General features: G+C 64.9%; 106 protein-coding genes, 1 tRNA gene and 9 pseudogenes (1 of these 116 cut by a window edge). 66 read left to right on the top strand and 50 right to left on the bottom strand.

Annotation, left to right across the window (positions count from 1 at the left end; translation table 11 throughout):
* Window positions 1–497, top strand: partial view of a helix-turn-helix transcriptional regulator gene (locus BLV94_RS07360; protein ID WP_072943953.1) — the 3' portion only. It extends 196 nt beyond the left edge of the window; 497 of the gene's 693 nt are visible here — the last part of the coding sequence; the start codon falls outside the window, past its left edge; its stop codon occupies window positions 495–497.
* Between the two features lie 78 nt (window positions 498–575).
* Complete coding sequence (locus tag BLV94_RS07355) at window positions 576–1,112, top strand: DUF488 domain-containing protein (RefSeq protein WP_007300314.1); 537 nt, start codon at window positions 576–578, stop codon at window positions 1,110–1,112.
* Window positions 1,113–1,255: 143 nt separating this feature from the next.
* On the opposite strand, the gene folE is transcribed toward BLV94_RS07355, so the two are convergent.
* Together folE and BLV94_RS07345 are read right to left on the bottom strand one after the other, a co-directional pair.
* Window positions 1,256–1,852 carry a GTP cyclohydrolase I FolE gene (folE, locus tag BLV94_RS07350; protein WP_007300315.1) on the bottom strand — a complete coding sequence of 199 codons (597 nt, stop codon included), beginning with the start codon at window positions 1,850–1,852 and terminating at the stop codon, window positions 1,256–1,258.
* Window positions 1,853–1,983: 131 nt separating this feature from the next.
* The gene (locus tag BLV94_RS07345) at window positions 1,984–2,466 is read right to left on the bottom strand and encodes a DoxX family membrane protein (protein ID WP_072943952.1); all 483 of its coding nucleotides are present in this window, start codon (window positions 2,464–2,466) and stop codon (window positions 1,984–1,986) included.
* Window positions 2,467–2,557: 91 nt separating this feature from the next.
* Between BLV94_RS07345 and BLV94_RS07340 the strand changes: the two genes are divergently transcribed.
* From BLV94_RS07340 to BLV94_RS07320, 5 genes are all read left to right on the top strand, one after another.
* The gene (locus BLV94_RS07340; RefSeq protein ID WP_007300317.1) at window positions 2,558–3,268 is read left to right on the top strand and encodes a helix-turn-helix transcriptional regulator; all 711 of its coding nucleotides are present in this window, start codon (window positions 2,558–2,560) and stop codon (window positions 3,266–3,268) included.
* 291 nt (window positions 3,269–3,559) lie between these two features.
* On the top strand, window positions 3,560–4,234 hold the full coding sequence (locus BLV94_RS07335) for a hypothetical protein (RefSeq protein ID WP_007300318.1): 675 nt from the start codon (window positions 3,560–3,562) through the stop codon (window positions 4,232–4,234).
* 74 nt (window positions 4,235–4,308) lie between these two features.
* Window positions 4,309–5,451: a transaldolase gene (tal, locus tag BLV94_RS07330; RefSeq protein WP_371851559.1), complete on the top strand. Its 1,143-nt coding sequence runs from the start codon at window positions 4,309–4,311 to the stop codon at window positions 5,449–5,451.
* A gap of 135 nt (window positions 5,452–5,586) precedes the next feature.
* Window positions 5,587–6,843 (top strand): NAD(P)/FAD-dependent oxidoreductase, encoded by a 1,257-nt coding sequence (locus tag BLV94_RS07325; protein WP_007300320.1) that lies wholly within the window; start codon window positions 5,587–5,589, stop codon window positions 6,841–6,843.
* 202 nt (window positions 6,844–7,045) lie between these two features.
* Window positions 7,046–8,626, top strand: a complete 1,581-nt coding sequence (locus BLV94_RS07320; RefSeq protein WP_072943983.1) for an FMN-binding glutamate synthase family protein — start codon at window positions 7,046–7,048, stop codon at window positions 8,624–8,626.
* A 249-nt stretch (window positions 8,627–8,875) separates the two neighbouring features.
* On the opposite strand, the gene BLV94_RS07315 is transcribed toward BLV94_RS07320, so the two are convergent.
* Both BLV94_RS07315 and BLV94_RS50660 read right to left on the bottom strand, forming a co-directional pair.
* A complete protein-coding gene (locus BLV94_RS07315) occupies window positions 8,876–9,316 on the bottom strand; it encodes a MarR family winged helix-turn-helix transcriptional regulator (RefSeq protein ID WP_011599175.1) in 441 nt (146 codons plus the stop codon).
* A gap of 35 nt (window positions 9,317–9,351) precedes the next feature.
* Complete coding sequence (locus tag BLV94_RS50660; protein ID WP_244163538.1) at window positions 9,352–9,648, bottom strand: hypothetical protein; 297 nt, start codon at window positions 9,646–9,648, stop codon at window positions 9,352–9,354.
* A gap of 275 nt (window positions 9,649–9,923) precedes the next feature.
* On the opposite strand from BLV94_RS50660, the gene BLV94_RS49935 reads away from it, so the two are divergent.
* The 4 genes and pseudogenes from BLV94_RS49935 to BLV94_RS07290 all read left to right on the top strand — a co-directional run bounded on the left by BLV94_RS49935 (window position 9,924) and on the right by BLV94_RS07290 (window position 12,068).
* Window positions 9,924–10,124, top strand: coding sequence for an RGCVC family protein (locus BLV94_RS49935; protein ID WP_244163537.1), 201 nt, complete (start codon window positions 9,924–9,926; stop codon window positions 10,122–10,124).
* A 474-nt stretch (window positions 10,125–10,598) separates the two neighbouring features.
* Window positions 10,599–10,715 (top strand): annotated as a pseudogene (locus BLV94_RS50655) (DUF3040 domain-containing protein); the annotation flags it as partial.
* Between the two features lie 3 nt (window positions 10,716–10,718).
* Window positions 10,719–11,003: a hypothetical protein gene (locus tag BLV94_RS07295; RefSeq protein WP_244163878.1), complete on the top strand. Its 285-nt coding sequence runs from the start codon at window positions 10,719–10,721 to the stop codon at window positions 11,001–11,003.
* Window positions 11,004–11,171: 168 nt separating this feature from the next.
* On the top strand, window positions 11,172–12,068 hold the full coding sequence (locus tag BLV94_RS07290; protein WP_007300325.1) for an SPFH domain-containing protein: 897 nt from the start codon (window positions 11,172–11,174) through the stop codon (window positions 12,066–12,068).
* A 342-nt stretch (window positions 12,069–12,410) separates the two neighbouring features.
* Here the strand turns inward: BLV94_RS07290 and BLV94_RS07285 are convergent, their stop codons facing one another.
* Window positions 12,411–12,767 (bottom strand): DUF488 domain-containing protein, encoded by a 357-nt coding sequence (locus BLV94_RS07285; protein ID WP_007300326.1) that lies wholly within the window; start codon window positions 12,765–12,767, stop codon window positions 12,411–12,413.
* 443 nt (window positions 12,768–13,210) lie between these two features.
* Between BLV94_RS07285 and BLV94_RS07275 the strand changes: the two are divergent.
* Window positions 13,211–14,006 (top strand): annotated as a pseudogene (locus BLV94_RS07275) (succinate dehydrogenase iron-sulfur subunit).
* Window positions 14,007–14,245: 239 nt separating this feature from the next.
* On the opposite strand, the gene acnA reads toward BLV94_RS07275, so the two are convergent.
* On the bottom strand, window positions 14,246–17,044 hold the full coding sequence (acnA, locus tag BLV94_RS07270) for an aconitate hydratase (RefSeq protein WP_072943944.1): 2,799 nt from the start codon (window positions 17,042–17,044) through the stop codon (window positions 14,246–14,248).
* Entirely contained in the window at window positions 17,041–17,400 is a 360-nt protein-coding gene (locus BLV94_RS07265) for a carboxymuconolactone decarboxylase family protein (protein WP_072943942.1), read from the bottom strand. The genes acnA and BLV94_RS07265 overlap by 4 nt, the downstream gene beginning before the upstream one ends.
* A 341-nt stretch (window positions 17,401–17,741) precedes the next feature.
* On the opposite strand from BLV94_RS07265, the gene BLV94_RS07260 reads away from it, so the two are divergent.
* Window positions 17,742–18,155: a VOC family protein gene (locus BLV94_RS07260; protein WP_072943940.1), complete on the top strand. Its 414-nt coding sequence runs from the start codon at window positions 17,742–17,744 to the stop codon at window positions 18,153–18,155.
* 248 nt (window positions 18,156–18,403) lie between these two features.
* Here the strand turns inward: BLV94_RS07260 and BLV94_RS07255 are convergent, their stop codons facing one another.
* The 3 genes from BLV94_RS07255 to BLV94_RS07245 all read right to left on the bottom strand — a co-directional run bounded on the left by BLV94_RS07255 (window position 18,404) and on the right by BLV94_RS07245 (window position 21,559).
* On the bottom strand, window positions 18,404–18,688 hold the full coding sequence (locus BLV94_RS07255) for a YciI family protein (RefSeq protein WP_072943938.1): 285 nt from the start codon (window positions 18,686–18,688) through the stop codon (window positions 18,404–18,406).
* A gap of 285 nt (window positions 18,689–18,973) precedes the next feature.
* Window positions 18,974–20,494 carry a catalase gene (locus BLV94_RS07250; protein ID WP_072943981.1) on the bottom strand — a complete coding sequence of 507 codons (1,521 nt, stop codon included), beginning with the start codon at window positions 20,492–20,494 and terminating at the stop codon, window positions 18,974–18,976.
* A 381-nt stretch (window positions 20,495–20,875) separates the two neighbouring features.
* On the bottom strand, window positions 20,876–21,559 hold the full coding sequence (locus tag BLV94_RS07245) for a helix-turn-helix transcriptional regulator (RefSeq protein WP_007300334.1): 684 nt from the start codon (window positions 21,557–21,559) through the stop codon (window positions 20,876–20,878).
* Between the two features lie 227 nt (window positions 21,560–21,786).
* Between BLV94_RS07245 and BLV94_RS07240 the strand changes: the two genes are divergently transcribed.
* Complete coding sequence (locus BLV94_RS07240; RefSeq protein ID WP_007300335.1) at window positions 21,787–22,332, top strand: FHA domain-containing protein; 546 nt, start codon at window positions 21,787–21,789, stop codon at window positions 22,330–22,332.
* Between the two features lie 183 nt (window positions 22,333–22,515).
* On the opposite strand, the gene BLV94_RS49425 is transcribed toward BLV94_RS07240, so the two are convergent.
* The 4 genes from BLV94_RS49425 to BLV94_RS51520 all read right to left on the bottom strand — a co-directional run bounded on the left by BLV94_RS49425 (window position 22,516) and on the right by BLV94_RS51520 (window position 25,490).
* Entirely contained in the window at window positions 22,516–22,686 is a 171-nt protein-coding gene (locus BLV94_RS49425; RefSeq protein ID WP_167372141.1) for a hypothetical protein, read from the bottom strand.
* Window positions 22,687–22,818: 132 nt separating this feature from the next.
* On the bottom strand, window positions 22,819–23,049 hold the full coding sequence (locus BLV94_RS07230) for a hypothetical protein (RefSeq protein ID WP_007300337.1): 231 nt from the start codon (window positions 23,047–23,049) through the stop codon (window positions 22,819–22,821).
* 193 nt (window positions 23,050–23,242) lie between these two features.
* Complete coding sequence (locus tag BLV94_RS07225; protein WP_244163536.1) at window positions 23,243–24,814, bottom strand: hypothetical protein; 1,572 nt, start codon at window positions 24,812–24,814, stop codon at window positions 23,243–23,245.
* A gap of 553 nt (window positions 24,815–25,367) precedes the next feature.
* Complete coding sequence (locus BLV94_RS51520; protein ID WP_007300339.1) at window positions 25,368–25,490, bottom strand: hypothetical protein; 123 nt, start codon at window positions 25,488–25,490, stop codon at window positions 25,368–25,370.
* A gap of 317 nt (window positions 25,491–25,807) precedes the next feature.
* On the opposite strand from BLV94_RS51520, the gene BLV94_RS07220 reads away from it, so the two are divergent.
* The 4 genes from BLV94_RS07220 to BLV94_RS49415 all read left to right on the top strand — a co-directional run bounded on the left by BLV94_RS07220 (window position 25,808) and on the right by BLV94_RS49415 (window position 29,111).
* Window positions 25,808–26,185 carry a hypothetical protein gene (locus BLV94_RS07220; RefSeq protein WP_011599166.1) on the top strand — a complete coding sequence of 126 codons (378 nt, stop codon included), beginning with the start codon at window positions 25,808–25,810 and terminating at the stop codon, window positions 26,183–26,185.
* A 635-nt stretch (window positions 26,186–26,820) separates the two neighbouring features.
* Window positions 26,821–26,949: a hypothetical protein gene (locus BLV94_RS51515; RefSeq protein WP_039952787.1), complete on the top strand. Its 129-nt coding sequence runs from the start codon at window positions 26,821–26,823 to the stop codon at window positions 26,947–26,949.
* Between the two features lie 1,441 nt (window positions 26,950–28,390).
* A complete protein-coding gene (locus tag BLV94_RS49420; RefSeq protein WP_167332392.1) occupies window positions 28,391–28,678 on the top strand; it encodes a hypothetical protein in 288 nt (95 codons plus the stop codon).
* Window positions 28,671–29,111: a WhiB family transcriptional regulator gene (locus BLV94_RS49415; RefSeq protein ID WP_225857941.1), complete on the top strand. Its 441-nt coding sequence runs from the start codon at window positions 28,671–28,673 to the stop codon at window positions 29,109–29,111. Before BLV94_RS49420 ends, BLV94_RS49415 begins: the two co-directional genes overlap by 8 nt.
* Window positions 29,112–29,961: 850 nt before the next feature.
* Here the strand turns inward: BLV94_RS49415 and BLV94_RS07195 are convergent.
* From BLV94_RS07195 to BLV94_RS48530, 4 genes are all read right to left on the bottom strand, one after another.
* A complete protein-coding gene (locus BLV94_RS07195; RefSeq protein ID WP_007300343.1) occupies window positions 29,962–30,483 on the bottom strand; it encodes a Dps family protein in 522 nt (173 codons plus the stop codon).
* 155 nt (window positions 30,484–30,638) lie between these two features.
* On the bottom strand, window positions 30,639–30,791 hold the full coding sequence (locus BLV94_RS07190; protein WP_225857940.1) for a hypothetical protein: 153 nt from the start codon (window positions 30,789–30,791) through the stop codon (window positions 30,639–30,641).
* Window positions 30,792–31,097: 306 nt separating this feature from the next.
* On the bottom strand, window positions 31,098–31,655 hold the full coding sequence (locus BLV94_RS07180) for a CBS domain-containing protein (protein ID WP_007300345.1): 558 nt from the start codon (window positions 31,653–31,655) through the stop codon (window positions 31,098–31,100).
* Window positions 31,656–31,983: 328 nt separating this feature from the next.
* Window positions 31,984–32,424, bottom strand: a complete 441-nt coding sequence (locus BLV94_RS48530) for a hypothetical protein (protein ID WP_011599160.1) — start codon at window positions 32,422–32,424, stop codon at window positions 31,984–31,986.
* A 35-nt stretch (window positions 32,425–32,459) separates the two neighbouring features.
* Here BLV94_RS48530 and BLV94_RS51750 point away from each other — a divergent pair, with 35 nt between their 5' ends.
* Entirely contained in the window at window positions 32,460–32,837 is a 378-nt protein-coding gene (locus tag BLV94_RS51750) for a hypothetical protein (RefSeq protein ID WP_011599159.1), read from the top strand.
* A gap of 371 nt (window positions 32,838–33,208) precedes the next feature.
* Here the strand turns inward: BLV94_RS51750 and BLV94_RS07165 are convergent, their stop codons facing one another.
* Window positions 33,209–33,769 (bottom strand): IS5 family transposase, encoded by a 561-nt coding sequence (locus tag BLV94_RS07165; protein ID WP_007296963.1) that lies wholly within the window; start codon window positions 33,767–33,769, stop codon window positions 33,209–33,211.
* An 883-nt stretch (window positions 33,770–34,652) separates the two neighbouring features.
* On the opposite strand from BLV94_RS07165, the gene BLV94_RS07160 reads away from it, so the two are divergent.
* The 4 genes and pseudogenes from BLV94_RS07160 to BLV94_RS07145 all read left to right on the top strand — a co-directional run bounded on the left by BLV94_RS07160 (window position 34,653) and on the right by BLV94_RS07145 (window position 37,446).
* Window positions 34,653–36,200: an MFS transporter gene (locus tag BLV94_RS07160; RefSeq protein WP_007296964.1), complete on the top strand. Its 1,548-nt coding sequence runs from the start codon at window positions 34,653–34,655 to the stop codon at window positions 36,198–36,200.
* Window positions 36,201–36,366: 166 nt separating this feature from the next.
* Window positions 36,367–36,771: pseudogene (locus tag BLV94_RS50650) on the top strand (MFS transporter); the annotation flags it as partial.
* Window positions 36,732–37,142: pseudogene (locus tag BLV94_RS50645) on the top strand (helix-turn-helix domain-containing protein); the annotation flags it as partial. The pseudogenes BLV94_RS50650 and BLV94_RS50645, both read left to right, overlap by 40 nt.
* Before the next feature lie 230 nt (window positions 37,143–37,372).
* Window positions 37,373–37,446, top strand: a tRNA-Ile gene (locus tag BLV94_RS07145).
* Window positions 37,447–37,571: 125 nt separating this feature from the next.
* Here the strand turns inward: BLV94_RS07145 and BLV94_RS07140 are convergent.
* Together BLV94_RS07140 and BLV94_RS07135 are read right to left on the bottom strand one after the other, a co-directional pair.
* Window positions 37,572–37,862: a DUF4193 domain-containing protein gene (locus BLV94_RS07140; RefSeq protein WP_007296967.1), complete on the bottom strand. Its 291-nt coding sequence runs from the start codon at window positions 37,860–37,862 to the stop codon at window positions 37,572–37,574.
* 19 nt (window positions 37,863–37,881) lie between these two features.
* Window positions 37,882–38,214: a WhiB family transcriptional regulator gene (locus BLV94_RS07135; RefSeq protein ID WP_007296968.1), complete on the bottom strand. Its 333-nt coding sequence runs from the start codon at window positions 38,212–38,214 to the stop codon at window positions 37,882–37,884.
* A gap of 909 nt (window positions 38,215–39,123) precedes the next feature.
* On the opposite strand from BLV94_RS07135, the gene BLV94_RS51510 reads away from it, so the two are divergent.
* Complete coding sequence (locus tag BLV94_RS51510) at window positions 39,124–39,246, top strand: hypothetical protein (protein WP_255314992.1); 123 nt, start codon at window positions 39,124–39,126, stop codon at window positions 39,244–39,246.
* Window positions 39,247–39,562: 316 nt separating this feature from the next.
* Here BLV94_RS51510 and BLV94_RS07120 read toward each other — a convergent pair whose 3' ends face one another.
* The gene (locus BLV94_RS07120; protein WP_007296970.1) at window positions 39,563–39,877 is read right to left on the bottom strand and encodes a hypothetical protein; all 315 of its coding nucleotides are present in this window, start codon (window positions 39,875–39,877) and stop codon (window positions 39,563–39,565) included.
* A gap of 316 nt (window positions 39,878–40,193) precedes the next feature.
* Here BLV94_RS07120 and BLV94_RS51505 point away from each other — a divergent pair, with 316 nt between their 5' ends.
* The 7 genes from BLV94_RS51505 to BLV94_RS48515 all read left to right on the top strand — a co-directional run bounded on the left by BLV94_RS51505 (window position 40,194) and on the right by BLV94_RS48515 (window position 45,458).
* The gene (locus BLV94_RS51505; protein WP_255314991.1) at window positions 40,194–40,319 is read left to right on the top strand and encodes a hypothetical protein; all 126 of its coding nucleotides are present in this window, start codon (window positions 40,194–40,196) and stop codon (window positions 40,317–40,319) included.
* A gap of 652 nt (window positions 40,320–40,971) precedes the next feature.
* Entirely contained in the window at window positions 40,972–42,096 is a 1,125-nt protein-coding gene (locus BLV94_RS07110) for an Lsr2 family DNA-binding protein (protein WP_072943978.1), read from the top strand.
* A 318-nt stretch (window positions 42,097–42,414) separates the two neighbouring features.
* A complete protein-coding gene (locus BLV94_RS07105) occupies window positions 42,415–42,771 on the top strand; it encodes a hypothetical protein (protein ID WP_007296972.1) in 357 nt (118 codons plus the stop codon).
* Window positions 42,772–42,829: 58 nt separating this feature from the next.
* Window positions 42,830–43,000, top strand: a complete 171-nt coding sequence (locus BLV94_RS49410; protein WP_007296973.1) for a hypothetical protein — start codon at window positions 42,830–42,832, stop codon at window positions 42,998–43,000.
* A 67-nt stretch (window positions 43,001–43,067) separates the two neighbouring features.
* Window positions 43,068–43,238, top strand: a complete 171-nt coding sequence (locus BLV94_RS49405; protein ID WP_007296974.1) for a hypothetical protein — start codon at window positions 43,068–43,070, stop codon at window positions 43,236–43,238.
* A gap of 1,452 nt (window positions 43,239–44,690) precedes the next feature.
* On the top strand, window positions 44,691–44,969 hold the full coding sequence (locus BLV94_RS48520) for a hypothetical protein (RefSeq protein WP_007296975.1): 279 nt from the start codon (window positions 44,691–44,693) through the stop codon (window positions 44,967–44,969).
* A 273-nt stretch (window positions 44,970–45,242) separates the two neighbouring features.
* Window positions 45,243–45,458, top strand: coding sequence for a hypothetical protein (locus tag BLV94_RS48515; protein WP_007296976.1), 216 nt, complete (start codon window positions 45,243–45,245; stop codon window positions 45,456–45,458).
* Window positions 45,459–45,835: 377 nt separating this feature from the next.
* Here the strand turns inward: BLV94_RS48515 and BLV94_RS48510 are convergent.
* Window positions 45,836–45,991: pseudogene (locus BLV94_RS48510) on the bottom strand (GmrSD restriction endonuclease domain-containing protein); the annotation flags it as partial.
* Between the two features lie 195 nt (window positions 45,992–46,186).
* Between BLV94_RS48510 and BLV94_RS49400 the strand changes: the two are divergent.
* Entirely contained in the window at window positions 46,187–46,402 is a 216-nt protein-coding gene (locus BLV94_RS49400) for a hypothetical protein (RefSeq protein ID WP_039951055.1), read from the top strand.
* A 1,010-nt stretch (window positions 46,403–47,412) separates the two neighbouring features.
* Here BLV94_RS49400 and BLV94_RS51745 read toward each other — a convergent pair.
* Window positions 47,413–47,724, bottom strand: a complete 312-nt coding sequence (locus BLV94_RS51745) for an adenine nucleotide alpha hydrolase family protein (protein ID WP_011599145.1) — start codon at window positions 47,722–47,724, stop codon at window positions 47,413–47,415.
* Between the two features lie 187 nt (window positions 47,725–47,911).
* Between BLV94_RS51745 and BLV94_RS07060 the strand changes: the two genes are divergently transcribed.
* Window positions 47,912–48,115: a hypothetical protein gene (locus tag BLV94_RS07060; RefSeq protein WP_007296982.1), complete on the top strand. Its 204-nt coding sequence runs from the start codon at window positions 47,912–47,914 to the stop codon at window positions 48,113–48,115.
* Between the two features lie 399 nt (window positions 48,116–48,514).
* Here the strand turns inward: BLV94_RS07060 and BLV94_RS07050 are convergent, their stop codons facing one another.
* Window positions 48,515–49,396 carry a pentapeptide repeat-containing protein gene (locus tag BLV94_RS07050; RefSeq protein WP_244163535.1) on the bottom strand — a complete coding sequence of 294 codons (882 nt, stop codon included), beginning with the start codon at window positions 49,394–49,396 and terminating at the stop codon, window positions 48,515–48,517.
* Window positions 49,397–49,749: 353 nt separating this feature from the next.
* Here BLV94_RS07050 and BLV94_RS07045 point away from each other — a divergent pair, with 353 nt between their 5' ends.
* From BLV94_RS07045 to BLV94_RS07020, 4 genes are all read left to right on the top strand, one after another.
* Window positions 49,750–49,947, top strand: coding sequence for a three-helix bundle dimerization domain-containing protein (locus BLV94_RS07045; protein WP_124396242.1), 198 nt, complete (start codon window positions 49,750–49,752; stop codon window positions 49,945–49,947).
* A gap of 799 nt (window positions 49,948–50,746) precedes the next feature.
* Complete coding sequence (locus BLV94_RS07030; protein ID WP_011599139.1) at window positions 50,747–51,712, top strand: type IV toxin-antitoxin system AbiEi family antitoxin domain-containing protein; 966 nt, start codon at window positions 50,747–50,749, stop codon at window positions 51,710–51,712.
* On the top strand, window positions 51,709–52,623 hold the full coding sequence (locus tag BLV94_RS07025; RefSeq protein ID WP_072943922.1) for a nucleotidyl transferase AbiEii/AbiGii toxin family protein: 915 nt from the start codon (window positions 51,709–51,711) through the stop codon (window positions 52,621–52,623). Before BLV94_RS07030 ends, BLV94_RS07025 begins: the two co-directional genes overlap by 4 nt.
* A 375-nt stretch (window positions 52,624–52,998) precedes the next feature.
* Window positions 52,999–53,238: a hypothetical protein gene (locus BLV94_RS07020; RefSeq protein ID WP_225858531.1), complete on the top strand. Its 240-nt coding sequence runs from the start codon at window positions 52,999–53,001 to the stop codon at window positions 53,236–53,238.
* A gap of 1 nt (window position 53,239) precedes the next feature.
* Here BLV94_RS07020 and BLV94_RS07015 read toward each other — a convergent pair whose 3' ends face one another.
* On the bottom strand, window positions 53,240–53,947 hold the full coding sequence (locus BLV94_RS07015; protein ID WP_072943920.1) for a hypothetical protein: 708 nt from the start codon (window positions 53,945–53,947) through the stop codon (window positions 53,240–53,242).
* 912 nt (window positions 53,948–54,859) lie between these two features.
* On the opposite strand from BLV94_RS07015, the gene BLV94_RS07005 reads away from it, so the two are divergent.
* The 6 genes from BLV94_RS07005 (at window position 54,860) to BLV94_RS06980 (ending at window position 61,162) form a co-directional block, all read left to right on the top strand.
* Window positions 54,860–55,696, top strand: coding sequence for a phosphoenolpyruvate hydrolase family protein (locus tag BLV94_RS07005; protein ID WP_007296989.1), 837 nt, complete (start codon window positions 54,860–54,862; stop codon window positions 55,694–55,696).
* Window positions 55,697–55,752: 56 nt separating this feature from the next.
* Entirely contained in the window at window positions 55,753–56,562 is an 810-nt protein-coding gene (locus BLV94_RS07000; RefSeq protein ID WP_007296990.1) for an SDR family NAD(P)-dependent oxidoreductase, read from the top strand.
* Window positions 56,563–56,574: 12 nt separating this feature from the next.
* On the top strand, window positions 56,575–57,834 hold the full coding sequence (locus BLV94_RS06995; protein ID WP_007296991.1) for a Tm-1-like ATP-binding domain-containing protein: 1,260 nt from the start codon (window positions 56,575–56,577) through the stop codon (window positions 57,832–57,834).
* Entirely contained in the window at window positions 57,827–58,846 is a 1,020-nt protein-coding gene (locus BLV94_RS06990) for a Gfo/Idh/MocA family protein (protein ID WP_007296992.1), read from the top strand. Before BLV94_RS06995 ends, BLV94_RS06990 begins: the two co-directional genes overlap by 8 nt.
* 10 nt (window positions 58,847–58,856) lie before the next feature.
* A complete protein-coding gene (locus BLV94_RS06985; protein ID WP_072943913.1) occupies window positions 58,857–60,197 on the top strand; it encodes an MFS transporter in 1,341 nt (446 codons plus the stop codon).
* A gap of 152 nt (window positions 60,198–60,349) precedes the next feature.
* Window positions 60,350–61,162 (top strand): mycofactocin-coupled SDR family oxidoreductase, encoded by an 813-nt coding sequence (locus BLV94_RS06980; RefSeq protein ID WP_011599136.1) that lies wholly within the window; start codon window positions 60,350–60,352, stop codon window positions 61,160–61,162.
* Between the two features lie 847 nt (window positions 61,163–62,009).
* Here BLV94_RS06980 and BLV94_RS06970 read toward each other — a convergent pair.
* On the bottom strand, window positions 62,010–63,284 hold the full coding sequence (locus BLV94_RS06970; RefSeq protein ID WP_237720390.1) for an ROK family transcriptional regulator: 1,275 nt from the start codon (window positions 63,282–63,284) through the stop codon (window positions 62,010–62,012).
* A gap of 186 nt (window positions 63,285–63,470) precedes the next feature.
* Between BLV94_RS06970 and BLV94_RS06965 the strand changes: the two genes are divergently transcribed.
* The 5 genes from BLV94_RS06965 (at window position 63,471) to BLV94_RS06945 (ending at window position 71,055) form a co-directional block, all read left to right on the top strand.
* On the top strand, window positions 63,471–64,919 hold the full coding sequence (locus BLV94_RS06965) for an aldehyde dehydrogenase (protein ID WP_007296996.1): 1,449 nt from the start codon (window positions 63,471–63,473) through the stop codon (window positions 64,917–64,919).
* Between the two features lie 145 nt (window positions 64,920–65,064).
* On the top strand, window positions 65,065–66,414 hold the full coding sequence (locus BLV94_RS06960; RefSeq protein ID WP_208613697.1) for a substrate-binding domain-containing protein: 1,350 nt from the start codon (window positions 65,065–65,067) through the stop codon (window positions 66,412–66,414).
* Window positions 66,411–67,937, top strand: coding sequence for a sugar ABC transporter ATP-binding protein (locus tag BLV94_RS06955; protein ID WP_072943912.1), 1,527 nt, complete (start codon window positions 66,411–66,413; stop codon window positions 67,935–67,937). Before BLV94_RS06960 ends, BLV94_RS06955 begins: the two co-directional genes overlap by 4 nt.
* 6 nt (window positions 67,938–67,943) lie before the next feature.
* Entirely contained in the window at window positions 67,944–68,981 is a 1,038-nt protein-coding gene (locus tag BLV94_RS06950; RefSeq protein ID WP_007296999.1) for an ABC transporter permease, read from the top strand.
* Between the two features lie 808 nt (window positions 68,982–69,789).
* Window positions 69,790–71,055 (top strand): IS256 family transposase, encoded by a 1,266-nt coding sequence (locus BLV94_RS06945; protein WP_011599287.1) that lies wholly within the window; start codon window positions 69,790–69,792, stop codon window positions 71,053–71,055.
* 125 nt (window positions 71,056–71,180) lie between these two features.
* On the opposite strand, the gene BLV94_RS50630 is transcribed toward BLV94_RS06945, so the two are convergent.
* The 5 genes and pseudogenes from BLV94_RS50630 to BLV94_RS51500 form a co-directional block, all read right to left on the bottom strand.
* Window positions 71,181–71,819, bottom strand: coding sequence for a TerD family protein (locus tag BLV94_RS50630; RefSeq protein ID WP_244163831.1), 639 nt, complete (start codon window positions 71,817–71,819; stop codon window positions 71,181–71,183).
* Window positions 71,820–71,918: 99 nt separating this feature from the next.
* Window positions 71,919–72,368, bottom strand: a pseudogene (locus BLV94_RS50625) (TerD family protein); the annotation flags it as partial.
* A gap of 181 nt (window positions 72,369–72,549) precedes the next feature.
* Window positions 72,550–73,692: a DUF475 domain-containing protein gene (locus tag BLV94_RS06935; protein ID WP_072943910.1), complete on the bottom strand. Its 1,143-nt coding sequence runs from the start codon at window positions 73,690–73,692 to the stop codon at window positions 72,550–72,552.
* Window positions 73,693–73,798: 106 nt separating this feature from the next.
* Window positions 73,799–74,374 (bottom strand): TerD family protein, encoded by a 576-nt coding sequence (locus BLV94_RS06930; protein ID WP_072943909.1) that lies wholly within the window; start codon window positions 74,372–74,374, stop codon window positions 73,799–73,801.
* A gap of 624 nt (window positions 74,375–74,998) precedes the next feature.
* Window positions 74,999–75,169: an excalibur calcium-binding domain-containing protein gene (locus tag BLV94_RS51500; protein ID WP_255314988.1), complete on the bottom strand. Its 171-nt coding sequence runs from the start codon at window positions 75,167–75,169 to the stop codon at window positions 74,999–75,001.
* A gap of 40 nt (window positions 75,170–75,209) precedes the next feature.
* Here BLV94_RS51500 and BLV94_RS50615 point away from each other — a divergent pair, with 40 nt between their 5' ends.
* Both BLV94_RS50615 and BLV94_RS06915 read left to right on the top strand, forming a co-directional pair.
* On the top strand, window positions 75,210–75,464 hold the full coding sequence (locus tag BLV94_RS50615; RefSeq protein WP_244163534.1) for a hypothetical protein: 255 nt from the start codon (window positions 75,210–75,212) through the stop codon (window positions 75,462–75,464).
* Between the two features lie 1,453 nt (window positions 75,465–76,917).
* Window positions 76,918–77,617 (top strand): annotated as a pseudogene (locus tag BLV94_RS06915) (IS1380 family transposase); the annotation flags it as partial.
* 151 nt (window positions 77,618–77,768) lie between these two features.
* On the opposite strand, the gene BLV94_RS06910 reads toward BLV94_RS06915, so the two are convergent.
* The 4 genes from BLV94_RS06910 to BLV94_RS06895 all read right to left on the bottom strand — a co-directional run bounded on the left by BLV94_RS06910 (window position 77,769) and on the right by BLV94_RS06895 (window position 83,989).
* Entirely contained in the window at window positions 77,769–79,103 is a 1,335-nt protein-coding gene (locus tag BLV94_RS06910; RefSeq protein ID WP_072943907.1) for a PucR family transcriptional regulator, read from the bottom strand.
* The gene (locus BLV94_RS06905) at window positions 79,100–80,515 is read right to left on the bottom strand and encodes a phytoene desaturase family protein (RefSeq protein WP_011599127.1); all 1,416 of its coding nucleotides are present in this window, start codon (window positions 80,513–80,515) and stop codon (window positions 79,100–79,102) included. The genes BLV94_RS06910 and BLV94_RS06905 overlap by 4 nt, the downstream gene beginning before the upstream one ends.
* A gap of 4 nt (window positions 80,516–80,519) precedes the next feature.
* Window positions 80,520–82,385: a DUF3556 domain-containing protein gene (locus BLV94_RS06900; RefSeq protein WP_011599126.1), complete on the bottom strand. Its 1,866-nt coding sequence runs from the start codon at window positions 82,383–82,385 to the stop codon at window positions 80,520–80,522.
* 146 nt (window positions 82,386–82,531) lie between these two features.
* A complete protein-coding gene (locus BLV94_RS06895; RefSeq protein WP_011599125.1) occupies window positions 82,532–83,989 on the bottom strand; it encodes a class I adenylate-forming enzyme family protein in 1,458 nt (485 codons plus the stop codon).
* Between the two features lie 522 nt (window positions 83,990–84,511).
* Here BLV94_RS06895 and BLV94_RS06890 point away from each other — a divergent pair.
* Window positions 84,512–85,516, top strand: a complete 1,005-nt coding sequence (locus tag BLV94_RS06890) for a nucleotidyltransferase family protein (protein ID WP_237723823.1) — start codon at window positions 84,512–84,514, stop codon at window positions 85,514–85,516.
* Window positions 85,517–86,102: 586 nt separating this feature from the next.
* Here BLV94_RS06890 and BLV94_RS06885 read toward each other — a convergent pair.
* From BLV94_RS06885 to BLV94_RS06860, 5 genes and pseudogenes are all read right to left on the bottom strand, one after another.
* A complete protein-coding gene (locus BLV94_RS06885) occupies window positions 86,103–87,836 on the bottom strand; it encodes a sigma-54-dependent Fis family transcriptional regulator (RefSeq protein ID WP_237727049.1) in 1,734 nt (577 codons plus the stop codon).
* 177 nt (window positions 87,837–88,013) lie between these two features.
* Window positions 88,014–88,942 (bottom strand): annotated as a pseudogene (locus BLV94_RS50610) (AMP-binding enzyme); the annotation flags it as partial.
* A gap of 93 nt (window positions 88,943–89,035) precedes the next feature.
* Window positions 89,036–89,347 (bottom strand): EthD family reductase, encoded by a 312-nt coding sequence (locus BLV94_RS06870; RefSeq protein WP_005564687.1) that lies wholly within the window; start codon window positions 89,345–89,347, stop codon window positions 89,036–89,038.
* Window positions 89,348–89,463: 116 nt separating this feature from the next.
* Window positions 89,464–90,525, bottom strand: a complete 1,062-nt coding sequence (locus BLV94_RS06865; RefSeq protein WP_072943904.1) for an alpha/beta fold hydrolase — start codon at window positions 90,523–90,525, stop codon at window positions 89,464–89,466.
* A 37-nt stretch (window positions 90,526–90,562) separates the two neighbouring features.
* Entirely contained in the window at window positions 90,563–92,203 is a 1,641-nt protein-coding gene (locus BLV94_RS06860) for a flavin-containing monooxygenase (protein WP_011599118.1), read from the bottom strand.
* A 208-nt stretch (window positions 92,204–92,411) separates the two neighbouring features.
* Here BLV94_RS06860 and BLV94_RS06855 point away from each other — a divergent pair, with 208 nt between their 5' ends.
* Window positions 92,412–93,566 carry an IS30 family transposase gene (locus tag BLV94_RS06855; protein WP_244163532.1) on the top strand — a complete coding sequence of 385 codons (1,155 nt, stop codon included), beginning with the start codon at window positions 92,412–92,414 and terminating at the stop codon, window positions 93,564–93,566.
* A 143-nt stretch (window positions 93,567–93,709) separates the two neighbouring features.
* On the opposite strand, the gene BLV94_RS06850 is transcribed toward BLV94_RS06855, so the two are convergent.
* Both BLV94_RS06850 and BLV94_RS06845 read right to left on the bottom strand, forming a co-directional pair.
* Window positions 93,710–94,525: an IS5 family transposase gene (locus BLV94_RS06850; protein ID WP_072943916.1), complete on the bottom strand. Its 816-nt coding sequence runs from the start codon at window positions 94,523–94,525 to the stop codon at window positions 93,710–93,712.
* Between the two features lie 158 nt (window positions 94,526–94,683).
* Window positions 94,684–94,920, bottom strand: coding sequence for a pentapeptide repeat-containing protein (locus BLV94_RS06845; protein ID WP_230990387.1), 237 nt, complete (start codon window positions 94,918–94,920; stop codon window positions 94,684–94,686).
* A 105-nt stretch (window positions 94,921–95,025) separates the two neighbouring features.
* On the opposite strand from BLV94_RS06845, the gene BLV94_RS48490 reads away from it, so the two are divergent.
* On the top strand, window positions 95,026–95,229 hold the full coding sequence (locus BLV94_RS48490; protein WP_007297316.1) for a hypothetical protein: 204 nt from the start codon (window positions 95,026–95,028) through the stop codon (window positions 95,227–95,229).
* Between the two features lie 785 nt (window positions 95,230–96,014).
* Here the strand turns inward: BLV94_RS48490 and BLV94_RS06835 are convergent.
* From BLV94_RS06835 to BLV94_RS06815, 5 genes are all read right to left on the bottom strand, one after another.
* A complete protein-coding gene (locus BLV94_RS06835; RefSeq protein WP_425272489.1) occupies window positions 96,015–97,373 on the bottom strand; it encodes an MFS transporter in 1,359 nt (452 codons plus the stop codon).
* A gap of 78 nt (window positions 97,374–97,451) precedes the next feature.
* Entirely contained in the window at window positions 97,452–98,462 is a 1,011-nt protein-coding gene (locus tag BLV94_RS06830; RefSeq protein WP_072943901.1) for a 2Fe-2S iron-sulfur cluster-binding protein, read from the bottom strand.
* Window positions 98,459–99,475, bottom strand: a complete 1,017-nt coding sequence (locus BLV94_RS06825) for a PdxA family dehydrogenase (RefSeq protein WP_072943900.1) — start codon at window positions 99,473–99,475, stop codon at window positions 98,459–98,461. The genes BLV94_RS06830 and BLV94_RS06825 overlap by 4 nt, the downstream gene beginning before the upstream one ends.
* Window positions 99,472–99,942, bottom strand: coding sequence for an aromatic-ring-hydroxylating dioxygenase subunit beta (locus tag BLV94_RS06820; RefSeq protein ID WP_072943899.1), 471 nt, complete (start codon window positions 99,940–99,942; stop codon window positions 99,472–99,474). Before BLV94_RS06820 ends, BLV94_RS06825 begins: the two co-directional genes overlap by 4 nt.
* Entirely contained in the window at window positions 99,939–101,204 is a 1,266-nt protein-coding gene (locus tag BLV94_RS06815) for an aromatic ring-hydroxylating dioxygenase subunit alpha (RefSeq protein ID WP_011599110.1), read from the bottom strand. Before BLV94_RS06815 ends, BLV94_RS06820 begins: the two co-directional genes overlap by 4 nt.
* Window positions 101,205–101,296: 92 nt before the next feature.
* Here BLV94_RS06815 and BLV94_RS06810 point away from each other — a divergent pair, with 92 nt between their 5' ends.
* The 6 genes from BLV94_RS06810 (at window position 101,297) to BLV94_RS06780 (ending at window position 106,921) form a co-directional block, all read left to right on the top strand.
* A complete protein-coding gene (locus BLV94_RS06810) occupies window positions 101,297–102,103 on the top strand; it encodes an IclR family transcriptional regulator (protein WP_237720413.1) in 807 nt (268 codons plus the stop codon).
* 792 nt (window positions 102,104–102,895) lie between these two features.
* Window positions 102,896–103,735, top strand: coding sequence for an ABC transporter substrate-binding protein (locus BLV94_RS06800; RefSeq protein WP_072943898.1), 840 nt, complete (start codon window positions 102,896–102,898; stop codon window positions 103,733–103,735).
* Window positions 103,736–103,749: 14 nt separating this feature from the next.
* A complete protein-coding gene (locus BLV94_RS06795; protein WP_072943897.1) occupies window positions 103,750–104,562 on the top strand; it encodes an ABC transporter ATP-binding protein in 813 nt (270 codons plus the stop codon).
* Entirely contained in the window at window positions 104,559–105,368 is an 810-nt protein-coding gene (locus BLV94_RS06790; RefSeq protein ID WP_244163531.1) for an ABC transporter permease, read from the top strand. Before BLV94_RS06795 ends, BLV94_RS06790 begins: the two co-directional genes overlap by 4 nt.
* Window positions 105,365–106,180 carry an ABC transporter permease gene (locus BLV94_RS06785; protein WP_072943896.1) on the top strand — a complete coding sequence of 272 codons (816 nt, stop codon included), beginning with the start codon at window positions 105,365–105,367 and terminating at the stop codon, window positions 106,178–106,180. The genes BLV94_RS06790 and BLV94_RS06785 overlap by 4 nt, the downstream gene beginning before the upstream one ends.
* A gap of 75 nt (window positions 106,181–106,255) precedes the next feature.
* A complete protein-coding gene (locus BLV94_RS06780; RefSeq protein ID WP_011599104.1) occupies window positions 106,256–106,921 on the top strand; it encodes an N-carbamoylsarcosine amidohydrolase in 666 nt (221 codons plus the stop codon).
* A 47-nt stretch (window positions 106,922–106,968) separates the two neighbouring features.
* Here the strand turns inward: BLV94_RS06780 and BLV94_RS06775 are convergent, their stop codons facing one another.
* Window positions 106,969–107,763, bottom strand: a complete 795-nt coding sequence (locus BLV94_RS06775) for an IclR family transcriptional regulator (RefSeq protein ID WP_072943894.1) — start codon at window positions 107,761–107,763, stop codon at window positions 106,969–106,971.
* A gap of 202 nt (window positions 107,764–107,965) precedes the next feature.
* Here BLV94_RS06775 and BLV94_RS06770 point away from each other — a divergent pair, with 202 nt between their 5' ends.
* From BLV94_RS06770 to phtC, 7 genes are all read left to right on the top strand, one after another.
* The gene (locus BLV94_RS06770) at window positions 107,966–109,396 is read left to right on the top strand and encodes an aromatic ring-hydroxylating dioxygenase subunit alpha (RefSeq protein WP_072943892.1); all 1,431 of its coding nucleotides are present in this window, start codon (window positions 107,966–107,968) and stop codon (window positions 109,394–109,396) included.
* A gap of 71 nt (window positions 109,397–109,467) precedes the next feature.
* Complete coding sequence (locus BLV94_RS06765) at window positions 109,468–110,019, top strand: 3-phenylpropionate/cinnamic acid dioxygenase subunit beta (protein WP_007297301.1); 552 nt, start codon at window positions 109,468–109,470, stop codon at window positions 110,017–110,019.
* Entirely contained in the window at window positions 110,016–110,327 is a 312-nt protein-coding gene (locus BLV94_RS06760) for a hypothetical protein (protein WP_007297300.1), read from the top strand. The genes BLV94_RS06765 and BLV94_RS06760 overlap by 4 nt, the downstream gene beginning before the upstream one ends.
* On the top strand, window positions 110,324–111,130 hold the full coding sequence (hcaB, locus tag BLV94_RS06755) for a 3-(cis-5,6-dihydroxycyclohexa-1,3-dien-1-yl)propanoate dehydrogenase (protein WP_072943890.1): 807 nt from the start codon (window positions 110,324–110,326) through the stop codon (window positions 111,128–111,130). The genes BLV94_RS06760 and hcaB overlap by 4 nt, the downstream gene beginning before the upstream one ends.
* A gap of 37 nt (window positions 111,131–111,167) precedes the next feature.
* The gene (locus BLV94_RS06750) at window positions 111,168–111,362 is read left to right on the top strand and encodes a ferredoxin (protein ID WP_005256000.1); all 195 of its coding nucleotides are present in this window, start codon (window positions 111,168–111,170) and stop codon (window positions 111,360–111,362) included.
* Window positions 111,362–112,603, top strand: coding sequence for an NAD(P)/FAD-dependent oxidoreductase (locus BLV94_RS06745; protein ID WP_011599099.1), 1,242 nt, complete (start codon window positions 111,362–111,364; stop codon window positions 112,601–112,603). Before BLV94_RS06750 ends, BLV94_RS06745 begins: the two co-directional genes overlap by 1 nt.
* Entirely contained in the window at window positions 112,600–113,331 is a 732-nt protein-coding gene (gene phtC, locus BLV94_RS06740) for a 3,4-dihydroxyphthalate decarboxylase (protein WP_011599098.1), read from the top strand. Before BLV94_RS06745 ends, phtC begins: the two co-directional genes overlap by 4 nt.
* Before the next feature lie 88 nt (window positions 113,332–113,419).
* Here the strand turns inward: phtC and BLV94_RS06735 are convergent.
* Window positions 113,420–113,888, bottom strand: a pseudogene (locus BLV94_RS06735) (Hsp70 family protein); the annotation flags it as partial.
* Window positions 113,889–114,007: the final 119 nt, after the last annotated feature.

The following is a 114,007-nucleotide window of genomic DNA, read 5'->3' as shown; positions in this document are numbered from 1 at the left end:
TCTCGGCCGAACCCGAGCGGAATCCGGCGCGCGGCCGCCCGCGTCGGCTCTACCGGGCGCTGGCCCCCCTCGAACCGGGGCACGCCGATTCCGGATACCAGGGGTTGGCTCGGGTGTTGGCGGCGCACTGGGCCGGCGGCGAAGGCGGCGACCCCGTGGGCCGGGCGGAGGCGGCCGGGCGGGCGTGGGCACTCGGCGACCTCATCGGCACCTCCGGGGCACCCCGATCGATCGAGGACGCCGCGAGCACCCTCACCACCCTGTTCGCGGAGATGGGATTCGACCCCGAGCTCGAGTCCGAACCCGAGGAAATGCGAATCCGGTTGCATGCCTGCCCGTTCGAGTCGGTCGCCCGGCAGAGCCCGAACGTCGTGTGCACGCTGCATCTGGGACTGATGCGCGGCGTCCTCGACCGGCTCGGTGCACCGGAAACCGACAATCGGCTGATCCCGTGGGAAACGCCCCGGACCTGCATCGCTCACCTGGCGCGACGCTAGCCGGCCCGGTATGCCCGGCGCCGACCTCGATCGCGCACGGGGGCGGTGTGGTCTCCGGCAGGGGGAGGTGGTGAGGCGATGTTGCTGTCCGTGGGCCACGGCCGGCTCGGTCGGGAGGAGCTGACCACGCTGCTGACCGCGGCCGGCGTCGATGCGGTGGTCGACATTCGCCGGTATCCCGGCAGTCGCCGCAATCCCGATGTCGGCAGCGAGATGATGACGCACTGGTTGCCGGCCGCCGGGATCGGCTATCGCTGGGAGCCGCGACTGGGCGGTCGCCGCCGCCTGCCGCCCGGCGAGCCGCGTGAGGATCCGTGGTGGCAGGTCGATCAGTTCGCCGCCTATGCCGTACACACCCGCACCACCGAGTTCGCCGCGGCACTGACCGAGCTGTTGGATCGGGCGGCGCGGCAGAAAACGGCGATGATGTGCAGTGAGAGCGTGTGGTGGCGGTGCCACCGCCGGCTCGTCGCCGACGTCGCAGTCCTGCGGCGCGGGGTGCGCGTCGAGCACCTCATGCACGACGGCCGGCGCACCCCGCACCTCCCGGCGCAGGGCGCTCGGGTGCGGGCCGACGGCCAGGTGGTCTGGGACCGCCCCCGGGCGCGGTCCTGATCGGCAGGCACCGGTGGCCCGCCCTCGTGCCCGACGTCCGCTCCGGCCCGGTGCCGGGCCGAGACCGCAACGCGCAGCGGCGCAGCGCTCGGCGTGCCGCCCGGCCGAAGCAATGACGGGCCGCGGGTCGTCCACCCACCCGGTCAGGCGTGGACGCCGGCGAGGGCGAAGAATTCCTGGCGCGAACGAGGATCATCGCGCAACGCTCCCAACAGGGCGGAGGTGACGGTGGCCGATCCCACCGATTGCACCCCGCGCAGGGTCATGCAACTGTGCTCGGCCTCGATGACCACCCCGACACCCCGAGGATGCAGGTGTTCGTCGAGCCAGCCCGCGATCTGCTTGGTGAGCCGTTCCTGAACTTGGGGTCGACAGGCGAAATGCTCTGCCACGCGGGCGAGCTTGGACAATCCGATGATGCGTTCGCCGGGCAGATACCCGATGTGCACGGTACCGGCGAACGGCAGCAGATGATGCTCGCACACCGATCGCAGCGGGACGTTGCGGACCAGGACGAGCTCGTCGTAGTCCTCGTCGTTGGGGAAGGTGGTCAGATCGAAGGCGCGGGGGGTGAACAGTTCGGCGTAGCCGTGGGCCATGCGGCGGGGCGTCTGGCGCAGGCTCTCCGAGTCCAGGTCGATCCCGAGAGCTTCGAGGAACGCCGCTGCCGCCTCTTCGGCCGCAGCCAGGTCTCGTCCTGGTGCCTGATGGAGAACGTGGAGTGTCGCGGTCGACGGCATGCCGGGTTCCTTCCGCAGTGGTGGTGGGTGGCGTCCACCCGGCGAAGCGCAGCGGTCTCGGGCGGGTGGACGAAATGATGAGGGTGCCAACGGCGCGCGCCCCGGAGCGAGGGGACGCACGTCGGGGTCGGCTAGGCGGCACTGAGTTTCGGGGCGAGTGCGGTGCGCCGGTGCCAGGCCGGGTCGTACACGTAGGCCAACCGGCCGAGGGTGAGGGCGGCGAGCATCAGTCCGAAGTCACGCAGTGCGATGTCGTAGAAGCCGGGGTAGCTCAGTAGGTTGATCACGATTCCGGCGAGCCAGGCGGCGACGATGTAGGCCGCATAGCGTGGTTTGATCGCGACGGCGATGCCGGCGACGATTTCGATCACTCCGACGACCAGCATGGTTTGGTGCGCGCTGAACGGGCTGAGGTCGACGATCCACGGCGCCAGGTAGTTTTCCCAGGTGGTGAGCACGTTCGTGAACTTGTCGATGCCCATGACGATCGGGAGCACGGTGAATCCGATCCGCAGCAACAGGAACGCGCCGTAGGCGGGGTCGCTGCGAGCGCGTTGCAGGGCTGTGCCGGGTGTGGGTGCGGTCGCCGACGAGTCGGGCGTGGGAGTAGTCATCAGAAACCCCTTTGTAAAAGTAATAGGACTCATTTTTAGAATCTTCCCTCCACACCTATTTGTCAATACTTTTTGGTGTTACAGTCGGGGTATGTCCACTCCGCGATCCGCTGCGCCGGCGGTGCTGGCGGCGTTGAGCAACCTCGATGATCCGTTGCGGCGCAGGCTGTATGACTACGTGACCGAAAGCGACGCACCGGTCTCGCGGGAGCAGGCGGCCGCCGCCGTCGACGTCGGCCGGACCCTCGCGGCCTATCACCTCGACAAGCTGGCCGATGCCGACCTGGTGACGGTCAGTTACCAGCGGCCGGCCGGCCGCGGCGGGCCCGGCGCCGGCCGTCCCGCGAAGTTCTACACCCGGGCCACGACGGAAATGACCGTCAGCGTGCCGCCCCGGGACTATGAACTGCTCGCACGGTTGCTCGTCTCCTCGGTCGAACAGGACACCAGCGGAACCGTGCGGGCGGCCGTGAACGAGGCCGCGCTCGACGCCGGCAAGCGGGCCGTCGCCGACACCGGGGGAGATCTCCTGGCGGCGCTCCGCGGCTGCGGATACCTGCCCCAGGTCGCCGACGACGGCCGTATCGACCTACGCAACTGCCCCTTTCACCATGTCGCCCGTGACCACCTGGACGTGGTGTGCGGGTTGAATTTACGCCTTGTCGAGGGCGCGATCGCCGGGAGCACCCAACACGACGCGCACGCAGAATTGGACCCGCGACCGGACCGGTGCTGTGTCGTGGTCCACCACGCAGCGTCCGCACACGCACACTCGCCCCCGGGCACCGCCGCCCGTCCCTGACGGACACGAACCGGCAGGAGCGAGGCGCCGGATCGGCTCGCGCGTCGATCGACGGACCCGCCCATCCGAGCACCGGCATTCCGGCGCACCGCGACCGCGGCGCTCCATGCAAGCGTTGCGTGCCAGGACGCGCTCGTCGCGCATCACACCGCGAACCATCGGGACCGCATCTGGAAACCCCCGAACCGGGGACCCATGACGGCTCACCGTTCGTCACTCTTTTCGGTGACACAGTGGGTCGAGGGCGGTCCGCATCGCTCAAAGCCATATCTCTGCAAGGGATTACATCCCATGGGTGTCTATCGAATCCTCTGGTGGGTGGTGACCGTGCCATTGGGGTTGGTCGGCTTCGCGGTCGCGATCTTCACCGTCCACCCCGACGTCCTCGTGTCCGCGGCGTTCGCGGCGGCAGTGACCGGCGGCGGCCTGACCGCGATGGTGGCCGACAGGTCCGCCACCGCCACGCCGCGTTCATCGCTGCCGACCGCCGCACTCAACGCCGCTACCGCGGGCGCGGCCCTGATCGGCATTGTCGGCCTGATCGCGCTGTCCGGCGCTGCGGCCGTGCCGCTGGTGCTCGTGCTGACGGTCACCGCCCGGCCGGTGGCGCGGTGGCTTCGAAGCTGGCCGCCGTTGGCGCAGTTGCTCTCCCGGCAGCCCTCTGCTCTGTGTGATCCGGACGAGGCGAGCGCTCCGGGTTCCCCGGCGGCACCGCCGCCGAGCTGTGCGGAATTGTCCGGCGATGCGTTGTGCCGCGGCTGGCGCACCAGTTTCGCGGAGCTGCAGAACGCCAGGTCGGTCACCGACCGGTTGCGACTTGCCCGGATCCGTCAGCAGTACCTCGACGAGATCGAGCGCCGCGATCCGCAGGGATTCGCGGCGTGGTTCACCGCCGGGGCCCGGGCGGGCAGCGATCCATCGAAGTTTCTCACCACACGAGATCAACCACCGACCGACCGGCAGTGACACGGTGCACACGCCGGCAGAGCGGGGAGCCAAGTGGGCGTGGATGAGACGCCCGAACGACGAGAGGCACGGCGATGAACAGATTCCCACCCCCATCGGTAGGGGCAGCGGTGAGCCGGTTGCATCGTCTGTACCGCGAGCAGGGACAAAGCCCCTGGTTGGACAACCTCACCCGCCCCTACCTGCGCGATGGCACCCTCGCCGGGTTCGTGGCCGCCGGGATCCGGGGGGTGACGGCCAACCCCACCATCTTCGCGCGGGCCATCGCCGGCTCCGATGCCTACGACGCACAGTTCGCGGCGCTCATCGCCCAGGGACTCGCGGTCGAGGACGCGTACTGGGAGCTCGCCGCGGCCGATGTCGTCGACGCAGCCGCGATATTGCGGCCCGTCTACGACACCTCGGGCGGCACCGATGGGTTCGTCTCGATCGAGGTCGCCCCGGAACTGGCACGGGACACCGACGCCACGATCGCCGCGGCCGGGCGACTGCACGAACGGATCGCCCGACCGAACGTGTTCGTGAAGATCCCCGCGACCGCGGAGGGAATACCGGCGATCGCGGACATGATCGGCAAGGGCGTCAGCATCAACATCACCTTGATCTTCTCCCTCGCCCGCTACGAACAGGTGATCGAGGCGTACCTGCAGGGTCTGGAGACGCTGGCGGCACGGGGCGGGGAACCGGCCGCGGTGCGCAGCGTCGCATCGTTCTTCGTCAGCCGCGTCGACACGGAGGTCGATCGACGACTCGAGCACAGCGGCGACCCCGAGGCCCCAGGGTTGCGGGGTCGGGCGGCGATCGCCCAGGCCCGCCTCGCCTACCGGATCTTCCGGGACCGCTTCACCGGTCCGCGGTGGGAGACACTCGCCGCCCGCGGCGCCCGGGTGCAACGGCCACTGTGGGCATCGACCTCGACCAAGAACCCCGACTACCCGGACACCCGCTACGTCGACAGTCTCATCGGCCCGGACACCGTCAACACGCTGCCCGAGGCCACCATCACGGCATTCGAGGATCACGGCACCCTCACGCGCTCCATCGACACCGACCCCGTCGCCGCGGCCACCGTCCTCGGCGAGCTCGCCGCGGTGGGCATCGACATGGACGACGTCGGCCGCACCCTCGAAGACCAGGGTGTCACCGCCTTTCACCAGTCGTACGCCGATCTGCTCACCGAACTCCACGCCAAAGCCCACCAGCTGGCGCAACGATGACCGGCACGACCCGACCCGACCCGACCGGGCGCGCGATACGGACGGCGCGCGGTGAACAGGACACCGCGACCTGAACCGCAACGCATGAAATCGGTCCTCACACCTGAAACACCTCGCATCAGAGAAGGACATGACATGGCCACTGCAGAGCAGACATTCGTCATCGTGGGCGCCGGACTGGCCGGTGCGAAGGCCGCTGAGGCGCTGCGCACCGGCGGGTTCGACGGACGGATCGTTCTCATCGGCGACGAGACCGACCGCCCCTACGACCGACCCCCACTGTCGAAGGCCTACCTCCAAGGCACCACCGCGCGGGAGAAGATCTACATTCACCCGGCCGGGTGGTACACCGACCACGACATCGAGTTGCGGGTGGGGACCCCGGTCACCGCCCTCGACCGGACCGAACACGAGGTGGTCATCGACGGCGTCGAGAGGCTCGGATACGACAAGTTGCTGTTGACCACCGGTTCGTCGCCCCGCCGGCTGCAGGTGCCCGGCGCTGATCTGGACGGGGTGCACTACCTGCGCCGGGTCACCGACTGCGAAACAATGAAGGCCGCGTTCGCCGCGGCGGACCGGGTGGCGATCGTCGGGGCGGGGTGGATCGGTTTGGAGACCGCGGCCGCCGCCCGAGCGGCGGGCTGCGCAGTCACGGTGGTGGGGAGATCGAAGTTGCCGTTGCTGGCGGTGCTCGGCGCCGAGGTCGCCGAAACCTACGCCGCCCTGCACCGCGACCACGGTGTGGAGTTGCGCCTGAACTCCGGGGTGCGCGAGATCGTCGGTAAGGACAACCGGGCCACCGGAATCCGCCTCACCGATGGCACCGTGGTCGAGGCGGACGCGATCGTCGTGGGGGTGGGCATCGTGCCCAACACCGCACTGGCCGAGACGGCCGGGCTGGCGGTCGACAACGGGATCGTCGTCGACGAACACCTGGCCACGACCGACCCCGACGTGTTCGCCGCCGGGGACGTCGCCAACACCTTTTACCCGCTGTTGGGAACTCATCTGCGCCTCGAGCACTGGTCGGCCGCCCTCAACCAGGGACCGGTGGCGGCGGAGAACATGATCGGCCGGGTCACCGCCTATGACCAGGTGCCCTACTTCTTCTCCGATCAGTACGACAGCGGGATGGAGTATTCCGGCTACGTCCCGCACGGTAGTTACGACTCGGTCGTGTTCCGCGGCGACGTCGCCGCCGGCGAGTTCATCGCCTTCTGGATGCGGGACGGGCGGGTGCTGGCCGGCATGAACGTCAACACCTGGGGGGTCACCGATGCCATCGAGGCGCTGGTGCGCTCCGGTGAGCGGGTCGACCCGGCGAAACTGGCCGACCCGGACGAGCTCTTGAGGTACCTGGCCGATCGGGTGCCGGGAGGTGCGCGGTGACGCTCATGCCCCAGCAGGAACGGACGCGAACCCCCGAGACACCGCCCCCGTCTCAGTGGTGTCGACAGGTCTGTTCGAACTCGTCGGGACTTCCTGGATTTACCGACGGCGCTTCCGGTTCGGCCGGACCTGCTCGGTCGGGTGCGCGGGGGTCGCAACGGAGGGTGGGTGCGTCCGCGACCACGCGCCGGGAGGGATTCCCATGATCCGGTGGCTGGTCATCGCGGGCGCCTGGGTGTTGGGGTCGGCGTCGCTGCTGCTGGTCTTCTTCGTCTCGGCGTGGTGGCTGCTCGGCACGGTGATCGTGGCGGCGATCGCCATGGTCGGCGCCTGGGATCTGCTGCAGCGTAGGCACAGTGTGCTGCGGAACTATCCGGTGATCGGCCACGCCCGGTTCATGCTCGAGAGGATACGCCCCGAGATCCAACAATACTTCATCGAACGATCCACGGACGGAACACCGTTCGACCGCGACACCCGCACGACGGTGTACGAACGCGCCAAGGGCACCAAGGACGTGGAACCGTTCGGAACCGAACGGGACGTCACCGCCACCGGATACGAGTTCGTCACCCACTCGTTGCGCGCGCATCCGGCCTCCGATGACACACCACATGTTCGGATCGGCGGTCCACAGTGCACCATGGGGTACGACATCGCCTTGTACAACGTCTCGGCGATGAGCTTCGGCGCCCTGTCGGGCAACGCCATCGAGGCGCTCAACGGGGGCGCGGCACGCGGCGGGTTCGCCCACGACACCGGCGAGGGCGGTATCAGTCCTTACCACCTCGCGCAGGTCGGCGACCTGATCTGGGAGATCGGTTCCGGCTACTTCGGCTGCCGCGACGCCGACGGGCACTTCGATCCCGGCGAGTTCGCCGCCAAGGCCGCCCTTCCGCAGGTCAAATGCATCTCCATCAAGCTCTCCCAGGGGGCGAAACCAGGGCTCGGCGGCGTACTGCCCGCCGCGAAAGTCAGCCCCGAGATCGCCCGAACCCGGGGGGTGCCGGTCGGGCAGAGCGTGATCTCGCCGCCCTCCCACAGCGCGTTCTGCACACCGCTCGAGCTCATCGACTTCATCACCACACTTCGTGCACTGTCCGGCGGAAAGCCGATCGGCTTCAAACTGTGCGTCGGTTCCCGCACGGAATTCCTCGCCATCTGCAAGGCCATGATCGAGACCGGCATTACCCCGGACTTCATCATCGTCGACGGATCTGAGGGCGGAACCGGGGCTGCCCCACTCGAATTCGAGGACCACGTCGGGATGCCGCTCACCGAAGGTCTGATGCTGGTGCACAACGCGTTGGTGGGCACCGGGCTGCGGGACCGGATCAAGATCGGCGCCTCGGGCAAGGTCGCCAACGGAATCGACATCATCAAACGCCTGATCCAGGGAGCGGACTTCACCCTCGCTGCCCGCGCGATGATGTTCGCGGTCGGCTGCATCCAGGCCCAACGCTGCCACACCAACCGGTGCCCCGTCGGTGTCACTACCCAGGACGCCCGCCGGGCCCGCGCACTGAATGTTCCGGACAAGACCACCCGGGTGTACAACCTCCAGAGATCCACCGTCGCGAGCGCCCAACAAATCCTGGCATCGATGGGGCTGGACGACTTCTGCGACCTCGATCCGTCGATGCTCAACCGGCGCATTCAGGGGCACCGCACGATGACCTACGCGGACCTACACGAGTGGCTGCAGCCCGGCGACCTGCTCACAGAGGACCCCCCGACGAGTTGGCTCCGCGACTGGACGAACGCCGACTCGTCTAGGTTTTGACGGCATCGCCGGAGTCTGTGGTGTTCGCCCGAGTCCCGCCGAGGCCGGCTACGTCGCACCACCTACCGCAGAACCTGCGCCCACGAGCGCGACGTCCCCGATGTCCGGGATCCGACTGCGCCAGCTCCTCACTCGGTGCCTACCGACCCTCGGGCAATCGCATCTTCGCCGACCGGCAGCTGATGGGAACCGGGATTGATGTGCGGGCGACCGATCACGGCCCCGGGCGGTCGACGAACGGACGCGACGTCACCGATCCTGGGGAGGGTCGTCCCAGATGGGTAACTCGAGGGCGGGTCCGAGGCGCAGCAGTTCGTCGCGGTGCATCGCACTCAGACGTGCCAGGATCAGCTGCCCGTGCTCGGTCAACTCCACCCGTACCGCTCGCGCGTCGGACGGGTGCGGCGCGCGCTCCACGAGACCCTGCTTCTGCGCTCGGTCGACCAGCTCCACCACGCTGTGATGACGCAGCTGCAGGCGGTCGGCCAACTCTCGCATGGTGGCCCATTCGCGGCCGGGAAATCCCTTGAGTGCGAGCAGCAGCTGGTAGTGCTGCGGGGTGAGGCCATGGTCACGGACCGTATCCTCACTGAAGCGCACATAGCGGCGGATACCGAAGCGGAAACGTGCCAGTGCCTCGAAATCCCGCTTCGTCAACGGCTCCGACTCCACGTGCTCCTCTGCAGTCACGGCACCTCGCCCCTTCAGTCGTCAGAACCGCCGCACTATATATCGTCATACGATACACCAGGGATGTTCTCGTGGTCATCACGCCTGAACGGGGCATTGCCCGACATCGTGCGACGAGTCCTTGAAGACAGCGCCGACGTCGATGCCACGGCGACGAGTGCGTAACGCCCCGCCGTGCGATCGGCCACCGACGCGGCAATGTCGACAAAGTATCGCCGATTGGCGGTCGTGATTCCAGCGCAGACGATTTCCGATTCCCTCAGAAGAAGGACGCACAGGAACACATCATGCATCAGCACCCGCACTGCCCCGTGCAGCGGAGCGATGAGCACGGGCGGACGATTCCGCAACGAAAGCATCGAGGACTCGTTCGGGTGCAATTGCGACAGGATCGCCGAGGGCCGAGGAAGGGTCGTCGGGACGTTGTGAACCCTCGACGCGTCATCGCAATAGGTTCCGGGAGAGGGTCGTTCACCCGCGGAGCCAAAGGAGCCGGCGGGCACGTGTAGCCTTGAGGGTGCCGAGGGCCCGAACATGCGCGGTCAAGCCATGTCGTCCTCGGCGCCCGAACCGGCCCGATCGCAGGGCCGAGAACTGGAGCGCCGCCATGGCGTCGAACGCGACCAATGTGTCGAGCCTTGAACGGGCACTGGAATCAACGCCGTGCTGCACGGCATGTCCGCACAGCCCGGATTCCCACGATGCGCTCGGTATTCGGTTTTGCGCCGCGACCTCGGACCGAAACCTCGGCCGAAAGTGCATCTGCGCTGGCGAACCGGCGACTGGACAGCACTACTCCCGGTACTGAACGAGAAGTACAGCTCGAAAAGCCCACCCAGGCATATCCGCCCGATTCCCGGCGAGTTCTACCGCAACCCCTATTCGCGCGGTGCGGGACCGGCGCCCATGCGGCGACATCACCGACCGCACCAATCCCCGACCGTTGCTAGAAAAGGGGGTAGCGGCGGCATCCCCACCTTTACTGGCGCGCAATCACCTTCGTGTCCGGCAGGGGCCGGGCTTACCGCGGTGCCGGATGTCGACCGTGATTTTCGCGAAAGTCGCATACGGATCGAGCGATGGGACCGGATATGTGGTTGGGCGCGAGTGCCTTCGCGCACGAAGAAGGTCCACTACCGAACCACCGGCGAGGAGCGCAGTCAACCGGGTGGCCGACGCCGCGCCTTCCCGTGCTACTGGCGAAACATTTTTATCGTGATACGATATAAAAAGTGGTCGTCCCGGCACCAAGACCTCGCCGGGGGAGTCCGGGAGGTGCGCTGTGCTCAGCGACGATGAACGAAATGCTCTGTGCGAGATCGAACAACGGCTACTCGCAAGCAGCCCGACGCTGGTCCGAGTGTTTCACGGCGTCACACCGCGCCCACCATACGATCGCAGTGTGCGGGTCCGGCTGAGAGTGCTGGTGCTCGCGGTGACGTTCGGCATGTTTGCACTGCGGGGGCCCCGCGTTTTCAACGACGCCGAGATCACCGTCCGGAAGAGTTCACCGACGCCACGTACAACACGGGCGGTGCCTGCACGCAACCGTCTGGCCGTCGGCGGTTCCCATTCCGCGAGCGCGATTCCGGTCGATACCGACACCGTCCGGATCCTCGATCCGTCGACCGCGTCCGGTGCTGTGCTCATACCGTGGCCGCCCCGCGAGGTGCCGGCACCGAACTGAGTGGCGAACTCGGAAATCCAACGCCTCGCGCAGGTTTGGGCGCCTCTACGAATCGAGGCGCTGCTCCGAGGAGCCGTCAACGCGGGGACGCGAGGTTAATTCATCGATTGGCAGCAAGCCCGTGGTGACCGGGTATCGGTAGAGGCCACGGGCGGATGGGAGAACACCATGATTCTCTATGCGGTGGCCGTCTTGGTCGGACTCGGCCTGCTCGGCCTGAGCTCGAGCATTCGCGTCGTCAAACAGTTCGAACGCGGCGTCGTGTTTCGGTTCGGACGCGTCCAGCCCGCCGTCCGCGCACCGGGCCTGATGTTGCTGATCCCGATCGCCGACCGGCTCGAGAAGGTGAACATGCAGATCATCACGATGCCGGTGCCCGCCCAGGACGGCATCACCCGCGACAACGTGACCGTCCGGGTGGATGCGGTCGTCTATTTCAACGTCGCCGATCCGGTGCGAGTGGCAGTGGACGTGCAGGACTACGTCTCCGCGATCGGTCAGGTCGCACAGACGTCGCTGCGGTCGATCATCGGCAAGAGCGAACTCGACGACCTGCTGTCCAACCGGGAGGGCCTCAACCAGGGCTTGGAGCTGATGATCGACAGCCCCGCGCTGGGGTGGGGTGTGCAGATCGACCGGGTGGAGATCAAGGATGTGGTCCTCCCCGATTCGATGAAGCGGTCGATGTCGCGCCAGGCCGAGGCCGAACGTGAACGGCGGGCCCGCATCATCACCGCCGACGGCGAACTGCAAGCCTCGGCGAAACTGGCCCAGGCCGCCGAGACCATGACCGAACATCCCGCCGCCCTGCAACTGCGGCTCCTGCAAACCGTCGTGGAAGTCGCGGCCGAGAAGAACTCGACCCTCGTGCTGCCGTTCCCGGTCGAGTTGCTCCGCTTTCTGGAACGAGCGACACCGCACACCGCCCATGTTCCGACGCGAACAGCCGAACCTACAACCACAACCACGCCTGCCAACGTAAACAACGAACCGTCGACCCGGCACACACAACACAGATCCGTCGACGCCCGCGGATTCGCCCTCGAGCAATCACGATTCGGATAGGGCCAATAGACCCTGCAAGTTCCAGAGCGGTGATCGCCGGTTCCGTTCGGGGGTCCTGGGCAGCAGGCGGTGTCGGGAGCGGTGGTTCACCCCGACACCACGGTGACCTCTGTTGCGGCGGGACTTACGGGTAGGGGGCAGGACCGTCACCCGGTGTCTTCCGGGTTTCCAGGATGTCGCCCTGCGGGCCTTGGGGTCTGACTGCCCGCACTGACCTGCGACCGACCCACCACCGCCCCGCGGACCACGGCCCCGTTCTGACCGCGGCCGACCGGCACGGCTCGAGGTGCAAGGCCGAGGGTTCATGGATGCGATGAGTATTCAGGCCGTCCTACGGTGATGTCAGAACTGATTCGAGATCCACTCGCGCAAGACCACGGCTTGGTTGTGCTCGAGGTCCTTCGCCGAATACAGCAGCACCACAGTCCCGTTACGCGCCGCCTCGACGATCGGTTGGGCGGCAGCGCGATTGGTGTCGAGTTCCTGAAGGTAGCGGGTGCGGAACTCCGGAAAGCGATCCGCCTGGTGGCCGAACCAGGTCCGCAGCTGCGTGCTGGGTGCCACCTCCTTGATCCAGGCGTCGCAGTCGAGGTCCGCTTTCGCGATGCCCCGTGGCCACAGTCGATCTACCAAGAAGGTTGGCGATGTCTTCTTGGTGCCGCGAGCGTCATAGGCTCGCACCAACTCGATCGGGCCCATAGATCGATCATGACACGAAATGACGGTGCCCACAACGAATGACAAACCCGCGGTGCACTGTGGCGGTGGCGGTGGGGGGTGAAGACCGCGGACACCGCACTGATGGGTGAGAACCTGCTGAAGCTGCCCGAGTCGATCCACCTGGCGAGCGCACCGTGGCCGTGATGCGGCAGAACATCGGTGTCGCGCCCGCAACCGTGTCGTGGTGCCGGCAGGCGCCTTCGCCGGCCACGCCACGATGTCCCTCGGGATGCTCGTGCACGGACTGTCGGTGCTCGTGGCCCTCGTTAGGAGGGGTGTCGCGTCCGCACATCACGCGGCCCCCGGCGCGAGAGAGGGTCCGGACCGGTTTTCCGATCCGACAACCGACCACTGAGCTAACCTGTGGACAATCCGAGACGAGCTCCCCGAAAACGTAATTGACGAGGTTGGAGTCGATAACCATGTCTGTCACCATGAACAACGAGGGCCCGGGTTTCGTCGCGCTACCGCCAGTCCCCGAAGGCGCCGTGATGGTCACGTTGAAGATTCGCCGTTTCAACCCCGAGGACCCGGGCAAGGCCGGATGGGTCAGCTTCGAGGTTCCGTGCCTGCCCACCGATCGGTTGCTCAACCTGCTCACCTACGTCAAGGGGTATCTCGACGGGACCCTGACCTTCCGCCGCTCGTGCGCGCACGGCGTGTGCGGATCGGATGCAATGGTCATCAACGGAGTCAACCGGCTCGCGTGCAAGGTGCTCATGCGCGACATGCTGAACAAAGACGGTAAGAACACCACCGTCACGATCGCACCCCTCAAGGGACTCCCGGTCGAGAAGGATCTCGTCGTCGACATGGAGCCGTTCTTCTCGGCGTACCGCCAGATCAAACCGTTCCTGATGACATCGGGTCAGGAGCCCACCCGCGAGCGGATCCAGTCCCAGGCCGATCGTGCCCGGTACGACGACACCACCGAGTGCATCCTGTGCGCGTGCTGTACCGAGTCGTGCCCGGTGTATTGGGCGGATGGTAGCTATTTCGGGCCGGCCGCCATCGTCAACGCCCATCGCTTCATTTTCGACAGCCGCGACGAAGGCGCCGGGGAGCGGATGGACATTCTGGGGCGGCGTCGACGGCGTCTGGCGTTGCCGCACCACGTTCAATTGCACCGACGCTTGTCCGCGCGGAATCAAGGTGACGCAAGCGATCACCGAAGTCAAACGCGCGTTGCTGTTCAACCGCAAGGCAGTCGTGCGGTAGCCGCACGAGTTCTGCACCGCCAGACCTTGAACAGGGGTCTCCGGCCCTGGTCGGGGAACGAAAGGGTGTCACCCTGTTGCTTCCACGACCGACTCACTGTTGCTGTGGGGTGAGTCCCGCGAGCATCCGATGCACGTGGGCGGCCTGGCACGGTTCACTCCACGCCGGGTGACGGCGGCGGAGGTGCGGGGGCTGTGCGAGAGACGCTGTTTCCGCATGGGTGCTCTATGGCGAGCCGCTCAGGTGACGAGGAGCTGTCGCAGCACGTATTGCAGTATCCCGCCGTGCCGGAAGTATCCCGCCTCCGCGGGGGTATCGATCCGCACCGTGGCCGGAAATTCCTGTACTTGACCATGGTGGTCGGCTCGGACGGTGACCTCGGTAGGGAAGTCCGCGCGCGGGTCGCCGCCCTCGAGTCCGGTGATCGAGTATTCCTCTTCACCGGTCAACCCGAGGCTTTCGCGGGTGCGACCGGGCGGGAACTGCAGGGGCAGCACCCCCATGCCGATCAGGTTGGAGCGGTGGATGCGTTCGAACGACGTCGCGAGGACCGCTTTGACCCCGAGGAGCAGTGTTCCCTTGGCCGCCCAGTCGCGCGAGGACCCAGATCCGTATTCGGCGCCGGCGAGGATGATCAGCGCAGTGCCCTCGGCGGCGTAGGCGTTCGAGGCGTCGAAGATGCTCATCACCTCCCCGCGGGGGAGGTGGCGGGTGACGCCGCCCTCCGTGCCCGGAGCCAGCAGATTCCGCAGGCGGATGTTGGCGAAGGTGCCGCGGATCATCACCTCGTGGTTGCCGCGACGGGATCCGTAGGAATTGAAGTCGGGCGGTTCGACACCATGCTCGCGCAGGTAGATACCGGCCGGGCTGTCGCGGCGGATCGTGCCCGCGGGTGAGATGTGGTCGGTGGTCACCGAATCCCCCAACATGACCAGCACTCGGGCGCCGGTGATGTCGGAGATCGGTTGCGGTTCGGGCTGTATGCCGTCGAAGTACGGTGGCCGCTGCACATAGGTGGAGTCCTCGTGCCATTCGAAGATCTCGCCGGAGTCGACATCGAGGCCGCGCCAGTTGTCGTCGCCGGCAAAAACCTTCGAGTAGCCGTCGGTGAACATCTGCGACTGCAGGCATTCGTCGATGACTGCCTTGACCTCCTCGGTGCTCGGCCAGATGTCACGCAAGTACACCGGCTGCCCGTCCGACCCTGTCCCGATCGGGTCGCGGCGCACATCGGCGAGCATGGTCCCGGCGAGTGCGTACGTGATGACCAGCGGCGGGGAGGTGAGGAAGTTCATCTTGCACTCGGCGTGGATGCGGCCCTCGAAGTTGCGGTTCCCGGACAGCACCGCGCAGGCGGTCAGATCGTGTCCGGTGACCGCGTCGCTGACCTGGGGGATCAGTGGACCGGAATTACCGATGCAGGTGGTGCAGCCGTAGCCAACGAGTCCGAAGCCGAGCCGTTCCAGATAGGGGGTCAGACCGGCCCGTTCGTAGTAGTCGGTGACCACCCGCGATCCGGGTGCCAGCGACGTCTTCACCCACGGTTTGCGGGTCAGGCCCGCCTGCACGGCCTTCTTCGCCAGTAGGCCCGCACCGATCATCACCGACGGGTTCGAGGTGTTGGTGCACGAGGTGATCGCGGCGATGACGACGTGTCCGTGATCGACACTGTGCACCTCGCCGTCGAGGACCACCTCCACCGGGTCGGAGGGCCATTCATGGCTCTTCCCGCACCGGCATGGTGCTGCAGGTCCGTCCGATGCGCGGTCGTGGTCGATCGCGATCGGATCGCTGGCGGGGAATGACTCGTCGGATGCCTCGTCGAGGCCGGCTTCCAGCGCAGTCGGGAGTGGTTGGCCCGCCAGCAAGGACCCGACGGCGTGCGGCGCGCTGGCCAGCGGGATGCGGTCCTGGGGTCGTTTCGGGCCCGCGATGGAGGGCTCGACGGTGGCGAGGTCGAGCTCGACGGTGTGGCTGTAGGCCGGTTCTTGATCGGGGTCGTGCCACATTCCTTGTTCTTTGGCATAGGCCTCGACGAGTCGGATCTGCTGCTCGGGGCGCCCGGTCAGACGCAGATAGTTGAGGGTCTCGTCGTCGATGGGGAAGATGGCGCAGGTCGAACCGTATTCGGGGCTCATGTTTCCCAGGGTCGCCCGGTTGGCCAACGGGACGTTGGCGACGCCACGGCCGTAGAACTCCACGAATTTGCCGACAACCCCGGTCTTGCGGAGCAATTCGGCGATGGTGAGGACGAGGTCGGTGGCGGTGGTGCCCTCGGGTAGGGCGCCGGTGAGTTTGAGCCCGAGGACCTGCGGCAGGAGCATGCTCATCGGCTGGCCGAGCATGGCCGCCTCCGCCTCGATTCCGCCGACGCCCCAACCGAGCACGCCGAGGCCGTTGATCATCGGGGTGTGCGAGTCGGTGCCCACGAGTGTGTCCGGGTAGGCGAGGGGGCCGTCCGGTGTGTCCCGTGTGAAGACCACGCGGGCCAGGTATTCGAGGTTGACCTGATGGCAGATGCCGGTATCGGGTGGCACGACCAGAAAATCGTCGAAGGCATGCTGCGCCCACCGCAACAGCTGGTAGCGCTCCTTGTTGCGGGAGAACTCGAGGTCGGCGTTGACCCGGTAGGCGTCGGGCCGGCCGAAGACGTCCGCGATCACCGAGTGATCGATGACCAATTCGGTGGGAATGAGCGGGTTGATCTTTCGCGGGTCGCCGCCCAGCGCCGTCATCGCGTCCCGCATCGCCACCAGGTCGACCACACACGGCACGCCGGTGAAGTCCTGCATCAGCACCCGGGCGGGGGTGTATTGGATCTCGGTGTGGCCGGGATTGCGCGGTGACCAGGAGGCCAGGGCCGAGACCTGACCGGGGGTGACCAGGCGGCCGTCCTCGTTGCGGAGCAGATTCTCCAACAGCACCTTCAGACTGTAGGGAAGCTGCACGTCGGTCTCGATCGCCTCCAGTCGGTAGATACCGTACGTCTGGTCTGCGACCGTCAGTGTGGAGCGCGCACCGAAACTGTTGCCGCTCACGGTTCGGGCTCCCCGGTAGGGGTGTGGCCACGATGGTTCATCGCGTTCAGGGCCAGCGTGGAGTGCGCGAACGCACCACCGGCCCGCATTTCCGCCGCGACCCAGATGGCTTCCATGATTTCCTCCGGCTCGGCGCCCGTGCGGCGGGCGAGTTTGGTGTGCCCGGTGATGCAGTAGGGGCACTGCGTCACATGGGCGACCGCGACCGCGATCAGCTGTTTCGTCTTCTCCGGCAGCGCACCGTCGGCGAAGACGGCGCGACTGAAATTCTCGAAGGCTTCGTGAATTCCGGGTGCGAGCGCCTTGCGGCGCTTCGAAATCTCCGGCGTGGTGGGCTGATACAGCGACTCGGGCATACAGCTGTCCTCCTGTTTCAGCGTTGCCAGCCGTGACGCAGACACCGCAGCAGCAGCGCGGACCTTGCCTGCCACCATAACCCGTCCGCATCACATTGCCAGGGCCGAAGGTCCCCACCTCCACGACCGATCCGGTGGCTCAACGGTGCAGACGGAGTGGGGCGATCTGCAAGACACTGTGGGCCGATTGATTACCGGCCCGATTCGCTTGCCGCATTGCGCGGCGCGAGGGTGTCGGAGGACAATATTGGATGCGTGCGTTCCGATCTGAGCGACGGGTCCATCCCGCGCCGTGAGCGGTACGGTGAAGATCACGGACCGCCCGGGCGTAGGAGATGAAAATGTGTGCTGCCAAGGTTGCCTCGTCGGTGATGCAAGTGGCCGAGTTGGATCGGTCGGTGAAGTACTACTGCGACGTATTCGCCTGCCGTGTCGCTGTGCGCGAGTCCGATGCAGCACTCCTTCTGACGCCGGACAACTTTCAGATCTACATGTACGCCAAGAAGGGGGCATCGACCCGTCGCGGGGTAAGCGTCATCGGCGTCCACTACGTCATGTGGGCCGCCGACACCGAGGACGAGTTGGCGCGGATCACCGAGCGACTACGCACATATGACGCGGCCACATACACGCAGACGGTCGGCGGGGTGACCTTCGTCGATGGTTGCGACCCGGACGGCATCCGTGTCATCGTCGCCTACCCGGGCCCCGGGCAGCTACCGCGGGAGCTGATCGCGCAACGATTCCGCGGGTGACCACAGGCGGTGGTGCATCCGCCACGCTGGCAAGACGAGCGTCTTGTGATCGAATGCGACCGTGCCGCCGTCTGGCTATGTCAGACGACGAGTTACGCACAACGGATCCCAGGCGCCGAGGTTATGACCGCCCGACAAGAACCGTCGAGGACCAGAGGTCATCGAGTTTCTGAGGTACCGTGCACGGTTCGGTCAATTCCGCCGCCGATGCCCGATCGGCATATCCCGACACTGGCGTGGATCAGTACCTAGTCGCGGATTTCGCCAATCACGGGGTTCCATTTGTTGATGAGAACCTTTGATACGAGGTTTGCCTGAGCAAATGGATCGTGCGTGAACAGACGTGTGACGGTGTCCTCGTCGGCGGCGTCGACGATGAACTGGGCGCCGGTATGGTCGGCGAGGGGGCCCGATGACAGCACCACTTTGCGGCGGACCAATTCGGCGAGCCACGCATGGTGGTCGGTTCGGTGATCATCACGACCGGAGGATGTTTCGGGGCTGTAGGTGTATTCGACGACGAACACCGGCATGCTCTTCTCGTTCTCTCGTAAGTCTATCTATTCAGTGTGCAACCACGCTCGATTCAATACCAGTCCTTCTCGCGCGATTTTTTCATGACGGGGCGGCCCGCCTAAGCAGTCAGCCGAGGGTGGCGAGAGATCCGAATATGCCTGTCGCTTAATCCATACTGAACGACAGGCGTATTCCCGTGTGGTTGGCGGATCAGCTACCCGTGGAACCTCCCGAGAAGCACACCGACCGGTGCAGACGGAGTGAGGGGTCTCGGTGTAGGTGATCACGATCTGACGAAGTCCTCAGGCCTTCTCTCGAGCGGATCGACGCGACGGGTTGTCTTGTCCCGCGGCCTTGGGATCGAGTTGATCCTTTTTGACGCGCACCCCCTGCGCGACTTTGTCGCCGAGGTCTTTGTCCACATTGCGCCAATACTCGAACGCTCTCGCCAGGACAGGTTCGCTCACGCCGTTGAGTAGGTGCCCGACGATGTTGTCGACCAAGCGTCCGCGGGCCGCATCGTCGAGAACGTCGCGTACCATCGTGCCCGCCTGACCCCAATCGTCGTCGTCCTGGCGAAGTGTGTAGGCCTGCCGCACCATGTCCCCGTCGCTGTACCAGCCGATGGGTTCGCCCGCCACCGCTGGATCCGCATGCGGGCCGCCCTTGGAGTTGGGTACATACACCGGGTCTCCGGGATTCTCGTGGCGCATGTGGCCATCCTTCGAATACGACCGCACGGTGGTCGCGTGTGGCCGGTTGACCGGCAGCTCCTTGTAGTTGGCGCCGATGCGGTGCCGATGCGAATCGGGATACGAGAACCACCGGCCGAGCAGCATCTTGTCCGGACTCGGCCCGGTTCCGGGCACGGCGTTGCTGGGCTCGAATGCCCCCTGCTCGATCTCGGTGTGGTAGTTGCTCGGATTGCGGTTCAGCGTCATCTTGCCGACTTCGACGAGTGGATAGTCCGCATGCGGCCAGACCTTGGTGAGGTCGAACGGGTTGAACCGGTACGTCTTTGCATCCTCGAACGGCATGATCTGCATCTTGAGTGTCCAGCTGGGATAATCACCTTGTTCGATGTGCTCCCACAAGTCACGAAGGTGGTAGTCGGTGTCGATCGAGGCCATCTGATCGCCCTCGTCCTGCGTGAAGAACTCGATTCCCTGATCGGTGATGAAGTGGTACTTCACCCAGAACTTCTCGCCCGCGGCGTTCATCCACATGTACGTATGGCTGGAATAGCCGTTCATGTGCCGCCAGGTGCGCGGAATTCCGCGGTCACCCATCAACCACGTCACCTGATGCGCGGACTCCGGAGACAGCGTCCAAAAATCCCACTGCATATCATGATCGCGCAGATTGTTGTCGGCACGCCGCTTCTGCGAACGGATGAAATCCTGGAATTTCATCGGGTCCCGCATGAAGAAGACCGGAGTGTTGTTGCCGACCATGTCGAAATTGCCTTGTTCGGTATAGAATTTGAGGGCAAAACCGCGCGGGTCGCGCCAGGTATCCGGACTGCCACGTTCGCCGGCGACTGTGGAGAACCGTGCGAGCATCTCCGTCTTCTTGCCAGGCTGGAACAGGTCCGCCAAGGTAAACGCACTGACATCGCCCGTCACCTCGAATGTGCCGAACGCCCCTCCTCCTTTGGCATGAGGCTGCCGCTCGGGTACACGCTCGCGATTGAAAGCAGCCATCTTTTCGATGAGGTAGGCGTCGTGCAGCAAGATCGGACCGTCCGCGCCGACGGTGAGCGAACGCTCGTCGCTCGGTACCGGAATTCCCGCATCATCGGTGGTGTAGTTGTTCTCAACCATCATGCCCTTCTTTCTTTCGACGTTGCGGACACAGCCCTCAGAAGACGACCTCGGTATCGCTTGCTTGAGACACCTGTTTCGATCTGCTCGCGGACCAGATGGGCGATGTCTCTCGCAGTGAGGTGTGGGTGATCATCGAGAACCTCGAGCACAGCCCCGTCGCGGGCTGGTGAGCCGAAGGTCGACTTCCCGCAACCGCAATTCCACATCGCGTGATGTGTTGTGCCGCATACCCCTCAGGGCATCATGTCTTCTTGAATCCGTCAAGCGACGTTCTCGGTGGCTGCCACAATGACCGATATCTGGTTACGGCGTGATCGGTTGTCCGGGAGGTTGTCCGGGAAACAACCACTCGCTAATCACACGAGGTGGAGGTAACTCTCATTCGGGGGTGGGGATCAGGTGCGCCAGGCAGAGCGACGGCTCGACGAACGGTTCGAGTCGATCGGCCGCGAGCGGTGCCCGCACCTCGGCCAGCGCCCCGCGGATCAAGCCCAGGTGCAGCGAACACACCACGTCCCGGTGCCGCTCGGCTACCTCCCGGAACGGGCAGTGTCGCAACGGGATCACTGGTCGATCGAGGTTCTCCACCACGCCCGGGGCGAAGCCGGACTCGGCCAGCACCGTCGACAACCGGCGGACCCCGTCGGCGGCGTCCACCCGCTGCGACGGGGCCGGCCGCTCCGCCAGGTAGCGACCCCACGCCTCCCCGGCCGTCTCGGCAGCCCGGCCGGGCTCCGGCAGAGTGTCGGCGATCAGACCGGTCAGCATCTCCGCCAGCAACCGATAGCTGCGCTGTCCGGTGGACGCATCCGAGGGGGTAGCGGCATAGACCATCCGGGGCCGACCCGGCCGGCGGCTGTCCTCGGCGCGACGCTCGGCCAGGCCCGCGTCGACCAATCCGTCCAGATGAAACCGGGCCGTATTCGGATGCAGGTCGACCCGGTCGGCGATGTCCTGTACGCCCATCGGTTCCGCCGCGGCGCACAACAGGTCCAGCACCCGGTTCCGGGTCTCGCCGAGCGCGGTCGGCAGCGTGGGGTCGATCAACGTCTGCTCGCTCATAGTGCCTACTTTAGCCGAGACTATTAGTAGAAACCATCCGTATCGGCGAGGGAACTCAGCGCGGGGTCGAGCGTCGGATCCTTCGAGGTCACACGGTGCTAGTGATGCGCGTCACATGCATTGCACCTACCGTCGGTCAATGAGTTTGCACTAATCTAATAGTAAATAATAGTTGTTGTATGAGGTAGTGCTAGCTTGCTCTCCTCGCGCAGAGAGAGGACCTCGTCGTGACCGCACCATTCGACATCACCGACACCAAAATCGACCGAGACGACGCTCACCGTCTGCTCCGCGAGTATCGAGCGAAAGCCGCACTGGTGACCGAATTGTCACTCAATGGCCCACTGTCGGCGAAGACGTGTGCCGGGGTGAACCTCCCCACCGCCCGCCGTCGACGGCATCCGGCCCCCAGCGACCCGCCTTGGGACCGTGCCGAGGTCGAGGCACTGCCGTCCGGTTCGGCACTGCTCGTGGTCACCCGGGGGCCCAACCGCGGTGACTGGTTCCTGCTCGATCAGACGGTCACCACGATCGGTCGCCACATCGACAGCGACATCTACCTCGACGACACGACCGTCGGCCGTCGCCACGCCCAGATCCGGCGCGACAACGACACATTTCGGGTGACCGATGTCGGCAGCCTCAACGGCACCTACCGCAACGGGACACCGGTCGACACCGCACTGCTCGCCGACGGTGACGAGATCAAAATCGGAAAATTCCGGCTCGCGTTCCTCATCACACCGCTGTCAGCAGCGGCAACAGACCAATGACCACGACGGAGTGAGTGACACGGCTTTTCTCGTCGCCATGATCGCCCCGCCGCTCATCCGGTGGGAAACTGCTCACACTCGCGTTGCCCGGCCAGCGGGCCGGAGTTTTCGGTGCAGGTGGTGTAGCCGTAGCCGACGAGTCCGAAGCCGAGTCGTTCCAGCTGGGGGAGCCGTCCGGCCCGTTCAGCCGTATTCGGTGACCACACGCGCTCCCGGAGGCAGTGACGTCGTCGCCCACGGTTTGCGGCGGTCCCGCTGTACGGCCTTCTTCGCCAGCAGGCCCCGCAGATCATCACCGACGGGTTCGAGGACACGGCACGCTCTATTGTCGACCGGCAAGCGGCGCGCCTGCATTCCCACAGATGATCTGCGGCAGTCCTGTGGAAAACTCCCGGAGCCGTGCCTGCCCCACGCACAGCGTTCCCACTAGCGCCAGCTGCCGGTATGCAACCGGAGCGCGTCCAAGCGTTCCGCGAGCCGTGGATCTCAACCCGCGAGCCACAGACGCCGCCGTGCCACTGCCTTCATCTTCTCCACGATCGTCGGCCGAAGCGGAGTCGGGGGGTTCGGGTGCAGCTGCGCGTGCAGACAGCGGAAGAACTCGCCGGTATCCATACCGAAAACAGCGATAATCTCCTCCGCCGGGCCGCCGCCATGCGGGAACCAGCGAAGCGCGAAGGTCACCATCCGATTCACCTTTGCCGTGTCTCCGGTCATCGTATTTCCTTTCCCTCACCGCTACCCGGCCCGAGTCGATGGCGGAGCGCCCCTATTCGGGTGGGTCTTCGCCAATGGACTCCGGCAACGCGGTCGAGGACCGATAGTTGCGTCATCAGTTCGCTCATGTTCGCGGTTCCCTACAGTTCAAGTTCGACTTCGACGCTGCAAGCGTGGGTGCCTGTTCTGAAGGTCAGGTCCATTTTGGTGCTGGACGGGACGACGAACTTGCCGCCACCAACGGTGGGTTGGAAGGTGCGCAGCCGGAAAGGTCGTTGGCCTCGAGGCACTCTCGCAACGTGGGCGTCTTGCCGCGGCGACTCGGAGCGGTGCGCCACACCTGCGTCTCGAAGGGGAAGATCGACTCCCGCCGTCGACGTTCGAGGTCCCTGACAGGTGTCACGGCGGGCGAGGCCCGCGGCGGCGCGACCGGTGTCGGTTTCGTCAGTGTCCCGCCGGGGCGACGACGTGCCCCAACGTCGAGTAGGGCGACAGCGCCGATCGCGGCGGTAACCGCCACGGTGAACCCCCAGCGCTGGAGGTACTCCGGTGATGCCGCGACGGCCGCGTGGAGCGAGGTGGCGAACAGCGCACCGGCGGCCGCGACCGATACGAGCGTGGACCGCCGGTCTCGGGCGGAGGCGAGCGTGTGGGGCAGCAGACAGCTTTCAGCACTGTCACAGAGCTTACCGAGTTCGGTATGCAGGACGGCGATCTCGTCGGCGGTGCGGTTCGCCAGCGTTGATCGAAGGTGTGTCGATTCGATCCGCGGAGGCCGGTGAGCACCCGCGGGGTGTGTTTGCAGAAGCCGTGTCTCGATCATCCGTCTGCGGGCCGCCGCGATGTCGCCGAGGCCCGCGAGGGCGCCGCGTTCGCTCAGTTGGCGGCGGTTGTGCAGGAGCGACAGTACTCGTCGGTGGTCCGCCGAGTGCTGTGCGCGGAGGGCGACCCAGCCGATGAGGCAGTAGACCATCTCACGGGTGCCCCGATCGAGATGGCCGGGACCGGTGGCGGGGGAACCGAGGTCGACGGCAAGGGCTCGGGCGTCCTCGCGAATCGCGATCCCCGATCCGAGACGTGACGCCCTGTCGATCAGCGGGACCCGGTGCCAGCCCAAGAGTCCACGGTAGGAGCGGGACGCGGCCCCTGCGCTGGGTGTAGTGCCCGGTTCGTCGACCAGTCGCTGTACCGTATCGACCCCGTCGGTGTGGACCTCGATGATCAGGCCCTCGAGGGTGTCCCGCCCGGTCCAATTAGGGCCGTGGATTGTCAGGCTGCGTAGCGGCCGGTAGACCTCAGATCTGGGCAGTCGGGTGTCCAGCCGCGGGAAGACGTCGATCGGGCTCGCCTCGGTCGTCAGCCCGAAGGGACGAAGAAATGCTTCGATAGCGGCCCAGAATTCGGGGCTACCGCCGCCGCGGAGCGGGTCATTGTGCCGGTCGATCAGGCTGCCGGTGCGGTCGGGGGTGAGTTCCTCGCAGGCCAGCACCAGCCCGTTGCCCGGAACCTCCCACAGTGACAGGCACGTCGCCGGGGGGCCGACGTAGCGGCGTTGCGGGCCGTTAGGTGCGCGCTGTCCATCGAGTGCGAGGCCGAAGGTAACCGGCGGACTGCTGCGATCGACGATGTGCCGGAACGCCAGCAACTGTGCGTGCGGTCCATCGTCCCCGGTGGCGGAGGGGGCGCTGATGCGGGCCGGCAGGAACGGTTCGACCTCGTCGACCGCGGGTACCGGGACCGGGTCGGCGCTTTCGACGATGTCCAAGGGCAGCAGGATGACCCGCAACAGTGCCCGGCGTCTCCTCGACGACAGCGAAGCCTGGTTCGGCCGACGGGTAACGAGTCCAGGACGATTCATTTCTGTTCCATCAATTCTCGACACATCCGGTACTCCTGCACCGACCCCATAGGTCGGCAGGGGAGACGGTCATCTCACCGGATGTTGTGGGAGTGCCCCTGTCTCGCTCACCCTGAACTCTTTGGGAAACACGTCGTCCCGGCCGTGGAGGGGCCGGGACGGGCGTGTCAGAGGCCGGAAGTTGGCCCCCCGATCGGGTGGTCACACGCGGGGCGGACCAATAAGACTGCGGTGTGCTTCCATTGAACTCGGCAGGGTTTTGTGAGCCGCTTTCACCGTTGTAGAAAATTGGAAGAGAGTGCAGTCGCTGATATTTCCACGCTCCGAGCCGTTCTCTTCCGAAGCTGCTACATCTGATGTGGGCGCGGGTCAGGGCTGTTGGCCGAGTTCCCGGGGGAATATCATCGATCCTCAGGCAGCGAGGAGGGTGGCGGGGTGCGGTGTTGACGCCAGTGTCGCATCAGCTCTTCCGCTTTCGGGTGAGTAGAATGGACGCGATCGCCTTCTCTCGCTTCTCCGCCCGGCGCTCCTTGAGGGCTCGTGCGGACTGTTTCGAACTCTTGACGGCGGACTTGTCAGCCATTGTCGGTCCTTTCCGAATCGGCAACCGCGAACTGACCTCGACCATACCCAACAAAAGAAATAAGTCCAGTTCAGCGGCCGATTAGAGGCGGTTCGATGATGCGCGGGCCGTGACGACGGCGTCGGTTGGTGCGTCGGCGGGCTGTTCCCCGATCCGAGGTACTCTCACCCCCTGTGGCGTCCGATCCGGTCGCGTGCGACGTCCGCCGGGAGTTTCCGAGGTGCAAGGCGCGCAGGAAATTTCACGGACTTGCTTATTTCTTCCCGATGGCTATGGTGCAGGGCAGCATTAGTGGCATCTATTTGGAGGACTGAAATGTGAGTGCAGCTACCGATCGTCAGTGGGCGGTTCGTGACGCTGTTCTGCGTTGGCTTCTTGCGAAGACAACGGAGGGTTATCGCAGCCCGATTCTGGACGCGGATGCCATCGGATCAGAGGTCGGGTGGGTGGCCTCGCCGCTCACCCGCGACGAAGTCGTCGACGCCTCGATGTTCCTGTTCAAGGAGAACTATGTGACAGGCGTGCCGGTGATGGGGATCGGGATTCCACGACCGATGCTGACTGTCGCGGGACGTCGGGTGGCCAAGACCGGCAAACCGCTGAGGTACAAGGTCGACGCTCACGAGGCGAAGGTGCGCCGGCGTCTGGCGGCACCGCTCGCAGAGACATCCGCGACAACGGCGGCAGTGAAGTGAAAGAGAGAATGACTCGACCGGTCACTCGACGATGAGTACGTGAGCACGGGGTTGAGCGCGGAACCTGTGCGGTCCGCGCCGTCGTCGGCGCAGACCACGCCGGCACCGACGAGGTTACCCAGTCCGGTCGCGCCGCGAGGTATGTGTCGTATCCGCGTACGCACACTCCGTCGCGAAGGACCGACCCATCGGTCGACTATTTCATTGGTTAGCGATCGGTACGGCCTGGACCGTATGTCGGCGCCGGGCGGCCAGGGTGCATCACCGAAAACTTCGGAAGGATAGCAGAATTCATTGCGGTCCTACTGGATGACAGGGTGCTCCGAATATCGTAGCGTGGGCGCTGGAAGGATCGGCCAAGGTGCGCAGGGCGAGCTACAGTTTCGCCTGCCCGTCGCCGTTCGCGCGGCGGCGGGCACGTTGTTCGCTGGTGAGGGTGTAACGGTCGGCAATGACTTCGCGGCCTTCTCGTGGCGTTCATCATGAGTGTGAGACCCGACCACAGGATTCCGTCGATCCTCGCCGGTGCCGGGTCGATCAGTACCGACCCCGCGGGCTGCGAGTGAACTGAGCCCCACCACATTACGATCCGCACCGGCCGCCGCATTTGGCCCGCCCCGAGGAGGACCTGTCCCGTGAACCTCAATGTCGCCCTGCTGCTACTTGTCCTCGCCGGCGGAATCGGTGGCACCGCCGCCGTCCAGGCCGCGTTGCGCCGCGGCGCCGATCGCGGCCGGCGTGCGGTGTTCCACGTCAACGGCTGACCAATCCTTCTCGGCGCCGGGCCCCCGGGGGCCGCGAAGGGAAGAGGATGAGCGATCCCGCGATGGGGGGTGGGTCTGATACGGGCGCTGCCGCGCATCCCGTGCCGGCCCACTTTCATTCGCATGTCCGTGCCGCCGGGTGCGTGTGGGCCCGGGCAGATGCCTGGCCGACTTCGTCAACCCACGGCACTGCGGATCCCACCAGGATGGCGAACACGGCTTGCGCGGAGAGTGGCGCCGTGGTGTCGAAAGGGCCCTGCACGACGTCGAGGTGCACGATCAGGCCGATCCCTGGCGACGTCGTCTATGGCGACGATATCGAGGGTGCCGGCGCCCGAAGTTTTCGGCGGTGGCCAGTCGCCGACGACCGTTTGATCACTACCCTCGGCGCCAGTCCGCTCTTGGATTGGTCTTCCGGATGCAGCCGCATGGGGGCGTCCCGTGTGACCGCCGGTGCAGGCTGCAGCTGTGAGTGGCGGTGATGGAGACCAGGACGTTCGGATCGCTCGGGTCCTCCTTTCGTCTGCCGGCCCGATCGCCACGGGGACGAGGGTGTGATCACCGGAGTGTTCCCGTCCGAGATGCATCCGGCGAGGTCCTCGATTGCGGTTGTCCCGATCGCCCTGCCGAACTTGCGTTTGAGAGCTGCCCGCACCGTCGACGCTGATGCACCCTGGTGTGCGCGGTACACCTGGTCTACGCCCCGCTGGATGTTCGCCGCGACGACGGGCACCAGATCCGCCGCACACCCGATGTCTATGCGCACCGCAACCTCGACCACATCAACCTCGATCCTGGTGCATCACCGCACGCTCACCTTGAGAGTATGAGAGACGCAGGATGACTCAGCTGCCCATTCGTCGTCGATGGCTGTGGTGCATGCTATCGCGGCTGAGATCTGTCGGCCGGAGGCTGAATCCGGTTCCTTCCTCGGGTCGAGAGCGTCCCGATCGACCCGGCAGGGGGTGCATCGCACCGTTCGGAGTGGGTGCCGCGCGCAGGAGTCGACCACTGCGACGAACACTGTCAAATCAGGCACCGCTCGGCGAAAGGCGTGCGATGGATCGTTCGCTAGTGGTGTCAGCTATCACAGAGGCCGGAGGCCTCATCGGATTTACCCCTGCACAGCCAGAGTCATCCGCACCATTCGCCGAATTGAACCGCGCGTACACGCCGCGTATCGGTGTCGGGTCGCAGATCGGCCACGCCGCCGTGCGTGGTCCGCGACACAAGACCGAGCACCCCATCAACGGTCTCACCCACGACACCCGTGCTTTACCTAGGTAAGGACTAGGTAAAGGCCGGTGGTCTCTGGATGTCCCTTCATGGAAGCTGGAGCCACGGACGATACCGGGCCGTCAACAGTGAGACGCGAGACATCGCCCCACCGCGCCGACGTCACCTGTATCGCAGTACCGCCCGATGTAGCGAAAGGACTCTCATGCCGACCGACACCTCCGCAGTACCCGGACGAGGGCCTTCGCCGCAGGCCGCGGACGCACAGTTGCTGTCCGCCGCGGCTGCAGTTCTGGCCGAGCAGCGCGCCTGCAGCCATGACGCCGGCTTCGATGCTCTCCTCGATGTGGCGCGCCGTAGCCACGTCAGCGTCACCACCGCAGCTGTACGAGTCCTGTCGCGGCCGTCTGCGGATCGCGGTGGCCGTGAGCAACATCCCCGTGCAACAGCGCATCTGCCGCGCCGCGACGGCGGCGGTGGTGTCAATGGATAGGAATCCGCCGTTGTCGATCCCGAAGGATCCGCCCTTGGTGGCGGTCACCGTTGATTCTGGTGAGTGGCGGGTGCGTGCCGCGTGTCGCGGCGCCGATCTGTCGGTGTTCTTCTCCCCCGACGGCGAACGGCGCGGCGCTCGCGATCGGCGTGAAGCGCGGGCCCGGCAGATTTGTCAGGTGTGCCCCGTGCTGGTGCGGTGTCGCGATCACGCGCTGACGGTGGGTGAATCCTATGGCGTGTGGGGTGGCATGACCGAGTCGGACCGACGAAAGCACACCCACCGTGCCCGCCGCGGTGAGCGTCGACCGCTCGGGTCTTTCCATGAGCGGCCTGTTGGCGCTGCGTCGGGGGTACGCCGGGCCGCGTTCACCGGGTCGTTCGACCGTGCGTACACCGGTGGGGCGTCGAGGGGTCGCCCCACCACCGGGTGACAGCCACGCCGACCTGGACCGGGCCGATTCGTACCGTCGGACGCTTCGGCGAGGCACGGAAGCACCGTGGGCATGACCCCGGCATCGTCCTGGCGGCCCGAAGGTCAGTCAGATGACGGCTCGAGATCGAGTTTTCACGCATCGTCGACAGAGCCGAACGGGTACCGCAGGCTGCACTTGATCGTGTGGATTCCGGTGTCCTGTGGAGTGCAGACGGTGTTCGTCGAAATCCAGATCTGCAGACCATTGCGATGAGTTTCTGGGTGAGTTTCGTGCACAGGTATTTTGCGGGCGAAGACCGCGTACACCGTCCCGGTTGACCGGAACTCCACCGGCGGTTTCCCGCCACGCGGTACCACCGCGCACGATGTACAGGGTGACATCCACTATCCACGGCGGCATTCTTCTCGGGTCGCCTCCCGCGACCTGCCGTGCCACCGGTGCAGGCAATCGCGATTCGAGGGGCGCCCACTCTGCGTCGGTGACCGACGACGAGTACACCGCGCAACCATGTCCCCCCGGGCACAACGAAATCGGCGATGATGAGATTGTGGGCTCCTGTTGGGTCGGTGATCTGGTGATCACCGACCCAGCCAGGAGCCCACTTTCTTCGATTCTCGGCGAGGCACAAAGCGTGCCAGTTCGAGTTCTCACACACTGTGGCGCAGCCGCTTGGAATGACCCGCAACCGATCATTGGGCGGCATGGACTGTCGTCGCACTCGGGCTTCCCGTGCTGGGGCGATTGGAGTGCGGCATGCAAACGCGATCGTTATGGCATTGATGGCCGAGACCGCCGGTGCCGATCGTTCGGCGCGGCCGCCTCCTCTTTTGCTCACCGTCTGGTGGAGCTATCCGCTGAGCAACTGTCCGAGTCGACGGCGCTGGGCAGATGGTTGTGCGCTCTGGGCCTGCCACATCCAGTGCAGTTGCTCGAGTCGGGCGGTGATGCCGATCAGCAGGTCCTGGGTGACCGGGTCCGCCTTCTCGGTGGACTCGATGCGAGCCCGGAACCGCTCGATGACGGCGGCCAGGTTCGCGACGATCGTCTCGACCACCTCGGTGTCGGGTGTCCACCCTGCGGCGGATCCCGTGGTACCCGCGTCCGCGGCCACGGTGGCCCCGCGGCCGTCCGGGCTGACACCGATCGCGGTGGCGCGCTCGGCGGCCTCATCGGTGAAATTGCGTGTGACGGTGGCTAGCTCGTCGAGGGAGGGGTGGACCGCCAGGAAGTGGGGTCCGATGACATTCCAGTGGGCCTGTTTGGCGATCAGGCTCAGGTCGATCAGGTCGACGACGGTGCCCTGCAGTGCCTTGCCGGCGATCCGTTGCTGCTCGGCGTCGAGGGCGGTGGTGATGGGGGTAGGGGTCATGGTTGCTCCTGACGTTTTCGTAGGTCGGTGTCGGGGTCCTTGGTGTGGTCGTCCAGGCCGATGTTGTCCCGATTGTGCTGTCGGCGTGGTGGGGGATCGTGCCCGTCGGTGAGTTCGGTACTCACGTGTGCTGCGGGGTGTCCGGCGCTCTGCGCTCAGGCACTGCCTGCGAGAAGCGGAACCGTGTTCTCCTCAACCTCGCTGAGCCGGTGTGCGAGCACTGAACCGGCGTTTCCTCCCGGGGCGCCGTGATCGGTCTCGGGGGCGAACATCACCTCGAGATGGGCCTTGATCTGGCGCGTGCTCATCGATCCGCCGTGGGCGAAGGATCGATGGATTGCCGCGGCGGGCGTGCGCGATCGGTACATTCCTCTTCTCTCTCTTTCTCGGCCTCCGGGCCGCTACCGGCGCAGGGTGGCCGTGCGTGCGGCGCAGCGTCACGACGGGGGACGCGATCAGAGTGCCTTCGGCCACAGCCAGGTGGCGTGGCCGCGGACTGATCACTCGGGCCGTCGGGGCGATGCCGAAACACCCTCATCGCGCACTGAGTCGCGGCGGTGCAGTGATCACCGTGGCGCGCTGTTGCCAACAGCTTGTGCCTGATCGACCACCACCTATTCTTCAGTGGCAATGGACACTGTGCGGGTGCCCGGTACGGTCTTGCTCAACGCGATCGCGATGCGGCGTTCGGATTCGTCTGCGAAGGGGCCTGCGAGGGTGACGCGGCCCTCCTCGACCGTCACGCGCCAGCGTCCGTCCCCGGTATAGTCGTCGAGGCAGCGTTGCGCGCCCACGGCGATCGTCTCGTCCGGTTTGAGCATCAACCGCACCACGTCACTGCGGCTGAGGATGCCCACTACCCGCCCGTCGATATCCACGACCGGTAGACTGCGTAGTCCCTGCTGAAGCAGCATCTGGCTCACATCGGCCAAATAGTGGTACATCGGCGCAGCGACGGCGGGTGCAGTCATCACCTCGCCCACCGTCTCCGAGCACGTTTGTCCGGCCCGCAACACGTCTCCGCTGTTCAACATCCCGACCAACCGGTCGTGGTCGTCGACCACCGGCACCGCCGCGAACCCGTACTCGGCCAGTAGCACTGCGGCCGTGCGCATACTGTCGGATTGGCGCACCACTCGAACCGGTCGCTGCATCACGTTCAACACTCGCATCGTCACCACTCGTTTCAGTCGATCCGGCACCCAGCACTAAACTGCGCCGGAAGTTGGCCCCCCGTTAGGTCTCACGCGGATGCAGGCCGATGACATTCGCCGTGTTTCCAGAACACTCTTCAGCGCTCCGTGAGCCTTTTCCGATTCTGTTTATGAGCGGAAAGGAGGGAAGCCCGGCGAGGTCCTCACCCCACGTAGCTGGAACCCGAAATTTGCTAGTCCGTGATGGGGCGAGTCGGCTTTTCTCTTGGCCGAGCGTCGGGTGCGACATTCCAACCCTCAGGCAGTGACGAGGATGGCAGGTAGGTGGCGATGCTCCAGGATGACGTCAGCTCTTACGCTTTCGAATGAACTGAGTCGATTCGAGGGCCTTCGCTCTCTTCTCCGCCCGGCGCTCCTTGAGAGCACGTGCAGACTGTTTTGAACTCTTGACGGCGGACTTGTCGGCCATTGTCGGTCCTTTCCGAATCGGCAACCGCGAACTGACCTCGACCATACCCAAATAAAGAAATAAGTCCAGTTCAGTGGTATATTCGGGGAAGGGCACGTCTACCGAGTCACGCGCAAAAGGGCCGGTTCGGAGTGCGTCGATGGTGACGACGGGATCGGCTAGAACGTTGTCACGGGTCTGTTTGCCGCGCGAGATGCCCTGCGCCTCAGTCGCGCCCGCGCCGACGAGCTTGCGGCATCGACCGGGGCTGTTCTGAAATCCTAAGACGCGCAGAATAGTTCGATACTTGTCTATTCCTTGCCGACGGCTATGGTGCATGGAGGCATCAACGGCATCTACCGGAGGACTGAAATGTGAGTGCAGCTACCGATCGTCAGTGGGCGGTTCGTGACGCTGTCCTGCGTTGGCTTCTTGCAAAGACAACGGAGGGTTATCGCAGCCCGATCTTGGACGCGGATGCCATCGGAGGAGAAGTCGGGTGGGCCGCGTCGGCGCTCAGCGACGACGAGGTGTACGACGCCGCGAACTATCTCTTCACGGAAGGCTATGTGACAGGCATGCCGGTGAAGGGTCTCGGGATTCCACGACCGATACTGACTCTTGTCGGACATCGTGTGGCCAAGACAGGCAACCCCCTGCGGTCCAACGCCGACGCTCGCGAAGCTAAGTCGCGCCGACGCCCGCCCTCTTTTGCAGAGGCATCCGTGACGACAGCGGGTACAACGAAGTAGAGACGGCTCCGCCCGTCATCTGACTATGCGTACGTGAGCACGGGGTCAAGCCCGCCGAAACAGTGTCCGACCATCACCACACCCGAAGGGAGGTTGACATGTACACCAACGTGGCGCTGCTGCTGGGGTTGCTCGCCGGAGGAATCGGCGGCACCGTGGCCGTGCAGGCACTTCTGAGGCGGCCCGGCAGACCGGGCCATAGGGCATCCTCGGTGATCCACTTGGGCCATGTTTCTTAGAGCGCGTTTGAAAACCGTCAGGTTCGGGCGAGCCGCCTCGTCATGTGTCGCGATCGTCGCGATGTGAACCATGGCCTCGTGGTGGTCGGGTCTGGTTTCGTAGTCTCGCACGCAGTGGCGGTGCTTGTTGAGCTACGCGAAACTTCTCTCGACCACCCAAACGCGGGGTCGGACGTGGAAACCGGTGGCGCCGGGGATGCGTTTGATGATCTGCATAGGCAGGGCGAGAGCGTCTTTCGCCCAGACGGGCAGCCGTCCAGGATAAGCGCCGTCGGCCCAGACCAGCCGGATGGTGGAGAACCTGCCGCGCAGTGCGGTCAGGAGTCGGTGCGCGGCGTCGCGGTCCTGGATCGAGGCAGCGGTGACGACGACGGCGAGCAGCAGTCCGTTCACATCCACGGCAACGTGTCGCTTGACGCCGTTCGTTCTCTTGCCGCCATCCCAGCCGCGGCCCGATCGGGGCACGTCGACGCGCTGCGCGACCGCCTGCGGGTGCGTGACGGGCGGGCCCGGTGCCCGACCGCGGCGATCATCGACTCGCAGACGGTACCGGCCGCCGATACCGATGCGCTGCCACGCGCCGCTGTGGGACCAGCGGGTGAAGATCGCGTACACCGTCCCGGCTGGCGGGAACTCCATCGGCAGTTGCCGCCACGCGATACCACCGCGGACGATGAACAAGATGGCGTCCAAACGGCGGCAATGCTTCGGGTCTGCCGCCTCGGCCTGCCGAGATGCCGGGCGCGGGCAACAGCGGTTCGAGGGTCGCCCACTCTGCGTCGGTGACCGACGACGGGTACACCACGCAACCGTGCCCGCCCGCCGCGTGGGGCGGGCACGACCGGCATGGCGGTATCGGCGATGATGTCATTGTGGGCTCCTGGTGTAGTCGGGGACATGTACTCACCGACACAACCAGGAGCCCTCATTCTTCGATTCTAAGCGAGGCACACGCCCGCGATCGCGAGTTCTCAAACACCCCTTAGCCATGAAGGCCTCGTTGAGATTTGCATCACAATGAACTGTAGGGGCGCCAGCCGTCCAGATTAGTGCCCTATATTGCGACCCTCCGCGGCCACACCAAGCGATGCGAACTCAGACCAACGAATAAACAGGTATCGGCTGCTGGTCATCGCGCAGATAGCAGCCTCCGCCAAACTTCGGTCCGACGCGTCAAGTTCGACGGCGCCTGCCCGCACAAAATTTGGTTCAGTCGGTAAGTCGTCGTCCTCGATAGAGGGGCGACCGACACCGACGACGAGGTGATCGCTCACTGCCGGAGGCGGATCGCGTCTCGCCGAAGCCGAGTAGGTCGCCTTACTGAACGATTCCTGACCGATGAGGTCTGTCCGCCGAGGCTACGACTAATCAACGAATCATTAAGCGCCCAAATAGGACCCCGATTTTCCGCAGTCTCAGGGCTAACGTCTGAAGTCGTCGAGAAGCGAAGGGCCGATCTGAGCCAATCCCTCGGCCTCCTTCAAGGGCAGCACACAGAAGCCATCCTCTCCCGGCGGCCCCGGTGTACGCGATCCCTGCAGACACGGTCATTAACGACTGAAAGGGCGATGTTTCAATGTCTATCAATGAAGCGCCGAGTGAGGATGGCTGCCCCGAGGGTCAAACTGACGGACGAATCCACGGGGTCCGACGGCAGATAGCGATCGTCGCGGTCATCCTGCTGTTGTGCGAACTCAACGCGATGGCTGTCGCAATGCTGGTACCTGGTCTACGCCCTATGGCAGCAGAGTTTCCGGTCGAAGGACTCGCCTGGACAATAACGATAGTCTCTCTGGTCGGCGCGATGGTGATGCCCCTCGGAGGTAAGCTGGTTGACCGCTTCGGCCAACGGCCGGTGGTTCTCACCGCCTGCGCGGTATTTCTGGTAGGAAGCCTGATCTCGGCGCTATCGTCGTCTTTCGCCTTGATGATCGTGGGTCGGGCACTCCAGGGGACGATAGCGGTGATGCCTGTGATCGCGTACCGGGTGTTCCGGGACTCACTACCACCACGCGTCGTCCCGATTGCGTTAGGGGCACTCGGAACTGGGTTCGGCGTCTCCGGACTGCTAGCACCTGTCATCGGGGGTGCGTTCGTCGATGGTCTGGGCTACCGGTCGATCTTCTGGTTCTTCTTCGCCTTCACGGCAGTGCTCGCGCCGCTGAGCGTCATCGTATTGCCCCGCACTCCTCGGCAACGGTCCGCTGAGGTCGGGCGAGTCGACATCCTCGGTGGCCTGCTACTGGCGTTGGGCATCGGAGGGATCCTGCTTGGGCTTGGGCAGGGTGACAAGTGGGGCTGGCTTGCGCCCCTAACCCTGCTGGTCATTCTCGGTGGATTTATCGCACTGGGCATGTTCGTGTTGGTCGAGAGCCGGGTTGAAGAACCCATGATCGACCTCCGGGTACTGCGCAACCCAGCCGTCGCGCTGACCCTTACAGTCGGTCTGGTTGGGTTCATGGCGTGCGGGATGATGGCGATCGCCCTCCCGCAGATGCTGCAGACCCCTTCCTCCACCGGCATGATGTACGCCTTCGGTCTCAGTGCGTTGATGGTCGGCCTGGCCCAGATCCCATTCGGGATCACGTCCATGGTGTTCGGACCGCTCGGCGGGCTGCTTACGAAACGCTTCAACCCGCGGGCGATCATGATCTCCAGCATGGCCAGCTTCGCGATCGGATCGACGCTGCTGGCTCTAGCGCACCACTCACTGGTACTTGTTCTCGTCTGGTTATGCGTTATGGGTGTCGGGTTCGGGCTCTTTTGGGCGGCCCAACCCAATCTGATGGTGGAGGCGGTGCCTCGGAAGTACACGGGAGTCTCGGGTGGGATCCAGGTCTGCTCGGTCTCGATCTCAACTGCTATCGCCAGTGCAATCGTGGGCGCCGTGCTGTCGAGCAATGTCGCGGACGTAGGCCCCGAAGGGCCGTTATACAACGACGCCGCGTTCACCACAATCTTCCTTGTCGGTGCAGGGAGCGCTGTCATCGCCCTGATAATTTCCATGTTTATGCGACACGGACGACAGCCCGCCACCGGCGGCGCCGCAACCGACCTCGAGCTGGACGTCGAGGGTGCTACTTTTGCACGTGTCGGCTCTGCCGACGGGCAGGGCCTCGCCTGATCGTCGGTCTCGCGGGATTTCACTCCGATCGAGCAAGTCCCCAGCGTGCCTTATCCTCGATCCACCGAACGGTTGTGGGTTGGTTAAGGCCCTGGGTGTCAGGGCGAGTTGAGACCAGTGGTTCACAGCAAACCCGCCTGCAGGGCGAGATACGGATCAACCCGCGATGACGTTCTCCCACGGTTTCGTGACTGATTCTCCCTCCTCCGCGCAACCTGATGGCGCCACGCCTCCGATCCCGAACGACCCAGGGCCTGCGGTTCGGACCAATGCCGTGGTCGCCGTGCTCGCCTTCGCCGGCGTGGTTGCCGCGGTCATGCAGACGCTCGTCGTGCCGCTGATCGGCGAGCTGCCCGAGCTGCTCGATACGACGCGCTCGAACGCGACCTGGGTCGTCACCGCAACCCTGCTGGCCGCCGCCGTCGCCACCCCGATCAGCGGACGCCTCGGCGACCTGTACGGCAAACGCCGCATCATGCTGGGCTGCTCGGCACTGCTTATTCAACCCTTCATCGTTACGACACCCGGGAGGTGGACTCGTCGTGGCGGCACCTCAACCTGGGCGGACGCGTCTGTGTGCTCACGATGCGCCGCCGGCGACTGCGGTGCCCCGAGCACGGGGTGCTGGTCGAGGCGGTGGACTTCGCCCGCCCCGGATCCGGGTTCACCCGCGACTTCGAGGACCTGGCGGTGTGGCTGGCCACCAAGACAGACAAGTCCACCGTGGCGACGTTCTACCGCATCACCTGGCGCACCGTCGGCGCGATCTGCGGCCGGGTCGTCGCCGACAAACTCGACCTCGACCGATTCACGAATCTGGTCGAGATCGGGGTGGACGAGATTTCGTGGCGCCGCCACCACAAGTACCTGACGATGGTGTCCGACCACGACACCGGCAAGATCGTCTGGGGCACCGAGGGCAAGCACGCCGCCGCGCTCGGCACCTTCTTCACCGACACCCTGCCCGCGGGGGCCGCGCAGCGGATCGAGGCGGTGTCGATGCCGCAACGGATTCTCGATCTGTTGGGAATGGCGTTGTATGCCGTCGATGAGGACGGTGGCGTGCGGCAGCTCTTCGGCCGCGTATGAGCACTGCCCCGCCGCGAGCGGGACGGGGCAGCAATGTGGAGATACCATCGCTACGCCCGCAGAGCGAGGGGTGGTGCGGTGATGGGGCGGTAGCTCAGTCGGTTAGAGCCGTGGACTCATAATCCATTGGTCGCGGGTTCGAGCCCCGCCCGCCCCACCGCGCCGCCGGGCGACCTTCGGGAAGGGCTCCGTCAGGGCTGCCGTGCCGGCGGAACGAGCGTGGGCAATGCGGACTCCGCTCAACCTGGCGATGGGCCGAGTATCTCGAGTGCGCTGACGTACTCAGGCGCAGTCGCGGCAGAGTTGTTGCGCAGCGTCGGCGAGGCGGCTGCGGTGGTGGACCAGAAAACAACTGGTGCATGTGAATTCGTCCGACTGCTTCGGGATGACACGGACGGTGAATTCTTCACCGGACAGGTCCGCGCCGGGCAGTTCGAACGACTCGGCGGTGTCGGTGTCTTCGACGTCGACGACGGGGGACTGGGTGTCTTTCCGGCTGGCGGTCAGCTGTTCGAGGGAGGTGTCCGGCTCGTCGGATTCGGTGACTCGTGGTGCGTCGTAGTCGGTGGCCATGGCTGTTCTACCTTCACGCTCAGGGTGTTCGGATCCGCCAGGTTAAAGGGTCCGTCGACACGACACGCTCGCGGGGTCGTGCCGGGCGGCGGGTGCGCCGGGTGTGGCGGGCGCGTTCGGTTTCGGACATGCCACCCCAGATGCCATAAGACTCGGTGGCGGTGAGGGCGTGCGCGCGGCAGTTGTCGAGCACGGGGCAGTCTTGGCAGATTTGTTTGGCGGCGCGCTCGCGCCGGGCGCGGACGTTGCCGCGTTCACCGTCGAGGGAGAAGAACATGTCGGTGTCGGTGCCGCGGCATGAGGCGCGGTGCTGCCAGTCCAGGTCGATGGGGTGGTGGAGATGATCAGGCACAGCAGATGAGTCGCTTTCGAAAAATGAACGGTGACACGATCGGCGGATCGCGCAGCGAGGTGCGCACGGTGCGCACGGTGCGGCTGGCGGGCTGTGGGCGGTCCCCGGCCCGCGCGTGTACGGCACATCGATGTGGGTGAGTGTGGGCTTCCTGTGGGCGCGGACGGTGTGGGATCGGGTGCGCACCGTTTCGTTGTGGTCCGGGAAGTGTTGTGCGACATGACCCCTCGACGCATCGCGGTTTCACTTCTGAGCCCCGGGGATGGGCGGTCGGGTTCACGACAGTGACCGACCGGGGTTCGGGACTGGTTTCGGTGCGCACCGCGCCCACACGGGTGGGGATGTCGGTGCGGTGATGCCTGGGCTCGACATCGGTGGATCCGGGAGGTGCCCGGATGCTCTACACCCGGCGCCCGTCTCAGGGGTTGGTATCGGGGTGTGTTGTCGAGCGTAGCGGCGCGGCACCCGATGCCGAAGAGAATCGCTGGAAAGTAACTGGCATCACATCCGTGACGTGGCCGTCTGTGCGGGCCGGCAGGCCGTCGGGGCGTCGGGTCGTCATCGGTCAGCCCAGACCACGCGTGCTCGAGGTGTGCGGGCAGGGATTGGGCGATTGTGTCGGTCAAAGACGGGGGTGTGTGCCCGTCGTGCAGGCTTTCGGCTCGGTCCACGTGGCGGGCGGCCGTCCGGGAAGGTGGGGGTGTCGGCGGCGAGGAGGGTGTCGGGCCCAGGCCGGTGTGCTGGTGGTGGCCGGTCGATGGTTGGGGATGGTGCATGTAACGCCGCGGCATGTGAATCAGATCACACCTATGCGTGGGTGCTGGACCAGCCACGCGGGCCGCCGCGGTGGCGGCCCCACACCCGAGTGACGAAGGCAGATTTCTCATCGCGATACCCTCGACCCCGACGATGTCCGTGCCCGAATCCCGGACGTGGCGGCGGCCCGGTGTGATGAGCACCGCCGAGATCAAGGCGCGGGTCGAGGCCATGTACGCCGACGATCGCCGACCGAACACTCCGACCGCTCGCTGACACCTCGCCGGTCGGTACGGAACGGGATCGTAAGGGGGGCCGACGGCGGCGGATACTCGGCTGCTGCTCGCGGTGATCGAACGTGCCCAGAACCTGGTTGCCGTCTCCGACTACGACAGCGGTCGCCCGCTGTATCTCAATCCTGCGGGGGTGGCGCTGATGGGTTTGACCGACGATGGCGCGGTCGGGGCGCGCAGGCGCCGGAGTTCGTCACCGATGTGGGGGTGGTGCAGGCCCCGGAGATGGAAGCGGCCCTGCCCGCGCGGGGCCGATGGGAGGGCAGATCCGATGGGGGTGGTCAGTACGCCGCGGGGTCTCAGAAGTAGAGATTCGGGACAAACGCACCGAGTACGCCGGATGGCGGATTGAGGGCATGCTTTCGTCCCTGCGCATCGAGCTGGTACGCCGCGGTCTGTCCGTAGAATGAGACGCACTCGATGTTGTCGGTTCCGAAGGGGCTGAATGCGACCTTGTGGGTGCCGTTCCATGCATCGAGTGACCATGGGACCTGGAATTGGTCACTGCAGGGGTACTCCCCGTAGCCGGCGTCCTGCGCGGTGGCGGTCGGAGCGCACATTGCGCCGAAGCCGAGTGCCAATGCGCCTGCGGCGATGACCATCGTGCTCTTCATGGAGCCTCCCCTGCGAAAAGTATGAGCGGTCTGTTTATAGGAATCTCGTTGAACGGTGTACGCGGGTCCCCGCTGGGATGCGTGGTGTGCGAGACTGATTCGGGGTCTGTCGCGGCCGGCTCACCGTTTCAGGTGGGGATCGGGTGAGGGTATCGATGGTTCCGACGGTTCGCCTGTCGACGTTGACATAGTGGGTCAGGGGCAACCGAACAGCAGTGACTGCCCTCGTCGGGACGGCCCTCGATGACGGCGTGCGGTGGGCCGATCGGGTGCAGCTGTTCCCGGGGGTGAGCGCGAGCGATCCGGCCCTCGGCCAATGTTTCGCCATCAGATCCTCGCCGCCGCCCCGGACTTCGACGGGGTGATGTGCGGCTGCCGCAACCACCCCGCCGAACTCGTCCTGATGCTGCCCGCCGCGGAACCCTGGGCTCGACTGCACTGACCATTCGCCGAGTCCACTGACGCGGCTGACCGACCAGGGCACCGTCGACGAGGTGGTCACGGTCCCGGGTGAGGTCCACCACTTGAAATGTGTGGGTGTGGGAAGCGCTCGGCTTCCGTAGCCCGGGCTTCGGCAACGGATGGGCGTGGGTGTGGACTCGCATCCAGCACGGTGACACAGGGTTCATGCTTGGTGATGGGTTGGAGATCGGTTGGGAAAATGGGGTATCAGGTGATTCTCTATCTCTCGGTCTCCTCGAGGCCGTGGTTGGGGGCTCGAACACTTTCACGCCATTTCTGTTTGGGGCTGCGTTTCACGTCGTGGCAGTTCCGCGAATTCGGTGCATGTCGACGGTTCTGCCGTGATCCCTATTGATCGTCGGAAACGATTGCAGAGCAATAGAGTCCGTATTCTCTCTCCGATACGAAAAGAAGACCCAGGCCTGGTTGGCTGACATGGTCCTGCAGTCGTCCGGCACCGTCGGCAGATGGTGCTCTGTGTGGTCCTGTCAGACGACAGGGTGAGGGCTACGGGTCTTCCCAGATCAGTGCGGCCCGCGTGTGATTGGTTGCCGTTTCATCGGCTGGCGGCGGGGGCGCCGAAATGCCGCTACTGTGTGTTTGACGATTGCCTGGCGAAATGGGGAGACAACGTGGCGGTATCACCGAGGGGTTCTGCAGGTTCGGCGAAGATGACGACCAAAGAGATTCGTGAGTGGGCGATCGGGGCGGGCTTGGAGGTGTCCTCCCGTGGCCGGATTTCGGTCGAGATCGAGCAAGCCTTCCATGACGCGCAGGCGAAGCCGGCTCCGGCTGAACCGGCGAAGGTGAAGAGGACGGCCGCGAAGAAGACGATCGCGGAGACGACGACGGCGAAGAAGAGGGCAGCAAAGAAGGTAGTCGGGGAAAAGGCCTCGACGAACAGGGCAGCGGCAAGCGGGGCGCCAACGAAGAAGACGACCAGGGAGATTCGTGCGTGGGCGATCGGGGCGGGCTTGGAGGTGTCCTCCCGCGGCCGGATTTCGGCCGAGATCGAGCAAGCCTTCGACGACGCGCAGGCGAAGACGGTTCAGGCCAAGCCGGCGAAGGTGAAGAAGACGAGTGCGAAGAAGGCAGCTGCGAAGACCACGGCCGCGCCGACCGCTCCGGCCAAGACGGTAGCGGCGAGCACGGCGCCCGCAAGGAAGGCGCCCGCGAAGAAGACAGCTGCGACGAAGGCGTCCGCGGCGACCGCTCCGGTGAAGAGGTCGGCGGCAAGCACCGGTCCGGCGGAGAAGGCGGCCGTACAGAAGAAGTCCGCGGCGGCTCCGGTGACGAGTGCGTCGGTGAGCACGGCGCCAGCGAAGAAGACGACCAAAGAGATTCGGGAGTGGGCGATCGGGGAGGGGCACGTGGTGTCCTCCCGCGGCCGGATTCCCGCTGAACTCGAGCGCGCCTTCCATGACGCGCAGGCCACGAAGGCTCGGAGACGAACGGCGCCGGCCAGGAAGCCTTCCGCGACAAAGGCGGCCGGGAAGAAGACCGCCCCGCCGGCCGCTCCGGTGACGAGGTCGGCGACGAGCAAGGCTCCGGCGACAAGGACGGCCGCGAAACCGGCGGCCGCGGAGAAGGCTCCGGTCACGAGCGCGTCGGTGAGCAAGGTTTCGGCGAAGAGGGCGTCCAGGGAGATTCGGGAGTGGGCGATCGGGGAGGGGCACGTGGTGTCCTCCCGCGGCCGGATTCCGGCCGAGGTCGAGCGGGCCTTCCATGATGCGCAGGCAGCGTTTCCGGTCGCGTGACATTGTGGACACTGGCCTGATGGATTCGGCGGCCCTGTCGCCGGCCATCAGCGCAGTCATTCTCGGTCGGCCCGGCCTCTGTGGCGCAGCATTGGCGAGCCATCGGTGCTCTGTGCGGACATCTTTGCGCGCACAGCCAGAAGCGCGCCGGCGACGAGGACGGGGCCTGGGTGCTCCGGCGCTCCGTGGTCGCCGGCGGCCCCTTCCCGCCGCGGCGCGGAGCCACCGACAGCCCTGGTCAGACGCGTCGGCACCGCACACTGTCGGCCATGCCCCCTACGCTGGGGGTGTGTTCGGTGAGGGAGGTAGTGGTGGGTGATGGCGAGTTTTCTTTCTTCGTCGGTGCTGACCGCTTCCCCCAGTGTCCGGACCGAGTGTGAACGGGAGGTCGACATTCATTCGATGAGCAAGGACTTTTATCTTTCCGAGATGGCCCGTGCCAATGAGAAGGCTCGGAAGGTGCTGCGTGTGCAGTGGGCGTTCCTGGGCGCCGCCTGCGTTTGCCTGGGGCTTTTCCTGGTGTTTGGTGCGTGGTGGTGGCTTCTGGCGATCGTCTTCGCGGTGGGGGCGCTTGTGTCGGCGACCATTCACCTCCGATTCGTGAGCCAGTCGAGGAAGGCGTCCCGGGCGTTGCATGCACTCGATGCGGCGGACTCGACACACCCGGAGAGCTGAACCCGATTTTTTCGGGTGGGTGGGGTGAACGCTCGGGGGTGCAGCAGACTTGTCCGGTATGACGGATCCGTTGTATGCCGACCTCATAGAACGTCTCGGTCGGGCGGTCGCCCGCGCCGCTATGGAGGGGGATCCGATGTTCGGCACGGTGGAGGTCACCATTGAGGAGTTGGCGGAGCTGCTCGAACGCCAAGTCCCTCCCCGCGACGCGGATGCTGCACCGCACTGAGGGTGGACTCTCGCGTCTGTCGTGCGGCTCGCTCTGGTTATCACCCATTTCAGGGCAGGGTGAGGTCGTGGGTGATCGAGCCGCAGCAGACCTCGAGCGTGAACTCGCCATGCTCGCCCAGGTACGTCGTCGCCTCCGCGCGTCGGAGGGCGAGGATTTCCGCATCCCGACGACCACGGTCGATGAGGTTCTCGATGAGCTGAACAGCGTCGAACGATCACCGTGGGATCCGACGTGAATGTCGGGGCGGCACCCCGGGGTGCGGTGGTCGCGATGCAACTCACCGGTGGTGCCGAGGTGGTGGTGCCGGGGTGGTGCTGGTCGGTCCGGCGCCGGCAAACGACTCCCAGCGGAGCGGGTGTGGCCCGCAGACGCAGGGTAGATGGGGGATGGGGTTCCGGTGGGCGGGGGTTGCTGTTGCCGGGCCGCCATGGCAAGCGGGTGTGGTCTGCTCGGGTCTGTCGTAGGTGGATGTCAGAATGGGCGGCATGAGTTCTGGTGGATGGCGATGCCCGCTTCGGCGGGCGAGGGATGCGGTGCTCCTATCGCCGCCCCGGTGCGTCCTCATTCGGGGGTAGCGGGCCGGGGCGCCTGAGCGCTGAAAGGCACCGCCTTGTCCCGTACCGATGCGCATTCTCCGTATTGGGTTCGTCTTCGCCGTGGCGAACTTTCCATTGAACCGTTACACGCCGACTACCACGACGTGTGCGACCTCCCTGACCGGTGTCAGGAGGGTCGGGCCTGGTTGCCCGCGACGAAGTGCTTCTGGGCTTTCACGTACACGGGCACCAGGATCTGCTCGTGTTCGCTGTGCTACGACGGTGAGGGTCATGCTCGTGATCTCCGTCGTGAGCGTCGCCGTACCGCTCGTACCCTCGCGGCGGGGCGTCGCCGGTGGGATACCGGTGACACCAGGGTCTTCGACGACATTGTTGTCCCGCATCGCAGGCGGGACTGGTGGAAGTAGCCTCACGCTGCGGCCCGCATCCGTAGGTGGTGCGGGCGCGGGCCGACGGCCGAACTCGATGCCGTCGGGGCTACCGATGAGCCGGCCACGATCACGGTCTGTTCGTGCCCATTGCCGCCCAACCGTGCGGCGGAGTGGAGTTCGGTGCCGGCGTGGCCCGGTGCTTGCGCCATCGCCCAACCGGGCGGCGTTGTCCGCGGCCGGCGCCGACCGGACCGTCCCGGACATGTTGCCGTCCGGCCCGTAGTTGGCACACCGAGTCCGGAGCGGGCAGTCGGGGCCCGGGGTGGCTGATCGGCCCACGGTCCTCGAGGGTCGTTGCAGCGGTGGGTGTTCAAGACCCGGTGGGCGGCGGGTTGCCTTGTGCGGCGGACGTTCTCACGTGTGGTGTCTCAACGGGCGGGCACGCCGGCGCCGCGGCGGCAGTCGGCTCGATCGCCCCTGCGGCGATCGGTGCGGGAACCGCGAGACCGGATCCACCTGTTGCGCTCGCGGCCGCCCTTCTCCGCCGTATCCGAAGCGCACCCCAACCAGCGATGGAGGGAACACCCCGGTCCGGGCGCACGACGGTCCGACGATCCCGAACACCGTGTGGTCCGCTCATCGAGCGGTGAGGCATGCGGCGGGTGGCCGGCGCCCGAGCGGAACGCGGTACGCCGCCCCCGGCGTGATCTGGAAGGCTTGTCGGACTGTCTCGCCCATTGCTGAAGAAGAGGGATTGCTGTGAACGAACCCACCGGACGGGTTGGCCACCGGACGTATTGGATTCTGCGTGACGGGAATATCGACGTATCGGCCGATACGCGGCAGATGCGCGAGCACCGGTCCGGGACGCGCATCGTTGCCGAGTACGTGGGCATCTACGCCCACGACGGTGCGCTCGGTCAACTCACCCCGGCCTGTGCGCGCCAGTTGGCCGAGGTGTTGACTGCGGCGGCCGACGCCGCCGAGTCGGGCGATGCCGCACAGTCGTTCGACGAGGGCGCGCGTCCGGGTGGGTGAACCGTGATTCGCGCGCCCCAGGCGGTGGAGATGACCCATGCAGATCGACCGGTGGCCTTACGGCTCGGCGCCGAATCTGCACAACCCCCGCCGGCAACAATCAGTCGCGGCTTCATGGAGGTCCCTCCGCGGTGTCCGCCCGGCGCCGCCGCGCCACGCGGCGCCCCGGTCGCCGGTGTGTACATGGTTCCGATCCCCGGTCGGGCTTGGGCGGAGTGTCTGTGTCCACCACTACACTTCGTCGCAACCACAGGCAGCGAGGAGGGAGATCTCATGGCGATCGAACCAGGCATCGACGAGCTCCGCGAACTGAACATCGAGAACGAAGGCGTGATCCGCGCACTTCGGCGGCAACGTGACGCCGCCGAGACGAAGCTCGCCAAGATCGAGAACCTGGTGAACTCCTCACATGAGCGGGTGATCGGGCAGGACGGCACAAGCGGTGTCCCCCTGGAGAAACTGCTCGCGCTGCTCGACGAGCGCGAGTAGCCGCCTCCTCATCACCACACCTCAGCGACGCGAAAGGTCGCGCTGCCGGAATACATACCGCTTGCCCGTCGCCGTCTGCGTCGGGCCGATGCGGGATGTCGGCGGTGACGGCATTTTCACACCGCGAAACGGCTGGGGAACCAACCGCTCCAACAGCAACGAGTGCGACCCGCGGCACCGCACATCAGCCAGCCCGCCGTCGGATTCCGCGGTGCGGCCGGGCGCACCGCGGAATCGCCGCAGCCGTCCGCACCGGCCTGGCCAACCGGGAAGACCCGGAACGCATCGAAGGCCGGATCCGAGACGCCGAGGCCGGATCCCGCGGACGCTACGGTAGTGACCGGCGGCTTTTCCCGAATCCGGATAGCGCGTAGTGGTCAGCAGGAGTGCAGGACCTGGCTCATCACGTCCTTCTCCGCCTGGGTCACCCACAACCGGTAGAGGGCTTTGACGTCGATCTGCCGGGAGATGTAGGTGCATCGGTAGGCGTTGTTCGGCGGCAACCAGGATGCGGCGTCGGAATCAGGTGACCGGTATGTCCACGAACACCATTGAGCGGCGGGGAGATGAAGGTGGTTGCTATAGAGCGGGTAGCGGCCGCATGCCTCTCCGGTCTGCTTCGGGAAGCGCTGCAGGACTTTATCGTTGATCAGCGAACGTCCCCCGGGCCGCCGATATGGTTGTTGGCACTGTCGCGATTCGAGCGTTGAGGGGAGGGCTGGAGGCGAGTGGATGGGTTCTGGTGGGGAGTCGTGTCGGTGGTGGGTGCGGTGTATCTGTTGGGGATGGTCGCCGCGGTGGGAGTGATGTGGCGGGCGGAGCGGTTCTTCGCGCCGGCGGCGGTGACGCCGCGCCGCGCGGGCTGTCGTGCCATCTGGTGCCACCGCACGTATGCGGTGGCGATCGCCGCGGTGGCGTGGCCGCTGGTACTCGTGCGGTCGTGACGTCTGTGGAGGTTGCCATCTGTACCGGCATCGGCCCTCCTCGGAGTGGCGCTACCGGGCTTCTCGTGGATCGGCATATTGTGGGGTCTGGCATCCGAAGCGTCTGTGATCGGCAGTGAGGGGCAATGGTATGGCTAGCGACTCCGGTTCTGCGGGTGTGGGAGGGCGTCGGCGTGAGGTGTCTGTCGCGGAGGGGCTTCGTGAGGAGCCGCGGGCGTGGGTACCGGCCGACGATCGTTGGATCGCTGAGCTGGTTGCCGAGGAATCCTCACCTCTGATGGGTGCTTCTGTATCTGATGACGATGGTCCGCGAGTGCAGACCCGTGAGCATCCGGATGCCCGTGATGTGATTGCGGGCCTTCTTCGCGGGAGGCGAAGGTGACGGCGCTGTAGTTACCCGTATACCCCGGGTTTTACGGACCTTCCGGGATTCGGCGCCTGGGCGGCCCCGATGTTGACAATGCCTTCGCCGCGGACGTCCTCGCCGAGTTCACCTGCATGGGCTGGTTGGGCGGGCGCGGATCGGGTACGGCCAGTCAGATCGCCACCACCATCACCGAGCAGGGAGTCACGTGCTTCCGTGCTTCCTGGAGGATTGGTGGGAGATCGTTGCCGCACGGCGTGATGAGGCCCTTCAAACCCTGCTCTCGCTCCCCGTATGACCCCTCCACGTATCGCCGCTGGTGGATCCGCGACCGCATGGCCGCCGACGTCGCGCACGGGGCGCTGTGGGGGGAAGTCCCATCCCGCAGAGCCCCGCGGACTACAGGCTCAGTGCGTACGCCGAGCGCTTCGGTTCGCGATCGCCCGCCCCCTCCGACGCCTCTGTGCTCGACACGCTCATCGCGGCGATCGAAGTACGCCTCGGCGTCGTGCCCGACGCGGTTTTCGCGATCCCCGGCGTCGGAGCTGCGCATGACCCGGCGTCGGCATGACCCGGCGGCGAGCACAGCTGGACCCGCGTCGGTCGTAGCGTCGCCGGTGGCCCGGTTCGGTGCACACTGGGACCCCTACGCGTCCGCTGCCAACGGCCGCCCGCGTAGGTCCACTACGTGGATGTTGGCCAAGTGCACCGGGCCGGGCGGTGCGGAGTCGAAGAACACCACCGGCACATCGGTTTCGACGCGGCGGGCGAGGTCGAGGACGACGAGGGAGTCTTTGCCGGAGGACGCCGCGTACCGGTCGTGGGCGGCCAGGTGCGCGTCCATCCGGGCCGCGAAGTCCGCGACGGCTGCGCTGCGGCACCGGGCTTGGCCGACGGTGCCCGGAGGCCCGCTCGATGCGGTGAGGCCCAGGCCTGGGTCCTGTGTCGTCGTCGACACAGCGGTCAGGCTCCGAACTCGCCCCACACGTCACCGAACCGCTCCCGCGTCGACGTGGGGACCTATCCGCCGTACGGGTGCTAATAGTCGATAGAGCGGCGCAACGGTGGTGTCGGGGGCGGCGCCGAGATGCGACAGGCCGTCGCCGATCCTCGGTATCGGCGGTGGTCTGCGGTTGAATGGGGGTATGGGGTCGTCCGCGGTGGAGCAGCTGTGGCAGACGTTGTCCGAGAACGAGTTGGCGTTGGTGTGTGTCCGGGGCCCGGAGTGTGAGTGGGCGGATCTGATGACGGCCGCGGACGATGGGGTGGGGGAGCTGACCTGGCTGGCCCGGGAGACGAGCGAGATCGCCGAGCAATACCCGCACGGCGCCGTCACTTCGGTGTCGTGACGGCGTCGAACCTCACTGCGGCGGAGTAGGACGCGGTGTAGGCCGCCTACACCGCCGCCGTCGTCGGTATCCCGGACCACGCCGAGCCTGCGGACCTGGTGGCCGGGTGCTCGCGGTGCGGCCACGCGACGCCGGTGATGAGACTGGTCGGGCAGGTGATCTCGCGGCAGTTCATCGTCGTTCGACGGTCATGGGCCGGCCTGGCCGGCTCAGGGCCGGAGGCTTGCCGGCGGCGCGCACATTGTGTCCTGCTCAATGATCGAGGTCGTGAGACCCATCTCGCGTGCCACCGTCGTTCCGGCGGATGGGTTCAGCTCCCCTTGCGTTTTCTCGATGGCACCACCTGTGTGGCGGGCGGTCCCGGCGCGGACCGGCCCTTGCCGCGGGTCTTGACCAGCGCTATGTGCTCGGAGGCGGGGTGAAGTTCTGGGGCCATGTCGTCTCGTTGTCGTATTTGATTCCGGTCAACTCCGTGCTGTCGTCGATCTGTGCGTCTGTCAGGTCGACTCGACGTAGGCGGGCGAAGGTCAGCATCGCGTTCCGCAAGTCGGCTCGGCGCAGGTGAGCGTGTGAGAGCTGCACACCCATGAGTAGTGCGCCGGACAGGTTGCAGTCGTCGAGTGTCGCGTCGAACAAGACCGTTTGGGGTAGTTGGATGCCTTGTAGGTCTGCGCTGCTGAGGTCGAATTGGCATCTGGACCAACCGTTCTCGGGTAGTCGGTCGTCGCTGATCTTGGTGTGCTGATGAATGACTTTGATCAGTGCGGCGCGGAGTTTGCGGTCGTCATCGGCGGTCGCGGTGAGGTCTCGGAGTTGGGCGCACAGCAGATCTATGCAGACTTGGCGCTCGGTATCGTTGCCGAATGCATGCCAATCGTCGGCGAGTGAAGCCAGCGCATAGGCACCGGCCATGCGGATCACCAGGGCCTTCTCGGCGAGTTGTTGGGCGACCGCGGCGTACCGAGTCCGCAGATCACGCGCTTCTTCGAGCGCATGTGTTGCGCGTAGCTGTTCCGATTGGGCTTCGATCTGCGTTCTGAGGTGTGTCTCTTGGGCCCGAAGTTGGGCCGACAGGTTGTCCGATTGCGCCGTGATCTGCGAGGTCAGGTTCTCCCGATCGGCCGCTATCTGCCTCTGCGTGTTCTCCTCCGCGCCGCGGCGGGTTATCCATGCACCCCACACAGCGAGTGAGGCCGCGACGATCGCACCCATACCCGCCAACAGTGTGGCTTGCCCCGGAGTCAGGTCATGCCACGACTGGACTTTCAGGAATACGAACACGAGGACGGCGACTGCTGCGAGACCGACGCCGAGGACGATCAACCCCACGGCAGGTACCTGTCGGTCCTTCTTGTGTCCGGAATTGGTCGAGACCGAGTCGACGCTCACCGTTCCATCATCGCGCGTCCGGCACCTTGATGGACCCGCTTTCGTGCCTCGATTCGAGAGGCCAACCGAAGTCTTTCCGCACGAGGTGGTTCCGCGCCTGTGGGCGTAGACCAGGTGTGGGGCCGGTAGCCGCGCGCACGCGGCGGTCGCGGTCAGCGTTGAGTATTCGCTGCCCAGGATGCCCGGCCCAGAGAGGCCAGGGTGACGGACTGATGTGGTGACCGGGGGAGCGCTGGCTCTGGGGTATGAACGCAGAGGAGAAAGCCCGCCAGATCTCGCAGGTCACCGTCCGGTTGCTGAACAAGTTCCCGGCCGGGTCGCGGGAGGCGGTCGGGACCGCGGTGGCGGAAGCGGTCGCCCATTTCGTGGGATGCCCGATTCGGGATTTCGTTCGTTGCTTCTCGAGCGTGCGGCGACCACGAAGCTCGTTGCTCGAGGCGTGAGCGTCGGCGCGAGGGCGGGCGACTCGGACGCGCGCAGGCGCGGATCTTCCGTTGGCCAACTGGACACGGCGATCGATATCCTCGCGGCGCGGATCGAAACCGTCGATGCCCTGATCGAGGGCGCCCCAGGCCCACCGGCTCGCCGACTGGCTGCGCGGCGAGGCCGCTGCGCTGCGTGCCGAGCTGTAGAAGGTGCATCGGCTTATCGATGCGATCGTGTTCCGGTTTCCCGAGGTGATGACCCGCGATGCATCGGCACGCCACCGAACCGACTACCCGGACATGGTGCCCGTCACTGCCATCGGCCGTGCAGGGCCGTGTGAGGAGCCTGCCACCCGGCCTTCCGTGGGCGGCGGGTTCCGTTGTTCGCCGGCGCCCGCGCTCACCGCCCGTGCTCACCGACGGCGCTCGCTCGCTGATGCGGTGACGACGAAGGTGTCCTGGCGGCGAATTCTGTTGCGAACGACAGCCCCCGGAGCGGCGCGTCGACGACGATCACACCTGACGCCAGTTCGCCGATGTCTTCCGTCTGGCGGCCTGGCGCCTTCTGGTGCCGATCGGGCAACCGCACCGAACGGCGGGGTGGCGGAGGGTGGGCATGTTCGTCCTGGTTCGTCATGCGCACGCGGGGGAGAAGAGGAGCTGGCACGGCCCGATGCGGACCGTCCGCTGAGCATCCTCGGGTACTGGCAGGCCCGGAGTCTGGTTGCCGCGCTGAACGGCATCATCGTCAACTTAGACTGGCACGATAATTACATACGGTGCCCTGAACATTCAGTAAAGTGTGTATTATTGTGTCATGAGATCGGATAGTCGTGCTGCGCAGGTGGTGGCGCTGGCTGCTGAGCAGGGGGGTGTGGTGACCAGCCGGCAGGCGCGGGCGGTGACGTCGGTGTCGGTGCAGCAGCTCAAGCGGATGGTCGATTCGGGGGTGCTCGAGCGGTTGCATCATGGGCTGTACCGGCTGGGACGGATGCCGGAGGATGTGCATCTGGGGGAGCGGGTGGCGTGGCTGGCGCTGGACCCGGATGTGGTGGTGTGGGAGCGGCTGGATCAGCCGGTCCCGACCGGGGTGCTTTCGCATCGCACCGCCGCCGCCCTGCACGGGGTGGGGGATCTGGACGCCGATGTGGTGGAGCTGACCGCGACCCGGCGGATCCGGCTGGCGCTGCCCGGGGTGATCGTGCACCGGGGTGCGCTGTCGCGGGAGGATTGGCAGCTCGTCGACGGGCTGCCGGTGACCACCCCGGTCCGCACCATCGCCGATCTGGCCGCCGCCGGTACCGATGCGGGGCATCTGGCGTCGGTGGTCCGCGACGCCCTCACCCGAGGACTGGTCACGGTGGCGGAGGTGGTTGCGGTACTGGCCCCGCATGCCTTCGACTATGGTCACCGGGCGCTGGACGGGCAGGGTTTCCTGGAGGTGCTGATCGCGCAGGCGGGGGTGCCGGCCACCATGCTGGCGGTCGCGGACCTGGCCCGCAACACCACCACCACTACTGCGCCAACTGTGGCCGCGGCGGAGGCCGGGCAGCTGGACGTCGCCGCCCTGATGAAGGCGATGACCGAGTCGCCGCAGGCGCGGGATGCGCTGCTGCGGTCGCTCTCCGTTGCGATCGGGCAGTCCGCCGCCGGCCATATCAGCTCCGGCGCCGGGGCGGCCGCTCCCGCCCGCCGGGTCGCGGAGGACACCGGCACGACCGGATCCGATCGGACGGCACGGCCGGGCCGCTCGGCTCGGCCGGCGAAGGTGTCCGACCGGTGAGCCCGGTGCCGCGGTCCCCGCAGGCGGTGCGGGCGAGCATCACCGACCGCCTCAACCGATACGCCCACGATCACGGCCAGAACATCGCCCTGGTGCGCCGCCGATTCGTCATCGCCCGCTTCCTCAACCGCGTCTTCGATGCCGACCCGGACGGGTGGATCCTCAAGGGCGGCATCGGAATGATGGTGCGTCTGCCGCAGGCCCGCTATAGCAAGGACATCGACCTCCTCGCTGCCACCGACCTCTCGGACTCGGTCGACGAGCTGCGCCGCGCGGTCCGCGACCACCATCTCGACCACTTCCGTTTCGAGGTCGGCCCGGCCACCGAGCTCAGCCACGACAAGGGGGTCACGGTCACCGTGACGGCCTCCCTCGGCAGCAAGAAGTACGACAGCTTCTCCCTCGATGTGGTCGGCAGCCGCCGCACCCTCGTCGGAGAGATCGAACGCCGTCCGATCCCGCGGCTGGTCGACACCGACGACTTCCCACCCGAGACCAGTGTTCCGCTGTATCCGCTGGCGGATCAGATCGCCGACAAGATCTGCGCACTCTACGAGGTGCACGGTGCGGCCGGGGCGGCGTCGGGGCGGTTCCGTGATCTGGTGGATCTGCTGCTGATCAGCATGTTCCTGCCCATCGATCTCACCTCCACCGTCGATGCGGTCGAGCGGGAGCGGCGGGTGCGCGGCCTGCCCTCGCTGCCGGTCACGTTGGTGAGCCCGGGCCCGGCGTGGGCGACGCAGTGGGCCAAGACCGCCCGTAACAGTCCACTGACCGCGGACCTGCACGACCTTGAGGGCGCGCTGGCTGCGGCGGGCCGCTGCTACGACCGCATCCTCGGCTCGCTCCCCACCGCGCGACAACCGGCGGTGTGGAGTCACGGGCGCAGCGCCTGGGAGGCTCCGGAGTAGGACATCGTCAGGGACGCGGACCTTGCATGAAACCAGAGCCTGGGTGACCGCGCAGACCGAGAGTCTATCCAGGAGAGCGTCGTTCACGCGCACGGCAAGGGCAAGGAGTGGGGGAACTGCCGTGAGCGGGCTGGGTGGCGTGTGGTGGCGGGTGAATTCAGATTCCGTCGGTACCGAACTCGGCCGGTCTTTACACTCTCATTACGCTCGGCGGGGCGGTAGTTCGTGCTGTAACGAGAGAGGGACGGTGCAGGAGGTGACGGATCAAGCGAGCGGACCCGGCGGTGACGCCGAATTGAGTCCGGTGGAGCGATGGTTGGCCAACAGCAAACCCTCGAGTCACACGAGCCGGAGCCCTTCGTCCCCTCCGTCCCCGTGGTGGACTTGACTGCTCCGGGCGGTTTCGTCTATGTGCCGCCGCCGCGGCCACCGTCGCCGCTTCCGGTGAACTACACGCCGAACATCGTCGCCGGGTTGGTTGCGTGCTTGGCGATCGTTGTCGGCAGTCTCGGTCCGTGGGCGACCTCCCTCAGTGTCGGGGTGGCGGGCACCGAGGGTGACGGGAAGATCACGTTGGTGTTGGCTGTGCGGACCGACACCGAGCCGTACAGGTAGATCAGAGGCTGGCGGTGTCGGTGTCGACGTCCCGGTGATCGGACCCGGCGTGCGGCCGGTTGATGTGTTCGGCGCATCGCAGGGTGACGGACCAGAACTGGTCGAGGTCGGGGAGGTCGGCGATGGGGAAGCCTTTCTCTGTGGATTGGTGTCCTGGCCGACGAGGTGGGCGAGTTCGGCGAACCCACGGTGGTATTTGATCTTGTCGTACGTACTGGTACCAGTTGCCGTAGGCCATCAGCTGCCCGGTCTTGTTGATCCACAGTTGGATCGGCGCGTACCGCAGCCCGTAGGGGTGGAAGACGATTCCACCGCCGGGTTTGTTGCCGTACCAGAGGTCGTCGTGGGTTCCGCGCCGGCCGTCGACCTGGCCGAGTAGCGCGAAGAGTTTCTCGGCGCTCGCGTGGTCGGTGTCGGAGCCGATGGCGTCGAGGAAGGTTTCCTTCGTCCATCGGGTGGTGGTGCCGGCCGAGGCGCGGGTTTTGGCTGCGGCGATCTCGCCGCCGTAGGTGGAGGGGATGAGGATTTCGAGGTCGCCGTCCCGGCGTATGTCGTCGCGGGTGATCTCGTTGAGGTACTCGACGGGGGCGTCGGCGATGATCCGCTGGAGGTGATCCTCGTTGACGTATGCGGTCATCTCCGGGGTGGCCCAGGCGCTCGTGGATCCGACACGGCGCACCAGCACGCCCAGATCGGGATCGTGGGTCATCGACTGCTCCTCGCTATGGATTCGTCGCTTTTCGAGTATGCGCGAAGGGTTCCCGGCCAGCAGGCTGTGGATCGTCGACTCCTGCCGCCGGCGAAACCTGGCGTTACCACATCGTGGGCCCCAACGCGCAGGTTCTCGGTCTGGTCCGTGCTGCTCTGTGCTTGCTGGGGCGCTGCGGCGAGGCCCAGCGGGGGTGGCGGCGTGGGCGGCGGAGGCGCGGGCCGCTGGGGCTGGGACTCTGTAGCGGCCTGGTGCAGCCGGTTGGTGTCAGTAGCTCACGCCGGCAAAGAGTTTCGGATCGGTGATGCAGCCGGCTTCGCGGCCGTTGGCTGTTGTATCTCACCTGAGGTGGGTTTGTTGCCGCATCGGTCGGCGCCGATGACGGGGGTTCCGTCGGGTCAGTAGCAGCCGCTGTTGTAGCAGGAGTATCCGCGATCGGAGGTGGTGCCGACGGGTGTTCATGTGACGGCATCGGGGTAGGTGCCGTTGGTGTAGGGGTTGCGGCCAATCGCACCGTCGCATTCGAAGGTGTTGGCTTCCTGCTTTTGGCGGAGGTATTTGTCGCCCCCGAGCTGGTGGACGCATCATCGCGAGAAGGCGAGGGTGCGCCGGTCCGATGACGATTGTGTCCGAAATGTCACTGGTCGAAGAGCCATTCGTGTTCTGGGAACTGTTTGGTGCTGGACCGGGGCGTCGCTGATGACGTGTGGGTACTGATGACGTGTGGGTGGATACGAGGGGACTCACCGGTGCTGTCGCGCCCTCGTTCGGGGTGGTCTCGTCCCGTCCGCGCGGACGGTGTCTGTGCCCCTGCCCGAAGGTTGACTTCGAATGTCGACAGAGTTATGTTGATATTCGACATAAATAAGTGATGGCGGTCACGCTATCGACGGTTTTGGAAAGGGCGGTCCGATGTCGTTCACCCGAGAGCAGGTTGTCGACCGACTAAATACGCAAGTCAGTGATCAGCGTCCGATTGTTGGCGCCGGGGCGGGCACTGGGATCTCGGCGAAGTTCATCGAGCGCGGCGGGGCCGATGTCATCATCGTGTACAACTCCGGCCGGTTCCGGATGGCGGGACACAGCTCGATGTGCGGGCTCCTTCCGCTCGGCGACGCCAATGCGATCGTTCTGGAGATGGGCGAGCGTGAAGTTCTGCCGGTTGTTCACAACACACCGGTCATTGCGGGCGTGAATGGGACGGATCCGACTCGGGACATGCGCCGCCTGCTCGAACAGGTTGCGGCCGCAGGCTTCTCCGGCGTGAACAATTTTCCGACAGTGGGCCTGTTCGACGGTCGCATCCGGGAGGAACTCGAGGCATCGGGTCTGGGCTTCCAGCGTGAGGTCGAGATGATCGAGATCGCCCACCAGCTAGGTCTGTTCACCATCGTCTACGTCTTCACCCCACAGGAAGCCGCGGCCATGGCAGCGGTCGGGGCCGACGCGGTGATCGCCCACATGGGGCTGACGGTGGGCGGCAGCATCGGGATGTCGACCGACGGCGCATTCTCCCTCGAAGACGCCTGCGATCGGGTTCAGGCGATCGGGGAGGCGGCACTGGCGGCGAAGGCCGACGTCATTGTTCTGTGCCACGGTGGGCCCATAGCGACACCATCGGACGCCGAGTACGTCATGAAGCGATCGAACGCCGTGGGCTTCGTCGGAGCCTCCAGCATGGAACGGCTTCCGGTCGAAGAAGCTCTGACACAGACAACCGCGGCGTTCAAGGCAACAACGACCGCCTGAGCCAGGAACTGATCCCTGTCTACCCCCACTACATCGCCAGATCAAGAAGGACCACCATGACCGCCCACCTGCACGACAACTTCGACTGGAACGCCGTCGGCGACAAACTCACCAACACCGTCACGCTGGTCGTCGGTGGAGCCCGCGGAACGGGCAAGACGACCGCCGACAACCTTCTGCAGCTCGGTGCCCGAGTCGCCATCTCTGACCTGAACAAAGAACGAGTCGATGCCGTCGCCGAGGAATTCAAGCACTACGGCGACCGATTCCTCGGCGTCGCCGGAGATGCCACCCGGCCCGACGACGCAGAGCGCGTGGCCGCCCAGACCGTCGAAAAATTCGGCGCGCTGCACAATGTCGTGTACTCGGCCGGCGCCTACCGCGCCCAACGTCCCACACTCGAGATCGCCAGTGAGGAATGGGATCTCATCATCGATTCGAATCTCAAGGGCGCTTTCATCAGCTACCAGGCGACGATCCCGCACATCGCTAAATCCGGCGGCGGCGCACTGGTGAGTATCTCATCGCTGGCCGGGCGCACCTCGAGTCCGTTCCTCGGCTGCCATTACTCGGCCGCCAAAGCAGGAATTCTCGGGCTGACCAGGCACATCGCCAAAGAATTCGGCCCGCAGAACATCCGCGCAAACTCCATATGTCCTGGAGGGATCATCGGGGTCCGCATGAATGACCTGCTCACCGACCTGCACCGTGAAGCGGATCTCGTGGAGTTGGCCAAGCAGACCCCGTTGGGCCGCAACGTATACGAGCAGGATGTCGTCGGGGCCACACTGTTTCTGCTGTCGGATCTGTCTCGTTTCATCACCGGCGCCACCCTGGACGTCAACGGCGGCATCCTCACCCTCTGACAGGACAACACCGTGACCACAACAGTCGCCCTGATAGCGGCGCTCGACACCAAGGCGGACGACGCCGGCTACATCCGCGCGCGTTTGCGCGAGCATGGATTGCGGGTGCACCTCATCGACGTCGGCGTGCTCGACGAGCCCCTACTTCACGCGGACAGCACCCGCGAGGAGGTCGCGGACTCCGCCGGAATGGACCTGGGTGTTCTCCGGCGGCGGCACGATCGCTCGTCGGCGGTCGACGTCATGGGTGCCGGCGCCCGCCGCATAGTCGAGGATCTGGTCGCCACCGAGAGCATTCAGGGTGTCTTCGCGCTCGGTGGCGGTGCAGGAACCACGATCGGATCGATCGTCATGCGGGATCTGCCGCTCGGTTTTCCGAAAGCGATCTTGTCCACTGTGGCTTCGGGGAACACCGCGAACTACGTCGGCACCTCCGACATCGTGATGTTCCCGTCGATAGTGGACGTCGCCGGTCTCAACCGGATCAGCAGCGTGACCTACACCCAAGCCGCTGACGCGTTCGCGGGGATGGTGAACGGCCTGAGCACCAGACCGGACGTCTCACCGACAGCGGACCGGCCCCTTGTCGCGGCCTCGATGTTCGGTGTCACCACCCAGGCTGTCATGTGCGCCAAAAGTATTCTCGAGAACGCGGGATGCGAAGTTGTCGTCTTCCACGCCACCGGTACTGGCGGACGGACGATGGAACGCCTGATCTCGGAGGGCTACTTCGACGCAGTTCTCGACCTCACCACCACCGAATGGTCCGACGAGGTCGTCGGCGGCATTCTGTCTGCGGGACCTACACGCCTCGAAAGCGCCGCCCGGCACGGCGTACCCCAAGTCGTATCTCTCGGGGCCACCGACATGGTGAACTTCGGAGCACCGGACACCATCCCTGGCACCTTTGCGAACCGTCTGCTCTACCACCACAACGCCGAGAACACGCTGATGCGGGTCACCAGCGATGAGGCACGACAAATCGGCGAGGCGATCGGCAGAAAACTCCGCCTCGCCACCGGACCGTGTACCCTGCTGATTCCCCTGCGCGGTACCTCGGCACTCGATGCCGAAGGAGAACCCTTCGACCGCCCCGAGGCCCGCCGCGACCTGTTCGACGCCGTCAAGTCGTCCCTGGACGGCTCGGCGGTGACCGTGATCGACATCGACCAGCACATCAACGACGAGGTCTTCGCGACCTCTGCTGCCCGTCTACTGCTCGACTACCTCAGCCACGTCCCCTACACAGCCCAAGCGAGCAACCATGCCTGAGAACGACAAACTCCGCGTTGCCCTGATCGGCCCCGGTCGGATCGCTGCCGCGCACTTACCCGCCATTGTCTCCGCCAGCGACGTTGCCACCCTTGTCGCGGTCGCAGGCCTGCCCCACGAGAAAGAACGCACCGAGGATCTGGCAGGTCGATACGCGGCCGAGCGTGCGGTCCACGATGCCGAAGCGGTCATCCTGGCCGACGACATAGACGCGGTCGTCCTCACCGTCCCCAACCATGTGCACGCGCCGCTGACCAAGGCCTTGGTCGAAAACGGCAAGCACGTGCTCATCGAGAAACCGCTCGCCACCTCGCTAGCGGACGCCGACACCATGATCGACGCCGCCGCAGCCAATGGCCGCGTGCTCATGGTCGCCCACTGCCGACGCTTCTTCGAGGGAGCCCAGACCGCAAAGAAGCGGGTAGCGGACCTCGGTCGTCCCCTGACCCTGACCCATACCCTGGGCGTCTTCGCGGAGCACGTGGCAACGCAGTGGTGGAAGTCCGCCTCCGACACCGGCGGGCTCGCTCTGGGGCTCAACGGTCCGCACGTCCTCGACACCATGCTCTGGCTCATCAGCAGCCGTCCCACTCGGGTGTACGCCCAGACGCGGCGCCTGCGTGATCTGTGGGAGGGCGAAGACGAGGCCATGCTGATGGTCGAATTCGAGGACGGCAGCCTCGCCTCCGGCTACATCTCCCTGAACACCCGAGTCCCGGTGAACGACAGACTCATCAACGGACCGCAGGGCAGCATGCGGCTCACCGACGACCGGAACCTCTGGGTGAACAACATTCCCGCGGTGCAGGAAGAAGTCGTTCCCTACATCAACGGAGACTCCTCCTTCGACAACCAATTCCGGGAGTTCGTCGACGCGATTGCTACGGGCAGAACCCCGCAGTCCTCCGCGGAGGAAGCACGAACAGTGGTCGCCCTCATGGAGGCAGCCCACACATCCCAAGCGACCGGGCAGCCCGTCGACCTCGACGCCTACCTGACGACCAGAATCTGAGGGAAAACCCATGTCCAGCAACAGTACGACCGCGAACCAGGCGCCGCCGACCTCACGTCGAGGGCTCGCCCGCGTCGTCGCCTCCAGCACCACCGGTATGGCGCTGGAGGCCTATGACTTCCTGCTGTACGGCTCCGCGGCTGCCCTGGTATTCAACAAACTGTTCTTTCCCGCCGAGGACCCGATCGTGGGCACGTTGCTCGCCTTCCTCAGCTATGCCCTCGGGTTCTTCGCCCGCCCCATCGGCGGACTCGTCTTCGGCCACTTCGGGGACCGCATCGGCCGCAAGCCGCTGCTGATCATCAGCCTGGTCCTGATGGGCGGCGCCACCTTCGCGATCGGACTGCTACCGACCTACGCGGCCATCGGGGTGTGGTCGGCCATCGCACTGAGCGCACTTCGCCTCATCCAGGGCTTTGCCCTGGGCGGCGAGTGGGGCGGAGCGATGCTCCTGGTCGCCGAGCGGGTGCCGGCCCGACGACGCGGCGCGTGGACCAGCCTGCCCGAGGCCGGAATCCCACTGGGCAACCTCATCGCCACCGGAGTCCTCGCCGTGCTCGCCGCCACACTCGATGACGACGCCTTCCTCGACTGGGGATGGCGTATCCCCTTCCTGCTGTCCGCCGTGCTTCTGGTCGTGGGCTACTGGATCCGGTCCAAGGTCGAGGACGCACCGTTGTTCGTGGAGGCACACGAACAGGCAGAGAAGGCGGTGGCGGAGGAAGCCCCCGCCCGAACCGTTCTGCGCGAGCACCGCCGCGAGCTCGCCGCGTGTGCGAGTGCACGCTTGACCGAAAACATCGTGTACTACGTCCTGACCGCGTTCATCCTCGTGTACGCCGTCGAGCGGAGCGGCGTCGACAAGAGCGTGGTGTTGAATGCACTCGTCCTCGCCAACGTCATCCAGCTTGTCGCGACACCCTTTTTCGGTGCGCTGTCGGACAAACTCGGTCGCCGCCCCGTGCTGCTCGGCGGAGCGATCGGCACCGCCGTCTGGATCTGGATATTCTTCTGGCTCCTCGACACCGGGAGCTCGCCACTGGTTTTTCTGGCCATGGTCGGTGGGCTCATCTTCCACTCGGCCCTCTACGGGCCTCAGGCAGCGTTCTTCGCCGAGCAGTTCCCCACCAGGGTCCGATACACGGGCATGTCGATCAGTGCCCAGGTCACGACCGTGATCGGTGGCGCCATAGCGCCGTTGATTGCCATTGCCCTGCTCGGCGCCTTCGACTCGTCGATTCCCGTGGCCATCTACGTGGTCACCGTCGCAGTGATCACCACCATCGGAGTCGGACTGGCGAAGGAAACCCACCGCAGGGACCTCGCGACGATGCACGACACCGCGGGCTGACCCCCGCGCGGGGCGACGGACCCCCCGCACCCTGAGCGACAAACAGAGAACGGATCCGCATCGGCGCCGACATCACAACTGCGTCGTCGCCCACCCCCGCCTGAAATCAGCAACACCTGCGGAGGCAACCGCACAAGCAGAGAGGAATCGTCATGACAGGACGACTCGCAGGAAAAGTGGCACTCATCTCGGGTGCCGCACGAGGTCAAGGCAGGTCCCACGCGATCCGCATGGCACAAGAAGGCGCGGACATCCTCGCATTCGACGTATGCCGGCAACTCGACACGGTGCAATACCCCCTGGCCAGCTCCGAGGATTTGAAGGAAACACAGCGACTCGTCGAAACACTCGGACGGCGCATCCTGACCGCCGAGATCGATGTACGCGACGCGGACACCATGGCGCAGTTCGTCGACACCGGGGTGGCCGAGTTCGGCCGGCTCGACATCATCTGCGCCAACGCCGCCTTCACCTGCTTCGTTCCCAACACCTGGTCGATCACCGAGCAAGAGTGGGACGAGATGATCGGTGTCAACCTGACCGGGGTGTGGAAGACCGTCAAGGCCGCCATCCCCGCAATGATCGAGGCGGGTCATGGAGGGTGCATCGCCATCACCAGTTCGTCCGCAGGTACCAAGGGTATGGTCAACCTCGCACATTATGTCTCCGCCAAACACGGTGTCGTCGGCCTGATGCGGACACTCGCCAATGAGCTGGCTCCGCACATGATTCGGGTGAACACCCTCCATCCGACTGGCGTCAACACGAAACTGATCAACAACGATCACGTCCGCGGGTTCCTCGAGACGCACCCCGAGTGGGACGCCAACATGGCCAACGCGCTTCCGGTGGACATGGTCGAACCCGAGGACATCAGCAATGCCATCGTATGGCTGGCGTCCGAGGAAGGTCGCTACGTCACCGGAGTCAGCTTGCCGGTCGACGCCGGTTTCGCCGGTCGCTGACACCCGTGGTGCCAAGTGCGCCACCCAGGTCCGGGGGCGCCGCTTACGCGGCGGAAGAGGAAGAGTAGCTACCGGTCCTCTCCCGCCACGTGAGCGGGCAGGAAACGACAATAACGGTCCCCGTAGCCCCACCCCGCCGGTGCCCCTCCAAACCGAGAACACCTCACCGGAGGGCACCGGATTGGCGGCGCATACCCCGGTCGATCAGAGAGAACAGATGCGGTCATGCCCGAACACCCTCAGCGTGAACATACGTGGACGAGGTCCGGATGGACACCGGATCCGCGAACCCGTCAGGTCCGTCGCCAGCATGAGCACTCTGCGATAGAAGCCGATGTGCGTAAGTATCGACAACGACATCGGCAACGAACACAATCCGGAACAACTCGCCACCGTCCCGGGGTCGTACGCGACGAAACCGAAGCGTTTCTGTCGTTCGCTGACATCTGGGCGCCTTTCGGTGGCCCGCCGGAGGCGGAGCTATTCGTCACCTATGGGATCACGAAATCGACTTTCTCCGAGCGACTCTGGCACATCCTCGCCTCGAGGAAATGTGATCGAAGCGTCGCCCAGCGGCTCTGGGCCGCCTACCCGCCGCCATCTCGTTGAGGAGTGCACCCGGTGAACGGGTGCACGGCCTCAGACGATGCCGACACCACCGGTGAGCGCAGAGCGGGTCAACGGACCGGGCAGGGTCATCGCGACCATTGCGTTGTCATCGCAGTCGAGGTCAGATCGCGACGGGAATGGTCCGCCGCGGACCGATTGGGGGCGCCGGTTGGCAATCGCCGGCCTTTCCGGAGGGAGTTTATCGGCGGGGGTGTTGCGCGTATACCGGCCGGGCGCATCATCCGGCGTCGGCTGTCGCCACCAACTCGTCGATCGCTTCGGGCGCCAAGGCGTCCTCGATGACCGCCAACGCGGCCCCTCGCAGCCCCGCGTCGTCGCCGAGGCGCGCACGAGTGATGACCGTGGCGCGAGCGGATGAGGGAAGTGCCGACTTGTAGATCGACTCCTGCATCCCGACGAGGAACTGGTCACCGGCATCGACCAGATACCCCCATACCGTCACGACGTCGGGGTTGAGGAGATTGATGACCGACGCCATGACCTCCCCGACGTGACGGCCGGCCTCGCGCACGGCCTGGCCCGCAGGAACGATCCCGGAGTTCGCCAGGTCGGCCACGTCGCGGGCGGTGTGCGCCTGAAAACCCTGCTCCACGAGGGACGCCGCCAGGGCTGGTCCGCCGGCGATGGTGTTGAGGCACCCCCGGCTCCCGCACGGGCAGGGCAGGTCCACGCCCGCGATCTTGGTATGGCCGATCTCGCCTACCATTCCGGTGGCCCCGCGCACCACGTTGTGGTTGATCACCAGACCGCACGCGACAACAGTTCCGACCTTCAACGACACCAGCACGTTGGCGTCGCGCCACCCCGTTCGGTGTTCTCCGATCGCCATCAGGTTGACGTCCCTGTCTACGAAGGACGGTGCATGGAACGACTGCGAAAGACGCTCCGCGAAAGGGAAGTTCACCCAAGCGCGACTGCCCCCCGCCCGGTTCGACGCCGGAGCCGTGGAGATCTCGACATCGCCGGGCAGTCCCAGTCCGACGCCGTACACCTGGTCGGCGGAAATTTCGAGTTCCGCCAAGGCGTCCCCGAAAACAGTGCAAATGAGCTCGATCAACGCGTCCGGTCCGTGCGACACGTCGAATTGGACCTGGGTGCGCCAGAGTATCTCCGCATCCAGGTCGGTGATGGCGAGCATCGTCCCACTCATGCCCACTTGAGCTACCAGGGTGACGCCGGCGGCCGCGTTGAACGCCAACAGGCTCGCGGGCCGGCCTCGACCCGGTGACGTTTCTCCACCGGTCGTCAGCAGTCCGATCTGCTGGAGAATGTCGAGTCGTTCGTTGACGGTCGAGCGGGCCAGCCCCATCGACTTCGCCAATTCGGTGACGGTCTCGACCTTTCCGAGTCGGACCAGGTTCAGTACCTCACCGGTCCTCGCCATTCGGCCACCGGACCGTTTCACAGGTTGTGTGCCGTTGCCGGTGATGCGTTGTGCCCGGCGCGTCGACGGCAGATCCTGGGGCGATCCGCCACCCCCATTTAACGTCATGAAATCAGCATATACGCCGACGTGAGTGGGTATCCATCCTATTGACGAAACATTTCGACATCATTATGGTGATTTCCGACATATACGTGGCGGGTGGGTTCTCGGTGCGCCCGTTCCGTCTGCCCGCTCCGCTGACCGCCTTCGAAACAGCGGTGCGAACAATGACCACTCAGAGGAGATCTCCAGATGAACGTCCCACACGCGAACGAACTCTTTATCGGTAGCCGTTGGGTGGCTCCGCAGGGCAGTGAACTCGCCGATGTCGTCGCGCCCTTCGGCGGTCGGGTGATTCGCCAACTGCCTCGACCCACCGTTGACGACGCGAAACTCGCCGTCGCGCAGGCCCAGGAGGCCTTCGGCGCCTGGGCCGACCTGACTCACGACGCGAGAGGTGAGATCGTCACGAGATTCTGTGGCGCGCTGGACAAGCGCCTTGATGAGATCGTCCGAGTCTGGGCACTCGAGGCCGGAATGCCGTTCCGCAACGGCGATGAACTCACCAAAGCCGCCTCGGATCTGTGGAATCGGGCGCTCGACGAGTCCCGGACCGCTCCGTGGATCGAGACACGAGAGACCTCGATGGGACGTATCGAGGTTCGCCAGGAACCGATCGGGCCCACCGTGGGGATCGTGGCGTTCAACGGCCCGCACATGCAATTCGCACTCGCAATCATCCCCGGCCTGCTGGCCGGGAACACGATGATCATCAAGCTTCCGCCCGAATGCCGGATGCTCGGATATCTTTTTGCCGATGCGGCCGCCGAGGCCGATTTCCCGCCCGGGGTCTTGAGCATCCTCGCCGGCGACGCTGACGTCAGCCAGTACCTCGTCGAGCATCCGGGGATCGCGGCCGTCCACTTCACCGGCGGCACCGAGGTCGGGATGTCCGTCATGCACGCGTGTGCCGACCGCGTAGCCAACCTCGTGCTGGAGTTGGGTGGAAAGTCTGCCGCGATCGTCGCCGCCGACGCCGACCTCGATCTTGCGGTTCCCGCCCTGGTCGACGCGATGGCCCTCTACAGCGGTCAGATCTGTGTGGCTATGACGCGACTCCTCGTCGCCCGGGAAATCCACGACGAGGTCGTCGATCGACTCGTCGCCGGCCTCGAGGCGCTGACGATGGGCGATCCCGCAAACCTCGACACCACCTGGGGCCCGCTCGCGGCACCACGTTTCCTGGACCGCGCCGAAAACTACATCGAACGGGCCGTCGCCGGCGGTGCGACCATCGCCACCGGAGGCGCCAGGCCCAGCGGCTTGGAAGGGTACTTTCTCGAACCCACCCTGCTGACCAACGTCAACAACGACATGGAGGCCGCCCAGAACGAGATCTTCGGTCCGGTCTTCTGCGTCATTCCGTTCGATAACCTCGACGAAGCCGTCGCCATCGCGAACGACTCGCGGTACGGGCTTTCCGGGTCGGTGTTCACCACCGACGAGCAGGCCGGCCTCGACGTCGCACGTCGCGTGCGCTCCGGTGTCTTTATCATCAACGGCACATTCCCGTGCCTCGCAGCGCCCTTCGGGGGAGTGAAGCAGTCCGGATTCGGTCGCGAAGGCGGCCCTGAGGGGCTGTTCGCGCTGACCCAGACCAAGAGCATCACCCTCTCCGTCGCTGCTGGCGCGACTGCCTAGCGGGCCGGCGCTGCACTTCCCATGGGCCGTCGAGCGAAAAGCTCGGCGGCCCAGGCTGTATCAGGTAGCCCGGCAATTTCCGCCTGCAACGGCCTTCGCGGTCATCCGAGACCGGGATATGTGTGACCGAGATCTCGCGAAACCATTGACGTCGAGAATCGACAACATTAAAGTGAAAATCGACGTTAATGAGTCAGCCGCTGTCGGAGCCCTCGAAAACCCACGCTTGCTGACCGACCCACAGTCTTCCCATCACACATCACAGAGGTGCAGCATGACCCGCGCGTCCGCACACAGCCGAAACCCCAAACCGGCACATCACCGTCAGACAGGCCGCCGCCGATACGCCCTGGTGGCCGCCGCACTCCTCGTCACCGGCGCTGCCACCGCCTGCGCCTCGAACTCGACCGGCACTGCGAACGCGAACTGCGACACAACCCCGTACGACGCCGCGATCACCGCATACACCAGCGGTGACGTCATCGGCAAAGGCCCCTACGGTGAAACCTCCGTACCGGCAACATCGATCGAGCTCACCGACGCCGAGGTGACCCAAATCCGCGCCATGAACTCCACAGCAGCGGTCGTGATGCACTTCTCCGGGGACAGCTGGAGCAACGCCCAGGTCGAGGCGCTCAAGGCGGAGTTCGACAGGCTCGGCATCAGAATCGTCGCCCAGACCGACGCCCAGGCCGATCCCGCCAAACAGTTTTCCGATATCGAAACTGCACTCTCGGCCAGACCGAACATCATCGTGTCGATCCCTTCCCTCGACCCCGTCGCGCTTGCGCCCGCCTACCGGAAGGCCGCCGACGCCGGCGTCAAGATCGTCTTCATGGAGAACCCGGCCGAGAACTTCCAACCGGGACAGGACTATGTCTCCGTCGTCGCGACCGACAACTACGGAGCCGGTGTTCTCGGCGCACACCAGTTGGCGAAAGCCCTCTGCGGCAGAGGCGAAGTGGGTGTGATCCACCACGGCGCACAGGCACCGACGAATGTTCTGCGGGAACAGGGTTTCACCGAGACGATCGCGAAAGACTACCCCGACATCGACATCGTCGAGAACAAGGGACTACTGGGTCCGGACTGGAAGGGCGAGGGAAACTCGAACGTCAACGCGTGGCTCACCAAACACCCCCAACTCGGCGGAGTGTGGTGCTTCTTCGACGCGCCGTGTGAGGGAGCCATCGATGCCGCACGCGCCTCGGGACGCGACTCCCTTGCCGTCACGACGGTGGACCTGGGAAACAACGTCGCCATCGACATGGCCCAGAACGGATTCGTCGCCGGGATTGCCGCCGCGCAACCATACGACCAGGGAACCGTCGAAGCGAAGCTCGCAGCCTACGCGCTCCTGGGCAAACCAGCTCCGGCCTTCGTCGAACTTCCCTCTCTCCCCGTCACTCGCGACAACCTTGTCGACTCATGGAAGTCGCTGTATCACTCCGATGCCCCCAGCGACCTCCAGCAGGCATTGGACAGCGGACGATGAAAGCCGCGAACGATGCCTCGATCGCGGTCTCCATGCGGGGCATCCACAAATCCTTCGGCAAGGTGGACATCCTGCGCGGGGTTGATTTCGAGCTACGTGAAGGCGAGGTTCATGCCTTGCTCGGCGGCAACGGCGCGGGAAAGTCGACGCTGATGAAGATCCTGCAAGGGGTTCACCGCGCCGACGCGGGCGAGATCACAATCAACGGGGAACCGGCAAATTTCCATTCACCGTCCGATGCGACGGCGGCGGGCATAGGCATGGTCTTCCAAGAGTTCAGCCTCATCCCGAGCCTCTCGGTGGCACAGAACATTTTCCTCGGTCGCGAACCCCACCACTTCGGACTCATCGACGATCGAGGTCTGAACCGACAGGCGAGGACGCTCCTCGACCGCATGGGCGCCGACATCGATCCACGCAGCCTGATCGGAGATCTCCCCGTCGGGTACTGGCAACTCACCGAGATCGCCAAGGCACTGAGCATGCAAGCACGGATCCTGGTGATGGACGAGCCGACCGCCAGCCTCCCGTATTCCGAGGTCGAAGCGCTGTTCGCCCTCATCGCCAGGCTCAAGACACAAGGCATCTCGATCGTCTACATCAGCCATCGAATGGCCGAGATTGCGCGTGTCGCCGATCGCCTGAGCATCATCCGCGACGGCCGCCGGGTCCTCACCGACACCGTGTCCGCAGTCCCACCGGAACAAGTCGCCGAATCCATTGTCGGGCGAGAGATCTTGCACGGTTTCACCAGAACCACGCGTGATACCGACACTCCGCGTGAGATCACCCTGTCCGTGGAGAACCTGACTGCGGGAAACCGTCTCGACAACGTCTCATTCAAGGTGGCAGCCGGTGAGGTCGTCGGCCTGGCCGGGCTGATCGGGAGCGGCCGAACGGAATTGGCACGATGCCTGTTCGGCATCGACCGCGCCGACTCGGGTCGGATAGTGGTCGACGGCACAACCATCAACCCACGTCGGCCACTCGACGCCATCAAGTCGGGTGTCATGCTCGTACCCGAGGACCGTCAATCGCAAGGCCTCGTACGCGAGCATTCGGTCCGGACCAACCTGCTGCTACCCAGCCTCACCCGCTTGACCCGAGGGCCGTTCATCGACGACAACAGAGGCCGTGACCTCTGCGTAGACCTCACGCGCAGACTCGGAATTCGCACCACCGCAATCGATCAACCAGTCGGCCGACTGTCCGGCGGAAACCAACAGAAGGTCGTCATCTCCAAGTGGCTCGGCCTCGGCGAGGTGGGAGTACCACCGCGAGTGCTGATTCTCGACGAACCCACCACAGGCGTCGACATCGCCTCCAAAACCGACATCATGCAACTCGTACTCGACCTCGCCGACGCGGGTACCGCGATCATCCTCATCTCGTCCGAACTCGAGGAACTCCTCGCCGTCGTCGATCGTGTCCTTGTCATGCGACAAGGGCGAATCGACGCCGACTTCGCCCGCGACACCATCCCCGACGAAGAGTCGCTCCAGCTTGCCATCCAAGGAGTGTGAACACCCATGCCCACCAAAGCCACCACCTCGAACGCCACGGCCGGGGCGGAGGAGCCGACCTCCACCTCAGGCATCGCAGCGCTTCCTGACCCCGGCCGACCGAGCATCGCAGCACGATTCGGCAAACTCGAGTGGCGCGACTTCGCAATCTACATCGGCTTCGTCGTCATCTTCCTACTGTTCACAGTCTTCCTACGCGATGACGGCTTTCTGCTGACCAGCAACTTGCTCAACATCGTCAGACAAACCGCCATCATCGCCGTCATGGCGGTAGCCGGAACCTTCGTGATCGCCGCCGCCCAGATCGATCTCTCGATCGGATCCGTTGCCGGACTGTCCAGTGTCGTCACTGCCATGACCATCTCGTCGACCGGCAGCGTCCTGGTCGGAGTGCTGGCAGGACTCGGCACCGGCGTAGTGGTCGGCACCATCAACGGGGGCCTCGTCGCAATCCTGGGCTTGCCGTCCTTCCTGGTGACCCTCGCAATGCTGGGCATCGCAGCCGGAGTTGCGCAATGGATCTCCAACTTCCAGCCGGTGCCCATCCTGAACAAGGCCTTCACCAATCTGTTCGGGTCCGGAGACTTCGGACCCGTTCCCTCCCTCCTGCTCTGGGCAGGACTCTTCGTCCTCATCGGTGTCGTGGTGATGAACAAGACAGCATTCGGACGGCAGGTACTGGCCGCCGGAGGAAACGAGACCGCAGCACGCTTCACCGGCGTCCGCACCAAAAGGATCACCTTCTACGTGCTGTTGATCTCCGCCATCGTCGCCAGCATCGCCGGAATGCTCTACGCGGGCCGCCTTCAGTCGGGCCGGTATCAATGGGGCACCGGGGACGAGCTCTCCGTTATCGCCGCCGTTGTTCTGGGCGGGACCAGCCTCTTCGGCGGCTACGGCAGAGTCATCGGATCGGCGATCGGAGCAGTCTTCATCGGCCTCATCAACAATGGGCTGATCCTCGCCGGGCTGGACGTGAGCCAGCAGATCATCATCCAAGGCATCATCATTATCATTGCGGTCGCCCTCGCGAAGAAGAAGTGAACCACATCCTCAGTACTCCTGAAGGCCGCGATCCGCAGGCTTTCGTCTGAAAAAGACCAACTGACATCGCCGGTCCCGCTCACCGACAGGCGTGAGTACTACCTGGCATCATTAGCGAACATTTCATGACAAGGTGATTGTCAATGGACTCGAATACCCTGATCGAGTTGACTGCACTGTCCATAACCCGACCCGCTCCGGGCGCGAGCGCCGAGACTATGGGCCGCATGGTACGAAGCGCAATCACGCCAATACGAACACGACTCGTTGCGAGCAGGACCAGACGGAGCCCGAGACAGCGCCCAAGCCGCACGAGCACACCAGCGGTCACTGCAGTTGCTCCGAGACTCGGTTCGCGCGAACCCCAGCGAGGAGTCGCCGTCACAAGCGCCGTGACGTCGCAACTGCTCGATCTCGACACCATTGTGTGGCTGCTCGCCGGTGGAACTCTGACATTCCGAGAGCGACGACCTGAAAGACCGATTGATCCTGCCCCAGACTCGCTGGACGTCTCACTCGGGTGTCCTCCCCGAGACGTCCGGCGCGGGCGGGGACCCGCAGCCTGCCGCATCTGTGGGTCTCCGCCAATCCAACGCCCCCACCATTCCAACGGGCGGATCCAGCACTCGGGCAGCATCTGCCGAATGGTATGTCGCTGTGCGATGGGTCCTTCTCTCGGTCAGGCGACGTCGACCAGCTTCGCCAAGTCGGCCATCCTGCCCGTCACTCGTGCTGGCGGGACTGTCGGGATAACGGTTGAACTGGATCTGGCCGACACGCCGAGTTCTCTTGGCGAGAAGGCAAGACGATGACCGAAACACTTGATCACATGGATCAGTCGAAGATTGACCACCAGAAGCTGGCCCAACAACTGTTGGCCCAGGCCAAAGCCGAGGGCGTCGAGCTGGTCGGACCGAACGGACTACTCAACCAGCTCACCGCGAACGTCCTCGAAACCGCACTCGAAGCCGAAATGGACGAGCACCTCGGCTACGAGAAACACCACGTCACGGGACGAAACAGAGAAAACTCCCGGAACGGGAGGCGGACGAAGACCGTGCTCACCGAAATCGGACCGGTACAGATCCAGGTGCCACGAGACACCGATGCCTCGTTCGATCCGCAGATCGTCAAGAAACGGCAGCGACGCCTGACCGGGGTCGACGAAATCATTTTGTCCCTCTCGGCGAAAGGCCTGACCACAGGCGAAATCGCAGCACACTTCGACGACGTCTACGGCGCATCGGTCTCGAAGGAGACCATCAGCAAGATCACCGACAAGGTCCTCACGGAGATGGCCGAATGGTCCGTCCGTCCCCTCGACCCGGTGTATCCGGTGCTGTTCATCGATGCCATCCACGTCAAGATCCGCGACGGTCAGGTCGCCAACCGGCCCGTCTATGTCGCCATCGGCGTCACCACCGCCGGGGAACGCGAGATCCTCGGGCTGTGGGCAGGTGACGGCGGGGAGGGGGCCAAGTTCTGGCTCGCCGTCCTGACGGAAATCCGCAACCGCGGGGTCGCAGACGTGTGCATCGCCGTCTGCGACGGACTCAAGGGACTGCCCGACGCGATCACTACCGTGTGGCCACTCACGGTGGTGCAGACCTGCCTGATTCACCTCTTGCGTAACACCTTTCGTTACGCATCGCGTCAGTACTGGGACGAAATGTCACGGGACCTGCGGCCGATATACACCGCTGTCAACGAGGCCGCAGCCAAGGAGCAGTTCACCGAGTTCGCCGACAAATGGGGGCCGAGGTATCCGGCGATTGTCCGGCTGTGGGAAAGCGCCTGGAGCGAGTTCGTGCCCTTCCTCGACTACGACCCCGAGATCCGCCGGGTCATTTGCTCGACGAACGCGATCGAGTCCCTCAACGCGCGCTACCGGCGGGCGGTGCGGGCGAGGGGCCACTTCCCCAGCGAGCAGGCCGCGCTCAAGTGCCTCTACCTCGCCACCCGGTCGCTGGACCCGACGGGTAAGGGAAGAGCACGATGGGTGACGAGGTGGAAGCCGGCCCTCAATGCGTTTGCTATCACATTCGAAGGCCGAATCACCCCAACCGTGATCTAGATTCATGCGCCAGAACTGGATCCACCGATGTTCTGACAGTCCCGTGCTGACAGCGCGGTGCGGTTTCCGTGGTGTGGGTATCCGTCCGGCGGCGATCACCTCTCGATCGGTCCCCACGGGTGCGGTCATTTCCGCCCGGCGGTCCATTTCAGGCCCCAGCGGTAGGCCTTGGAGATGTCGGATTGGGTTCCGTTGATGTACCGGACTTCTCGGGTGACGGTCAGTTCGTTGCGTTCGTTTTTCAGGAGGGCGATGGCGCAGGATCGGGCGCGGTTGTCGGGGGAGTCGAGGCGTACTTCCACTTCGGGGCCGTGGGGTGGGTACAGGGTGACCACGCCGTCGGCGGCGGACCAGTTCGGGGTGCCGTCGTAGATGTAGGCGAAGATGAGGATGCGTTTGAAGTCGGCGAGATGGGCGAGGTTGATGTGGAGGTTCTCGCCGCCCGCGTTGAGGCCGGAGCGGTCGTCGCCGTCGAGGGAGATGTAGGGCGGGTAGTGCAGGTCACCGAACGCGTTGCCGAGTGCTTGCACGACACCCTTGGATCCGTCGTTGAGTTGGTACAGGCATGCGAGGTCGAGGTCGATCGCGCCATTGCCGCCGAAGAGGCCCCGCCGGCCGCGGGTCCAGTTGAGGTTGACCCGCATCGTGCCGGTGTCGCCGCCCTTGGCCAGGGACACGGTGGGGGCTGCCCTGGTGAGGGTGATCTTGCTGAGCTGGACCCGCGGCTGCGGCGCCGGCGTGGGGGTGGGCGCCGGGGGCGCAATGACGGGCGCGGGCGGCTGGGCTGGGGGAGTGGACGGGTATGTGGGGGCCGGCGGGTGGCTGGGGGCGTCGTCGACGACGACACCGTGTTCGGTGACGAGGGCCTTGAGGCCGGTATCCCAGCCGGCGGAGACGTTCCGGATCTTCCATTGCTCACCGCGCCGGTAGATCTCGGCGAGGACGGCGGCCCGTTCAGTGGTCAGGCCGAGGGCTGGGGCTGAGACCGAACCCAGTGTGACGCCGAGACCGGGGATGGCGGCGAGGCTGCCGGGAGCGGAGTCGTCCATGCTCACCGCCAGACGCAGCCTGTCGATGCTGTGGGGCACTTTGGTGACGTCGACGTCGACGGTGCTGGGGCCGGTGAGCCGGACCGCTCCCTCGGGGGAGGCGGGTTGGTTGAAGAAGACGAAGTCGCTGTCGCTGCGTACGTTCCCGGTGGTGGTGACCTGGAAGACCATGAGGTCGACGGTCCCGGGGGTGACGCCGGCGACGTTGACGGTCAGCTGCGGGGAGGTCAGTGGGGTGTTCTGGCCGCGGACAAGCGAAGTCATGGGTTTCTCTCTCCTGCAGTTGCTGTGATGGGGGTGCCGTTCGCACAGGGGTGTGGCTGCTGGTCGGCGCCCACGGGCAAGGGGGCGACCGTTCCGCGGTTCACCCCGCCGCGCCGGCGGTGCGGCGGGGTGAACGGTGACCCGGTCGTCGTCTGGGACGGCTCAGTGGTGAGAACTCGCCTCAGCCGACGGTGACCTTTTCCGGTTCGTCGTCACGGTCAACGGTCGCCTCGACCGGTTCGAGGGTGCGGCGGTTGCGGAGGAGGCTGGAGATGAAGGCGGCACCGATGAGGGCGACGCCGACGAGTCCGGTGACGTTCTCGTTGACGTGGTAGCCGATGGACACCAGCAGGATCACGGCCAGTGCGCCGATGGCCCAGTGGGCGCCGTGCTCGAGGTACACGTAGTCCGACAGGGTTCCCTTGCGGACCAGGAACACCGTGATGGAACGGACGAACATCGCGCCGACGAAGCCGAGGCCGAGGGCGATGATGATCGGGTCGGACGTGATCGCGAACGCGCCGATCACACCGTCGAAGGAGAACGACGCGTCGAGGACCTCGAGGTAGAGGAACAGGAAGAACCCGGCTTTACCGGTGGCCTTGGCCAGCTCGGTCGGTCCGCCCTTGGACCCTTCGACCAGTTCGCCGTCTTCGTCTCCCTCGGGAGTGTTGAACAGCTCACCGAGACCGTTGACGGCGATGTAGGTGACCATGCCGAGGACGCCGGCGATCATCACCGTGGAGACGGTGTCCTCGGGGGCGATGTACGCGGCGGTGATCAGCAGCAGGGCGCCGGCGATGATGACGGCGAGCTGGTCGAGCTTGCCCGCGCGGGCGAGGGGCTTCTCCAGCCAGGACAGCCAGGTGATCTCCCGCTCTTCCAGGATGAAACCGAGGAACAGCATCAGCAGGAACATGCCGCCGAACGCCGCGATCTGCGGGTGGGCGTCGGTGAGCAGGGTTTCGTAGCTGGCGCTGCCGTCGGGGAAGTACGCGGCGCCGTCGGCGGGCGGGTTGAGGGCCAGGTCGAGTGCGGCGACGGGGCCGAGGCCGGACGCGAGCCACACGATGACGAGGGGGAAGACCAGGCGCATGCCGAACACCGCGATGACGATGCCGACGGTGAGGAAGATCTTCTGCCAGAACTCGCTCATCCGGCGCAGCACGGTGGCGTTGATGACGGCGTTGTCGAAGGACAGCGAGATCTCGAGGATCGACAGGATCACCACGAGGAGGACGGCCTGGGGTCCACCGTAGATGGCGGCGACGATCAACGCGACGATTGTGACAGCGAAGGACCAGCCGAATATTCGCAGAACCACGAAGCGTGGCCTTTCTCTAGTGGGCATGCAGGGTGGCTACTGCAGGAGGACGAACACCGGGGAGGACCCGGACATGCGGGTCCTCCCCGAAAAACGTTGAGACGGGTCAGATGTTGACACCGTAGTCGCGGGCGATACCGGCCAGCCCGGACGCGTAGCCCTGGCCGATGGCACGGAACTTCCACTCCCCGTTGTGCCGGTAGAGCTCACCGAAGGTCATGGCGGTCTCGGTGGAGGCGTCCTCGGTGAGGTCGTAGCGGACCAGTTCGTTGCCCGTGCTGCGGTCGACGACGCGGATGAACGCGTTGGTGACCTGCCCGAAGCTCTGGCCACGCTGGTGCGCGTCGTGGATGGAGACCGGGAAGAAGATGTTGGTGATGTTCGGCGGCACGGCCTTGAGGTCGACGTTGATCACCTCGTCGTCGCCGTCGCCTTCACCGGTGAGGTTGTCGCCTTCGTGCTGGATCGACCCGTCGGGGGAGCGCAGGTTGTTGTAGAACACGAAGTGCTGATCGGACAGGACCTTCTTGTTCTCGCCGGTTGCCAGAGCGCTGGCGTCCAGGTCGAATTCGTGGCCGGTGGTCGATCGCGCGTCCCAGCCGAGCCCGACCGCGACTGCGGTCAGGTTCGGGGCCTGCTTGTCGAGGGAAACGTTGCCGCCTTTGGCAAGGGTGACGCCCATGGGGGTCCTTTCACACAGGGGATAGGGGCATGCATACAGATGTTTGCCACCCCCGCAGATGTTCGAGCACGCTCACCATAGATCGTGACGATCCAGGCGTGCGAGAGGACTCGCGATTTCGGTGCAAACAGGTTCGCGTGGCGCGTGAACGGTTGCCTGCCTTGAGTAGTGAGCTATCCCGACACCTCGACTGGATTTGCTTCTGGTGCTACCAGAAGGCGTGCGCGCTGTCTGTATACCCAGTAAATGACTCGGCCGGACACGCAGCGGACGTCGACGGTCGGCGGGCGATCTGCACGCCGAGGCACGTGCGTGCCCCGTGTCGTCTGGGGTGAACTGGACCCTGAGATATCGCCGAGCAGCGGAACGGCGACGGTGGCACCCACGAAGACCGGAACAGTGATGGACGGCGATGTCGTCCACATCAGCGGCACTTATCCGCGTGTGGCCGGTCGACTGTACTCAGGGGCGTGACGGCCCGACTGTGGGATTCGCGGAGGTGGTGCGGATCAGCTCAGCTGGCGCATGCAAGCCTGACACTGCGGTCCTGTGTGCGTCCGGTCCTCACGGGGCGCCGCCGAGTGCGCCGAGCGCGGGCGACGTTTCAGGGAGCTTCGCGACGTGTCATTTGTCGCAGGCGATTCCGTCCTTGTCGCGGTCGAGCTTCGTCGAATATCCGGGCTCACCCTTGTAGATCGGTGCGGCGCCGGCGGCTCGCACTTCATCGCAAGATCCGTAGCTGACCGTCGATTTCGGTACGGGCGGGAGGGCCGCGGGTGGGGTCGTCGGAATCACGACCGGCGCCGGTGGTGGCGCCACGGCGATGGTGGTGGTGGTGGGAACGACCGGGGCGACCGGCTGCACGGCAGCCGGTGAGGTGCTGACCGGCGCGGCAACCGTGGTCGTTGTCGGTGCCGGTCGTGAGGTGGTGGCCGGTCTGGCACTCGATGCGTCGACGACTCGTGCAACGGACGCTGTCGTGGTCGGTGTGGTGCTGGACTGGGTCTTGCTGCTTCCGCATCCGGTCACGAGCACAGCGCCGGCGATCAGGGTTATCGCAAAGGTCGTCTTCTTCACCCAGGGCATGTAATCAGACAAACCGGATCATGTGTATCGGTCAGCCGGTATACATCGCCGACACGGGAGGGGGCTCACGGCGTGCGTTGCCGAGACGCCGCCGTCCCGTCGTGTCGGTGCGGTCACGGTGAGTGCGCAAGGGCGGGCTGATCTCTCGGAGGGCCCGATCGCGATGACCGCGGCGGACTTCGTCGGGACACTGCAACGGTTCGCGTCGCTCCCGGGCCCCGCTCAGTCTCAGCACCAACGGCTACGGCGGCAAAAGCCACCACCACCACCACCGCCACCGCCACCGCCACCGCCACTGCTGGTGTAGGCGGGCGCCTCGACGTAAATGTTCCCGTTCTCGTCGAACTTGTACATCGAGTGGTCGTCGTCGCTGGTGTAGAGCCGGCCATCGGGTCCGGCACGCAACCGGTAGTTCCGCCTTCTGATCCGCTTTCACGATCGCTGTGTCATCGTCGTTGCGGCACACTGCTTGCAGCCCCGAGCGGGTGTCCCACGCATGCCCGATATGCCGTCAACATTCTGGTCCAGCGCGCAGCGTTCGTGGCCGCCGCGTTGGATTTCTCGGCCGATGCGAGCTGCTGGTCGAGGGGGATCGGGGCAAGAGCGGAAAGGTTGATGTCCGGCATGTCGAGTGTGCCGAACCCCTCGGCGAGCAGTATCTCGTTGAGGAGCACATCGGAGTCGGTTGAGGACTGAGCCGCCGCGGGGGCGGTCGTTGAGGTGGTGGAGGAGGTGGATGTCGTGGACGACACACGCGTCGTTGTGGGCGTGGTCGTCGGGGCGGGTGTGGTCGTGGTGGATATCTCCGACGTGCCGTCCGCAGGCGCGCTCAGATACACGTACCCACCGGGAGTCAGGCTTCCCCAGCGGACGAGGTGGCACGAACAACCCGCACCCCGGTGCCGATCGGCGCGAGTTCCGCCAACCGACCCAACACCGCAGCACGATTCGACTCCAGCGATGCATACCCGCCGCAACTCACCGCACCGACATGACTGAGATCGACACGGGTTCGTTGTCCGTCCACGTCGATGAATAGACCAGGTCCGGACCCTGCGGCCACGTCGTACTCGAGAACCGATCCCCGCCACTCAGGCCGCTGCGGCACCGGAACGTGCGCGGCGGTAGCCGTGCGAGCCGAAGGTGTAGCGGCCTGAGTGACGGATCGCTCCGATCGGGAGTCCTCGTCGATGCAGCTGCCGAACAGTGCCAACACCGCAACCGCCCCGAGCCCCCAACCGAACTTCCGCCTTGTGGCCACCACGAACTCCTCTATTACTGCCGGTGCCGTCACCGAGATCCGATGCAGCTTAGACGGTTCAGTGGACGTGGATGATCGCCTCCCCCCGCCACACCGGACGTCGAACTGCGACGCACCAGAAGGCGCGTCGACCCAGTCCCATCGATGTCTACACGTGCACGACTTCGTATGCGCCCGCCTGCCATTCACCTGAATGGTACTGATCCGAACCGACGCGGCCGGCGGCACCCATGCCCTCATCGACTACCTGACCACACAGAAGTTGTCGTACTCGATCGGATTCGGTCTCACCGACACCATCGTCACCGCCATCGACGCCCTTTCCGAACACGCTTGGATCCCCGCCTACAACGCCGACGGGCAACCCCGCGACGGCGCCTGGGTGACGGAGGTAACCAGTCTGCTCGAGCTGCCGGGCTGGCCCGACGGGATGCGAGTCACGGTCCGCAAAGAACGCCCACACCCCGGTGCACAACTGCGCTTCACCGACCGTGACGGGCTGCGGTTGACCGCGTTCGTCACCAACACCGAAGGTGGACAATTGCCCGATCTGGAACTGCGGCACCGGCGCCGGGCACGCTGCGAAGACCGGATCCGCATCCTGAAAGACACCGGCCTCGAGAACCTTCCGCTGCACGGTTTCGATCAGAATCGGATCTGGCTCGCCCTCGTCGCCCTCGCCGTCGAGGTCACTGCATGGATGCAGAAGCTCGCGCTCACCGACGACCAAGCCAGTCGGTGGGAGCCAAAACGGCTACGACTACGCCTGTTCGCGACCGCCGGCCGCATCGCCCGCCACGCACGAAAAGTGCACCTGCGGCTGTCCGCCCACGCACCCTGGATCGACTTGCTGATCCGCATTGGCCCGTCTCAACGCAATCCCCGACCCCCACTGACCAGCACCAATCCGACGATCGAGACGAAAGGAAATCAACCTTCGCGGCCCTGGACCCCGACGACCACCCGACCGCGTCGGGCGACCACGCGTTGCCGAGCACCGAATCCACGCCCGAAACACCCAACCCGAAACGCTATAGCCGGTGGCTCTCATTCCCGCGCGGGAGATGATGCGCCGGCTGTCCCGGGCCCGCTCTCGGGCACGAGTACGACTGAGCCGAGGACGCGGCACAGGGCCAGCGCGAGTTGCGTGTCGAGTGGCTTGTCGGCGACGCCGCGGCCCAGTTGCAGCGAGGCTTTCTCCAGCCGGTAGCGGATCGAGTTGCGGTGGAGCATGAGCTGCGACGCCGTCGCTGAGTAGCTGAACGCGGACTCGAGGAACACGCGTACGGTGTCACGCTGACGAGCGGCGGCGTCGGAGTCGACCGCCAACTCCCCCAGCACATCGTGAACCCAGGCGCGGGTGGCGGGGAGGTCGTCGATGAGTCGGGAGATCACCGGGATCCCCTCGTCCGCATAGGAGGTCACGCGCGCGGTCGGGTCACTTGCGACGTGCGCGATCCGCGACGCCTGGTGCGCCTGGGACCGGCTTGCGCGGAATCCGGCCGGTCCGAACCCAGGTGAACCGAATGCGAGGCGGGACCCACCTGCAGAAGCTACCACCGAGTCAAAAGCACGGGTGTCGACGCGGTGCACGCCACCAAACCACACGTCCGCCTCGCGCCGACCGGTCACTACCACGAGTGGATCGTCGCGACCTCCAAGCATCGCGCGGACCTGGTCGATGAGAGGGGCGAGCGCGGGGGTATGCGCGGGCTGGTCGGCGCGATCGTCGACCCACACTCGGCATGCCACGTGTACCTGGTCGAGCCGGTATTTGGTGGCAGCGGAGAACTCTCTAGGGGACACGTCCTCGGCCTCGAGGACACGATTGACCCAGGTGAAAGTGGTGCGCGCAGCCCGCTCGTGGGAGGACCGCTGCTCCTCCTGATATGTGGCAATCACCTGGCGCGTGATCGCGTCGATGTATTGGTACAGCCAGCCCGCCAGGTGACGGTAGAGCGGCGGCTGCTCGTGAGGCGGACAGTCAATCTCCTGCACCTGGTCGAAGATGCGAGCCAGCAAGTAGTGGGATCCCACGTGATAGGCACGACGCAATGAAGACTCGGGAACGTCCTGCCGCGCGAGCTCCTCGGCGTACCGGTGCGCATGCGGCAACGAAGGCAGGTCGGACACCGCTTTGGAGTGCGCAAGCTGATCGATCATGACCTCGACATTGTCCGTGACGCTGGAGTGGAGAGCGTCACGCATCGCCCGGTCGTCGAGCTCACCGACCGCAGCCGCGATCTCGGCGGTCATCCCGTGACTGATCGCATCGGTCTCTCGCTGGAGGCGCTCCCCGATCTTCCTGGTGAGTTCACGGAGCCGCTCGAGATTCTGCGGATCCACGCTGAGCTTGCCTGGAAGGCTCCAAGACTCAGTCATCGCGCCAGGTCTGCCAGCGCGGCGCGGGCGGCGTTCCAGCCGGCCATGCCGTGCGCGCCTGCTCCGGGTGGGGCGGCGGCCGAGCAGAGGTAGGCGCCGGGGACGCCGGTGGCATACGGCTGCAGAGTCACGCGCGGACGGAACACCAACTGCCGGGCCGTATTCGCACCGGTGATAATGTCGCCGCCCACGTAGTTGGGATTGGCTTGCTCGATCTGCGCCACCGACCGCGAACGCGTCGACAGGATCCGCGCTCGGAAGCCCGGAGCGTACCGCTCGATCTGCGCGGTGATGATCTCGGTGGCGTCGCCGCTCCAACCCGACGGCACGTGGGCGTAGACGTCGACGGGATGCACCCCGTCCGATGCACGCCCAGTGTCCGCGACGGACTGCTGCCCCACCAACACGAATGGCCGATCGGGCATCACGCCGCGCACCACGTCGCGTTCGGCGGCGGCGATCTCTTCGAAGTTCCCGCCCACGTGCACGGTCCCCGCACGCCGGGAGGGTTCGTACTCCCATGGGATGCCGCCCTCGACGGCATACGACACCTGGAACGCGCCGGGCCCGTGCCGGAACCGGCTGTAGGCGCGGGCGATCCGCGGGGGCTGCGCAGAGCCCAACACCGATGCAGCTGCGGCGGGCGCGGTGTTGAGCATGAGGATGTCGGGCCGGCCCAGCTCGCGGTGGTCGCGCACCAGGGCTCCGGTCTCCACCCGTCCGCCGTACGACTCGAGCGCCGAGACCATCGCCCGCGAGATCGCAGCCGAGCCCCCGCGCGCGACCGGCCAACCGTAGCGGTGCGCCGCGGTCCCCAGCGCCACGCCGATCGCCGACGACATCACCGAACCGAACGGCCGAAACGCGTGCGCTGCCACCCCGCCGAACAGGGCCCGCGCCCCATCGGTCCGCCAGCGCCGCGCGAGCACGGTGGCCGGCAACGCTGCATGCACACCGAACCAGCCCAGGGCGAAGGGGTGGCGGGGCACGTGCACCATCGGTTGGAGGAATTCGCCCACGATGTCGTGGAAATGCGCGGAGAGGGGGCCGAACATCCGGCGGTACGAGGAACCGTCACCGCCGAGCCCCGCGGCGGTCTCTTCGACGGACCGCACCACCGCGGCCCCCCGCCCGCCGTGGAGCGGGTGCGCGTACTGGACCTCGGGCCACAGCCACTCGAGACCGTGCGCGGCGAGGTCGAACTGTCGGCTGAATCCGGTATCCAACGCGAGCGGGTGGAAGCCGGAGCAGTGGTCGTGGAGGAGTCCGGGCAACGTCACCTCGCCGGACCGGGTGCCGCCGCCGGGGGAGTCGGACGCTTCCAGAACGGTCACGTCCACTCCCTCGGCGGCGAGTGTCAGGGCGGCGGCTAGGCCGTTGGGCCCGCTACCGACGACGACGGCGGTGGTCATCAGTTCAGCCTGCCACCTCTGGTATGGGATCCCTACTGGCCCCTGCGGGAACATAGTCGGGACTGGCCCCTGCGGGAACATAGTCGGGACTGGCCCCTGCGGGAACATAGTCGGGATCGCGCCAGGTGACGGTGTAGTTGATCGGCCCGTTGGGCAGCCACGGCTGCTCTGCGAGCGCGTCCTTCACCACGTAGTAGCCGGTCTCGACCACACCGAGCGCCGCGTCGATCACCTTGTACTCGAGGGTTTTCTTGTGCAGTGGCTGCGACTCGGTCCAGACGGTGATGAACTCGCCGGGCTCGAAGTGGCACCGCTTCTGGATGGCGGCGATGGTGAAGGGGTTGAACAGGTGCCCGTCGCCGAACTGCCAGCCCACGAAGAACGTGCACATCATCTCGCCCTCGCGAAACCGGTAATTGTCCAGGTCGTCGAGGTGATCCATCATCAGCGACATATGGCCCCGTCCTTGAGAATTCAAGAGCCGGAAGGCGGCGGTCTTCTGGAGGAAGATCTCGGCGGCTTCAGGCCCGAACAGGCTGGACAGCTGGTGCTTGTGCGAGGTGATCTCGGTGATGAAGTCGGGGCTGTCCAGCTTGGCCTCGCAGCCGTTGTTCCGGAACGCCATGGTGGCGGACGACCAGTTACCGGCGTACTGACGCATGGACAGCAGGAACGAGATCAGGTCGGGTCGGAAGTTGCCTACGATCGGCAGGGTGAGGGTCAAGACCGCGGCCGCCACCACGATCCAGGGATTGCTCGCGTCCCACACGGCGTAGCCGTCGCCGGCGAAGAAGCCGAGGAACACGAACGGGGAGAGGAAGCCGAAGTAGAGGTTCCATTCCTGCGGCATGGCCACGGCGAACATCGAGTAGATGAAGGCGTGGAAGCACGTCATGAACGCTGCGGCGAGCACTGCCACCACCCAGTTGGTGGTGAAGAGCAGGACTATCGGCACCAGGAACTCGACGACCGTGCCGAGGACGTGTGCGCAGAACCAGGCGAGACGGGAGGGCAGCAGGTCCTCGGGCACGTTGCGGTAGAGCGCGCGTCGCAGGGTCTTGGACTTGTTGATCGGCGAATTGGTGAGCATAGTCTGCACGGTGGGCGTGAAGTGATGCCCGATCTTGGACAGGAACGCGCCCCACCAGACGGCGAAGATCGCGATCTTGGCTACCACGATCATGTCCACGTGCCCGGCGGCGTAGTTGGTCAGGACACCAAAGGCGAGCAGCATCACGGAGTACTGCTCGGGGCGGGAGGCCAGGAAGGCGACCTTGTCCCGCAGTCCCATGACCAGCTGAAAGGCGATAAAGGCGATGAAGGGCCACATCGGCAGGAGGCCGGGCTCACTGTAGGCGGCGGCGGTCTGCTGGCCGGGCAACACCAGGCCCGCGACGAGGGAGGCGAGCATCCCGAGGTACAGCCACACGTCGATGGCCTTGCGCTCGTCACCGCCGGTCAGCGGGATCTTGCCGGGCCAGGGCGGGAGCCGCAGGGTACCGGTGCGGATCCAGTAGCGGTACCCGGCAGTGTTGGGTGTGAACTTGAACGCCAGCGGGCCCCACGATTCGTTGAAGCCGGTGGCAGACCAGAGCACCACCCACAGCATGGACTTCTGTAGGACGATCATCTCGCCCCACCAGGCGCCCAGGTCGAGCAGCGGCAAGCCGGGAGTGGTGAGGCCGATGAGAAGCCAGCCGGCGATGATGAAGAACAGGCCCTTGACCAGGTACAACGAGTGCATGATCTTGGGGGCGCCGAAGCCATAGTCCACCCAGTGCAGGCAGAGCAGCTTCATCCGCTCCATGGTCGGTATCTTTTCGAATTCTGCCGGGTCCACGTCGGGAACGTCGGCTTGGCGAAAACCCATGACTCCTCCTGGGGCGAGTTGAGTGGTGCGTTTGGGCACGAAGAAACGAAAATCGACGATCGTCGACTGTCGATATGAGAAAAGAAGGGACGGAAGGGACACGGGGAGGTCGTACGACGACGGAGTGGCCTCGCCCTCGCGCGAGGTCAGCCGACGAGCGCCTTGCGCAGTCCGGGCTTGTCGATCTTCCCCACGGGGTTCTTGGGGAGTTCGGTCACGATGTCCACGGCGACGGGCACCTTGACCCGTGTGAGCAGGTTGCGACAGTGCTCGATCACGGTCTCGGGAGTCAGTGAGGCGTCCGGGTACGGGACCACAAACGCGACAGGCACTTCTCCCATCACGTCGTCAGGTCTGCCGATCACGGCCACTTCGAGCACACCGGGCAGACTGCCGATCGCGTTCTCGATCTCCTTGGGGTAGAGGTTCTCTCCCCCGCGGATGATCATGTCCTTGATGCGGTCCACCAGGGTCAGGTAGCCGTCGGAGTCGAGCACGCCCACGTCGCCGGTGCGGACCCAGCCGTCGACGATGGTCTTCTCGGTAGCCTCGGGGTTCCCGAGGTAGCCGGCCATCACGACGGGTCCGGTGATCAGCACCTCGCCGGTCTCGCCGGTGGGCACGTCGCGCAGCTCATCGTCGACCACCCGGATGCTTTGACCGGGAAGGGATGGGCCGACCGTGCCGATCTTGCGGAGGCCGACGAGGGGGTTGATGGCGGACGCGCAGGTGGCTTCGGTGAGGCCGTAGCCCTCCAGCAGCGGGGCTCCGAGCATCTCCTCGGAGGCCTGGAGCAGTTCGCGGGTGGCGGGGGCGGCGCCGCAGATGGCGAAGCGCAGCGAGGACAGGTCGGTGTCGCGTTCGGCGGCCTTGGTCACCAGGAGCGCGAAGATGGTGGGGACGCCCGAGAAGTAGGAGGGGCGGTGCTTCTCGACGGCGTGGAAGAAGGTGTCTGGAGAAAACTTGCCCACCACGGTCAGTTGGGCGCCCACGCGCAGGGACGCGAGGAGGCTCACCATGAGCGCATTTGCGTGGAACAGCGGGAGGATGAGAAGGCAGTGGTCACTGGTGGTGAGCGCCATCACCTCGACGATCGAAGCCGTCATGGCGTCGGCGTTGCCATGTGTGATCATGACGCCCTTGGGTCGGCCGGTGGAGCCGCTCGTGTAGATCACCAGGGCCATGTCGCTGTCTGCGAGTACGACCGGTGCAGGCACCTCCCCGGTGGAATGTTCGGCGAGGTCGTCCACGGCGATTGTTGGCTTGCCGCCGGTGGGGGCGCCGGGACCGGCGTTCACGACCAGCGTGGCGCCGGCATCGGCGATCTGATGGGTGGCCTCCTGTTCGGTGAAATTTGGGTTGACCGGAGTCACGGCGGCGCCAAGGCGCCAGGCGGCAAAGATGGCGACGACAAGCTCGCTGCGGTTGGGCAGCATCACGGCCACAACGTCGCCACGACCCACATCTCGTCCGGCGAACTGGGCGGCAACGGCGGCCACCCTCGCGTCGAGTTGCTCGAATGAGAACTCGCGGAGGTCGTCTCGGATCGCGGGTGCAGACCCGAACGGCTCAGCCAGCAGCCAAGGGAGGTAAGCCGGTGCCATGTGCACTCCTGTGCAGTAGATGGATGTATGTGACTTGGAACACTACGGCGGGCTACTGCGCAATACATTGGCTGCGATGACGAACTTCATAGGAGCAGTAGTGCACGGTGCACAATTAAGGCGAGACCCCCGAACGCCTCCGCCCCGCCGGTGTGCACCTGTGGTCGCGATAGCAGCCATTACTGCCCTGGCGGCTCGCCGGCATCCATAGTTCGTCGCAACCACGGCGAACCTCGTCGCACTCAGCGCGAAAAAGCCGGCCCCGCGCCGCAGTATCTACGACGAACTCCTAGGTCCGAAGGGGGGCGTTTGCAGGTTGCGGGTCGTTTTGCAGGTTTGCAGGGTGCCTGCAAGGGCGGGTGTGGAGGTGGTGGGCGTCCCGTCGGCTGGGTGCGTCAGGACCGTGCCGGGTCCGGGGGTGCTGCAAACACGTCTTTTCGTTTGCGACCCCGGGGTCGGGGCGGTAGCTCCCTGCGGTTGTCGACCGGGACGGGTGCCGCCGGGTCGGTCTTCCCTATCGGGGTGGTCGTTGCGCCGGTTGTGGTCGATCCTGGAGGCTGCCTGGGGTGTGTGGGAGAGCGAAACGAGTACGACCTGGACCTCGTGTCCCAACTCGACGTCGCAAAGACCTCTACCACGCAGCAGGAACTCAAAAACAGGGTAGGCGCACTGCTTGACGACTACCGCAAGGATCATGACGGTCAGGCGTGCGAGAGCCCCGGCAAAGTCTCCGAAGGCCGACGCTCCTGGTGCCTGCACTACGACAACTTCCACATGGACGTGCTTCCCGCCATTCCGGATGCCGATTCCCCATCGGCGACCGCGATCGAGCTCACGGACCGCAACCTACGGAACTGGCAGAAATCCAACCCGCTGGCCTACGTCGAGTGGTTCCGCACCCAGTGCGCCAAGCAGTTCGAGGAAGAACGCGCCATACTGGCCAGTTCGTACGGCTCGGTCGACGCAGTGCCCAATCACCGCGTACGCACCCCACTCCACCGCGTCGTACAAATCCTCAAGCGACACAGAGACATCTACTTCGCCAACGACCTCGACGACCGCCCCCCGTCCAGCCTCATCACGACCCTCGCCGGCAAGGGATACGAGGGCGAAACGGACCTCGTCGACGCGACCATGAGCGCAGTACAGCGAATGCCCGAGCACATCGAAAAGCGCAGCGGGCGGTACTGGGTGGAAAACCCCGCCTGTGACGGTGAAAACTTCGCCGACAAGTGGAACGAGTACGAGACTCGACGCCTGAAGTTCGAAGACTGGCGAGCGACTGTCGAGCGCGATCTCAACGAATTCCTCCTGGAGACCAAGAGAGTCGTCGCGCTCCACCAGCGGATCGCGAAGGCTTTCGGCAACGCCCCGGTCGAAGAGGCCCTGAAAACGCTCGGCGCACGGACCAACACCGCCCGGGAAAACGGGAACGTCCACTTCTCAACCGGGGGGCTCCTCACGACAGCATCGACGGCAACCGCCGTCCCGGCACATAGGTTCTTTGGTGGCGAAACCGCACGGTAGGCAGCTGAGCATCACTCAACAGCTATTCGTCTACGGCAGCAGTTTCCCGACGAGCCTGCACCTGCCGTGAAGTCCGGGACTCTGGTCTGGCCAGTCACTCTGCAACCAACGCCGATGAGCGTGCACTACACAATAGGGATTCGGTACAAGCATCGGCAGCGCAGCGCCGAACGTAGGCGTCGAACGGCCGCGAGGTGTCGTCGGGAACGGTCACCGACCACGGCAGGTGGGTCGTGGACAGCATCTGCTCCCACCGCTGCACCCTCTCGCCTGCGGCTTCGTGGTCCGCCAGTTCAGGAGCCGGTATTCGTCGTCTCGTGCTGTCATCGTCTTCTCCATTCCGCGGGCCGCATTGCCCACCCGGGATCAGGTGATCCACGGTACTGCCCTGCCGTCGCGGTCTGCGATCTGCTGAGCGCTGCTGTCACACTCTCTGCCCGGCGGTGCGGCCTCTCTGCCCGGCGGTGCGGCGAAACTAGAACCAGCGGGACAGGTTTATGAAGATTCACGACACCCTCGGTCGTGATCGTCGACTTCCGGCGTCGAGACATCGGATGTCTGGACCGATGAGCCTGCGCCGAGGAGGTCACAGGTGAATGCCGAAGGTGTCGATCTTTCGATAGAGCGACGACCGGGCGATCCCCAGTGATTTCGCGGCTGCCACGCGGTTGCCGCCGCATTCGCGGAGCGCCACCACGATGGCATCGCGTTCGGCGCTCTCCATCGCCGTCATCGTTCGCCGAGGCGCCGAACTGAGTGCGGGTGGCAGGTCGACTGCGGTGATCACCCCCGCCGGCTTGGCGCGCAGAGCGTGCTTGAGCGTGTCCACGAGTTCGGTGATGTTGCCCGGCCAGTGGTATTTCTTCAGCACCCGTAACACGTCGTCGGGGATGTCGGCGTCGCGGTGAGGTGCGAGCTGCCCCAAGCACATTCGAATGATTGCCGGTACGTCGCCGGGATGGTGTCGCAACGCGGGGACATCGATTGTCGTGGTGAAGTTGCGAGCAAGGGCGGAGTGCAGGAGCCGATCTCCGTCGGTGGAAGAGGTGGCAACGATCCACCGTGCCGGATAGCTGCGCTGATCGGTGGACACCACATCGGAGACGGCCTGGTCCAGGCGTGCGTCGAGCAGGTCGATATCGCGGAGAACGACGGTGGTGGCGGCGGAATCCAGCGCGTTTCTCAGGCGTTCCTCGACGGATTCCGTGGGGTTACAGTCCACGACGGCAATCGGTGCTTGGGGGTTCTTGTACAGATGTGCCCCGCGCGCAAGGGTGAGCCTGCCGCTTCCACCTTCTCCCCGCAGGATCGTGTTGGCATCGGTGGATGCCAGGGAGATCAGCTCCCTGCTGCACCGGGTCCATTGCGGTGAGGATCCGGTCGATCCGGGCAGCGCAGGAAGGCTGCGGTGGTGCGTGGTCGAGGACCTGGGGTGCGGAGGCCGTTCAACTTCGAGGATCACTCCCGCGACCTCGGCACCGTCCTCGATGATGTTGCGCTTGACCGTGATGGTGCCGCCCGAGGGGAGGTGAAGGGCGAGCTGGGTGATCCGCGAGGGGCCGAGCAGCGAATGTGCTTCCTCGCGGAGGAACGCCTCGTCGATCGGATCGAGCAGGCGAGAACCGATGGTGTTCGACATGAAGACGCCGCAGCTCAGTGAGTACACCGCGACCTGTCGACGTCGACAGGCTGCGAGGAACTCTCCCAGCACGAGCTGTTGTTTCGCCGATCCTGTCGAACGCAGTGCCGACTCGACGTCCCGTGCAGCCCCGAGCGCGAGTTGACGCATCAGCGGGTTCGCCTCTCGGGCGAGACCGCTGATATCGATCAATCCTTCGACACGTCCGAGGATCGGATTGTGGATGGGCGCGCCGGCGCAGGTGAAATCGTGGATTGCCTCGTGAAAGTGCTCGCGGCCGTCGACGTAGACGGCCATGCCGGTCTCGAGGGCGGTGCCGACGCCATTGGTGCCGATGAGTTCCTCGGAGTAGTTGAACCCGGGCGCGAAATAGACGCTGTCGAGCTTGGCGGCAAGGACAGGATCATTGTCGCGCCGCAGCATGACTTGGGCATGCTCGTCGGTCAGCGCGACGCTGAGTGACATTCCGGACAGGTCGTCGTGCAGGCGATCGAGGATCGGTGAGGCGCATTGCACCAGTCGGCGACGCAGGTCGAGGTCTTCGACGAACTGGAGACGAGGAGGGCTCGAACCGTCCGGCACCACGCCCGCCTGACGAGATCGCTGCCACGACTGGGCGATGAAGCTGGAGACCTCGTCCGTTGCGGACAGGGATGAAGCGGGGCGACGATCGGTAGTCACTCGCCGCCGCCTAGGGTCGCTGTCCATCAAATCTCCGTCCTGGTGTCTCCGACTCACCCCACTACTGTGTCGCAGGTCACTTTCCCTGAGTGTCCCAGAATAGGACATCGGAAACCTGCGTCGACCCGCGACCGACCGTCCGGGCGGATGCCGGCACTGCGGATTCGCAGCGCCGAGCTATTCGCCGCGGAGCGTCGGTCTCAGCGCGTCGAGCACCGCAGGGTCCTCGATGGTGGAGGGGACCGGCTCGTCGTGGCCGTCGGCGATGGCCCGCATCGACTTGCGGAGGATCTTGCCCGATCGCGTTTTCGTCAGTGGGTCCACGATGGTCACCTGCCGGAAGGCTGCCGCGGCGCCGATGTCTCGACGCGTCGCGGCGATCAACTCGCCCTGCAGCGTGTCGTGATCGATGTCGATTCCATCTTTGAGCACCACGAACCCGCGCGGCAGTTGACCCTTCAACCGGTCGGCCACGCCGATCACCGCGCACTCGGCCACCGCCGGGTGCGCCGCCAGCACCGCCTCCATCAACCCAGGGGAGAGCCGGTGCCCGGCGACGTTGATCACGTCGTCGGTACGTCCCATCACGAACAGGTAGCCGTCATCATCGAGGTATCCGCCGTCACCGGTGAGGTAGTAGCCAGGGAACCGCGTCAGGTAGGACGCGACATACCCGTTCGTCGGTGCCCCACAGGGTGGGCAAGGTGCCCGGCGGCATCGGCAGCTTCAGGCAGACCGCGCCTTCCTGACCGGGCCCCATCTCGGTGCCGTCCTCGTCCAGAATCCGCACGTCGTACCCGGGCACCGGCACCGACGGCGAACCGGCCTGATCGGCATCGGTTCCAACCCGCGCAGGCTCGCCGCGATCGGCCATCCGGTCTCGGTCTGCCACCAGTGGTCGACCACCGGTACACCCAACTTGGCCTGCGCCCACCGGTAGGTCTCCGGGTCCAGCCGCTCACCGGCCAGGAACAATGACCGAAACTTCGACAGATCGTAGTGCGCCACCTCGGCCGCCTCGGGATCCACCTTTCTGACCGCGCGCAGCGCGGTAGGGCGGTGAACAGGGCTTTCGCTCCGTATTCGGAAATGACCCGCCAGAGAGCGGACATTGCGTGTGACGGGTGGTTGGCGGAGCCACCGAACGGCGCATCCCGGACCGCGGGGCGTTCACGGTCCGGGATGTGCGCGGCCTCAGGTCAGGCGGAGGGGATGAAGTCGTCGGTGACGAACAGGGTGGCTCCGCCGGTGGCGAAGTTTCCGATGTCGGCGGCGGCGGCCTGCCCTTCGGGTGAGGCGAGTCCGTCGTCGAGTGCCTGCCGGGAGTCGAAGCTCAAGACGGCAACGAGGTGGTAGGGCGCCTGCGACTGGTCGAGGGCGCTGACCTTGCCGGCGTGCCAGGTGCGAACACCGGGGATCTTGTCGGCCAGTGGGCGATGGGTGGTGCTGTAGTACTGGTCGAAGGACGCGGGTTCGTCCGGGTGGCCGTAACAGACGATCAGATGGTGCATCGATTTTCTCCGAAAGGGTTGTCAGACAGCAGGATTATTGGACTCGGGCGACCGGGTGGTTCGCGGCGGATGAGCTGGCTGTGTCGATCAAGCTCGACGCCGCGCCCGGCCCGGCTTCAGACCTCGATGTCGAGGAGGTCCCCGAGGTGCCGGTCGATCTGGGGCATGTAGGTCGGTGAAACACCGAACAGACCCAAGTGACCAAGGGTGTCCTCGACGACCCGCAGTTCGCTGTTCTTGATCAATTCCTGCTCCGGGACACAGTCCCGGACCGGGAACAGTTGATCCTCGTCGATGGGCATGACGAAGGTCTTGGCGGTGATGCGGCCGAGTGCTGCCGCCAGGTCACCGCCGGTATGGCGGGCGACGTCACCGCGCTGCCACGCCCACGACTGCGTGAGGAGCGCGTTGGGGTCCATCGCAGTGAAGTAGGGCTCGAGGAATCCGCTCAGGAACGCCTCCTTGGAGTCGAACTCCATCGCCCGCCACCCCTCATGCTTCCAGAACTCGGTGGAGAATCCGACGATGGCCCAGATGTGGGCCTGCCGGATGAGCCCGTCGACGACCTGTTCGTTGGAGGTGTATTCCCCGCCGTTCCAGCCCGGACTCGACTGGATCGCTTCGCGCATCGCCTCGGCGATGAGGAAGTCGCCCGGCGTGTTCTGTGCTGTGCCCGCAATCGGCGCGGCGCGCAGCACCTTGTCGGGGAAGCGCACCGCCCACTCGTAGGTCTGCTGGGCGCCCATCGACCCGCCGGTCACCAGGGCGAGGCGTTCGATGCCGAAGTGCTCACGCAGCAGTCGCTCCTGCGCGACCACGTTGTCGCCGATGCGGACGTGCGGGAACTTCGACATCGCAATACCGGCGTTGGCGCCGGCGGCATTATGTGGGGAGACCGACAGCCCGCTGCCGATCTGGTCGATGCAGACGATGAAGTATTTCTCCGGGTTGAGCGCGTGGTCGGGGCCGATGTAGACATCCCGCCAGATCTGGTGTGTACCCGAATACCACGTCGGGATGAGGATCGCGTTGTCCTTGGCCTCGTTCAATACGCCGAAGGTTGCCACCGCCAGCTGGCAGTCGGGGATGGAACCGCCTTCCTCCAAGTCGAGCTGTCCGATGCCGATCAGTTCGTAATCGCCATGAAATTCGTCTGTGTAGTACGGGTTCTCGATCATTGTCGTCCTCCTTTGGACCGATGAAATGGATGTCGGATCAGCTCAGTTGAAAACCCTTGTACCCGGCGGCCGCTGCGGCGAGGGTCTTCTCCCGATAGGTGCCGACTCCGCCGATGTAGGACAACACTCGCCGAGGCTTGCCCGGGACGTTGGCGCCGTTGTACCAAGAGTCCGTCTTCGAGACCAGCGTGGCATTCGCGGTCTCGTCGTGATGGGCAACCCACTCGTCTTCACCGGCCCGCGTCGGCTCGATGACGGTGTGGTCGTGCGCCCGCATGTACCGGATGCATTCGGCGATCCACTCGGTCTGTTGCTGCAGGCAGGTGGTCATATTGCACAGTGCCGCGGAAGGCGCCAGAGGGGCACCGGTCGTGAGCATGTTGGGGTAGCCGTGCACCATCAAGCCCATGGTCGTGCGGATGTCGCGATTCCAGTCGTCCTTCAGTGCCCGGCCGCCGCGCCCGCGGATGTCGATCCGCGTCAAAGATCCGGTGCCGGCGTCGAAGCCCGTGGCCATCACGATGACATCGACCTCGTGCAGCGTTCCGTCGGCCAGGACCAAGCCCTGGGGCACGATCCGGGTGATCGGGTTGTCGCGGACTCCGATGGCCTCGACGTTCGGGCGGTGATAGGTCTCGAGGTAGTTCGTTTCCAACGGCACACGATGTGTTCCGAAGCCGTAGTCGGTGGGGATGAGCAGGTCGCACAGGTGGGGATCCTGGAGCCGTGCGCGCATCTTGCGCCGAACGAACTCCGAGATCTCTTCGCTGATCTCCTCGTCGTAGAACATCTCACCGAACGAGGCGAGCCACAGCTTCAACGAGCCGTTCTCGTAGATCTCCTCGAGTACATCGTTGCGCTGCTCCGGTGTCAGATCCGCCCACACGTGCTCGAAGTCGTACTCGAAGCCGCTGAACGTATTCGGCAATGTTTCTTTCAGCTCGGCGAACCGGCTCTTGTACGCCGCCACGTCCGACTCGTCGAAGGTGGGGTTCTTCATCGGGAGGGCGTACTGAGGTGTGCGGATGAAGACCTTCAGATGTTCGACCTTGTCGGCCACGGTCTGGATCACCTGGATGCCGGTGGCACCGACGCCGATGACGGCGACACGTTTGCCGTCGAGATCGGCGCCCTCTTTCGGCCAGCGGGAGGTGTGGAAGATCGGCCCGCTGAATTCTTCCTGGCCCTCGAACACGTACGACATCGGAGCCGAGAGCATTCCGCTGCAGGTGACCAGGAACCGGGTGGTGATCGTCTCGCCGCGATCGGTCCGCACGATCCACTTGTCGGCCCGCTCGTCGTAGTGCGCACTGGTGATCATGGTGGACAGTTGGATGTCGCGGCGAAGGTCGAGGGTGTCTGCGACGTAATGCATCCAGCGCTCGATCTCCGGTTGGCCGGGGAAACGCTGGCTCCAACTCCAGTTCTTGTACAGCTCTTCCGAGAACAGGTACTGGTAGATGTACGCCTCGGAATCGAAGCGCGCACCGGGATAGCGGTTCCAGTACCACGTGCCGCCGACGTCGCCGGCGGTGTCGTAGGCCCGCACTCGCAGACCCTGTTCGCGGAGCTGGTGCAGCTGGTACAGACCGGCAACCCCCGCGCCGATGATCAGCGCATCCAGTTCGAGCGATTCCGTTGCCGAAGTTTCCGTGGGCGCAGAAGCCGTAGTCGACATCTCATACCTTTCTGTGGTTCAGGTCACTGAGAAGTCATTTTTGTGACAACCGCCACCGCCAACTGTCCCAGCTTCGGACAGTTCGGTAGGCCCGTGTTCGGAAGCTACTGCCTATGCCGGTGAACGCCCCTTTCCGGGACGGTGCCCCGGTAGGCGTTCCTTGGGTTCGTGCGGTGATCGCAACACCACTGATCAAAGGGTGTTGCACATGGCGAAATATTCTCATCGGATGGTTCCGGAGATCTTTCAGACGTTCTGGGCCGGGATGGCTGCGGGTGAGTTCATCACGGACGCGGCCGAGGCGGCCGGCTCGTATCGCAAGCAGGGTGCTCGGTGGCTTGCGGCATGCGGTGGGGTGCGTCCCCGGCGTGGCCGCAACCTCAAGGGCCGGTGTTTGACGTTCGCGGAACGGGAAGAGATCGCCATCGGCATCGCCGCAGGTCACACGCTTCGTGACATTGCGAAAACCCTGAACCGGAGTCCCTCGACGATCTCACGCGAGATCGCCCGCAATCGTGAGCCGTCCGGGCGGTACCGAGCCAGATCGGCTCACGCAGCCGCCTACCATCGGGCCTCGCGGCCCAAGCCGTCCAAGCTCGCCACCAATCCGTCGCTACGTGAGACGGTGGAGAAATCCCTGACCGAGCGCCATTCACCCGAGCAGATCGCGGGCCGCCTCCGACTCGATTTCCCCGACGATCCACAGATGCGGGTGAGCACCGAGACCATCTACCAATCGCTCTACCAACCCGCCCGCGGCGGACTCGAACACACCCTCACCCGATCGCTGCGGACCGGACGTGGGCTGCGCCGGCCCAGTCGGAAGGCCGGCCAGCGCAAGAATCGGATCCCCGACATGGCCAACATCGCGGACCGCCCCAAAGACGTGAAAAACCGTGCAGTACCGGGACATTGGGAGGGTGATCTCATTGTCGGCAAACGGAATCTGAGCGCGATCGGCACACTCGTCGAACGTTCGACCGGCACCGTCATGCTCGTTCATCTGCCCGACGGATACAAGCCCGAGCAGACCGCGCCCGCGTTGACCGAACAGCTCGAGACGCTGCCCACGAGCCTGCGCCGGACCTTGACGTGGGACCAGGGTTCGGAGATGCGGGACTGGAAGAGCGTCAGCGCGGCCACCGGGATCGACATCTACTTCTGTGATCCACACGCACCCTGGCAGCGCGGGACCAACCAGAATACGAACGGCATTCTCCGTCAGTACTTCCCCAAAGGTTCGGACCTGAGTGTGCACTCGAAAGCGGACCTGGAGTGGGTCTCACGGCAACTCAATGAGCGTCCCCGGAAACGGTTAGAATTTCGCACACCCATCGAAGAGATGGAACGACTGCTGTTGTGATGACCGCCAGAATCCGCCGTTCCGCTACCGGGAACCGATCGCCCCAACGTTCGGTCGGTGCTACGCGGCTCGGTGGAGGAGTGAAACCGGCTGGCTATACCGTTTCGTCGGTGTAAGAGTGCATCTGAAAACTCTGGCTCGGGTCACGCTGTGCGGGCGAGTCGGCGTGACATGGTCGCGATCATGGCGATGTAGACGATGGCTTCGTGGTGGTCGGGTCGAGTCTCGTAGTCGCGGACGCATCGGCGGTGTTTGCAGATCCAGGCGAAGGTCCGCTCGACCACCCACCGACGGGGAAGAACCCTGAACCCTTTGACATCGTCGGTGCGCTTGACGACCTGAACCGTCAGTGACACAACTCGTTTCGACCAGTCGATCAGCCGTCCGGCATAGCCACCGTCCGCCCAGACCAGGCTGATTGTCGAGAACTGGGCGCGCAACGCAGCCAGCAGCCGGAACGCGCCGTCACGGTCCTGAATCCCGGCCATCGTCACCACGACCGCCAGCAGCAGCCCGTTCGAGTCCACAGCGATGTGCCGTTTACGGCCGTTCGTCTTCTTTCCCGCATCGTATCCACGACTCGACCGGGGCACGGTGTCGGCGCCCTGCACCGATTGGGTGTCGACGATCGCCGCGGACGGCAACGGGTGGCGGCCGCCCTGGACCCGCACTCGATCGCGCAGCGCGTCGTGGATCCGCTGCCATACTCCCGCGCGGACCCAGCGGACGAAGATCGCGTACACCGTGGTCGCGGGAGGAAACTCCGCCGGCAACTGCCGCCAGGCGATCCCACCTCGAACGACATAGAAGATCGCATCGAGTAGCAGACGGCGGCAGTGCTTTTCGGGACGACCACCGCTGCCGGTGGTGTTGCCGGGTGGAGGAAGCAGTGGTTCGAGAATCGCCCATTGAGCATCGGTCACCGAGGATGACGAGTAGACCGCGCACCGATGCCCGATCCCCGGATCCGGGGTAGGGCATGACGGACACAGTGCGATGAGCGATGATGGCAAGTGAATTCCTGGTCGGGTCGTGGCGTAAGCACCTACTGACCTACCAGGAGTTCACCCATTCCTCACCAGTCACACGCCGATCACCCCGAGTTTTCAGATGCGCTCTAAAACACGTCAGTCAGGTCCGCGTGGGTCAAAGTTGCCTTGAGCAGGTCCGCGCCGGACAGGTCTGCAGATGGTAGGTCTGCAGATGACAAGTCGAATCGGCAACCCGCCCAGCGATTTTGGTCTCCCCGAGGGCGCTTCCGGATCGCACTCAATATTGCAATGCGCGCTTTTTGCTCTTGTGGATCTGGCTTCGGTGGTTGCGCGGGTGTCAACCAGAGCCGGGGCAGTCCCATTGGCAGTTCAGAAGGCGATGCTCGATGGCACCTACGGATGGTCCAATGCTCGTGGCAACGAGGTGGTCCCATCACCCTGGCAAGCGACATACGAGGGGGAGGCGAATGTACCGGTGGTTCCCGGACGCGTCGCTGACGGTGGTGCAGGCGCTGCTCAAGACCCGCTCGGGCAAGATCCTGCGCAAGACGATGCGGCAGATCGCCGACCACGAGGAATACCGTGCCCTCCACCATCGAGGACGTCGCCGTCCTCGACGCGCTGAAGCGACCGTCACGTGTGCGCCGGCGACGGGGATCGGGCGGCGCTGACGTCCCACCACCTTGCCCGCCGCCTTGGCCACATCGATCGCAGCAACCCGATCGATCACCAACTCGTGATCATCGTCGGGAATCTCTTCCAGTTCCGGCTCCACTTTGTTTGTCCTCCAGTCGCGTCGGAACTCTCCACGGGCGGGCCGCCTGGGGGCCTCGGTCGAGGGAATCCGAAATTCTGACCGGCGTGCTCGAAGCAACAGTGCGTGACCCTTCCAAGGTCGGGCCCCGGCGCCAGGCTTATTTACGGGCTTACACTCCCAAGAAAACGTCGGCGTCGGCGGGCGACCCGACCCCATTTTCAGGCCTGCGAGGCGTCCCGGGAACGGAACTGGGTGCTCATTTGACTTGACGAACTGCGGGTTCCATGGAGTTCGTCCGCCGACTCCACTTTTTCAAAAGGTTGACGTCTTGTACTTTTGCGATGACCCACCAGAACTCGGGCCGTCGAGGGCCTGGAACAGCGCCGGGTGCCGTCCAGGCCGGGCGGCCGAACAGTTTGCAGATCTTCGCCCTTGGGGTGTGGCGGTGAACGCGAAATCCGAGGTTCGACGCCGAGGCCGGGTCTTTGGGTTTCGGCCCAGAATGTCCTCGGTATCCACGGTACCGCCGTCCCACGGTTCGGCGAGCTCGGTCTCGGACTGGACGGCCGCGAGATCACGAAGGGGGTGACATCGCCCAGGCGGGGTGGCAGCGCGTTGCCTGTGCACCGCGGTCGTGGTAGCCGACCCAGCTGGAGATCGCAGGCCTTGAGATCACCCGGCCGGTGTTGCCGATCCACACTACTTGCGGGCGAGCGAATGACTTTCTGCCGACTTGCGATCGGGGTGATTGTCGCTTCGGACCCAGCGGCCGAGGAGGAAGACCGCAGCTCCGGCGACGAGCATGGGGACTGACATTGCGTAGAAGACTGCACTGGCGGACCAGCCCATGCCGAGTGCCGCTCCGACCGCGATCGGCCCGACGATGCCGCCGAGGCGGCCAACACCCAACGCCCATCCAACCCCGGTGGACCGCATCGGTGTCGGATAGAACACCGCGGACAGCGCGATGAGGCTCTTCTGTCCACCGCTGATGCAGACCCCCGCAAAAAAATTGGCCGTCAATAGGACCCACAACGGCGCCGTAAAGGCGACACCGGTCAGCGCAACGAATGCGAATCCGACGACATAAACGGTTCCGAGGGTGACGTACGCGCCGAGTCGGTCCATACAGGGCCCGGTGACAAATGCAGCGGCGATGCCGCCGACAGTCGTGAGGGTGGTGGCGGTGACCACCGTACCCATGTCGTAGTCCAGGCTCGTCATGATCGACGGTAGCCAGCTCTGCAGCGCGTAAAACTCGCCGAGGTTGATGACGAAGACCAGCCACAGCAGCAGGGTTCCCAAGACCCGGTCACGGGTGAACAGGCTCCTCAGTGCAGTGCGTTGTCCGTCGGTCCGCTTCTCGGCCTCGTAGGTGATGTCGGGGCCGACGGCGAGGGCGGGATCCATTTTGCGGAAGATCGCCTGGATTCTGTTGGGCTCCGCGCCTCGGTTGATCATTGAGGTGAGTGAGTCCGGCAGGTAGCGCAGCAACGCCGGGAGCAGGAGCAGCGGTGCTACTGCGCCGACGACGAGTACCGACCGCCAGCCGAGGATCGGGATCAGCCAACCGGAGACCAGCCCTGCCGCGACGAATCCGAGGGAGAAGCCGCAATAGATCACCAGGACGAAGGTTGCTCGAAGACGCTTGGGGCTGAATTCGCCCGTCAGTGCGATGGCACTCGGCGCGGCGGCACCGAGCCCCATTCCGGTGATGAAGCGCAACGCCATCAGTTCGGTGACGTTCTGTGACCAGGCCGCCGCCAACGTGCCGAGCGCGAAGATGACCGTGCTCGTGAGGATCATCCGGCGGTGGCCGAACCGCTCGGACAGCGGCGAGAGCGCCAGATAGCCGACCATGAGACCGGCGAGAGCGGCGGAGAAGATGGGCCCGAGCACCTGTTTCGACAGGCCCCACTCCTCGGCGATGTGGGGCGCCATGTAGCTGATGCTCTGGGTGTCGAAGCCGTCGATGAACATGACCACCCCACACAGGGCGATCACGATGTACTGGTATCGACTCACTGGCCGCGAATCGATGAAATCCGGCAGTGTCACGCGCGATGGTGCTAAGGACATGATTGCCTCACATTATCTGATGCCCGGTTGCCCGGATGATGTGGTTGTGGTAGCGGATCACGCGGTGACAACGGGCTCGCCCGACGGTACGAAGGCGTCGCAATAGAAATTCTCTGGCGCCAAACCGGCCTCGTGGACAAAATCCTCGCGTGCCGCCGAGGTCATTGCGGGGCTTCCGCATGCATAGACCTCGTGGTCGCTGAGGTTCGCGTAGTCCTCGAGCACCGCTCGATGAACGAGCCCGGTGCGTCCGGTCCAGTCCTCCGCGGGATGTGACAGGACGGGAGTGAATGAGACACGACCCGGATCCGAGGCCCACTTCTCGGGCAACTCGGGTAGGTAGATGTCGCCCTGTCCTCGTGCGCCCCAGTAGAGGTGCACGGACCGTTCTCCACCACGTTTGAGGTGGTCCTCGATGATCGATTTGACCGGGGCGAAGCCGGTGCCGCTGGCGACGAAGATGACCGGCCTGTCCGAGTCGGGGTTCAGTGAGAACTCGCCGTAGGGCAGCTCGATCCTCAGTCTGGTTCCCTTTTCGAGCCCGCCGAGCACCTCATCGGAGAAGCGTCCACCCTGCACCCGACGAATGTGAAGCTGCACTCCGTCGTTCTCATGCGGCGGATTCGCCATCGAATAATTCCGGCTGTCACCGTCGTCGAGAAAGACTTTCAGGTACTGCCCGGCAGCGAACTTCGCACGCACCCCGGTGGGGAGACGCAGCTGCACCACCGTGACATCGGGCGACGGACGGGTGATCCGATGGACCTTTGCGGTCAGGGTCTTGCGTATCACCCTGTCCTGCTGGGTGATCCGCTTGGGCGTGATCGAGGTGTCGGTGCTCGGCCGGGCCTGGCAGAACAGCACTCCACTCTGAGGGCCTTGCGACATCCCCCAGCCGCGCACATCGAGGCAGCCGGCATCGAGTGCGCCTTCGCAACTCGAGCACACGCCTTTGCGGCACGAGTACGGGATCGCGTATCCGGAACGTTCCGCCGCGTCGAGCACGCTCTCATCGGGCTCGCACGGAAAGCTGATGTCCGTTCCGGTGACAGTAACTGTGTAGGTCATGAGGTAGCTCCAAAGGGGCCGGGTGCGGACATGTGGGTTTCGGCGGCGCCGACGAGTCGCAACGCCCCGACTACCGCATCCGGGTCGGCTGTGCCCTTGCCGGCAATGTCGAACCCCGCGCCGTGGCCGACACTGGAGAACCGCACTCCGGCGCCGATCGTCATCGCGGCTGCGCTGCGCCCAGCGAGGAGTTTGACGGGAATATGGCCCTGATCGTGGTACATGGCGACGAACGCGTCGAAGCCGGGGTCTGCCAGCATGAGGTCGGCCCCGACCGGTCCCGCGGCGTCGATCCCTGCGGCGCGCAGCCGCTCCACCGCTGGCGCTGTCACCCGCAGGTCCTCGTCACCGAACAAACCGCCCTCGCCGGCGTGTGGATTGATGCCGAAGACGCCGATGCGCGGGGACGGGATGCCCTGCGCCTGTAACGTCTCCACCGCGGCATGTGCCGCCCCGTGCACCAGCTCGGGCGTGAGGCGCCCAAGCGCATCCCGCAGCGATTCGTGCAACGTTGCGTGCACGATGCGCAAACCGGCACCGATCAACATCAAGAACACCTGATCGGGCCGCGCGCCGACGAGTTCGGCCAGCAAGCTCGGATATCCGTCGAAGGAGATGCCGGCGGCGTTGACCGCGGTTTCCGAGTGTGGGCACGCGACGATGCCGCGGGCTCCGCCGCCCTGCAGGCAGCGCACGGCCCGTTCCAGGTACGCCACCGTCGCCTTCCCGGCTTCGGCTGTCACCCGGCCCGGGGCGAAGGCCCCGGCGGGCAGCGAGGGCACCGGAAGCAGGTCGACGACATCGGCGATGGGCGTGGCCAAGCCGTCGGCTGTCTCGCGGACCGTCATGCCTGCCCGGTGGGCGAGCGGCTCGACGACACATCGATCGCCCACCAGGACCGGATTGAATGCGGGATGCTCCTGCGCTGCCATGACGGCCTTCACCGCGAGCTCGGGGCCGATTCCATTCGGATCGCCGATCGTGAGCAGGACCCGTGGGGGGGACCCACTCATAGCGGGAGCGCCAACAGGGTATCGATGTTGGTGCTGTCGCACACCACGACTCGTTCGGCAATCTTCAACTGATCGTCCACGTCGACATACCGGTCGACATACCGCCCGCTGGCGAAGATGTCGGATTGGCCGTCGCGCATCACCCGTACCACCAGGAAGCTGGTCTCGGCATGGATACCGTCACCGCTCTCTTCCAGGACCGAGGGCTGGCCCAGGATGTGACGGTAGGTGTGTTGCTCGTAGATGTTGGCTTCACGCAGCGCCGATACGCGGTCGACCAGCATCCGGCGAGTGTTGGCCCACACCAGTCCGGCGGGCAGGCCTTCGCTGTAGTTCTGTGCGGTGGTGATCCGGTACATGCAGTTTTCGACGAAGAAGTCCGGCCACTGCTCGAGCGGCCCCTCGTCGATGCAGCGGGAGTAGTCGGCCTGCACGCGGCCGATTCGCTGGAAGTCGTTCACGCTCATGCCTCTTCCTGTCGGTTCATCGCGGCCCGGTAGGCCTTCCAGAAGCCGCGGACCGATGCTTCGGTGACACGGCTTTCGCTGGATTCGGCGAGACTGCCTCCCATTTCGAGCACGGCAGATTGGCTTGCCGCACCTGCGATTCCGCGTTGCACGAACCCTCCGACACAGCCGTCCTCCATCGAGATGTAGCCTGCGGGGCCCACGAGGTTGGCCTGCTTGAGTCGTACTTCCCGCTGCTCGGGCGTGTCTTCTTCGAAGCCGAGGTACGTCCAGTTCAGCCGTGTTCGTTCGACCCCGGTCGGCAGGATCTGGCGCACAGCCACGGAGTTCTGGATCTGCTGCAACACGAAGCCCGGGAAGACGGAGAGGATCTGCAGCGTCGTATCGTCACCGACCTCGCTGAACCCCTCGAGCAAGGTGGGATCGGCCAGTGTGTAGGCGCTTTCGGACCGGATGTTCTGATCTGAGTACGCGACGTCCTTCTCGGCGTCTCGGTCGATCGCTGAGTAACTGACGTGGTGACCGCCGCTCTCGTCGACGATGATCCCACCGCGCTGCGACAGTCGGTTGAGCTCGAAGGTCGTGAAGAACAGGTGCAGGATGCTGGCGTGGTAGGAGTCCTTGACGTTCTCTACGTACAGCTTCCAGTTGTTGGGAAGGATTTGTGTGAAGCGTCCGATGATCTCGGGTGTGCGCCCCGCGAGGACACGGGCGATCCGACTCGTGATCTCTTCGCCGAGATAGTCCTCGATGTCAGGCACGTCATCGGAGAAACTACCGAAAACCAGGCCGTGAAGTACGGCGATGCGCAACTTGCGCGGTCCGTGGTCCTCCATACAGAACGAATCAGGCATTCCGCCTTTGCCTTTGACTCCGTCCTGGAATGCTACTCCGGTCAGATCGCCCTGCAGGTTGTAGCTCCACGCGTGGTAGACGCACGTAAAGTCCTTCGTGTTTCCGCGGTCGTCCAGGGCGAGTAGGGCGCCGCGATGGGCGCACCGGTTCTCGAAGCCGTAGAGCTCACCGTCTCGGTCGCGCGCCACGATCACCGGTGTCTCGCCGACGAAGGTGGAGCAGTAGTCTCCCGGGCCGGCTACCTCGGCTTCCAGGCACAGGTAGCTCCAGTACGGGCCGTGGAACAACTTGGTCTGCTCGGCCGCGTAGACGTCTTCGCCCTGGAACACCCGATACGGCACCCGGGTGAGGTCGTCGGTCCAATCCGCCTGGGTCTCGCGGACCGTGTCGACAACGCTGCTTTCCATAATTTCTCCTCAGTCTGGACAACCAGTCGGGACATCAGAGAACTCGCTCGGCGGGACTTGACAAGCCCCGTAGCTGTTCGTATAACGAACATATGAGCAATTCTCGAACAATTAAGCCGGACGATAAGGGAAGTGTCAAGGGTGCTGCCCGCGCTCCCGAGGGAATGGCCGGACTGGCGAAGGGCCTGGCGGTCATCGAGGCCTTCGGCATCCGCCACCCGCAACTGACCGTCACCGACGCCGCTCAGCGGACGAACACCTCCCGCGCCGCGGCGCGCCGCTGCCTGCTCACTCTCGTCGAGCTCGGTTACCTGACCCACGACAACGGAAACTTCCGACCGACACCCAGGATGCTTCGGCTCGGCGGCGCCTATCTGGACACCGCGCCACTGCCGCAACTTGCCCAGCCGCAGTTGGTCGAGGCCCGCGATGCGCTGGGCGAGTCGGTGTCGCTCGCGGTTCTCGAAGACGGGTGTTCCCTGTTCGTCGCCCGCGCCGAGGCCGCACGGATCGTCGCGACCGGAGTCCGGGTCGGCGCCAAACTGCCCGCCCACAGCTCCGCGACCGGTCGAGTACTGCTGGCCGGACTTCCCGATACGCAACTCGACGACTACCTCCGAGAATGCCATCCGCAGCCGCGCACACCCAAGACACTGACCGATGTCGATGCCATCAGCGAGCGAATCCTGACCGCGAGGGAGAGCGGCGTGGCCTGCACCGACGAAGAAATCGAACTCGGCATGCTGTCGATAGCCGTACCGGTGCGGACTGCCCGGGGTGAAACCGTGGCGGCAATGAGTGTCAGTGCGTCCACAGCCAGAACCACCCTGCACGACATCCGTGAGGCAGCCGTGCCCGTACTGAACAAGTACGCAGCAAGACTCGGCCGGCTTCTGTGAGATCCCACCCAGACGGCAACTCACACCCCCGCGTTACGGAGAAGGATGCGACGCTCCCAGCGTGTCTGTGTCGACGCATGCGGGGCTCCCCTGCGGGAGGTGACTTCGGTTGTGCTGGAGTCATTGTCTGTCGTGGCCGATGACGTCATGAGGGCGGCGAAACCGACGCGGGCAACAGCGAGGCGGCCATGAGCGCGCACAGGAGGGGCCGAGCCTTTCAGGACCTATGCGGGTACGGAGGCGACACGAGGAGCCGAGTGCGATGATCGACGGCGATCGGAACCGGGAGACCGAGCAGCGCCAGGACCCCACGTGCTTCGGAGGTTCGCGGGACTTGCCGATCGGGTACATCGAGTCGGCCGACGCCATCAGGAACACCACGGTCAGCCTTTCCGCCACCAGACCTCGGGGATGGAGCCGTGACCCGTTGGGTCTGGCTGGGAACGGGGCTGTGTCGCAGGGGCGGACTTTCGCTCAATCATCGTGAAAGCGCGAGGTTCTGCGCACCCACGGTGCAGTGTGGCATTTGGGGACACCCGCAACACTATCTCTCTGCAGACCAGAGGTAGCTTCTGTACAACAGTCGCGTGATGTGCTTCACTTTCGGGGCCAGGTGTGACGGGACTACAGAAGGAATCGGGTCGATATGGGCAGTAGTTCGCTGAGTCGGCGGGATTTCATGAGAGTAACGGCGGCTCTCGGGGTCTCCTCGCTGTGGGAGCCGGCGCAGGGTGTGCTACCCAGTCCCGAGGTAGGGACGGCGTCTACCGAGGTGACGTCGCCATCACCGGGTTGGCGAGCCTGATCCATTCGGCCCCGTTTCTGATCGCAGCGTCCGAGGGCTACTACGAAGAAGAGATGCTGGCGCTGGAGAACGTTCAGTTCCCGGGTGGGCTGGACACCGTGCGTGGAATCGGCTCCGGGATCGGATTCGGCACTTCGGCGACGATTCCGGTGTTCATCGCCGTGGAGCGCGGACTCGATGTCAAGGCGTTCGGGAACGTCTACACCGCGGCATCTGTGGACTTCATCGCCCCCGCTGACTCCCCGATCAACACGATCGAAGATGTTCGGGGCCGCACCATCGGTGTGAGCAGCCCGGGATCGAACTCGACCGACTTCGCCGAGAAGACACTTCGATTGGCGGGTTTGACACCCGGCGTCGACGTCGAGCTGCTCAGCGTCGGATCCGCGAGCGATTCGTGGACCGTCGCCTCCCAGGGCGTTGTCGATGTCGCGTGGACTGCGTCCCCGCTGTCCGAGCGCATCATCGCCGAAACCGGCGCGAAGGTGATCTGGCGATCCCGGGACTACGTCCAGGACTGGTCGGACACCTGCCTATGTGCCACCACCCCGTTCATCGAAAAGAATCGGGACGTCTTGGCGGGGTGGATGCGTGCCGTGGGTCGCGGTATCGAGATGATCGATACGGATCTCGAGCGGGCGGCCGAAATCTATGGCCGCGCAATCAAGTACAAGCCCGAGATCGCCCTGGCGGCGTTGGAGAATTCGCGAGGCTTCTTCAGTCTCGACTTCGCGCGCCCGCAACTCGAAGCGGTCGTGGCCTCGGGCGTCGAGGCCGGACGACTCGGCGGCAAGGTCGATATTGACTCAGTTGTAGTCGAACTATAAGGCGGGAAGAGAACATGACCACTACACAAGTCGAATCGAAGAACGTCTCTTTCGACGGTATCGGTATGACTTTCGATTCCGACACCGGGCGGACCGAGGCCGTGCGTAACGTCACGGCATCGATCGCGGAGGGCCAGTTCGTATCGGTGATCGGTCCGAGTGGATGCGGAAAGAGCACCTTGCTGGACATGGCCTGTGGCTTACTTGTTCCCTCACGTGGACGGGTGACCATCGATGGGGAGATTGTCACAGGGCCCCGTAAGGACACCGCCATGGTGTTTCAGGAAGATTCGACGCTGCACTGGCGGAGTGTTCTCGACAATGTGGCTTTCGGGTTGGAGATCAAGCACGTCGACAAGGACGAGCGCCTGGAAAAAGCGCGTGCGATGATCGAACTGGTCGGCTTGAAGGGTTTCGAGAAGCACCGGCCCGGGCAGCTTTCCGGAGGTATGCGTCAACGCGTGGCGATCGCCCGTGCACTCGCCACGGATCCTCGAATTCTGTTGATGGACGAACCGTTCGGCGCTCTGGATCAGCAGACGCGACAGTTCATCGGGCGCGAGCTCTTGAAGATCTGGGAGCAGACCCACAATCGGGTGCTCTTCGTTACCCACGACATCCAAGAGGCGATCTATCTGTCGGATCAGATCTGGGTGATGTCGGCACGTCCATCGGTGGTCCGAGAGGTGATCGACGTCGGGCTCCCTCGTCCACGCCCGAGCGGCACACACGCCATGGCCAGATTCAAGGAACTCGAGGATCACCTGTGGTCGATCATCAAGGAAGAGGCCGCTAAGACACTGGGGCACGGGACGGATGCCGCATGACTGTGACCTCGCCGCAGGCGGCCCTCCACGAAACGCCAAGGTCGGGATTCCGACGAGCGAAACATCGGGCACGCGTCGTACGTTGGACGATGCTGGTTGCTCTGGTGTTGTTGCTCGAGGCGGCAACGCGAACCGGCTGGATCGACCGCAATCAGATGGTCGCGCCGTCCGAGATACTCGCCCACGTCGCGGCAATCATCCCGAGCACCCACTTCGTCACCGATCTGACGCGGACGAGCGTGACCATACTGGCGGCGTTCGCACTGGGCGTGCTCGGCGGGGTGCCCCTGGGGGTATTGCTCTGGAGGGTCCGGGTCGTCGGCCGAGTCCTCGAGCCATTCATCGTCACCGGGTACGCGATGCCGACATTGCTGTTCTACCCGATTCTGGTCGCGGTGCTCGGACTCAACGCGGGACCAATCATCGTCATCGCGAGCACGATGGCCCTCATTCCAATAGCGCTGACCACGATGGTGGCGCTCGGAGACGTCAAACCGGTGCTGCACAAGCTGGCGCGATCGGTCGATGCCTCGCGCCGGCAGCAATACTTCAAGGTGCTGTTCCCGGCCGCCACGCCGCTCATCTTTCCCGGGATCAAGCTCGGATTCATCTACGCAGTCATCGGCACCATCGCGATGGAGTTCATTCTGGCGTCGAAAGGCCTGGGGTTTCGTGCGGGCTTTATGTACCGCGAACTCTACGTCGCGGACATGTGGGCCTACATTGCCATAGTCGTGGTCTTCAGCATCGCAGTGAACAGTGCACTCGGCCTGGCTGAACGAGCCATTCGAAGGGACATGTTGTGAACGCCACCACGCTCAGCGCCGGAACCGAAGTCGAAGCAGGAAAACAGAATACGGAACAGCGGTTCCGCCTGTCACAGCGGTGGGCCGACAACCTCCTGCGAATACTCATCGTCATCGGGTTGATCGGTGTCTGGGCGCTTATTGCAGCGACCAGCGAACTTGTGCCGTCCCCGGGCGCGTCGATGTCGGCGGTATGGGGACTGTTCGCAGACGGTTCCATCTACAGGAATCTCAACGCCACGATGAGTGCTGTCGGACTCGGATTCGTCATCGCAACAGCGGTGGGTTTCCCGACCGGATACATCATCGGGCGAAGCAAGTTTCTCGGTGATGTGTTCGATCCGATCATCGCGGGTGCCTTCGCCATACCGCGGGTAATCTTCTTTCCGATCCTGCTGCAGATCTTCGGCCTGGGACTCGGAGCACAGTCGGCAATGGCCGCATTGGCCGCGGTGTTCCCCATCATCGTCTCGACGGCGGCGGGAGTACGCGCCATCAACCCCATCCTGCTCAAACTCGGCCGGGCCACCGGTGCAAGTCCGCTTCAGACGATGAGCAAGATCGTGGTGCCCGCGATGGCGCCCTCTCTCATGGTCGGTATCCGAATCGGCTTCAGCATTGCCTTCATCAATGTATTGATCGCCGAGTTCTTCGCGACCAGAGCAGGATTGGGGCAGATGGCGATGCTTGCGTACGGCAAGTTGGATCTGCCGACGATGTACGGAGTGATCATGCTGCTGGTCTCGATGGCGCTGGTGGGCAACATCGTCCTGTGGGCCATCGAACGGAAGATCACCGACGCGGTCAACTGATCGCCGCACGCAACTATCCGAATCGGCAGTGGGCCTTTCCGGCCCATGCCCACACCCATTTTCCGGAGGACACTGATGAGCGCCCTGACTGCCGCAGCAGAGGAATACCAGCGGTTGCGCACCGAATTCCGGGAGAAAGGTCTGGGCGGTCGCATCGGCTTCGGCGTGCGGCCGGCAGTGGTGGTGGTCGACTTGATCACGGGCTTCACCGATCGCCGTTCACCGCTCGCAGGTGACCTCGATACCCAAATCGACGCAACGAAGATTCTCCTCGCGCTCGCGCGAAAGGCCCAGGTGCCGATCATCTTCTCCACAGTGGCCTACGACGCGGAACTCCAAGAGGCCGGCGCCTGGATCGGCAAGATCCCCTCGAACAAGTATCTGGTCGAGGGCAGTCAATGGGTCGAGATCGACGAACGGCTCGAACAACAGCCAGGTGAGACGACATTGGTGAAGAAGTACGCATCGTGCTTCTTCGGCACCGACCTGGCCGCTCGGTTGATCAGCCGCCGGATCGACACCGTGATCATCGTGGGCTGCACCACGAGCGGATGTGTTCGTGCCACCGCGGTAGACGCCTGCTCGTACGGGTTCCACACCATCGTGGTCGAGGACGCAGTGGGGGACCGGGCGGCACTACCGCACACTGCCAGCCTCTTCGATATCGACGCCAAATACGGGGACGTCGTCGGACTCGACGAGGCCAGCGCCTACCTCGAGAGCGTTCCGTCGTCGAGTTGACGGTCACAGTGCCCGCGAGAACGTACCTCGCTGGGTGGACCGGACACTCACCCGAGCGCTGCCGCTAGCTGATCAGCCGCGTCCGTCAGGGCGCGGCCGATGCTGCGTACCTGTGCCGGGCGCAGGCGGTGCTTGGGCGCTGAAACATTCATTGCCAGGCGCATGCCGGGGGCGTTCGTCGGGACCGAGACGGCCACGGAGGCAACGCCTTCCTCGGATTCCTCCCGGTTGACCGCGTACCCTTTCCTTCTGACCTCTTCCAGTTGGGCTTCGAGCTCGGTCCGCGTGCTGATGGACTGGGGAGTCACCTGTTCCAGTTCCTCGGTCGGGTACAGCTGATGCAGTTCGTCGAGGGAAAGTTCCGCCAGCATGGCCTTCCCGGTGGACGTGCAGTGCGCTGGCATGACCTTGCCCAACCGGGACGCAACCCGGACTGCCGATGGGCTCTCCAGGGCGGCGATGAAGCGCACGGTTCGACCGTCGAGTGCCCCGATATGGACAGTTTCACGCAGTTCCTCGCTGAGGGTGCGCAGGATCGGTGCCGCCGTCTGAGGAATGTCGAGCCTGGCAAAAATCGCAAACGCGACCCCCGTCAGCGCTGGGCCCGGACGATAGGCCTTGCTGGTCGGATCCTGCCGAATGAAGCCCCGGTACTGGAGCATCGCCAGAAGTCGGTGAGCCGTCGACGACGCAACTCCGAGGTACTGGCTCGCCTCGGTCAGCCGAATTTCGGTCTGTTCACCGAGCAGCAACAGCAGACGAAGTGCGTTGTCGACGGATTCGATCGGGTACTGCGGTGGTGTCGCCTCCGGCGCCTGTTGCCGTGGACCGTGGTTCTGCATAGCAGAGAGCATACGTGTCAGGTCGGGTGTGCGGTCGACCTGCCAGCGGGTGGAATCCGCGTACGCGCAGGGGGTTGACTCGTCGGGCTGAAGAGAGCAACATCTAGCTAACAGAAGGCGCTTCTGCATAGCAGAGAGACCGCCATCGTCGATCGAAGAGGAATGAACCTTGGAACCCCGGACGACCCACCACACACAAGCGATGGAAGACATTCGCCGCGGCATGATCCCGGCGCACATCTACAACGACAAAGAGATTTTCGAGCGTGAGAAGGTGACCGTCTTCAGTCGATCGTGGTTGTTCGTCGCGCACGAATCCGAGGTACCGCAGGCGGGGGACTACGTTGTCCGCCGGGTGCTCGAGGATTCGTTCATCATCTCCCGCGACTCCAAGGGTGGGATTCGGGCGATGTTCAACATGTGTCTGCACCGCGGGATGCAGGTGTGTCGCGCGGAAATGGGAAACGCGTCGAACTTTCGCTGCCCCTATCACGGTTGGTCGTACCGAAACGACGGCCGCATCATCGGACTGCCGTTCCACGAGGAGGCGTACGGGGGCGAGGAGGGCTTCAAGAAGAAGGGCCAGACACTCCTCCCTGCACCCAATCTCGACAGCTACAACGGAATGATCTTCATCAATATGGATCCGAACGCGGAATCGCTGTCGGACTATCTGGGTGACTTCAAGTTCTACCTCGACTACTACACCAAGCAGAGCGAGTCGGGGCTCGAGGTACGGGGCCCGCAGCGTTGGAGGGTCAAAGCGAACTGGAAGATCGGAGCCGAGAATTTCGCGGGCGACATGTACCACACGCCGCAGACACACACCTCGGTCGTCGAGATCGGCCTGTTCCGCGAACCGAAAGCGGAGAAGCGCAAGGACGGAGCAACCTACTGGGCAGGACCAGGTGGGGGAACGACGTACAAGTTGCCAGACGGCACCTTCGACGAGCGCATGCAGTACGTGGGATACACCGCGGAGATGACCGACCGGGCCAAGGAGGTGTGGTCGGACGAGCAGCAGCGAGTAATCGGCGCAGACGGCTTCATGATCTCGGCAGCATCGGTGTTTCCGAACCTGAGCTTCGTGCACAACTGGCCGAAGGTCGAGGACGGCGACGACGTTCTGCCGTTCATCTCCATTCGACTCTGGCAACCGATCAGTGAGAACGAGACCGAGGTGTTGTCCTTCTTCGCGGTCGACCGGAGCGCGCCGGAAGAATTCAAGAAGAAGTCGTACAAGGCATACCTGATGTGCTTCGGATCCACCGGCATGTTCGAACAGGACGATGTCGAGAACTGGGTGTCGCTGACGAACACCTCCGCAGGATCGATGGCGCGGCGCCTGTTACTCAACAGTCGCATGGGTCTGCTCGAGGACGGGACACGCGTCTCCGATGAGCTCACCGCCGACGAGTTCCACGGCCCCGGGACGGCGCAGGTCGGATACAACGAGGCCAACCAGCGCAAACTTCTCGAAATGTGGGCGGACTACCTCGAAAAGCCGGCACTGGAGGTGGGGCCGACATCGGTGGGAACCGACAATCCAGACGGAATCAGGCCGCTGACTCCGACGAACGGCAGCTGCGACCACAGCAAGGACGCGACTGTCAACGGGGCGGTGCTGGCATGACCACCTCTGTGCGAGCTACCAATACCGGTTACAGCCGCGTAGGTGAAGGCTCGACCTATTCGGAACAAGCCGTGCTGGGCGACCATGCATCGCGCGTCACGCGCACCGGAACTCCGCTGCGATTCGACGATCGACGGCACCTGGACGCGCACCAATTCTTGATCGACGAGGCATATCTGCTCGACGCACAGGAATACCAAACCTGGCTCGACAACATCACCGACGATATCCACTACCTCATGCCGGTTCGGGTAACCACGGCGCTCAACTCGGGATTCGACACCTCACCAGGAATGGCACATTTCGATGAGAACAAGTATTCGCTGAGCCGGCGGGTCGCGCGGTTCGTCACCGAGCACGCGTGGACCGAGGATCCCCCGTCACGACTGCGCCACTACATCACCAACATCCGGACCTTCCTCACCGACGCCGAGGACCACCTCGTCGTCGAAAGCGCCGAATTGCTGTTCCGCAGCAGAGGCGATGTCAATGAGTCGGCACTCGTCTCGTGTGGACGCGAGGATCTGCTCAGGCGCGTCGGTGACGAATGGAAGCTCGCACGACGCACCATCTTTGTCGACGAGTCCGTGATGCGGATGCAGAATCTCGCGGTGTTCCTATGAGCTTGCAGTGGGACGGCGAGGAGCAGGACGCACGCGCCGCGCGCCGTGCCACAGACGAGTTCGCGCAGCTCTTGGCTGGTGCCGTCGGTGATCCGCTGACCATCGCCAACGAATTCGCCGAGGTCAACGTGCACAAGGTGGCGACCCGCAACGGCGTACGGCTGCTGGTGCACGCCCCGAAGTCCGGACAGTGGGTCTGTGTGGACCCGCTGGAACTCGAGGCGCTGACCTGGCAGAACCCGGCCACCTTCGCCGCGATGGTGGGAAACATGTTTGCTCCGTTGATCGCAGAGGGAGACAACGAATGACTGGCTGGCTCGACGGCAAGCGGGCACTTGTCGTTGGCGGGGGCTCGGGGATCGGGCGAGCAGTCGTCGATGCGTTCCTCGCCGAAGGCGCGTGCGTCGCGGTACTCGAGCGTGACCCGAACAAGTGTCGAGTGCTGCGCGAACACCTACCCCAGGTACCGGTCATCGAAGGTGACGCCACACGCGCGGCGGACAACGACGCTGCCGTCGCGGCTGCGGTCGCCGCGTTCGGAGGGCTCGACACACTGGTCAACTGTGTCGGGATCTTCGACTTCTACCAGGGCATAGGGGACATCCCCGCGGACACACTCGACGTGGCGTTCGACGAGATGTTCCGAACCAACGTGCTCAGCCACATGCACTCGGTCAAGGCCGCCGTACCGGAACTGCGCAAGCACCGCGGATCGTCGATCGTGCTGGCGGAGTCTGCCTCGTCGTTCTATCCCGGACGAGGCGGAGTGCTCTACGTGTCATCCAAATTTGCCGTACGCGGGCTGGTCACCACCCTGGCCTACGAGCTCGCCCCAGATATTCGCGTCAACGGAGTCGCCCCAGGCGGCACGTTGAACACCGACCTGCGCGGGTTGGCGAGCCTGGGACGCGACGCCGATCGACTCGACGACAATCCGAATCGTGCAAACGAGTTGGCGGCGCGGACACCGCTCAACGTGGCCCTCTCAGGTGAGGACCACGCGTGGAGCTTCGTCTTCTTCGCTTCCGACAGATCCCGAGGAATCACCGCAGGCGCGACGCATCCCGACGGCGGCTTCGGAATCGGAGCCCCCAAACCTTCGACCCGCTGATACGAGTTCGACCAGTTCGGAAAGAGAGGAAACCGCGATGGCTGTCGTCAAAGCGAATCTTGGTGCATGTCAGGGATATGCCAATTGCGTCGTCGCTGCCGACGACTACTTCGACATCGACGACGACGGTGTCGTCGAACTGTTGAGTGTGGAGGTCCCCGAATCGGAACGGGGACGCGTCGACAGTGCTGCCCGCTCCTGCCCGGTCTCCGCGCTCTGGATCGAAGACTGATGCCGGAATCGACCACGGTCATCGTCGGCGCATCGATCGGTGGTGTCCGAACTGCACAGGCACTGCGGTCGGAAGGGTATCCGGGCGCCATCATTCTCATCGGTGCCGAAGGCGAACTGCCCTATGACAAGCCGCCATTGTCGAAGTCGATCCTGGCAGGTGACTCTACGATGGCCGAGATTACGTTGTTGACCACCGAACAGGCTCGGGAACTCGATCTCGAGCTTCGGTTGGGCCAACCAGCCATACGGCTGAGCACGGCAAACCAGGATGTCGAACTCGCAGACGGTACGAGGGTCGCGTTCGACAACCTGGTGCTCGCCACCGGCGCTCGCGCCCGACCGTCACCGTGGGGAACGCCGAACGGCCTGCACGTGATACGAACAGCCGCGGACGCCCGCGCACTACGCCGCCATTTCGGCACCACCGACCACCTCGTCATTATCGGCGGCGGCTTCATCGGCGCGGAGACCGCGGCAACCGCGGTCGAACTCGGGATGCGCGTCACGCTGGTGGATCCAGAACCCGTGCCCATGGCACGCGTGATGGGTGCGGAGATCGGCGAGCTGTTCATCGACCTCCATCGGCGTCGCGGCGTCGACACCAGATTCGGGGTCGGTGTCGAGTCCGTGCACGGTGAGCACGGGTCCTTCGCGATCGGCTTGTCCGACGGGTCGACGCTCGCCGCCGACACGGTGGTCGTCGGTATCGGGGCGATACCGAACGACGACTGGCTCGAGTCCTCCGGTCTCGAGGTGAGCAATGGTGTGGTGTGTGACGTGTACTGCCGTGCAATCGGTCACGACAACATCTACGCAGTCGGCGACGTGTGCCGGTTCGACAACACCCGACGCGGCGGTTCGACCCGGCTCGAGCACTGGACGAACGCGGTGGAGCAAGCCGTCGTGGTCGCCCGGAACATCGCTCGCCCGGACGAGAAGATACGCCACGAACCGGTCGAATACGTCTGGAGTGATCAGTACGACTGGAAGATACAGACGGTCGGACTGGTGGGCTCGTCGACGCACACTGTCATCGGCGAGGTGACGAACAAGGCTCGGTTCGCGGTCTGCTACCCCGACGAGAACGGCAGACTGACCGGGGTCGTCGTCGTCAACTGGCCGAAAGCGCTTGTCACCGCCCGCAAAGCGATCGCACTCGGGGTCGAATATGCCGAGTTTGCGGCACGTCTCGAGGCAATGACGGTATCAGCCCGCACCACGGTCAAGGAAACCACGTGAACGAGACGGATATCGAGGGTGCACGGGTCGTCGTAGCCGAGGCGTGCAGGGTTGCCGCTGCCCGGGGTTTGATGGAGGGCATCCTGGGCCACATCAGCTTCAGAGTCTCCCCTGACCTTCTGCTCATCAGGTGTCGCAGTGCAGACGACACCGGCGTGGCCTATACACGCCCGTCCGACATTCGACTCGTACGGTTCGACGGAACAGCCGGCGCTCCAGGTGAACTCGACAACGGCTATCAGGTACCCAAGGAGTTGCCCGTTCACGTCGAGTCGATGCGGGCCTCGCCGGACATCCGAGCTGTAGCGCACCTGCACCCCCCGTCGATTGTTGCAGCCGACCTAGCGGGTATCTCGCTGCGGCCCATCTACGGGGCCTACGACATCCCCGGTGCAGTTCTCGCGCGGGGTGGGGTGCCGGTGTACCGCCGCGCAGTGTTGATTCATAGCACCCAACTCGGCAAGGAAATGGTGACGGCGATGGGCGATCGACCCGTCGTCATCTGCCGCGGACATGGCATCACCTCCGTCGCGTCGTCGGTGCAACAGTCGGTTCTGCAGGCCGCCAGCCTGGAAGAGCTGGCGCGCATGTCCTTGGCTGTCGTGAGCGCGGGTGGCACGCTCGTCGACATCGACGACGCCGATTGGGAGGATCTTCCCGACCTGGGCGCCAACTTCAACACCGGCGCAGTCTGGCGACACGAGGTCGCACGCGCAGCGACGGTATAGGCCAATCGTGGGTACCGACGGTAATTGTCAACCTACTTGAGACACGTGCGTGTTGATTCCCTACGAGTGCGGCGTCTAAACACGGGGGCGTCGAACCACCGACCAGGATCACCTCGTCGATGTCGTTGGCGGTGACCTTGGCGTCACTCATCGCCTGCTTCACGGGGTCGAGGCAGCGTTCCACCAGATCCGCCGTCAGATCCTCGAACTTCGTCGCATGATCGTGGTGGTGAGGTGCTTGGACCGTTCGCGTCAGCGGTGACGAAGGGCAAGTTGACCTGGGCCTGTGTCACCGAGGACAACTCGACCTTGGCTTTCTCCGCGGCCTCGAAGAGGCGCTGCAACGCCCGCGCATCCTTGCGCAGATCGATATTCTCCGCACGCTGGAATTCGTCGGCGAGGTAGTCCACCAGGCGTCGGTCGAAGTCGTCGCCGCCGAGGTGGGAGTCGCCGGCCGTGGAACGGACCTCGACCACTCCCTCGCCGACGTCGAGCAGGCCCACATCGAAGGTGCCGCCGCCGAGGTCGAAGACCAGTACGGGTTGATGGGTCTGCTGACACTGCGGGCCCCACGCCCCCGAGACCGGTTATCGCGCTCGCGACACTCAGCCTCGGGGGTGACCACAGTTACTCGACCCGACCCACGGAGAAGTCAGTAAAAGGGGCGCACGGGCGG

Origin of the sequence: Rhodococcus koreensis (assembly GCF_900105905.1) — a bacterium.
Classification (GTDB): domain Bacteria; phylum Actinomycetota; class Actinomycetes; order Mycobacteriales; family Mycobacteriaceae; genus Rhodococcus_F; species Rhodococcus_F koreensis.
Note: the sequence above shows the minus strand (reverse complement) of the source record. Positions and strands in the feature narration are given on the sequence as shown.

What these genes read in the sequence shown, in the direction of transcription:
- BLV94_RS07195 (WP_007300343.1), bottom strand. Translation starts at nt 30,483, where the DNA reads ATGACCCCTACCCCCATCACCACCGCCCTCGACGCCGAGCAGCAACGG.
- BLV94_RS06870 (WP_005564687.1), bottom strand. Translation starts at nt 89,347, where the DNA reads ATGCACCATCTGATCGTCTGTTACGGCCACCCGGACGAACCCGCGTCC.
- BLV94_RS06970 (WP_237720390.1), bottom strand. Translation starts at nt 63,284, where the DNA reads ATGACGTTAAATGGGGGTGGCGGATCGCCCCAGGATCTGCCGTCGACG.
- BLV94_RS07265 (WP_072943942.1), bottom strand. Translation starts at nt 17,400, where the DNA reads ATGCCCGAGTCGCTGTATCAGCCCACCACGCCGGAGATTTCGAAGCGC.
- BLV94_RS06760 (WP_007297300.1), top strand. Translation starts at nt 110,016, where the DNA reads ATGAGCTTGCAGTGGGACGGCGAGGAGCAGGACGCACGCGCCGCGCGC.
- BLV94_RS48515 (WP_007296976.1), top strand. Translation starts at nt 45,243, where the DNA reads ATGGCGATCGAACCAGGCATCGACGAGCTCCGCGAACTGAACATCGAG.
- BLV94_RS06780 (WP_011599104.1), top strand. Translation starts at nt 106,256, where the DNA reads ATGAGCGCCCTGACTGCCGCAGCAGAGGAATACCAGCGGTTGCGCACC.
- BLV94_RS06750 (WP_005256000.1), top strand. Translation starts at nt 111,168, where the DNA reads ATGGCTGTCGTCAAAGCGAATCTTGGTGCATGTCAGGGATATGCCAAT.
- BLV94_RS07045 (WP_124396242.1), top strand. Translation starts at nt 49,750, where the DNA reads ATGAACGCAGAGGAGAAAGCCCGCCAGATCTCGCAGGTCACCGTCCGG.
- BLV94_RS07260 (WP_072943940.1), top strand. Translation starts at nt 17,742, where the DNA reads ATGTGTGCTGCCAAGGTTGCCTCGTCGGTGATGCAAGTGGCCGAGTTG.
- BLV94_RS06855 (WP_244163532.1), top strand. Translation starts at nt 92,412, where the DNA reads ATGGCGAAATATTCTCATCGGATGGTTCCGGAGATCTTTCAGACGTTC.
- BLV94_RS06955 (WP_072943912.1), top strand. Translation starts at nt 66,411, where the DNA reads ATGAAAGCCGCGAACGATGCCTCGATCGCGGTCTCCATGCGGGGCATC.
- BLV94_RS51520 (WP_007300339.1), bottom strand. Translation starts at nt 25,490, where the DNA reads ATGGCTGACAAGTCCGCCGTCAAGAGTTCGAAACAGTCCGCACGAGCC.
- BLV94_RS06950 (WP_007296999.1), top strand. Translation starts at nt 67,944, where the DNA reads ATGCCCACCAAAGCCACCACCTCGAACGCCACGGCCGGGGCGGAGGAG.
- BLV94_RS07255 (WP_072943938.1), bottom strand. Translation starts at nt 18,688, where the DNA reads ATGCCGGTGTTCGTCGTCGAATACACCTACAGCCCCGAAACATCCTCC.
- BLV94_RS06815 (WP_011599110.1), bottom strand. Translation starts at nt 101,204, where the DNA reads ATGGAAAGCAGCGTTGTCGACACGGTCCGCGAGACCCAGGCGGATTGG.
- BLV94_RS49410 (WP_007296973.1), top strand. Translation starts at nt 42,830, where the DNA reads ATGACGGATCCGTTGTATGCCGACCTCATAGAACGTCTCGGTCGGGCG.
- BLV94_RS06830 (WP_072943901.1), bottom strand. Translation starts at nt 98,462, where the DNA reads ATGACCTACACAGTTACTGTCACCGGAACGGACATCAGCTTTCCGTGC.
- BLV94_RS06905 (WP_011599127.1), bottom strand. Translation starts at nt 80,515, where the DNA reads ATGACCACCGCCGTCGTCGTCGGTAGCGGGCCCAACGGCCTAGCCGCC.
- BLV94_RS07355 (WP_007300314.1), top strand. Translation starts at nt 576, where the DNA reads ATGTTGCTGTCCGTGGGCCACGGCCGGCTCGGTCGGGAGGAGCTGACC.
- BLV94_RS06945 (WP_011599287.1), top strand. Translation starts at nt 69,790, where the DNA reads ATGACCGAAACACTTGATCACATGGATCAGTCGAAGATTGACCACCAG.
- BLV94_RS07030 (WP_011599139.1), top strand. Translation starts at nt 50,747, where the DNA reads ATGAGATCGGATAGTCGTGCTGCGCAGGTGGTGGCGCTGGCTGCTGAG.
- BLV94_RS07060 (WP_007296982.1), top strand. Translation starts at nt 47,912, where the DNA reads ATGGGGTCGTCCGCGGTGGAGCAGCTGTGGCAGACGTTGTCCGAGAAC.
- BLV94_RS51505 (WP_255314991.1), top strand. Translation starts at nt 40,194, where the DNA reads ATGTTTCGCCATCAGATCCTCGCCGCCGCCCCGGACTTCGACGGGGTG.
- BLV94_RS07290 (WP_007300325.1), top strand. Translation starts at nt 11,172, where the DNA reads ATGATTCTCTATGCGGTGGCCGTCTTGGTCGGACTCGGCCTGCTCGGC.
- BLV94_RS07180 (WP_007300345.1), bottom strand. Translation starts at nt 31,655, where the DNA reads ATGCGAGTGTTGAACGTGATGCAGCGACCGGTTCGAGTGGTGCGCCAA.
- BLV94_RS48530 (WP_011599160.1), bottom strand. Translation starts at nt 32,424, where the DNA reads ATGCACCATAGCCGTCGGCAAGGAATAGACAAGTATCGAACTATTCTG.
- BLV94_RS06900 (WP_011599126.1), bottom strand. Translation starts at nt 82,385, where the DNA reads ATGGGTTTTCGCCAAGCCGACGTTCCCGACGTGGACCCGGCAGAATTC.
- BLV94_RS06980 (WP_011599136.1), top strand. Translation starts at nt 60,350, where the DNA reads ATGACAGGACGACTCGCAGGAAAAGTGGCACTCATCTCGGGTGCCGCA.
- BLV94_RS49935 (WP_244163537.1), top strand. Translation starts at nt 9,924, where the DNA reads ATGGCGTCGAACGCGACCAATGTGTCGAGCCTTGAACGGGCACTGGAA.
- BLV94_RS06825 (WP_072943900.1), bottom strand. Translation starts at nt 99,475, where the DNA reads ATGAGTGGGTCCCCCCCACGGGTCCTGCTCACGATCGGCGATCCGAAT.
- BLV94_RS07325 (WP_007300320.1), top strand. Translation starts at nt 5,587, where the DNA reads ATGGCCACTGCAGAGCAGACATTCGTCATCGTGGGCGCCGGACTGGCC.
- BLV94_RS06775 (WP_072943894.1), bottom strand. Translation starts at nt 107,763, where the DNA reads ATGCAGAACCACGGTCCACGGCAACAGGCGCCGGAGGCGACACCACCG.
- hcaB (WP_072943890.1), top strand. Translation starts at nt 110,324, where the DNA reads ATGACTGGCTGGCTCGACGGCAAGCGGGCACTTGTCGTTGGCGGGGGC.
- BLV94_RS07000 (WP_007296990.1), top strand. Translation starts at nt 55,753, where the DNA reads ATGACCGCCCACCTGCACGACAACTTCGACTGGAACGCCGTCGGCGAC.
- BLV94_RS07245 (WP_007300334.1), bottom strand. Translation starts at nt 21,559, where the DNA reads ATGAGCGAGCAGACGTTGATCGACCCCACGCTGCCGACCGCGCTCGGC.
- BLV94_RS07230 (WP_007300337.1), bottom strand. Translation starts at nt 23,049, where the DNA reads ATGACCGGAGACACGGCAAAGGTGAATCGGATGGTGACCTTCGCGCTT.
- BLV94_RS07160 (WP_007296964.1), top strand. Translation starts at nt 34,653, where the DNA reads ATGTCTATCAATGAAGCGCCGAGTGAGGATGGCTGCCCCGAGGGTCAA.
- BLV94_RS06860 (WP_011599118.1), bottom strand. Translation starts at nt 92,203, where the DNA reads ATGTCGACTACGGCTTCTGCGCCCACGGAAACTTCGGCAACGGAATCG.
- BLV94_RS07340 (WP_007300317.1), top strand. Translation starts at nt 2,558, where the DNA reads ATGTCCACTCCGCGATCCGCTGCGCCGGCGGTGCTGGCGGCGTTGAGC.
- BLV94_RS06795 (WP_072943897.1), top strand. Translation starts at nt 103,750, where the DNA reads ATGACCACTACACAAGTCGAATCGAAGAACGTCTCTTTCGACGGTATC.
- BLV94_RS06790 (WP_244163531.1), top strand. Translation starts at nt 104,559, where the DNA reads ATGACTGTGACCTCGCCGCAGGCGGCCCTCCACGAAACGCCAAGGTCG.
- BLV94_RS07285 (WP_007300326.1), bottom strand. Translation starts at nt 12,767, where the DNA reads ATGGGCCCGATCGAGTTGGTGCGAGCCTATGACGCTCGCGGCACCAAG.
- BLV94_RS06910 (WP_072943907.1), bottom strand. Translation starts at nt 79,103, where the DNA reads ATGACTGAGTCTTGGAGCCTTCCAGGCAAGCTCAGCGTGGATCCGCAG.
- BLV94_RS06770 (WP_072943892.1), top strand. Translation starts at nt 107,966, where the DNA reads ATGGAAGACATTCGCCGCGGCATGATCCCGGCGCACATCTACAACGAC.
- BLV94_RS49420 (WP_167332392.1), top strand. Translation starts at nt 28,391, where the DNA reads ATGCCGACCGACACCTCCGCAGTACCCGGACGAGGGCCTTCGCCGCAG.
- BLV94_RS06990 (WP_007296992.1), top strand. Translation starts at nt 57,827, where the DNA reads ATGCCTGAGAACGACAAACTCCGCGTTGCCCTGATCGGCCCCGGTCGG.
- BLV94_RS51510 (WP_255314992.1), top strand. Translation starts at nt 39,124, where the DNA reads ATGTCCGTGCCCGAATCCCGGACGTGGCGGCGGCCCGGTGTGATGAGC.
- BLV94_RS48490 (WP_007297316.1), top strand. Translation starts at nt 95,026, where the DNA reads ATGTACCGGTGGTTCCCGGACGCGTCGCTGACGGTGGTGCAGGCGCTG.
- BLV94_RS49415 (WP_225857941.1), top strand. Translation starts at nt 28,671, where the DNA reads ATGGATAGGAATCCGCCGTTGTCGATCCCGAAGGATCCGCCCTTGGTG.
- BLV94_RS07320 (WP_072943983.1), top strand. Translation starts at nt 7,046, where the DNA reads ATGATCCGGTGGCTGGTCATCGCGGGCGCCTGGGTGTTGGGGTCGGCG.
- BLV94_RS06745 (WP_011599099.1), top strand. Translation starts at nt 111,362, where the DNA reads ATGCCGGAATCGACCACGGTCATCGTCGGCGCATCGATCGGTGGTGTC.
- BLV94_RS06985 (WP_072943913.1), top strand. Translation starts at nt 58,857, where the DNA reads ATGTCCAGCAACAGTACGACCGCGAACCAGGCGCCGCCGACCTCACGT.
- BLV94_RS07335 (WP_007300318.1), top strand. Translation starts at nt 3,560, where the DNA reads ATGGGTGTCTATCGAATCCTCTGGTGGGTGGTGACCGTGCCATTGGGG.
- BLV94_RS06810 (WP_237720413.1), top strand. Translation starts at nt 101,297, where the DNA reads ATGAGCAATTCTCGAACAATTAAGCCGGACGATAAGGGAAGTGTCAAG.
- folE (WP_007300315.1), bottom strand. Translation starts at nt 1,852, where the DNA reads ATGCCGTCGACCGCGACACTCCACGTTCTCCATCAGGCACCAGGACGA.
- BLV94_RS06965 (WP_007296996.1), top strand. Translation starts at nt 63,471, where the DNA reads ATGAACGTCCCACACGCGAACGAACTCTTTATCGGTAGCCGTTGGGTG.
- BLV94_RS07105 (WP_007296972.1), top strand. Translation starts at nt 42,415, where the DNA reads ATGGCGAGTTTTCTTTCTTCGTCGGTGCTGACCGCTTCCCCCAGTGTC.
- BLV94_RS07120 (WP_007296970.1), bottom strand. Translation starts at nt 39,877, where the DNA reads ATGAAGAGCACGATGGTCATCGCCGCAGGCGCATTGGCACTCGGCTTC.
- BLV94_RS06845 (WP_230990387.1), bottom strand. Translation starts at nt 94,920, where the DNA reads ATGGGACTGCCCCGGCTCTGGTTGACACCCGCGCAACCACCGAAGCCA.
- BLV94_RS07345 (WP_072943952.1), bottom strand. Translation starts at nt 2,466, where the DNA reads ATGACTACTCCCACGCCCGACTCGTCGGCGACCGCACCCACACCCGGC.
- BLV94_RS06930 (WP_072943909.1), bottom strand. Translation starts at nt 74,374, where the DNA reads ATGGGCGTCACCCTTGCCAAAGGCGGCAACGTTTCCCTCGACAAGCAG.
- BLV94_RS07015 (WP_072943920.1), bottom strand. Translation starts at nt 53,947, where the DNA reads ATGACCCACGATCCCGATCTGGGCGTGCTGGTGCGCCGTGTCGGATCC.
- tal (WP_371851559.1), top strand. Translation starts at nt 4,309, where the DNA reads ATGAACAGATTCCCACCCCCATCGGTAGGGGCAGCGGTGAGCCGGTTG.
- BLV94_RS07140 (WP_007296967.1), bottom strand. Translation starts at nt 37,862, where the DNA reads ATGGCCACCGACTACGACGCACCACGAGTCACCGAATCCGACGAGCCG.
- BLV94_RS07190 (WP_225857940.1), bottom strand. Translation starts at nt 30,791, where the DNA reads ATGAGCACGCGCCAGATCAAGGCCCATCTCGAGGTGATGTTCGCCCCC.
- BLV94_RS07250 (WP_072943981.1), bottom strand. Translation starts at nt 20,494, where the DNA reads ATGGTTGAGAACAACTACACCACCGATGATGCGGGAATTCCGGTACCG.
- BLV94_RS49425 (WP_167372141.1), bottom strand. Translation starts at nt 22,686, where the DNA reads ATGCAGGCGCGCCGCTTGCCGGTCGACAATAGAGCGTGCCGTGTCCTC.
- BLV94_RS06820 (WP_072943899.1), bottom strand. Translation starts at nt 99,942, where the DNA reads ATGAGCGTGAACGACTTCCAGCGAATCGGCCGCGTGCAGGCCGACTAC.
- BLV94_RS06865 (WP_072943904.1), bottom strand. Translation starts at nt 90,525, where the DNA reads ATGATCGAGAACCCGTACTACACAGACGAATTTCATGGCGATTACGAA.
- BLV94_RS06895 (WP_011599125.1), bottom strand. Translation starts at nt 83,989, where the DNA reads ATGGCACCGGCTTACCTCCCTTGGCTGCTGGCTGAGCCGTTCGGGTCT.
- BLV94_RS07005 (WP_007296989.1), top strand. Translation starts at nt 54,860, where the DNA reads ATGTCGTTCACCCGAGAGCAGGTTGTCGACCGACTAAATACGCAAGTC.